The sequence below is a fragment of the Periweissella cryptocerci genome (genome assembly GCF_004358325.1).
GTDB classification, from domain to species: Bacteria; Bacillota; Bacilli; order Lactobacillales; family Lactobacillaceae; genus Periweissella; species Periweissella cryptocerci.
In genome coordinates this window covers 1095760-1211102 of the sequence record NZ_CP037940.1, presented here as the reverse complement: position 1 = coordinate 1211102, position 115343 = coordinate 1095760, and the positions used below count along the sequence as shown (strand labels likewise).

95 protein-coding genes, 2 pseudogenes and 1 riboswitch (2 of these 98 only partly in view) are annotated in these 115343 nt (G+C 41.7%); of the genes and pseudogenes, 90 read left to right on the top strand and 7 right to left on the bottom strand.

Annotated elements, in window-relative coordinates:
* The 15 genes from EQG49_RS05505 to EQG49_RS05435 form a co-directional block, all read left to right on the top strand.
* On the top strand, positions 1-616 hold the 3' portion of the coding sequence (locus EQG49_RS05505) for a propanediol/glycerol family dehydratase large subunit (RefSeq protein ID WP_133363032.1). 1049 nt of this gene lie to the left of the window's left edge; the window shows 616 of its 1665 coding nt (coding positions 1050-1665); its start codon lies beyond the left edge, outside the window; its stop codon occupies positions 614-616.
* A 38-nt stretch (positions 617-654) separates the two neighbouring features.
* On the top strand, positions 655-1269 hold the full coding sequence (locus tag EQG49_RS05500; protein ID WP_133363031.1) for a propanediol/glycerol family dehydratase medium subunit: 615 nt from the start codon (positions 655-657) through the stop codon (positions 1267-1269).
* A 20-nt stretch (positions 1270-1289) separates the two neighbouring features.
* Complete coding sequence (locus EQG49_RS05495; protein ID WP_133363030.1) at positions 1290-1715, top strand: diol dehydratase small subunit; 426 nt, start codon at positions 1290-1292, stop codon at positions 1713-1715.
* Positions 1716-1729: 14 nt separating this feature from the next.
* A complete protein-coding gene (locus EQG49_RS05490; protein WP_133363029.1) occupies positions 1730-3559 on the top strand; it encodes a diol dehydratase reactivase subunit alpha in 1830 nt (609 codons plus the stop codon).
* Positions 3560-3561: 2 nt separating this feature from the next.
* Positions 3562-3909, top strand: a complete 348-nt coding sequence (locus EQG49_RS05485) for a glycerol dehydratase reactivase beta/small subunit family protein (protein ID WP_165964796.1) — start codon at positions 3562-3564, stop codon at positions 3907-3909.
* Positions 3910-4494 carry a cob(I)yrinic acid a,c-diamide adenosyltransferase gene (locus tag EQG49_RS05480; RefSeq protein WP_133363027.1) on the top strand — a complete coding sequence of 195 codons (585 nt, stop codon included), beginning with the start codon at positions 3910-3912 and terminating at the stop codon, positions 4492-4494. It abuts the gene before it with no gap.
* The gene (locus EQG49_RS05475) at positions 4494-4913 is read left to right on the top strand and encodes a GlcG/HbpS family heme-binding protein (RefSeq protein ID WP_133363026.1); all 420 of its coding nucleotides are present in this window, start codon (positions 4494-4496) and stop codon (positions 4911-4913) included. Before EQG49_RS05480 ends, EQG49_RS05475 begins: the two co-directional genes overlap by 1 nt.
* Positions 4914-5008: 95 nt before the next feature.
* Positions 5009-5716: an MIP/aquaporin family protein gene (locus EQG49_RS05470; RefSeq protein ID WP_133363025.1), complete on the top strand. Its 708-nt coding sequence runs from the start codon at positions 5009-5011 to the stop codon at positions 5714-5716.
* A 45-nt stretch (positions 5717-5761) separates the two neighbouring features.
* Positions 5762-6931, top strand: a complete 1170-nt coding sequence (locus EQG49_RS05465) for an iron-containing alcohol dehydrogenase (protein ID WP_133363024.1) — start codon at positions 5762-5764, stop codon at positions 6929-6931.
* Between the two features lie 91 nt (positions 6932-7022).
* Positions 7023-7415 carry a DUF4430 domain-containing protein gene (locus EQG49_RS05460; protein ID WP_133363023.1) on the top strand — a complete coding sequence of 131 codons (393 nt, stop codon included), beginning with the start codon at positions 7023-7025 and terminating at the stop codon, positions 7413-7415.
* A 239-nt stretch (positions 7416-7654) separates the two neighbouring features.
* Positions 7655-8065 (top strand): DUF4190 domain-containing protein, encoded by a 411-nt coding sequence (locus EQG49_RS05455; protein ID WP_133363022.1) that lies wholly within the window; start codon positions 7655-7657, stop codon positions 8063-8065.
* A gap of 4 nt (positions 8066-8069) precedes the next feature.
* Entirely contained in the window at positions 8070-8384 is a 315-nt protein-coding gene (locus EQG49_RS14160; protein ID WP_133363021.1) for a DUF2752 domain-containing protein, read from the top strand.
* A gap of 66 nt (positions 8385-8450) precedes the next feature.
* Positions 8451-9119 carry a TM2 domain-containing protein gene (locus EQG49_RS13860; RefSeq protein WP_207668560.1) on the top strand — a complete coding sequence of 223 codons (669 nt, stop codon included), beginning with the start codon at positions 8451-8453 and terminating at the stop codon, positions 9117-9119.
* A gap of 60 nt (positions 9120-9179) precedes the next feature.
* Positions 9180-9277: riboswitch (purine riboswitch) on the top strand.
* A gap of 121 nt (positions 9278-9398) precedes the next feature.
* Positions 9399-9980: a xanthine phosphoribosyltransferase gene (locus tag EQG49_RS05440; RefSeq protein WP_133363020.1), complete on the top strand. Its 582-nt coding sequence runs from the start codon at positions 9399-9401 to the stop codon at positions 9978-9980.
* Between the two features lies 1 nt (position 9981).
* Entirely contained in the window at positions 9982-11256 is a 1275-nt protein-coding gene (locus EQG49_RS05435) for a nucleobase:cation symporter-2 family protein (protein ID WP_133363019.1), read from the top strand.
* 570 nt (positions 11257-11826) lie between these two features.
* Here the strand turns inward: EQG49_RS05435 and EQG49_RS05430 are convergent.
* Positions 11827-12048 (bottom strand): hypothetical protein, encoded by a 222-nt coding sequence (locus tag EQG49_RS05430; protein WP_133363018.1) that lies wholly within the window; start codon positions 12046-12048, stop codon positions 11827-11829.
* Positions 12049-12136: 88 nt separating this feature from the next.
* Here EQG49_RS05430 and EQG49_RS05425 point away from each other — a divergent pair.
* From EQG49_RS05425 to EQG49_RS05390, 8 genes and pseudogenes are all read left to right on the top strand, one after another.
* Positions 12137-12553, top strand: a pseudogene (locus tag EQG49_RS05425) (Rgg family transcriptional regulator); the annotation flags it as partial.
* A 213-nt stretch (positions 12554-12766) separates the two neighbouring features.
* Complete coding sequence (locus EQG49_RS05420; protein WP_133363016.1) at positions 12767-13552, top strand: UbiA family prenyltransferase; 786 nt, start codon at positions 12767-12769, stop codon at positions 13550-13552.
* Between the two features lie 150 nt (positions 13553-13702).
* Complete coding sequence (locus tag EQG49_RS05415; protein WP_133363015.1) at positions 13703-14149, top strand: hypothetical protein; 447 nt, start codon at positions 13703-13705, stop codon at positions 14147-14149.
* 957 nt (positions 14150-15106) lie between these two features.
* Entirely contained in the window at positions 15107-16156 is a 1050-nt protein-coding gene (locus EQG49_RS05410; protein WP_133363014.1) for a tRNA dihydrouridine synthase, read from the top strand.
* A gap of 308 nt (positions 16157-16464) precedes the next feature.
* Positions 16465-16683: a hypothetical protein gene (locus EQG49_RS05405; RefSeq protein ID WP_165964795.1), complete on the top strand. Its 219-nt coding sequence runs from the start codon at positions 16465-16467 to the stop codon at positions 16681-16683.
* Positions 16684-16770: 87 nt separating this feature from the next.
* A complete protein-coding gene (locus tag EQG49_RS05400; protein ID WP_133363012.1) occupies positions 16771-18756 on the top strand; it encodes a DUF1430 domain-containing protein in 1986 nt (661 codons plus the stop codon).
* The gene (locus EQG49_RS05395; protein ID WP_243115754.1) at positions 18753-19382 is read left to right on the top strand and encodes an ATP-binding cassette domain-containing protein; all 630 of its coding nucleotides are present in this window, start codon (positions 18753-18755) and stop codon (positions 19380-19382) included. Before EQG49_RS05400 ends, EQG49_RS05395 begins: the two co-directional genes overlap by 4 nt.
* A 201-nt stretch (positions 19383-19583) precedes the next feature.
* The gene (locus EQG49_RS05390) at positions 19584-21029 is read left to right on the top strand and encodes an amino acid permease (protein ID WP_133363011.1); all 1446 of its coding nucleotides are present in this window, start codon (positions 19584-19586) and stop codon (positions 21027-21029) included.
* Between the two features lie 51 nt (positions 21030-21080).
* Here the strand turns inward: EQG49_RS05390 and EQG49_RS05385 are convergent, their stop codons facing one another.
* A complete protein-coding gene (locus tag EQG49_RS05385) occupies positions 21081-21707 on the bottom strand; it encodes an ECF transporter S component (protein WP_133363010.1) in 627 nt (208 codons plus the stop codon).
* Positions 21708-21884: 177 nt separating this feature from the next.
* On the opposite strand from EQG49_RS05385, the gene EQG49_RS05380 reads away from it, so the two are divergent.
* On the top strand, positions 21885-22835 hold the full coding sequence (locus EQG49_RS05380; protein ID WP_133363009.1) for an NAD(P)-dependent oxidoreductase: 951 nt from the start codon (positions 21885-21887) through the stop codon (positions 22833-22835).
* Positions 22836-23334: 499 nt separating this feature from the next.
* On the opposite strand, the gene EQG49_RS05375 is transcribed toward EQG49_RS05380, so the two are convergent.
* Entirely contained in the window at positions 23335-24033 is a 699-nt protein-coding gene (locus EQG49_RS05375) for a YoaK family protein (RefSeq protein ID WP_133363008.1), read from the bottom strand.
* A 381-nt stretch (positions 24034-24414) separates the two neighbouring features.
* Between EQG49_RS05375 and EQG49_RS05370 the strand changes: the two genes are divergently transcribed.
* The 15 genes from EQG49_RS05370 (at position 24415) to EQG49_RS05300 (ending at position 41119) form a co-directional block, all read left to right on the top strand.
* Positions 24415-25887 (top strand): nicotinate phosphoribosyltransferase, encoded by a 1473-nt coding sequence (locus EQG49_RS05370; RefSeq protein ID WP_133364536.1) that lies wholly within the window; start codon positions 24415-24417, stop codon positions 25885-25887.
* A 21-nt stretch (positions 25888-25908) separates the two neighbouring features.
* On the top strand, positions 25909-26742 hold the full coding sequence (nadE, locus tag EQG49_RS05365) for an ammonia-dependent NAD(+) synthetase (protein WP_133363007.1): 834 nt from the start codon (positions 25909-25911) through the stop codon (positions 26740-26742).
* Between the two features lie 681 nt (positions 26743-27423).
* Positions 27424-27966, top strand: coding sequence for a MarR family winged helix-turn-helix transcriptional regulator (locus tag EQG49_RS05360; protein WP_133363006.1), 543 nt, complete (start codon positions 27424-27426; stop codon positions 27964-27966).
* Entirely contained in the window at positions 27953-28315 is a 363-nt protein-coding gene (locus EQG49_RS05355) for a rhodanese-like domain-containing protein (protein ID WP_133363005.1), read from the top strand. The genes EQG49_RS05360 and EQG49_RS05355 overlap by 14 nt, the downstream gene beginning before the upstream one ends.
* Positions 28316-28436: 121 nt before the next feature.
* Positions 28437-29111: a VIT1/CCC1 transporter family protein gene (locus EQG49_RS05350; protein WP_133363004.1), complete on the top strand. Its 675-nt coding sequence runs from the start codon at positions 28437-28439 to the stop codon at positions 29109-29111.
* Position 29112: 1 nt separating this feature from the next.
* A complete protein-coding gene (locus EQG49_RS05345) occupies positions 29113-29793 on the top strand; it encodes a VIT1/CCC1 transporter family protein (protein WP_133363003.1) in 681 nt (226 codons plus the stop codon).
* An 18-nt stretch (positions 29794-29811) separates the two neighbouring features.
* Positions 29812-30090, top strand: a complete 279-nt coding sequence (locus EQG49_RS05340; RefSeq protein ID WP_133363002.1) for a DUF6429 family protein — start codon at positions 29812-29814, stop codon at positions 30088-30090.
* Between the two features lie 115 nt (positions 30091-30205).
* Positions 30206-30496 carry a hypothetical protein gene (locus EQG49_RS05335; RefSeq protein ID WP_133363001.1) on the top strand — a complete coding sequence of 97 codons (291 nt, stop codon included), beginning with the start codon at positions 30206-30208 and terminating at the stop codon, positions 30494-30496.
* A gap of 990 nt (positions 30497-31486) precedes the next feature.
* Entirely contained in the window at positions 31487-34144 is a 2658-nt protein-coding gene (locus EQG49_RS05330; RefSeq protein WP_133363000.1) for a calcium-translocating P-type ATPase, PMCA-type, read from the top strand.
* A 166-nt stretch (positions 34145-34310) separates the two neighbouring features.
* The gene (locus EQG49_RS05325; RefSeq protein ID WP_133362999.1) at positions 34311-34757 is read left to right on the top strand and encodes a hypothetical protein; all 447 of its coding nucleotides are present in this window, start codon (positions 34311-34313) and stop codon (positions 34755-34757) included.
* Positions 34758-34825: 68 nt separating this feature from the next.
* The gene (locus tag EQG49_RS05320; protein ID WP_133364535.1) at positions 34826-35611 is read left to right on the top strand and encodes a glucose 1-dehydrogenase; all 786 of its coding nucleotides are present in this window, start codon (positions 34826-34828) and stop codon (positions 35609-35611) included.
* 832 nt (positions 35612-36443) lie between these two features.
* Positions 36444-37196, top strand: coding sequence for a C40 family peptidase (locus EQG49_RS05315; RefSeq protein ID WP_133362998.1), 753 nt, complete (start codon positions 36444-36446; stop codon positions 37194-37196).
* 220 nt (positions 37197-37416) lie between these two features.
* Positions 37417-38751, top strand: a complete 1335-nt coding sequence (locus EQG49_RS05310) for a C1 family peptidase (protein ID WP_133362997.1) — start codon at positions 37417-37419, stop codon at positions 38749-38751.
* Positions 38752-39279: 528 nt separating this feature from the next.
* On the top strand, positions 39280-40179 hold the full coding sequence (locus tag EQG49_RS05305) for a phosphate ABC transporter substrate-binding protein (RefSeq protein WP_133362996.1): 900 nt from the start codon (positions 39280-39282) through the stop codon (positions 40177-40179).
* Between the two features lie 169 nt (positions 40180-40348).
* Entirely contained in the window at positions 40349-41119 is a 771-nt protein-coding gene (locus EQG49_RS05300) for a L,D-transpeptidase family protein (RefSeq protein ID WP_133362995.1), read from the top strand.
* A gap of 94 nt (positions 41120-41213) precedes the next feature.
* Here the strand turns inward: EQG49_RS05300 and EQG49_RS05295 are convergent, their stop codons facing one another.
* Entirely contained in the window at positions 41214-42059 is an 846-nt protein-coding gene (locus EQG49_RS05295; RefSeq protein ID WP_133362994.1) for a hypothetical protein, read from the bottom strand.
* 80 nt (positions 42060-42139) lie between these two features.
* A complete protein-coding gene (locus tag EQG49_RS05290) occupies positions 42140-42790 on the bottom strand; it encodes a YigZ family protein (RefSeq protein ID WP_133362993.1) in 651 nt (216 codons plus the stop codon).
* 98 nt (positions 42791-42888) lie between these two features.
* Here EQG49_RS05290 and EQG49_RS05285 point away from each other — a divergent pair, with 98 nt between their 5' ends.
* From EQG49_RS05285 to EQG49_RS05090, 40 genes are all read left to right on the top strand, one after another.
* Complete coding sequence (locus EQG49_RS05285) at positions 42889-44232, top strand: ATP-dependent helicase ComFA (RefSeq protein ID WP_133362992.1); 1344 nt, start codon at positions 42889-42891, stop codon at positions 44230-44232.
* Positions 44222-44905, top strand: coding sequence for a ComF family protein (locus EQG49_RS05280; protein ID WP_133362991.1), 684 nt, complete (start codon positions 44222-44224; stop codon positions 44903-44905). Before EQG49_RS05285 ends, EQG49_RS05280 begins: the two co-directional genes overlap by 11 nt.
* 142 nt (positions 44906-45047) lie before the next feature.
* Positions 45048-45602: a ribosome hibernation-promoting factor, HPF/YfiA family gene (gene hpf, locus EQG49_RS05275; RefSeq protein WP_133362990.1), complete on the top strand. Its 555-nt coding sequence runs from the start codon at positions 45048-45050 to the stop codon at positions 45600-45602.
* Between the two features lie 126 nt (positions 45603-45728).
* The gene (locus tag EQG49_RS05270; protein WP_133362989.1) at positions 45729-46076 is read left to right on the top strand and encodes a 4-fold beta flower protein; all 348 of its coding nucleotides are present in this window, start codon (positions 45729-45731) and stop codon (positions 46074-46076) included.
* 155 nt (positions 46077-46231) lie between these two features.
* Complete coding sequence (gene secA / locus EQG49_RS05265) at positions 46232-48595, top strand: preprotein translocase subunit SecA (RefSeq protein WP_133362988.1); 2364 nt, start codon at positions 46232-46234, stop codon at positions 48593-48595.
* 788 nt (positions 48596-49383) lie between these two features.
* Positions 49384-50499 (top strand): peptide chain release factor 2, encoded by a 1116-nt coding sequence (gene prfB / locus EQG49_RS05260; RefSeq protein WP_133362987.1) that lies wholly within the window; start codon positions 49384-49386, stop codon positions 50497-50499.
* 182 nt (positions 50500-50681) lie between these two features.
* Complete coding sequence (locus EQG49_RS05255) at positions 50682-51392, top strand: response regulator transcription factor (RefSeq protein WP_133362986.1); 711 nt, start codon at positions 50682-50684, stop codon at positions 51390-51392.
* 4 nt (positions 51393-51396) lie between these two features.
* Complete coding sequence (locus EQG49_RS05250) at positions 51397-52776, top strand: sensor histidine kinase (protein WP_133362985.1); 1380 nt, start codon at positions 51397-51399, stop codon at positions 52774-52776.
* 240 nt (positions 52777-53016) lie between these two features.
* Entirely contained in the window at positions 53017-55155 is a 2139-nt protein-coding gene (locus tag EQG49_RS05245; protein WP_133362984.1) for a leucine-rich repeat protein, read from the top strand.
* Positions 55156-55213: 58 nt separating this feature from the next.
* Positions 55214-57388, top strand: coding sequence for a leucine-rich repeat protein (locus EQG49_RS05240; RefSeq protein WP_133362983.1), 2175 nt, complete (start codon positions 55214-55216; stop codon positions 57386-57388).
* Positions 57389-57670: 282 nt separating this feature from the next.
* On the top strand, positions 57671-59770 hold the full coding sequence (locus EQG49_RS05235; RefSeq protein ID WP_133362982.1) for a leucine-rich repeat protein: 2100 nt from the start codon (positions 57671-57673) through the stop codon (positions 59768-59770).
* 57 nt (positions 59771-59827) lie between these two features.
* Entirely contained in the window at positions 59828-62095 is a 2268-nt protein-coding gene (locus tag EQG49_RS05230) for a leucine-rich repeat protein (protein WP_165964794.1), read from the top strand.
* 673 nt (positions 62096-62768) lie between these two features.
* Positions 62769-63641 carry a phosphate ABC transporter substrate-binding protein PstS family protein gene (locus tag EQG49_RS05225; protein WP_133362980.1) on the top strand — a complete coding sequence of 291 codons (873 nt, stop codon included), beginning with the start codon at positions 62769-62771 and terminating at the stop codon, positions 63639-63641.
* A gap of 123 nt (positions 63642-63764) precedes the next feature.
* On the top strand, positions 63765-64685 hold the full coding sequence (gene pstC, locus EQG49_RS05220) for a phosphate ABC transporter permease subunit PstC (protein WP_133362979.1): 921 nt from the start codon (positions 63765-63767) through the stop codon (positions 64683-64685).
* Positions 64685-65572, top strand: a complete 888-nt coding sequence (pstA, locus tag EQG49_RS05215) for a phosphate ABC transporter permease PstA (protein ID WP_133362978.1) — start codon at positions 64685-64687, stop codon at positions 65570-65572. The genes pstC and pstA overlap by 1 nt, the downstream gene beginning before the upstream one ends.
* Positions 65573-65591: 19 nt before the next feature.
* Positions 65592-66410, top strand: a complete 819-nt coding sequence (gene pstB, locus EQG49_RS05210; RefSeq protein WP_423245978.1) for a phosphate ABC transporter ATP-binding protein PstB — start codon at positions 65592-65594, stop codon at positions 66408-66410.
* A 146-nt stretch (positions 66411-66556) separates the two neighbouring features.
* Positions 66557-67315, top strand: a complete 759-nt coding sequence (gene pstB, locus EQG49_RS05205; RefSeq protein WP_133362976.1) for a phosphate ABC transporter ATP-binding protein PstB — start codon at positions 66557-66559, stop codon at positions 67313-67315.
* A gap of 51 nt (positions 67316-67366) precedes the next feature.
* A complete protein-coding gene (gene phoU, locus EQG49_RS05200) occupies positions 67367-68038 on the top strand; it encodes a phosphate signaling complex protein PhoU (RefSeq protein WP_133362975.1) in 672 nt (223 codons plus the stop codon).
* Positions 68039-68930: 892 nt separating this feature from the next.
* The gene (locus tag EQG49_RS05195; RefSeq protein WP_133362974.1) at positions 68931-69284 is read left to right on the top strand and encodes a PspC domain-containing protein; all 354 of its coding nucleotides are present in this window, start codon (positions 68931-68933) and stop codon (positions 69282-69284) included.
* 3 nt (positions 69285-69287) lie between these two features.
* Positions 69288-69665 carry a phage holin family protein gene (locus EQG49_RS05190; protein WP_133362973.1) on the top strand — a complete coding sequence of 126 codons (378 nt, stop codon included), beginning with the start codon at positions 69288-69290 and terminating at the stop codon, positions 69663-69665.
* A complete protein-coding gene (hprK, locus tag EQG49_RS05185; protein WP_133362972.1) occupies positions 69665-70651 on the top strand; it encodes an HPr(Ser) kinase/phosphatase in 987 nt (328 codons plus the stop codon). Before EQG49_RS05190 ends, hprK begins: the two co-directional genes overlap by 1 nt.
* A 24-nt stretch (positions 70652-70675) precedes the next feature.
* Positions 70676-71515, top strand: coding sequence for a prolipoprotein diacylglyceryl transferase (gene lgt / locus EQG49_RS05180; protein ID WP_133362971.1), 840 nt, complete (start codon positions 70676-70678; stop codon positions 71513-71515).
* A 24-nt stretch (positions 71516-71539) separates the two neighbouring features.
* Complete coding sequence (locus EQG49_RS05175; protein ID WP_133362970.1) at positions 71540-72556, top strand: NAD(P)H-dependent glycerol-3-phosphate dehydrogenase; 1017 nt, start codon at positions 71540-71542, stop codon at positions 72554-72556.
* 133 nt (positions 72557-72689) lie between these two features.
* On the top strand, positions 72690-73562 hold the full coding sequence (gene galU, locus EQG49_RS05170; protein ID WP_133362969.1) for a UTP--glucose-1-phosphate uridylyltransferase GalU: 873 nt from the start codon (positions 72690-72692) through the stop codon (positions 73560-73562).
* A gap of 640 nt (positions 73563-74202) precedes the next feature.
* On the top strand, positions 74203-74706 hold the full coding sequence (locus EQG49_RS05165) for a hypothetical protein (RefSeq protein WP_133362968.1): 504 nt from the start codon (positions 74203-74205) through the stop codon (positions 74704-74706).
* Positions 74687-75295 carry a hypothetical protein gene (locus tag EQG49_RS05160; RefSeq protein ID WP_133362967.1) on the top strand — a complete coding sequence of 203 codons (609 nt, stop codon included), beginning with the start codon at positions 74687-74689 and terminating at the stop codon, positions 75293-75295. Before EQG49_RS05165 ends, EQG49_RS05160 begins: the two co-directional genes overlap by 20 nt.
* Positions 75296-75492: 197 nt before the next feature.
* Positions 75493-76077, top strand: a complete 585-nt coding sequence (locus EQG49_RS05155) for a WxL domain-containing protein (RefSeq protein ID WP_133362966.1) — start codon at positions 75493-75495, stop codon at positions 76075-76077.
* Positions 76078-76153: 76 nt separating this feature from the next.
* Positions 76154-77188 carry a WxLIP family cell surface protein gene (locus EQG49_RS05150; protein ID WP_133362965.1) on the top strand — a complete coding sequence of 345 codons (1035 nt, stop codon included), beginning with the start codon at positions 76154-76156 and terminating at the stop codon, positions 77186-77188.
* 18 nt (positions 77189-77206) lie between these two features.
* On the top strand, positions 77207-79075 hold the full coding sequence (locus EQG49_RS05145) for a hypothetical protein (protein ID WP_133362964.1): 1869 nt from the start codon (positions 77207-77209) through the stop codon (positions 79073-79075).
* Between the two features lie 170 nt (positions 79076-79245).
* Entirely contained in the window at positions 79246-80211 is a 966-nt protein-coding gene (gene trxB / locus EQG49_RS05140) for a thioredoxin-disulfide reductase (RefSeq protein WP_279232835.1), read from the top strand.
* Positions 80212-80947: 736 nt separating this feature from the next.
* A complete protein-coding gene (locus EQG49_RS05135; protein WP_133362962.1) occupies positions 80948-82675 on the top strand; it encodes a phospho-sugar mutase in 1728 nt (575 codons plus the stop codon).
* A 189-nt stretch (positions 82676-82864) separates the two neighbouring features.
* Positions 82865-83875: a CAP domain-containing protein gene (locus EQG49_RS05130; protein ID WP_133362961.1), complete on the top strand. Its 1011-nt coding sequence runs from the start codon at positions 82865-82867 to the stop codon at positions 83873-83875.
* A gap of 249 nt (positions 83876-84124) precedes the next feature.
* On the top strand, positions 84125-87397 hold the full coding sequence (locus EQG49_RS05125; RefSeq protein ID WP_133362960.1) for a SpaA isopeptide-forming pilin-related protein: 3273 nt from the start codon (positions 84125-84127) through the stop codon (positions 87395-87397).
* 126 nt (positions 87398-87523) lie between these two features.
* Positions 87524-89398 carry a SpaH/EbpB family LPXTG-anchored major pilin gene (locus tag EQG49_RS05120; RefSeq protein WP_133362959.1) on the top strand — a complete coding sequence of 625 codons (1875 nt, stop codon included), beginning with the start codon at positions 87524-87526 and terminating at the stop codon, positions 89396-89398.
* An 18-nt stretch (positions 89399-89416) separates the two neighbouring features.
* Positions 89417-90214: a pilin N-terminal domain-containing protein gene (locus EQG49_RS05115; RefSeq protein ID WP_133364534.1), complete on the top strand. Its 798-nt coding sequence runs from the start codon at positions 89417-89419 to the stop codon at positions 90212-90214.
* A gap of 99 nt (positions 90215-90313) precedes the next feature.
* On the top strand, positions 90314-91189 hold the full coding sequence (locus EQG49_RS05110; protein ID WP_133362958.1) for a class C sortase: 876 nt from the start codon (positions 90314-90316) through the stop codon (positions 91187-91189).
* A 623-nt stretch (positions 91190-91812) separates the two neighbouring features.
* Positions 91813-92442, top strand: a complete 630-nt coding sequence (locus EQG49_RS05105; protein WP_133362957.1) for a YfbR-like 5'-deoxynucleotidase — start codon at positions 91813-91815, stop codon at positions 92440-92442.
* Between the two features lie 770 nt (positions 92443-93212).
* Positions 93213-95228 (top strand): excinuclease ABC subunit UvrB, encoded by a 2016-nt coding sequence (gene uvrB, locus EQG49_RS05100; protein WP_133364533.1) that lies wholly within the window; start codon positions 93213-93215, stop codon positions 95226-95228.
* A 42-nt stretch (positions 95229-95270) separates the two neighbouring features.
* Complete coding sequence (gene uvrA, locus EQG49_RS05095) at positions 95271-98114, top strand: excinuclease ABC subunit UvrA (RefSeq protein WP_133362956.1); 2844 nt, start codon at positions 95271-95273, stop codon at positions 98112-98114.
* A gap of 68 nt (positions 98115-98182) precedes the next feature.
* A complete protein-coding gene (locus tag EQG49_RS05090; protein WP_133362955.1) occupies positions 98183-98572 on the top strand; it encodes a hypothetical protein in 390 nt (129 codons plus the stop codon).
* 537 nt (positions 98573-99109) lie between these two features.
* Here EQG49_RS05090 and EQG49_RS05085 read toward each other — a convergent pair.
* On the bottom strand, positions 99110-100066 hold the full coding sequence (locus EQG49_RS05085) for a helix-turn-helix transcriptional regulator (protein WP_133362954.1): 957 nt from the start codon (positions 100064-100066) through the stop codon (positions 99110-99112).
* Positions 100067-100231: 165 nt separating this feature from the next.
* Positions 100232-100873: a cyclic di-AMP binding protein CbpA gene (cbpA, locus tag EQG49_RS05080; RefSeq protein WP_243115753.1), complete on the bottom strand. Its 642-nt coding sequence runs from the start codon at positions 100871-100873 to the stop codon at positions 100232-100234.
* A gap of 369 nt (positions 100874-101242) precedes the next feature.
* Between cbpA and pth the strand changes: the two genes are divergently transcribed.
* The 11 genes and pseudogenes from pth to lysS form a co-directional block, all read left to right on the top strand.
* The gene (gene pth / locus EQG49_RS05075) at positions 101243-101806 is read left to right on the top strand and encodes an aminoacyl-tRNA hydrolase (RefSeq protein WP_133362952.1); all 564 of its coding nucleotides are present in this window, start codon (positions 101243-101245) and stop codon (positions 101804-101806) included.
* Positions 101807-101882: 76 nt separating this feature from the next.
* Positions 101883-105410, top strand: a complete 3528-nt coding sequence (mfd, locus tag EQG49_RS05070; protein ID WP_133364532.1) for a transcription-repair coupling factor — start codon at positions 101883-101885, stop codon at positions 105408-105410.
* The gene (locus EQG49_RS05065) at positions 105400-106959 is read left to right on the top strand and encodes a putative polysaccharide biosynthesis protein (protein ID WP_133362951.1); all 1560 of its coding nucleotides are present in this window, start codon (positions 105400-105402) and stop codon (positions 106957-106959) included. Before mfd ends, EQG49_RS05065 begins: the two co-directional genes overlap by 11 nt.
* Before the next feature lie 15 nt (positions 106960-106974).
* Positions 106975-107250, top strand: coding sequence for an RNA-binding S4 domain-containing protein (locus EQG49_RS05060; protein ID WP_133362950.1), 276 nt, complete (start codon positions 106975-106977; stop codon positions 107248-107250).
* Between the two features lie 83 nt (positions 107251-107333).
* Positions 107334-107714 carry an FtsB family cell division protein gene (locus EQG49_RS05055; RefSeq protein WP_133362949.1) on the top strand — a complete coding sequence of 127 codons (381 nt, stop codon included), beginning with the start codon at positions 107334-107336 and terminating at the stop codon, positions 107712-107714.
* A gap of 101 nt (positions 107715-107815) precedes the next feature.
* Positions 107816-109168, top strand: a complete 1353-nt coding sequence (tilS, locus tag EQG49_RS05050) for a tRNA lysidine(34) synthetase TilS (RefSeq protein ID WP_133362948.1) — start codon at positions 107816-107818, stop codon at positions 109166-109168.
* 48 nt (positions 109169-109216) lie between these two features.
* Positions 109217-109786 (top strand): hypoxanthine phosphoribosyltransferase, encoded by a 570-nt coding sequence (gene hpt / locus EQG49_RS05045; protein WP_165964918.1) that lies wholly within the window; start codon positions 109217-109219, stop codon positions 109784-109786.
* Positions 109787-109849: 63 nt separating this feature from the next.
* Positions 109850-111978: pseudogene (gene ftsH / locus EQG49_RS05040) on the top strand (ATP-dependent zinc metalloprotease FtsH).
* 989 nt (positions 111979-112967) lie between these two features.
* Entirely contained in the window at positions 112968-113849 is an 882-nt protein-coding gene (gene hslO, locus EQG49_RS05035; protein ID WP_133362946.1) for an Hsp33 family molecular chaperone HslO, read from the top strand.
* Positions 113850-113876: 27 nt separating this feature from the next.
* Positions 113877-114875: a tRNA dihydrouridine synthase DusB gene (gene dusB / locus EQG49_RS05030; protein WP_133362945.1), complete on the top strand. Its 999-nt coding sequence runs from the start codon at positions 113877-113879 to the stop codon at positions 114873-114875.
* A gap of 83 nt (positions 114876-114958) precedes the next feature.
* Positions 114959-115343 carry the 5' portion of a lysine--tRNA ligase gene (lysS, locus tag EQG49_RS05025; RefSeq protein ID WP_133362944.1) on the top strand. It continues 1124 nt past the right edge of the window, so 385 of the gene's 1509 nt are visible here — the first part of the coding sequence; it begins with the start codon at positions 114959-114961; its stop codon lies off the right edge, out of view.

Sequence of the window (115343 nt, the reverse complement as noted above, 5' to 3'; positions counted from 1 at the left end):
ACTCGGACAATTCTTAGCTGGGACTGATTATGTCTCTTCAGGATATTCATCAACACCTAATTATGACAATACTTTTGCTGGATCAAATACAGACGCAATGGATTACGATGATTACTACGTCATGCAACGTGATTTAAAAGTTAACGGTGGGATTCATCCAGTAACCGAAGAAGCTGTTATTAAAGTTCGGGATAAAGCTGCGCGAGCAATTCAAGCGGTCTTCGCAGGACTGGGATTGCCAAAAATTACAGATGAAGAAGTCGAAGCAGCAACTTACGCGAATACCTCTAAAGACATGCCAGAACGGAACATGGTTGAAGATTTAAAAGCGGCACAAGAAGTTTTAGATCGTAACATTACCGGTTTGGACATTATTAAAGTTTTGAATAATGGTGGCTTCAAAGATGTCGCTCAAGCTGTATTGAGTTTATTACAACAACGTATCACTGGGGACTTTTTACAAACTTCGGCCATCTTTGACGAAAACTGGCACGTTATTTCGGCAATTAATGATAGTAACGATTACATGGGACCAGGAACTGGCTATCGTTTAGATGGTGAAGAATGGGAACGGATTAAAGATATTCCAATGGCAATTGATCCACGTGATATTTAAGCCAATAAAAACGATGAGCTGAAAGGAATTGAGTAATTATGGTAGACACTAAAGTAACAAGTGTAACTGAAAATCGGCCAAAGGTTGGAGAGGATAAACCCTTGGTCTTGGATTGGTTTAAGCATGCAGGGGTTGCACAACCAGGAAAATCGGTTGATGAAGTTGTTATTGGTATTGCGCCAGGGTTTGCAGAACACATGACTGCCAATATCACTAAAATTCCGCATAAAGAAATTTTGCGCCAAGTAATCGCAGGGATTGAAGAAGAGGGCTTAAAGGCACGGGTAGTTAAGGTTTACCGCACTGCAGATGTTTCATTTGTAGGTGTTGAAGCCAATAAGCTTTCAGGGTCTGGTATTTCAGTGGATATTCAATCAAAAGGAACAACTATTATTCACCAAAAAGATCTTGAGCCGTTATCTAATTTAGAGTTGTTTCCTCAAGCGCCAGTCATTACGGTGGAAACTTACCGTGCAATTGGTCATAATGCGGCTAAATATGCCCGAGGAGAATCACCAGAACCAGTTCCAACGGTGAATGATCAAATGGCACGGGTGCAATATCAAGCACTTTCGACATTGATGCACATCAAAGAAACTAAGTATGTTGTCGCTGGTAAACCAGCCGAAGAAATTCTAGTTGATTTTGATTAGGGATAAGAAAGGAACAAATAATGACAGTAAATGAATTGGGGCGTGAAGATTACCCTCTGTTTTCAAAGCACCCAGAATTGATTAAATCACCAACTGGCAAATCGCTTGATGAAATTAATCTTGAAAATGTCTTGAACGACAAAATTAAACCAGAAGATTTACGGATTACTAAAGAAACTTTGAAAAACCAAGGAGAAATTGCGAAGAATGCTGGCCGCCCAGCCATTCAAAGTAATCTGGAACGGGCAGCAGAATTGACCGTTATTCCAGATGAACGTTTGCTGGCAATGTATGGTTCATTGCGGCCATATCGTTCAACCTTACAAGAACTTTTAGATATGGCCGATGAACTAGAAAATCAATATGGTGCAACAATCACGGCAGATTTTGTTCGTGAAGGTGCGGCATTCTATAAAGAGCGTAAAAAGCTCAAGGGTGATAACTAATCGGAGGTTTCCAAATGAGAGTGATTGGTGTTGATATTGGAAATTCTTCCACAGAAGTTGCATTAGCAGAAATAGAAACAAACGGGGACATTCATTTTATTGATACTGGAATTGCACCAACTACGGGTATTAAAGGGACCCGCAAAAATGTAATCGGGGTTCGTGAAGCAATCAATAGAGTGCTGGAGCAAGCCAACGTTGATATCGCAACAATTGATAGTATCAGAATTAATGAAGCAACCCCTGTTATTGGTGATGTTGCAATGGAAACAATCACGGAGACGATTATTACTGAATCAACAATGATTGGTCACAATCCCCGAACGCCTGGCGGGATTGGTACAGGCATTGGTTATACAGTTGAGCTTAATAAATTGGAAAGTTATCCCGATAAACAACGTGATTATATTGTTTTAATAGCCAAAACGATCGATTTTGCTGTAGCGGCGAAAAAAGTTAATACGTTAGTAGATGAAGGATATAAGATTACTGCTGCAATCATGCAAGGTGATGATGGGGTGCTTTTGTTTAACCGTATCAATCAAAAAATTCCGATTGTTGATGAGGTCGCTTTTCTAGATAAAGTACCGGTTGATATGTTGGCGGCTGTTGAAGTAGCCGCGAAAGGTCGGTTGATCGTTCAGCTGTCAAATCCTTATGGGATTGCGACGGTCTTTAATTTAAGTCCTAAGGAAACAAAAAATGTTGTGCCCGTCGCACGAGCACTAATTGGAAATCGCTCGGCAGTGGTTATTAAGACACCCCAAGGCGATGTAAAAGCGCGGGTAATCCCAGCAGGTACACTCGAAATTCATGGTGATAATCGGACTTCACGCATTGGTATTTCCGCGGGTGCCGAAAAGATAATGCAGGAAATTGCAACTTTTTCAAGAATTGATAATGTAACTGGTGAAGCAGGAACTAATATTGGCGGTATGCTTGAATCGGTGCGCCAAACGATGGCTGAATTGACCGACAAGAAAATCGTCGACATTTTCATTCAAGATTTACTTGCGATTAATATATCAATTCCAATTAGTGTACGTGGTGGCTTAGCCGGTGAATTTTCAATGGAACAAGCAGTTGGGATTGCTTCAATGGTCAAATCAGACCGGCTACAAATGTCGATTATTGCAAATGCGATTGAGTCTGAGTTTAAAGTACCCGTTCAAATTGGTGGTGCCGAAGCCGAAGCCGCTATTTTAGGGGCGTTAACGACACCCGGAACGACCGCCCCAATGGCTATTTTAGATTTAGGTGCGGGTTCAACAGATGCTTCAATAATTAATAAAGGTGGCAAAATTGCGGCAATTCACTTGGCTGGTGCCGGAGATATGGTCACAATGATCATTAATTCGGAACTTGGTCTCGATGATTTATATTTAGCAGAAAATATCAAAAAGTATCCGTTGGCCAAAGTTGAAAGCTTTTTTCATATTCGGCATGAAGATGGATCGGTCGAATTCTTTGAAAAAGCATTACCAGCAACTATTTTTGCTAGTACAGTAGTTGTTAAACCAGATGGTTACGTACCAGTACCGGGTGAACTGAGTATTGAGAAAATTAAATTTGTGCGTGAAAGTGCTAAAAAGCGAGTTTTTGTTAGCAATGCCTTGCGTGCTTTGAAACACGTTAGTCCAACTGGAAACATTCGTGATATTCCATTTGTTGTTATCGTTGGGGGCTCAGCATTAGATTTTGAAATTCCGCAGTTAGTTACTGATGAATTGGCTAAATATAATTTAGTAGCTGGTAGCGGCAATATCCAGGCAATTAAAGGACCACGAAATGCGGTTGCAACGGGCTTAATTATTGCTTATGCCAACGAATTTCGGGAGGTATGAGTATGGTAGCGAAACCGGTTATTGTAGTTGCGACGGATTCCAAAGGGCAAGTTTTGAATCAAATATTATTTGGTATTGAAGAAGAACAAGTCGCATTTAAAGTTGAACCGACTGTGCGTGAAAATACCATAGCTAGTGCATATCAGGCGGCAATTAGTTCCCATTTTGGTGTCGGAATTGCATTTGATGAAAAACACGCAATTCTCCATTTTAAAGGATTTCCGGAAAATGAACCATTGTTTATTGTTAGTGTGGATGATAATGAAAGTTTAATGAATTTAGGGATTAATGCGGCACGACTAGTGAAAGGTATTCCTTTTAAAAATTTGAAAAAGGGAGGTGATCTTTGAATGAGTATTTACACTAAGACGGGTGATAAAGGGACGACCGGGTTGTTTGATGGTGGGCGGGTTGCAAAATATTCAGAACGTGTCGAAACATATGGGACGTTTGATGAATGTAACGCGCAAATTAGTTTTGCTGAAAAATTTTGTAAAGTGCCTAGAAATAAGGACCTGTTGAAAAAAATTCAAAACAAGCTGTTTTTAGTTGGTGGGGAAATTGCAACGGAAGACCCCACAAAATTTTATGCGGCAAGCCAAGTGATTAGCGAAATGGATACTACTGAATTGGAGTCAATTATTGATGAATATACGGCAATGTTACCCGAAATTCATAGCTTCATTCTCCCTGGAGTCACACTTGCGGGTGCTCAACTGCATGTAGCTAGAACCGTGTGTCGGCGAGCCGAACGTGGACTAGTCCGATTTTCAAACGAAGCAAAAGTCCGTCCAGAATTATTACGCTATGCCAATCGACTGTCTGATTTTCTCTATATTTTGGCACGATCAGAGGACAACTATCAAGTTGATGATGATGAAGTTGATCAAATCGTAAAACAATATAATGATGCAATTGGAAATGGGGAAGAATAATGAACTTGGATTTTGAAAAATATTTTGAAATTAATAATTTAGAAAAAGCAATTCACGCGGGTGTTGCTAAGGCCAATAAATTAGGTACGGCAGTGACAATTTCGATTGTTGATGCGGCTGCAACTACGCAAATGCTGTACCATATGCCAGAAGCAAATTTGGTCAGTTCAACACTTGCTGAGAAAAAAGCGTGGTCAGCAATTGCTATGAAATCACAAACCAAGGAAATCAGCAACTTAATCCAACCAGGGAAGGATTTATATCAAATGGAAACGATGCTTGATGGTAAGTTAGTTTCATTTGCTGGCGGGATTCCACTGAGAATGGATGGTCGCATATTTGGTGCAGTTGGAGTTAGTGGTGGGGCCGTATCAGAGGATCAAGCTATTTCAGAAGCGGTTGCGGCATTGCTTGAATAATTAGCGATTAAATTAGCGGATAAGATAGCACTGATAATGGGGAGTTTACTTGTGCTTCAAAACATTTGTGAATAACTCAATCATTGGAGGAAGCGATGGAAAGTTTTTTAGGCGAATTTCTAGGAACAATGATATTGATTATCTTAGGGGCAGGCATTAATGCCGGGGTTAAATTAAAAGGAACATTTGCAAATAACAATGGCGATTGGCTCCTAATTTCGTTTGGCTGGGGGATGGCGGTAACCATGGGTGTGTACGTCGCTGGTCATCTTGGCTCGAATGCACACCTTAACCCAGCGGTGACAATTTCGTTTGCGCTATTTGGAATGTTTCCGTGGAATCAAGTATTGCCATATCTCATTGGCCAATTTTTCGGTGCATTTGTGGGAGCTGGCTTGGTCATTGTTCAATTTTATCCACACTTCAAAGTAAGTAAAAATGAAGCAGATGGTAACTCAGTCGGGATTTTTGCAACTGGACCGGCAATTAAAAATACGCTTTTTAACTTCTTAAGTGAAGTGATAGCGACATTTACGTTTATCTTTGTGTTGCTCAGTCTAGGCGATTTTGCGGCGGGATTAAAGCCACTAGTAGTTGGCTTTGTGATTTTAGCAATTGGGATGAGCTTAGGCACAACGACAGGGTATGCGATTAATCCTGCCCGTGACTGGGGTCCACGACTAGCTTATACAATACTACCAGTACCACACCGAGGCGCAACGAATTGGGCATATGCTTGGATTCCAATGGTTGGCCCAATTGTGGGTGGTATTTTAGCGGCTGGTTTATTCAAAATAGTATGAGTGATTTAAATAATAATTAACTTTTATCAGAAAAAGGGAGAAATAATGAAAACAAATTTTGATTTTTTAATGCCTAGTGTTAACTTTTTTGGACCAGGGGTTGTTGCAAAAGTTGGGGATCGTGCCAAAATGCTTGGCATGAAAAAGCCCTTGATTGTGACCGATTCATTCTTAGAAACATTGCCTGATGGCGCTGTTGAACAGGCTGTTGCATCACTTAAAGAGGCTGGCGTCGATTTTTCAATCTTTAATGGGGTTGAACCTAATCCCAAAGTCCGTAATATTGAGGCTGCTAAGACTCAATATTTGGCTGAAAATTGTGACAGTATTATCACAGTTGGGGGTGGATCTGCCCATGATACGGGTAAAGGTCTGGGTATTATTTTGACCAATGGTGATGATATTACAGTTCTTGCTGGAATTGAGACTTTGGCGAATGCTTTACCTCCATTGATTGCTATCAATACCACTGCCGGTACTGGTTCCGAATTGACCCGGCACGCTGTAATTACCAATGAAGAAACGCATTTGAAGTTCGTCGTTGTTTCATGGCGTAATATTCCATTGGTCTCATTTAATGACCCCATGCTGATGCTGGACGTACCACAAGGTTTAACTGCTGCAACTGGGATGGATGCATTTGTGCAAGCAATTGAACCTTACGTATCAACTAATCGTAATGCAATTACAGATGGTCAATGTTTACAAGCAATTAAATTAATTGAGGAAAGTTTGCGGGAAGCAGTTGCCAATGGACATAATCTGGAAGCGCGGACGAAAATGGTCGAAGCTGAAATGTTAGCCGGAATGGCCTTCAATAATGCTGATTTGGGTTATGTACACGCAATGGCCCATCAATTAGGTGGTCAATACGATGCGCCACATGGTGTATGTTGTGCATTGCTGTTGCCAATTGTTGAAAAATTTAACATCATCGCTGCGCCAGAACGCTTTGCCGAATTAGCTGTTGCCATGGGTGAAAATATTGATGGCTTGTCAACTCGCGATGCAGCGGAAGTAGCAATCAAAGCGATGCGCCAAATGTCGATTGATGTTGGTATCCCACGTTCAATCAAGGATATTGGTGCCAAACCTGAAGACTTTGAACTGATGGCCGAAAATGCCTTGAAGGATGGAAATGCATTTTCCAATCCTCGTAAGGCGACGAAAGCCGAAATTGTCCAACTTTTCCAAGAAGCATATGATCAAGTTTAATTTGTAAATGTTAGTTAGCAAGCTGATGGGGCTTTTGTTCTAATTTGCTTGCTTTTTGATGTGCAAATAATTTATCGGGAGACTTAGTTTTATGAAGAAAAATGTAAAAACGATTGTTACGGTAGGTACTATTTTATTGGCAGTACTTGTAGTACTTGGGGGATGTTCAAGCAAGCAGAACGCTAAGCCAAAGCAAGCTAGGGATGATGTTACAGTTGAATTGACATATAAACCATATGAAAAAACGGCCGTCACGAAAAAATATACAGTAGCGAAGGGCACGAATTTAGCTGAATTAATAACTGACAAATTAAATGCAAAGATTGAAAAAGGTTTTGTAACTTCAGTTGCCAACATTAAACAAAATAAAGTTAAGGGATTATATTGGACATATAAACTTGATGGTAAATCAGCCACGGCAGCGGCAAAGACAGTTATTTTAAAACCAGCTCAAAAAATAACTTTTGAAATGGTTAAATTCTAAGGATGCAACAAAATGTAAGCGGAGTATAATCAAAAAAACAATCATATATTAGGCTTTTTCTATTATTTATTAGTAGGAAAAGCTTTTTTCATGAGCAAGAGAATTGGAGTTAGAAGATTATGTGAATGTAAGAGCTATTAGTAGGCAGCTAATAATATATTAGATAGAATTAACTTATGGATTTGTAATTACATATATGCGTAATGGTATATAAAATTTAAAGAAATGAGGAATCTATCGTGGACAAAGACCCATTAAATTCAGTTGAATCAGACGTAGACGTACAACCAGAAGTAGCTAACACAGAAAATGTGCAATCAATAGAATCACAATTAAGTTCCGAAAAACCAGTGGCAGAATCACAGAACCAAGCTCAACCGCAACAGGTTACGGTTAACGTGCAAAATCCACAGGGACCAAAGTCATCAGGATTATCAATTGCTGGGATGGTATTAGGTATTGTTGGCTTGTTCTGTTTTGGAATACCTTCAATCCTGGGCTTTATTTTTGGCATTGTCGGAATGAATAAAGACAAACAAGCTGGTGCTTCAGCCGGTTTAGCAATTACGGGTATCGTTACTGGCGCGATTGGTCTTGTTGGCTGGCTTATTTGGTTAGTTGCAGTCGGGGCCGCAATGCTTAGCTCATAATGCTATGTGTATATATAGAGCGGTTTTTGGGATTCCGTGTCCTGGTTGTGGGATGACAAGAGCATTTGAACACCTAGTACATGGCGATGTTGTTGGTGCGTTTTATTTTCATCCATTATTTTGGGTGGCGATTTTATTCTTGTTTGCAATTATATTCAGACGCATTGCAATATCGCAATTCTTGCTTAGCTTAAAGGGCTTTTATTGGACAATGAGTCTATTTGCGGTTGTGTACGTGGTAAGAATGTTCATGTATTTTCCAAGTACAACACCGCTGGCTTTTAACAAGCACGCAATTTTAGCTAATTTATTTTCATAAGAACATGATAAAACTTACAGGAATGTGTTTTGTAAAATGTAGAAATATTATTAGAGGAGAAATATTATGTCAAAAATTATTCAAGTTACAGATGATAAAGTTATGATTGGCGAAGAAACTGGTGCATTAACCGAATTAAGTAAAACCGATGCACTTTTCCCGCCCGTAGTAGGTGATGTAGTTAAATACTATAAAAATTCAGGCCGTACTGTTGCGGTGTTAATATCAGAGCAAAATCAAATCGCTCGTGGTAATGATTTGAAAGTGTTGTGGTTAGAAGATAATAAGGTGTTGATTGGTAAATCTGATGGTACCTTACTTGAAATTGATAAGAATGACTTTGTTTTTCAACCACAAATTGGCGATTTAGTTGAAATGTTTCAAAAGCCTGATGGACAGATTATTTCTAAAAAGGAAGATGTCCATGCGGGAGTGCAAAGTACTAGTCAAGCGGTAGCCGGTGTTATTCAGCCAACTGGTCAAGTTGGAGCTAAGAGTAAAATTGCAGCTGGGCTGTTGGGAATATTTCTTGGCTCATTAGGCATTCATAATTTCTACCTAGGTCAGACACAAGCTGGGGTAATTAAATTGGTTTTATCAATTGTTCTTTGTTGGACAATTGTTGTACCAAGTGTAGTGTCAATTTGGGGCTTGGTTGAAGGTGTTATGATTCTTGCAAGTAAACCAGGAACAAAATGGCATTTGGATGCTGCTGGAAATGAATTACAGGATTAAACAGCAATAAAACTACCCTCTAATCCTAAAAAGGTTGAGAAATCCCGAACATTACGGTAAAATAGGTAACAATATATCGCTTATATATCGTCGGAATATGGCCGACAGTTTCTACCTAGCACCTTAAATGCTGGACTATAAGCAGAAAATAGTCAGATACTAGGCTTTTTCTGTTTTTTTATAAGCAGGAGAAGCCTTTTTGGTCCACAAAAGCAATCGAACTTTGGGGATGCAACGGCTTCTTCGCTAAAAATCTTAAATCGTAGAGGGAGTCAAAACGTGAAAGAATTAGAAGAACGCATTAAACAAGATGGCCGTGTCTTAGGGGAAGAAGTATTGAAGGTCGATAGTTTTTTAACACACCAAGTTGATCCAGACTTGATGGCGGCAATGGGACAACGATTTGCCGAAGTGTTTAAAGATGCTGGCATTACTAAAGTTGTGTCGATTGAAGCAAGTGGGATTGCGCCCGCGGTCTTTGCGGCATATGCACTCCACGTGCCAATGGTGTTTGCGCGTAAATCTAAGAGTATTACGATGGATGAAGAATTGATTACGTCAGATGTATTCTCATTCACTAAGCAAGTGACAAATCACGTTTCAATCTCGAAGAAATTTTTGACGAGTGCCGATACGGTGTTAGTCGTTGATGATTTCTTGGCAAATGGACAAGCCGGAAGCGGATTGCTAGATATTGTTGAAAAAGCCGGTGCTAAAATTGCGGGACTGGGTATTGTGATTGAAAAAGTCTTCCAGCCAGGACGGAAGTTAATGGAAGAACGTGGTACTAAGGTTGTTTCATTAGCACGGATTGCTGATTTTGTTGATGGCAAAGTTGAATTTGCGGAGGCTGATGCGTAGAATGGCGAGTCAAAATAAGAATGGTCAAGCAGCGGTTTTAGGATTACAACACTTGTTAGCAATGTATTCGGGAAGTATCTTAGTACCAATCATGATTGGGGCGGCGTTGAAGTATACCCCAGAACAGATGACATACTTGATTGCTACGGACATTTTCATGGCAGGGGTAGCAACGTTCCTCCAAGTCCAAATGAACAAGTTCTTCGGAATTGGTTTACCAGTTGTCTTGGGCGTCGCCTTCCAGTCAGTTGCGCCATTAATTATCATTGGACAAAAGCATGGTCCGAGTGCCATCTTTGGTTCGATTATCGTGTCCGGACTGTTCGTGATTTTGATTAGTGGATTCTTTTCTAAAGTTAAAAATCTTTTTCCACCTTTGGTAACTGGTTCGGTGATTACGACCATTGGTTTGACTTTGATTCCAGTCGCCATGGGCAACATCTCAGATAATAAAGGGGTGGCTTCAGCGCAAGACTTATTATTGGCAGGTATAACAATGTTAATAATTCTGGCGTTAAATTTCTTCGCCAAAGGTTTCCTGCGTTCAATTGCCGTCTTGATTGGCTTAGTAGCCGGGACAGCGATTGCAGCAACGATGGGCATGGTTGATTCATCAGTCGTGGCGCAAGCGCCATGGGTGCACCTACCAACTCCATTCTACTTTGGGTGGCCAACGTTTGATATTCCTTCAATTATTATGATGATTATCATCGCCATGGTATCGATGGTTGAATCAACGGGTGTATATCTCGCCTTGTCAGATATCACTGGCAAAGAGTTAACTGCGGATAAATTGAAAAAGGGTTACCGCGCTGAAGGTTTAGCAGTGATGTTAGGTGGGGTGTTCAACACATTCCCATATACTGGGTTCTCACAAAACGTCGGCTTAGTCCAACTGTCGGGTATTAAGTCACGGCGCCCAATTTTCTTTGCCGCTGGATTCTTAGTACTACTAGGAATACTGCCAAAAGCTGGCGCAATGGCCCAAATGATTCCCGCACCAGTTTTAGGTGGTGGGATGATGATCATGTTTGGGATGGTCGCGGTGCAAGGGATTCGGATGTTGAGTCGGGTTGATTTTACCAATGACCATAACTTATTGATTGCTGGGGTGGCGATTGCCGTTGGGATTGGGTTTAACGGCGCGCCGGATACATTCAAGAATTTACCTGCAAATGTCCAAATGTTTATCTCAAACGGAATTGTGATGAGTTCAATCACGGCGATTATTTTAAATTTAATTTTTAACGGTTACAAACCTAAAGTTAAAGCATAATCAAAAATGCGGCTCTATTTCGTCTGACGTGGGATTGAATAAAATTGACCACTACGTGCCAGTAAATTACTTGGCGCACCACGCTGGAAGCAACCTCCCAAGCCAGTCTGTGCTTATGCCTGCGAACCGACAACGCAAAACATCCCAGCATTTTGTTTCACAAAATACTGAATCTAATCCTAACGCGATTAGATTAGCCTTGCAGGCTGGATGTCTGTCGTGGGAGGTTCGGACAAGCTGGGACTCTAAGGAATAAATTCCTTAGAGTCCTCATCTTATCCTCAGCGGCGACATGTATTTCATACATCTCACCCCAGTCGCGGTGTAAAGGCTGCGCCCGCCAAGTAATTTACCGCCACTCCGTTAGTTAGGAATATTGCTCAAACTAGTGAAAAATGGTTACCAATCACAGGCTGCGGTAGCGTGGAAAAAACACTGAAAATCAACAGAACCTCAGTAATTCAATGATTAAGAAGTACAGAAACGACAACCCCACGCTAGAAAAATATAGCCAAAAATGCGTATCAAAGCGACTGATTGCAGTCAGCTTTGGTACGCATTTTAATTTGGTTAGGAATTAACCTTTTTGCCAAATAAATCATAAATGGCATATAAGAACACCGCCAGTGAGTTAGCGACTGTGGCGCTAACTTTGTCCGGCCACGGGAAGCGTAAGAATGAGACTGCATATAAATGCAGCCCGTTAAAGATTCCAGTAGCTAATGCATAAAGTAACAACGTGATGAAAGGTGTAAAGACGAGTAAAAGCATGTATTTACACCTTTTTGACATAGTTATGATTTCCTTAAATTGAGAGGCTTTTAATCGCCGCGTTAATGTCGTCCATAAAAATGCGATTAATTTTTAAAAATGGACACAATATGAATTGACAATTTTTGCGAATGTCGTTGCCAAGTTACCAACTGAATTTCAAGCGACGATGAATGATCAGTTGGTTCGGAAATTAACGGATAAATTGGTCATTAAGCAAAATACGGTCGCGCTGGGAACCGCATTGTTGAATATTATTGATAGTCAGCTGGAAGTTCAGGATATGAAAAATGCTAAAGTTAGCTTGGAAAATTTTAAACATTTCTATCAGCATACGGACAATTATTTGCTTAGAGGACGGTATCATTATTTCACGGGAATTTTTAAAATATTAACCGGTGAGATTGAACTGGGGCAACGTACTGCACAAACGGCGATTAATAGGTTGGAGCTTTTCGGGAACCCTGAATTAAGCGTGGTTCATGAGCGGTATTTGCAGGAAGTGCTGAATAATACCCACCAATGAGTTAGTGCGGGCTTAAAAAAATAAAAAAATGACGATGAAAGCCCATGTTTTCATCGTTTTTTAGTACAATGAGATTAATAAATTAAGCAGGGGATGCATGAAAATGAAGCCAAAAGTCTTATTAGAACTAGTCGAAATCAAATCCGCAATCGCTAGTGTCTTACCATTTATCGTCGGGTTACTATACGTGGCATATACGCACACAACAATTGCGTGGCAGTCAATCGTATTTTATTCGTGGCGATGCTGGCCTTTCACTTGGCGACCAATGTCTGGGATAATTTTCAGGATTTCCTGAATGCTAAACACGAAACATTCAAACAGGGTGTGAACAATGTGGTGGGGCGTGAGGCAGTTACTAAGCAACAAGTTGGCATGGTGCTTGCCGTATTGGTGGGGATTGCGACGATTTTGGGTGTGTATCTCTGGCTGCAAGTTGGTGGTTGGCTCTGGCCATTGCTGGCGTTTATCAGTTATTTTGTTGGCTTTTTTTATGCTGGTGGTCCTAAACCGATTTCGCGGACTCCGCTTGGTGAGCTGTTTTCTGGGGTAACAATGGGTTATGTCATTTTGTTGATGGTCGTGTATTTGAACATCGGTGTCATGACGTGGCACTGGGCATGGCAAACGCTACTAGTATCGGGGATGGGAGTTTTCAGTATTGCTAATATCATGTTGGCGAATAATATTGGTGATTACATCGAAGATTTAGCCGAAGAACGTCACACGTTAGTATATTACTTGGGTCAATCGAAAGCGCTGATAGTCTACTTGAGCTTATACATTGCCGGTTATCTAACCTTGATTACGACAGTTGTGCTGGGGATTTTACCATGGACAGTATTATTAGCGCTGCTAGCTTGGCCAGTTATCATCAAAAGTTTCAAATTCTTCTGGCATGATCGTACGAAACGCGGTTCATTTTTACTAACAATTAAAAATACCGTATTGATTATGGTGTTGTTCATTGTGGGGATGATTGTTGGTTTGATTGTGTAGACTTTGGAAGCGTTGAAATTAATAGGTAAATGGAATGCGTATTTTTGTATTCCAAGTGTCCATCTAATAAATCTTCACATTCATTTAGGAGAATAGTAGGTATAACGAATCAGTTTTTACTACTTAACTATGAAAAGTGAGGGACACATAATGAAAAACGAAAAAACCGAATGGACTAAAACGTGGGAAGCAGCTACTTCATTTGAAGGCGAACACCACTATAAAGCCAATCGTAAGGATGATGAAGATTCAACTTGGCAACAAGAATGGAACAATAAGCCATCCGATGAAGCCATCAAAGCTAACAGTGCCGAAGCCGAATGGGAAAATGCTTGGCAAAACGCTTCAACTGCTGAACCAGCCAATCACCATTACAAAACCAATCATAAAGATGATGAAGATGCTGCGTGGCAACAAGAATGGAATAACAAGCCATCCGATGAAGTGATCAAAGCCAAGGGTGACGAAGCTAAGTGGGAAAACGCCTGGAAAGAATCAGCAACTGCTGCGGGGGCCAATCACCACTACAAGTCTAACCATAAAGATGGTGAAGAATCAGACTGGGAAAAAGCTTGGAATCAAAAGCTCGATGCATAATACATTAAGGATGTCCTAATTATGGGGCGTTCTTTTTTTATGCAACTTAATTGGTAATTTCGGCTCTATTTCGTCTAACGTGGAATTGAATAAAATTGGCCACTTTGCGTCTGGAAATTACTTGGCGCACTGCGCTGGAAGCAACCTCACAAGCCAAAATGCGGTCTTGTGAGGTTCGGATAAGCTGGGACTCTAAGGAATAAATTCCTAAGAGTCCTCATCTTATCCTCAGCGGAAATACGTGTTTCACACATATTCCCCCAGTCGCTGTGTAAAGGCTGCGCCCGCCAAGCAATTTCCAGCCACTGCGTTAGTTAGTAATAATTCTCAAACTAACAAAAAATAGTCGGTATGGGCCGAAATGCATGGAACCCCAACTAAGCAGTCGAAATAATACGCAGGTGTAAGTAATCGGTAGTTCAGAAATAATAATATGTAGAACAGTACTAATCGAAAGTGGTTCGTGAAATCGATATGTTATTGACATAGCGTGTTGATTTTCTTTGCTAACTGCGTCTTCAACACGGTAAATTGTCTGTGGTTGAAAGATAATTCGTTAGGTTGTAGATTCAATCAAATCAGTTATCGCTGATTTTGTAATGTGCTCAAACTAGTGCCTATGGTATATTCCGTGGCATGCGAGTATTCTTAAACAAAAGTACATAAATGAGAATCCCACGCTAAAATAAATAGAACCGTGATTTCACTGTGGTCCGAAGCCGATAAACTTGAAAAGTAAGTAGATTGCACTTATAATAGGTAAGTTGAAACTTGGGAAATCATTTGAACAGAGTGTTTGAGTGGTTACAATATCCGTTATTTAGTAGTACGGGATTAATTATTTAGGGAAGTCTAGGAATCAAACGCAATGTATACCAGCCAGGTAGGTGGTGTTTGATAGAATAGCGAAATCGGCGCACAAGCTGGATTTATCAAAGTAAAAGGAATAGGGAAAAGATGACAGAAAAGACGAATGATTTTTGGGATAACGTTGTCTGTAATGTAACGAACGCAGATGGTAGCAAGCGGCCATTTTTGAGCTTGGCACCAATGGAAGCCGTAACTGATACGGTATTCCGACAAGTTGTTGCCAAGGCAGCGGCACCAGATGTTTTTTATACTGAATTTACGCATGCTAAGTCAGTAACACATCCAAAGGGGAAGTTCTCAGTCCAAGGTCGTTTGTATGTTGATCCGGCTGAAGCATCACCAGTTGCTCAGCTTTGGGGTGATAATCCAGTTGATTTTGAAGCGACGGTGCAAGAAGTTAAGCGCATGGGTTACCAAGCAATCGACTTAAACATGGGTTGTCCTGATGCTACCGTTATCAAAAACGGTGGTGGGAGTGACCTGATTCGGCACTTTGACCGGGCTGCTGGAATTATTGCTGCTGCCAAGGAAAGCGGCTTGCCAGTCAGTGTGAAGACCCGGATTGGTTTTGATAAGAAGGATGAAATGTACGACTGGTTGCCATTTATTTTGCAACAAAACGTGCGCGTGTTGACGGTTCACTTGCGGACGCGTAATGAAATGAGTAAAGTGCCAGCCCACTATGATTTAATTGATGAAATTTTGAAGATGCGTGATGAAATCGCCCCTGATACATTGATTCAATTCAACGGGGACATCAATTCAGCCGTTGATGCAATGGCTTTGGCCGAAGCACACCCTGGTATTGATGGTTTGATGATTGGCCGTGGGGTATTCGCAAACCCATTTGCTTTTGAAATGGATCCACAAGAACACACGTTGAGTGAAACTTTCGACTTGCTCCGTTACCAATTGGACTTGTTCGATGATTTCGTTGCCCGTTTTGGCTCACGCCGTTTCGTGGCTTTGAAGCGCTTCTTCAAGATTTACGTGCGTGGTTTACGTGGCGCGTCAGAAGTTCGTCAACGTTTGATGGACGCTAAGACAACCGATGAAGTCCGGGCGATTATTGATGAAGTTGAAGCGGTTCAAGGGAACGCAGTCCTTGATCCAGAGTTACAAACACTAGCTAATTAAATATTGATGTCTAAGTCTATTCTACGGAATGGGCTTTTTTTGTTAAAAAGTTAAGCAAATGGTAATTAATTCCACACTAGAATAAATGGAGCCATTAATTCTTAAAAGGGGGTAAATCGTTCTTAAGAAGAATTTACCCCCTTTTAAGAATTGGAAAAAACACGCTTAAGCACCAAAAAAGGCCTCTTAAGAAAAAATGAACCAAATGTTAAGAAAAGACTTATAATCGTCGTTGTTAAGAAGTATCATAATAAATCTTTGGAGGAATTGTTTAATGACTAGTATTTTACGGAAACGGATTTTAGTTAGTGGGGCACTACACATGGGGATATTTCTACTCAACGATGACGAGTAAAAAAGTAATTGCTGAAACAGATACGACGATTCCAGCATATCAATCGCAAGCGATTGCGGTTGGGAAAAAACGACATGTAGGCAGGTGGGTCAAAAATAATGAGGGTTCGACTGCAACTGTTAATCGTGCTTCAAGTGGAAATGCAACACATTACGATTATAAAAAAGCGTAAGTCGCATATTTCTAGGTATTGATATCACGACGTGTTTTCCAGAACTTGTTGGGAAATACGTTTTTCATTTCATAAAGGAACTTAATTATGCGAAAAATGCGAAAAACCATCCTAATTATTCTTACTGGGGTGTATGCTAGCTTGCTGTTATTATTTGTTAATCAGAATGCCCAAGATATTATTTCGGTTACGGCGAAACCATATGTGATTACCAAAGTTGATGATGTAAGCCGTAAAAATGTGATTAATCAGGCACTTGATGATTTTGGTCGGGAACATAAGGTGGCGATTGTGAAGCAATTTGTTGTCCCGACGGTTGGTAGTAATCCGGTTCAAAAATTTTATACATTAGGTAATGACAAGCAAGTCGGTAAACATTTAGTGCCACGCCAGGCTTTTGCGACGTATAATCAATTTTTGACGAGTGATTTACGTTATCCTTTATACTTTTTTGGTAAGGTGAGCCCGCAAGCAATTGGCCATGAATTGCATCGCTTGGGATTGACATATGAACGTCAATCAACTGATGTCACGTGGTTAGTTGGTGATTTTTTATCAAATAACTATCTATACCTTATTCTGGGGTTGGTGTTGTTAATGCTTTTTATTGTCTTAGTGGTGGCGAATTTTCAATACTTGCGAGCGTCCAATATTAAACATTTACACGGAGTTTCACGATTGGCAGATGCGTGGCAAGCATTTATGCAAGATCAACGGCTTTTTTTAGTGAGCTATGGGCTGAGTCTACTGGTAGTTATTGGCAGTATGTTCGTCCGAAGTCAGTTAGGAAGTATGTACCCGATGCTGTTATTGGCTGGCCTTTTGCTTATTCTAGAGTTGGGTATATCCGTATTAGCAATTGTAATTCAGGTTTTGTCCCATAATGAGAAAACGATTTTAGCTGCAATCAACGGTAAACAACAAAGTAAGTTAGTTTTTACGGTTAATTGGTTTTTTAAGGCGCTTACCGAAGTCGCAGTTGTGGTAGTTGTCATACTAGTCATGGGAAATCTGAAGACCGCTAATCAGGTCAAAACTGAGTTAGCAACTTGGCATAATTTACCGAACTATTATACGTTATCCTTAGCTGCATTTGCGGGCGTTCAACATGACGAAGGTCCTAAAGACACTTACAAATTGGTGAATTGGGGTAACCAACATGGAATGATTGTAGCGGCTTATGGAGGCGGTGATGCATCGAATTATACCGACTACGCAAATGGGAACGTCCTTGAAGTTAATGCAAATTATTTACGCCAAAATAAAATCGTAACGGTAGATAATCAACGGATTAAGTTACCACAAGATTCAAATATTACGTATGCACTGATTCCAGCTAATCTAAAAGGACGAACCCAAGAATTAATTAAAAAATATGAGTATGAATTATTTTTTGCAGAATTACACGTCAAAAATCCACAAATGCAGATGAAACCTATCAGCATTAAGGCCAATCAAAAAATATTTAGTTACGACACAAATGGTTTTAGTCTAGGCCAATACAGTAGTCAGCTACCAAATCCGGTAATTTTAGTAGTCTCGCCAAAATCGTTAGGCGGGGATAGTGACACCCCTAATGGAAATTGGCAATCAATATTATCGAATCAAGGGTTAATATTTCCAAATTTCAAGCAGTTAGCTAAAAAGGTCGCGGAATTTGGTTTAGCACCACAAATTGGCGGGTACGTGAATATTAACGACGAAGCAGCTAAGGTGTACCAAGAGGTTAACAATAAGATTAAGCTCTTGTTGCTAATTTTAGCGTTGCTGATCGTGCTATTACTTTTGGAATATCAATTAGTAAATAATGTGTATCTGACGACTAATCGGCAACGCGCTGCTATCAAGCGTTTACACGGAAATTCACTGCTACGGATTCACTACCATTTTATCCTTCTCTGGCTAGGTGTGACAATTTTTGAAGGCGTATTACTGGTTGGTGTTTTACGGGCCCCATTATCAATTGTCGCTTCATTTGGCGGGATATCATTAGCTGTAGCTGGGAGTTTGTTTACTTGGCAAGCGACTAAGGATATGCAGAAGCTTGCAACAACAATCAAGGGGGAAAAATGATGCTACAAATTATTAATGGTACTAAACAGTATGGCAACACGCCCGCATTATTGCAAAATGTGAATCTGAAGTTTGAACCAGGGAAAATGTATGCCTTGATTGGTCCATCGGGGATTGGTAAGTCAACTATTCTGAACAGCTTAGCAAAATTAGATGAGTTGACGAGCGGGCAGATTATGGTGGATGATACCGATTTATATGGTATGTCGGTAATTACTTACTTTCGCGAATATTTAGGTTACTTATTCCAGAATTATGCCTTGATTGAAGAGGATACGGTTCAGCAAAATCTCCGGTTAGTCCGACGATATCCGGTAATTGAGTTGCAAACGGCATTAGAAAAATTTGGCTTAAGTGCAAGTTATCTGAAGCGCAAAGTTTACAGCCTTTCCGGTGGTGAGGCCCAACGGGTTGCACTTGCCCGTTTATATTTGAAAAACCCACCAATCATTTTGGCAGATGAACCAACGGGTGCCCTTGATAAAGGAAATACGAAATTGGTTGTACAAAGCCTCCAAGCAATGGCTCAGTCGAATAAAATTGTTATTGTAGCTACCCATGATGACTATGTCGCTAATCAAGCTGATGTCGTGATTGATGTGAGCCAGTTTCACGGGAGCAATTGAAGTAATTTGATATGAAGTAAATAATTCGATCCACGTAATTTCGGCGTGGGTCGAATTTTTAATTATAAAGCTGTATTATAAAAACACTTAAAAATATTACTTATGGGAATATCTAATTTTTATATCTTGTAGCTTGCGTATGTTATCGAAAGCCGGTAAAATGAGGTAATTATCATAATTTAATAGAAGAGGGGATTTTTTATGGCAACTAATCATAATTTATTTACCAAAAAAGATGTCACCGTTGATTTGGCCAAAAAGCCAGTTTTGGAGCGATCGTTGAGTGCGTTTGGCTTAGCAACGATGGGCATTGGTGCGATTGTCGGCGCCGGGATTTTCATTACGCCCGGAATTATTGCTGGAACATATGCCGGGCCGGCGGTAATTCTGTCGTTCTTATTGGCCGCATTTGTCTGTGCGCTTGCTGCACTCTGTTACGCCGAATTTGCATCGACAATCCCGTTGGCCGGTAGTGCGTATACGTATGCGTACGCCGTCTTCGGCGAATTGATTGCTTGGATTCTTGGATGGTCATTAGTTTCAGAATATTTATTCGCGGTCGCGTCGGTCGCTAGTTCGTGGTCGGCTTACTTCCAAAACTTGATTGGCGGCTTCGGTGTCCACTTACCGGAATTTCTACGTCATGCGAATGGGCACGGCGTTGATATTATCGCTATTATTATTTGTGTCTTAGTGACACTATTATTATTGGTAGGTGTTCGTGAATCAACGCGCATTAACTCAATCATGGTGCTTGTGAAGATTGCGGTAATTCTACTGTTCATTGTCGTTGGTGCATTTTTCATTAAGACGAACAATTATGTACCATTTATTCCAAAAGGCTTCACAGATGCAGCCGGTGTGCATCACTATGGGTTTGCGGGGATTGTCGCCGGAGCTGCGACTGCGTTCTATGCGTATATCGGTTTTGATGCTGTTTCAACAGCGTCAGAAGAAGTTAAAAACCCCAAGCGTAATATGCCAATCGGAATTATTGCGTCACTCGGGGTTGCTTCAGTGCTCTATATGGCGCTTTCCGCGGTGTTGGTCGGGGTGGTTAACTATAAAGACCTCTCTAATCCAGCCCACCAAGGTGATCCAGTGGCCTTTGCATTGAATATGATTCATCAAAATTGGATTGGCGGAATTGTTTCATTAGGTGCCGTAGTTGGTATGACCACAGTACTTTTGGTAATGACCTTTGGTGGGACGCGGTTACTCTTCGCAATCTCGCGTGACGGTCTGTTACCCAAGTCTTTTCACGCAATTTCATTAAAAAAGAAAATTCCAACCGGCAGTACGTTGATTTTTGGTACTTTGGCCGCCTTAATTGGTGGTGTCGTACCATTACAAACAATTGCTGAATTAGTTAACATCGGGACACTCTTTGCTTTCGCGCTTGTATCAATTGGAGTTATCTTTCTCCGTAACGAAAGTCAATTTAAGAATATTGATGCTGGATTCAAAGTACCATTTTACCCAGTAGTACCAATCTTATCGTTCTTGATGTGTGTGTTCTTGATGCTCCAATTGAAGGCGATTACTTGGCACGTGTTTGTTATCTGGCAAGCTATCGGCCTCGTTTGGTACTTCCTTTACGGTCGGACTCACTCGATTGTCCGCCATGGTGGTCAAGAAGTTAAATAATAAGTAGAAAAGGCGCATCCAGAAAATTTGGATGCGCCTTTTGAATTTTGATTAACGTTTTAAAGCTTTAAGGACTGGTACTGTAATCAGTGGCACAATGATGATACCAGCAATGATTTCAAAGATACCGTTGAACCCAACGATTACGCTTAAGAACCAAGGTAGGAAATCAGCCCCCAATGTGGTGATTTTGAAGCCGGAAGTGCCACCGTTGAAGTGCATTACGTTGAAACCAATCCAAGTGAAAACGGTGACGAAGAATGTGTTTGTGAACGCAGCTAGTGCACCTGCAAGTGCGAAACCACCCACACGGCCAGAAGTTTTGTTACTGCTAATGGCTTTACGGGCGATCAAACCAACGACGACTGCAACCATTATTGAAGGTACGATTGAAGTGAAGGGGTTCATGAACATGTAAGACCCAAGTGTACCTTGTGTAGTCCATGCTTGGATTAAACGGAAAATACCCCAGAAAGCACCTAGAATCATGCCTTGTTTAGTACCGATGACAATAGTACCAATGGCAATGGTAAACTGAATAATCGTAACCGAGGCCCCAACAACAAAGGCACCAAGTGGTAAGTAACCTAGGATTGGAAAGACAAAGACTTGAATGATCAGAATTGCTAAAAATACTGCTGTAAGTACTAATGTCCGCATATTGGTTGGTTTTGCCATGATTAAAATCTCCTATAAAATAGCTTTAATATTAAGTATTGAATTTGAATATTGGCGAGTTAGGTGGCCAATAATTATTGAAACTATTAGTAACCCAATTGATTAAAAATTGGTTATAATGTTGATAATATAACATCTACATTGTAAACCATCCACTTACAAAAAGGAAGTAAAACTATGACTGAACACGTTGTTAAATTTTATGATCTATCACCGGAAGTTACTTCTATGCTAACAAAGGCGGGGGCAAAAGTTACGGCAGCCGCAGACTTGTTACCAGCCGATTATGCGAGTGTTACAGTTATGTTTGGCTGGGATGCGAGCCTGGGTAACGCGATTATTGATACGTCAAACTCGCAATTGCGCTGGATTCAATCAACTTCTGCCGGGGTCGATTACTTCCCTAAAGACAAATTAGCAGCATTGGGCGTTACCGTAACGAATGCGAGCGGGGTACATGCCGAACCAATTGCGCAATCGGTTTTTGGGGATATGCTGTACTTCACGCGGGGATTGAACACACACGTTCAAAATACACAGACACACACTTGGAATAACCAAGGGAATAACATGCGCGTGCTAAGTGAGTTCAAGGTGCTAATTTTTGGTACGGGGCACATTGGGGCTGAATTGGCTCAAAACTTGCAAGCTTTACATGTTCATGTGACGGGAATTAACCACAGTGGACGTGCGGTTGCAGGTTTTGATCAAGTTTATCCATTAGCGGAATATCAAACCGCTGTCGCCGATGCTGATATCATTGTTAATATCTTGCCGGGAACTGAAGAAACGCGGGATTTCTACAATGCCGAATTCTTCAGCCATGTCGCTGATGCTTTCTTGTTCATTAATGTTGGTCGTGGTTTCTCGGTGACAAATGCAGAATTGATTCAAGCCGTCGCCGCTAAAAAAGTTCGTTATGTGGCATTGGATGTCGCCAACCCAGAACCACTACCAGCTGATAATCCACTTTGGGATATTCCAGAAGTCTTGATTACTAGCCACACAACTGGTTTTGTCGACGACTACACCGCCCGGTTATTAAAAATTGTGGCGGCAAATCTGCCCAGTTACTTGGCTGATGGGACTTTTGTGCGGAATGTGGTTGATTTGAATAAAGGGTATTAAATTTTAGCCGATTAAGTTGACGTGGGATTGAATAAACTTGTCCACTGCGTGCCGGTAAATTACTTGGCGCACCACGCTGGAAGCGCATTGCCAAGCCGAAGTACGGTCTTGGCAAATTCGGATAAGCTGGAACTCTAAGGAATAAATTCCTTAGAGTCCTCATCTTATCCTCAGCGGAAATATGTGCTGCACACATATTCCCCCAGCTACGGTGTAAAGTCTGCGACCGCCAAGTAATTCACCGTCACTCCGTTAGTTAGTAATAATTCTCAAACTAGCGAAAACAGTTGCCAACCACTGTCCGCAGTAGTATGGAAAACAACACTGACAATAGAACCTCAGTAATTCGATGATTGAAAAATACAGAAGCGACAATCCCACGCTAGAATAAATAGAACCGCTTAAACTAAAAAATCTCGGTGCCTCCTTATCTGGTTCAAGGGAGATATCGAGATTTTTTTGCATGAAACAAAAGTATTTTGCTCACTAGTTTTTAGAATTATTTTGGATCAATTGATTTTGGTACGACGGGATTCATTGATCCAATGTGTAACATTAAGAAAGTAATTAACATGATGAAACTTGCGCCGTACAAAGCGTTAACCCCGATTACATTACCCAAAATATGGGCGATGACCGCTCCGGAGAAGAAACCGAAGAGGATGACGAAAAAGCGTCCTGCGGTGTAGAGCTTAATTTTATCTTTGGTAACAATGAACTGCATTAACATTGAACCAAACGTTTTGACATTCCCAGTACTCATTAGGGTCGCATAAGGCGTGCCGTGGACGACTGTGAAAGTATCGGCTTGTAGGGCGGCAAAGAAGGCCATCCCACCGATAACCATCATTTTTGAAGGTAACCAAGGGGCGATTGTCGCAACGAGGATAAAACCGAGCAATTCAATTAACAAACTAATTTCTTGCCATAATAATGCTTTTGAATTGGCGAGGAATTTTTTGACAAAGAAGTTGAAACCCGCGCCTAACGCAAATGATAATACGGGAATTAAGTACGTGGCAGCTTCTTGGAATTGACCATCCGCAACGTGCATTCCCATCATGATTAAGTTCCCAGACTGTAAACTGGCGAAGTGTTCACCTAAAAATGAGTATGAATATGAGTCCATGTAACCACCAACCATGGATAAAGCGACGGCTACGCGGAGTGTATCTTGAATCCGAATATGTTCATGCATAAAAGAATCCTCCTAAAGAATTTCATTGTATTTAGGATGCCCAGATGGCTCCTATTTAATTAACTTGAGCGACTGAGTTGTGCACTCGAATCTTTTGCAATCACAGATTGTATTCTTATGAAGGCTGATCTCAAGGAATCCTATTTTGCTTAAGTGTGTAAACTGACTAAACCATTGTACGCTATTTTATCCTAAAATACAGGTAGTAAACGTAATAAAAACGCGTTTCATTTGTGCATTAAGTCACGGAATTCGTCGGTTAATGAATACAAGCGGTTACATCAAATGATATAATACTAATTAAATTAGAAAATTAGTGCGCCAGTCAGCAGATTAAATTGCTAACTATAGACACTATAATAAAACATGAGGGAAATGATGATGGGATTTAATTATCCAGATGACAGTTTAATGTTGCATACCGATGCTTACCAAATCAATATGGTGCAAACATATTGGCAAGAAGGAATTCATAATCGGAAAGCCGTTTTTGAAGTGTTCTTCCGCAATCTACCATTTGAAAATGGTTATGCGGTCTTTGCTGGTTTGGAACGCGTAGTCGATTATTTGCAAGGGTTACACTTTACCGCAAGTGACTTGGAGTATTTGCAATCAACCGGTTGGTATTCTGATGAATTTTTGGCCTACTTGAAAGACTGGAAATTCACGGCATCAGTGCGCGCCGCTCGTGAAGGCGAAGTGATGTTTGCCAATGAACCGTTGATTCAAGTCGAAGGTTCATTAGCGGATGCCCAATTAGTTGAAACGGCGTTATTGAACATTGTTAACTATCAGACTTTGATTGCGACTAAGGCCGCCCGAATTCGTTCGGTAGTTGGGAATGATGGCTTGTTGGAATTCGGGACGCGTCGGGCGCAAGAAATGGACGCTGCTATCTGGGGAACGCGGGCCGCATATATTGGTGGCTTCGATGCAACTAGTAATGTTCGCGCCGGTAAATTATTTGGCATTCAAATTTCGGGAACGCACGCCCACTCATTAGTGCAAACCTACCGGAATGATTATGAAGCCTTTAAAGCGTATGCAGAAACGCATAAGGATGTCGTATTCTTAGTTGATACCTATGACACTTTGCGATCAGGTGTGCCAAGTGCAATTAAGGTTGCCAAGGAAATGGGAGATAAAATCAACTTCCTTGGGGTACGAATTGACTCTGGTGATATGGCGTACATTTCAAAACGGGTGCGTGAACAACTAGATGCGGCTGGATTCCCAGACGCTAAGATTTATGCGTCTAACGATTTAGATGAAAAAACGATTATGAACTTGAAGATGCAACACGCCAAGATTGATGTCTGGGGTGTCGGCACAAAGCTGATTACCGCCTACGATCAACCAGCTTTGGGTGCGGTCTACAAGATGGTTTCAATTGAAAATAGTAAAGGTGTGATGGTTGATACGATTAAGTTATCAAACAACGCTGAAAAAGTTTCAACGCCTGGTAAAAAACAAGTTTGGCGCATTACGCGTAATAGTGATGGCAAGTCACAGGGTGATTACATTGCCTTATGGAATGAAGATCCCCGGAATGAAGCATCACTACACATGTTCCACCCCAACTATAACTACATTTCAAAAGATGTCGTTGATTTTACAGCGCAACCAATCTTACAAGATATCTTTGTAAATGGTGAATTAGTGTATGATTTACCAGCATTGGTAGCTATTAAGCAATACTCAGCGATGAGTCTTGATAGTTTGTGGGAAGAATATCGCCGTGATTTGAATCCACAAGATTATCCGGTTGATTTGTCACAAAACGCATATGACAATAAAATGCACATGATTAACGAAGTGCGCGGGTACGTCAACGAGTTAGATTTGAACAAATAAATTATAGAAAAGAGTGAGAATATGCGCCCATTACAAGCAGAAATTATTAAAACGTTAGGTGTGCAACCAACTATCGATCCTGAAACTGAAATTCGTCGCAGCGTTGATTTTTTAAAAGATTACCTCGCAGCCAACCTTTTCTTGAAGTCATTGGTTTTAGGCATTAGTGGTGGTCAAGATTCAACCCTTGCTGGTAAACTAGCCCAAATGGCAATTGAAGAAATGCGCCAAGAAACTGGTGATACAACTTACAAATTCATTGCGGTCCGCTTACCATATGGTGAACAGGCTGACGAAACGGACGCCATGGACGCTATCAAATGGCAAAATGCTGACGAAACGGTCAAAGTAAACATTAAGCCGGCCACTGATGCAATGGTTAGTGCACTTGAAGCAAACGACGGCTTGACAATTTCCGACTACAACAAGGGAAATATCAAGGCGCGTGAACGGATGATTGTTCAATACGCAATTGCTGGAGCCAACAAAGGTGCCGTGCTAGGAACTGATCATGCTGCGGAAGCTTTGACGGGTTTCTATACTAAGTTTGGGGATGGCGCAGCGGATGTAACGCCACTTTACCGTTTGGATAAAGGCCAAGGCCAAAGTATGCTAGCTTTCTTAGGTGCCCCTGAGCACTTGTACACAAAAACGCCCACGGCTGATCTTGAAGAAGACCGCCCAGCTTTGGCTGATGAAGTAGCTTTAGGTGTGAGTTATGCTGAAATCGATGCTTACTTAGAAGGTAAGACGGTTTCTGATGACGCCGCTGAAAAAATTGAAAACTGGTACACGAAGACGGAACACAAGCGTCAATTACCAGTGTCAGTTTTTGATGAATGGTATAAAAAATAATATCTCCTATTTCGTCTGACGTGGGATTGAATGAAATTGGCCACTTCGTTAGTTATGCATAATGCTCAAATCAGCGAAAAACAGGTACCAGTTACAGGTTGCAGTAGCACGGGAAAAACAACACTGACAATAGAACCTCAGTAATTGGATGATTGAAAAGTACAGAAATTACGTAGCCCGAGTCAGTTTCCATGACGAGGGCTATTTTTGTTGGCTCTGTTTCGTCTGACGTGGAATTCATAAAATGTAATGAGATGTATGATGTCACTGCGTGGAATTATTGATTACCGCTAAACTTGCAGCGACAAGGATTGCGGGCATATTACTAGTCAGAATGCCTACGCAAACTAACGAAGAGGCTGGAAACAGGCTGGACTTTAGCTCGCACCGTGATGGCGTAATCAGTAACGGGTTTCGTTACTGATTATGGATTTGTGAAGATGGTTACCGCGTTAGCGAACCAAGCTTCGCAAACATTTGAAGACCGCACTGTGGCTTCAAATGCTTGTCTTCCATCACGGTGTCCAGACAGTTTCCAGCCTCGTAGTGGGAATCAATCTGAGACGCATATCCAAATTCCACGCTAGAAAAATTTTAGCCATTTTTGTTTGACAATACTAACTAATTGTCATAAACTAATTTAATTAGCTAGCTAACTAAATAACAAAAAGGAGTGGTGTTATGGTTGAATATAGTTTTGTAGATCGTCCGACCAATGAGCGGATTAATGCGACAAGAGATAAATTTCCTGAAGCAAACGGCGCAGATGTCACGCTGTTCTTAAACGTGCAATGGACCTATCGAGCAATGCAAAAGCAATATGATGCCTTATTGGATCGATTTGGTTTAACTGAAACAAAGTTTATTATTCTGATGTTTTTGCATAATGAACCAACTCATCAGTTAATGCCCTCAATTTTGGCACAAAAGTTAGGCTCAACGCGGGTGACAACCACCAAAGTCATTAATGGGTTAGAAAGAAACGGCTGGGTCACTAAAGCGGCATCGGCCCGCGACAAACGAGCGGTAATCGTCGCGCTGACAGATGACGGTGAAAGTTTATTACAAAAATTTTTGCCGGCAAATTACCGTGCGGCAACTATGATAATGTCCACGCTGAATGAATCGGAGCAAGCAACGCTCGCGAGTTTATTGGATAAAGTAAAACAGGGTACTTTGAATTTGCAAAACGAAATGGAGAAAAATAGTAATGAATACAAGTAAAATCGAATTGTTAGAAACATATCTCAGTCTTTATATTGGGCATGATGTGGTATTGAAGGCGTTACAAGAAAATGATGAAAAGTACGTTGTGGTCGATGTACGGAATGCACCGGCTTTCGTTAAAAAAGACAAAATTAAAGGTTCAATTGAAATTCCAGCCAAGGATTTAGCACAACAGCTTGCGACATTAGATAAGAGTAAAACATACGTGGTTTACGATTGGACAGCCGGTACGACGCTTGGAAAAGTAGCGCTCTTGCAATTGTTATCTGCGGGCTTTGAAGCGTATGAATTAGCGAGCGCACTCGAAGGTTGGAAAGGCATGAACTTGCCAATCGAAGAAATTTAAGCTGGATAATTTGACTGAATCGTCAGAGAATTCTGTGTCTTATAAATTAGAAAAGTAAAGAAGTGGGTGAAATCATGCTAGAAGGTAGGATTTCACTCACTTTTTTTGCTATCCTTAAATTATGGATATGCATATTAGTCGAAAAATAAATATTTTGCGCGCCATCGTGATGGGTGCTAATGACGGGATAATTTCAATTGCTGGGGTAGTCTTTGGGGTCTTTGGCGCATCAATGAGTACGTGGGCAATCTTAATCGCTGGTTTAACGGCAACGATTGCCGGGACTTTTTCAATGGCCACGGGTGAATACGTTTCAGTGAATGCACAACTTGATTCAGAACGGGCCGCCAAAGTTCACCAACAACGGGTGTTGGCTGAAGATTTTGCGGGTGAAAAAGCATTTTTAACGGCAAATTATATTGATGAAGGAATCACCCCAGTGCGGGCACAAGCATTAGCGACTGAAGTGATGGCACATGATGCCCTGAAAGAAACGCTCGCTTTACGGTATGGGATTGATGCTGATAATTTGATTTCGCCCATGCAAGCGGCCGTAGCTTCAATGATTGCATTTCCGCTGGGGGCAATTTTACCGATGGTTGGTATGACTGTGATTAGTGCGCACTATCGCGTAGTGGCAACAATCATTTTTGTGGTAATTGCGTTGATTCTGACGGGTTATTTCTCAGCAAAATTTGGGGATGCACCAGCTAAACAATCCGTTTTACGCAATGTAATCGCTGGATTATTCACGATGGCAGTGACGTACGGTGTTGGATTATTGGTAGGGATGTAAGATGACAAAAAAGAAATTAACCTTAACTGAACGATTGAATATTGTCCGTGCCGGTGTTTTGGGAGCAAATGATGGTATCATTGGTGGTGCCGGTGTTATCCTTGGGGTCACCGGGGCAACCACTAATAGTACCGTTATCTTTGTCGCCGGACTAGCTGAAATGTTTGCAGTCGCCTTCTCAATGGCTTCGGGCGAGTTTGTATCAGTGTCTACGCAAAAAGATACGGAACGTGCCGTAGTGGTCAAAGCTAAAGCAGCGCTACGGACGAACCCCGAACAAGTGCATCAAGTGATTACCGCACACTATCAAGCTAAAGGGGCTGGATTAGAATTGGCTAGCGGCGTAGCTACTGATTTGATGCACAGCGATGCCTTAGGTAATTACGTGCGGATTAAATATGGCTTTGAAGTTAATCAATTTTTGAGCCCAATCCATGCATTGTGGTCATCATTTTTTGCGTCGCTTGCTGGTGGTATCTGGCCGCTATTGGCAATTATTTTGGTGCCACAAGAATGGAAAGTCGTGGGGACAATTATTGCGACTTTGTGGGCATTATTTTTAACTGGCTGGTTAAGTGCTTGGTCAGGAAAGGCCCCAAAACTACCAGCAATTGCTCGGAACATGCTGACAGGGATTATTACGATGGCATTCACATATTGGATTGGAACGTTACTAAAATAGGAAATAATGAGGTGAATTATGAAGGATACAGAAAAATTAACATTGATGTTAATGTACTTGAATGGTTTTAAAGAAAATGACAGTCGCTTTCGCCAAACAGAAACTGACGCAGTTATGCAAAGCTGGAAAGGTTACGAATTCGGGGTGCTCGATGGTTTAGATTCAGCCGCGTTAATTGACCAAGGTAGCCGCCGTAGTAAATCAGCCGCAATCAGCCCAGCGGGGGTTGAACAAGCTAAGCAGTTGCTAGCCGAATATAACCTGACTGATCCATGGGAAGCTGACGACAATAAATAATATTGTTTGTATTATATACGCTAAAGCCTTAAGCTTAGGCGATATACCACACGAATCATGGTTTAAATAGCAAATGATTTGCATAGTGGATGTAACGAAAGAAGGAAATTAAAAAATGGGTCGTAGTATTAATGTATCAACTGAAGAAATGGCAATTGGCGACGTGGCAGCAAACGTGACTTTCGTCAACACGTTTGATCACCGCGTCTTTGAAAAGCAAAGTGGCAGTAACTTTAAGAATGTTAGCGCGGATGAAACGTTAACATTGGATGAATTATTTCCATTAATTCGTCACGCTTATGAAGGCACTGAAGAAAAGTCAATGATTGGCAAGCGCAAGACCAAGGGCGAAAAGCTCATGAAGCTCCGTGGTGCTTTCCCAATCGGTAAGTACATTAAAGCGTAATTAGATAGTCTGTCACGCTACGGTGTGAGGGACTTTTTTGTTCTATTTCGTCTGACGTGGGATTGAATAAATTGGCCACTGCGTGTCGGTAAATTACTTGGCGCACCACGCTGGAAGCAGCCGACCAAGCCAAAGTACGGTCTTGGTCGGTTCGGACAAGCTGGGACTCTAGGAGATGAATCCCCAAGACTCCTCATCTCATCCTCAGCAGGAATACATGCTTCACACATATTCCCCCAGTCGCGGTGTAAAGGCTGCGCCCGCCAAGCAATTTCCAGACACTCCGTTAGTTAGTGATAATGCTTAAACTAGCGGAAAACAGTTACCAACCATAGGCCATAGTAGTAGGAACAGCAACAAACAAATATAAAATATGTATCTAATTGATTTTGGATGTTCAAATTTTGGAAGCTAATAAAAGACAACTACTCTTATGGAGTTTGAAGCAACGAAATGACAATATTGTTGATTTAACAAATATTGATGATCGATTCTCTTTTTATGTAATAAGTATCGAAGATTTAGTAGCTTTTTTGTCCGTGGCAGGCGGACTGGCGCGGAATATGAATTTGTGAAATACGCTGAAAATGAATACTGGTTTTATATTGAAGATTTACTTGATGAATTCACATTTTCTTCGAACTTTCGTAATGTAACCGAAAACAAATTTCTGTTGCTTAGAATAAGTAACAACTGATATACTAAGCTTAAGTTAATTACGTGAGGGAGTAACCTGCATGCCAACATGCGGCTCTGTCGTCAACAAGAAGCAATTCCGGCAGATTCCTTAAAAGGTGAGACTCATGTATGCTAGCGATTTTATTTGCGCATACATGAGTTGGATATTTTTATTGAACAACTAGTACGCGCAGACTATCATTAATTGATAGTAGGCGCGTTTTTTGTTTAATACCAACGAGTTGTAAGCATAATTTGGTAAGTTGCGTGTGAAATTAATGCACACTGACAGTATACGGAGGAATGTTTTTTATGAGTAAACCAGCTTTGTTTAATGAATCAAGTGAGGAAATCCTTGATAATTTACACACGAATGCTGCAAATGGTTTGACGGCTGATGAAGTAGCTAAGCGAGTTGAGGAATTTGGTCCGAATGCTTTAGAAGAAGCTAAGGGCACGACGATGCTCCAAAAGTTTTTCAACCAGTTTAAAGACTTGATGATTATTGTTTTGTTGGTCGCAGCAGTGGTTGCAGCAGCAACTGGTGAAGTAGTTGATGCGGTGATTATTTTGTTAGTGGTTGTATTGAATGCGGTGTTCGGGGTATTCCAAGAAGCTAAAGCCGAAGACGCAATTAACGCACTGAAAGAAATGTCAGCACCGAATGCTAATGTGCGCCGGAATGGTCAAATTGAAACGGTGAAGGCCGACGCGTTGGTTCCTGGTGATATTGTCTTACTTGAAGCTGGTGATATTGTTCCAGCCGACATGCGTTTTATTGAAACATCATCATTACAGATTGAAGAAGCTGCGTTGACGGGGGAATCAGTGCCCGTTGATAAAATTAATGAAGTAATTGAAGCTGACGAATTACCACTTGGTGATCGTAAAAACATGGGTTACATGAACAGTAACGTGACATACGGTCGTGGGACTGGTGTTGTTACTGGTACTGGGATGAAGACTGAAGTTGGTCGCATTGCTGATATGCTCGACCAAGCTGAACAAACAGAAACTCCATTACAAGCCAACTTGAGTCAATTGGGTAAAGTTTTAACGGTCCTTATTTTGATTATCGCCGTTATCGTCTTTGTAATTGGGATGCTGTGGCGTGATGAATCATGGGTTGATATGCTGTTGACGGCCATTTCATTGGCAGTTGCCGCAATCCCTGAAGGTTTACCAGCCATTGTGACAATTACGTTAGCCTTAGGGACAACACGGATGGCTAAGCGTCATGCCTTAGTACGTAAGTTGCCAGCTGTTGAAACTTTGGGCTCAACGGAGATTATCGGTTCCGATAAAACTGGTACTTTGACACAAAACAAAATGACAGTTGAAAAATACTTTGTCGATAACCAACTCTTTGATGCCGCCACACCACTTGAAGGCGATGCAGTTGTCTTAGCCGATATTTTGGCTTTAAATAACGATACAAAAGAAATTGATGGCAAGCTTGTTGGTGACCCAACTGAAACTGCTTTGATTCAATTTAATAAAGACCACGAACGTGACTTACCACAGTTATTTACTGACAAGCCACGGACTAATGAAATTCCTTTTGATTCAGAACGTAAGTTGATGACGACTGTGCACCCGCATGAAGGTCGCCACTTTGTGACTGTTAAGGGTGCGCCTGACCAATTATTGGATCGGGTGACGCGGATTTTGATTGATGGTCAAGTACAAATGTTGACTGAAGAACAACGTGAACTTATCTTGAAAACTAATCACGATATGGCAGTGCAAGCCTTACGGGTGTTGGCATTTGCTTACCGTGAAGTGGAAGATTTGCCTGACAAATTAACAAGTGACGAAGTTGAAAACGGCTTAGTGTTCACTGGTTTGATTGGGATGATTGATCCTGAACGGCCAGAAGTTGCCCAAGCCGTAGCAGAAGCTAAAGACGCTGGTATTCGGACATTGATGATTACTGGTGACCACCGTGACACTGCCTCAGCGATTGCGGTACGGCTTGGAATTCTTGATTCGGCTGAAAACGCAGACGCTGTGATTACAGGTGCCGAACTTGATAAATTAGATGATGAAACATTTGCTAACCAAGTTAAGCAATATTCAGTCTATGCACGGGTTGCGCCTGAACACAAAGTTCGGATTGTGAATGCTTGGCAAAAACAAGGTAAAGTTGTGGCGATGACTGGGGATGGTGTCAACGATGCACCTGCCTTGAAGACAGCTGATATCGGGATTGCCATGGGAATTACTGGGACTGAAGTTTCAAAGGGTGCTTCTGACATGGTCTTAGCAGACGATAACTTTGCAACGATTGTTGATGCGGTCCAAGAAGGACGTAAGGTCTTTAGTAATATTCAAAAAGCAATCCAATACTTACTCTCAGCTAACTTAGGGGAAGTTTTGACCTTGTTCATCATGACCTTGATGGGTTGGAGTATCTTGGCACCAGTGCACATTTTGTGGATTAACTTGGTGACGGATACGTTCCCAGCGATTGCTCTCGGAATGGAACCAGCTGAACCTGGAATTATGAAACGTAAGCCACGTGGTCGTAAGTCAAACTTCTTATCTAATGGTGTGCAATCATCAATTATCTACCAAGGTATCTTGGAAGGGGCGTTGACGTTAGCAGTTTACTGGATTGGGATTACTTACCCAGTTCACATGAACGATGCCTTGGCACACAAGGATGCGTTGACGATGGCGTTTGTAACACTTGGATTAATCCAATTATTCCACGCCTTCTCAACTAAGTCAGTTTACCAATCAATCTTCACAGTTGGTGCTTTCCGGAATAAGTACTTCAATCTCGCAATTTTGACTGCTGGGCTTTTAATGGCTGCAACAATCTTTATTCCTGGTTTGAACAGCATGTTCCACGTAACGCCACTTGATCTTTACCAATGGGCAATTGTCCTTGGTGCTGGGGTCTTGATGATTGTTGTTGTTGAAATCGTGAAATTAGTACAACGACGTGTGTTCCATAAAATTTAATTACTAAATCTAGAGTCGGTATTCTTAATAAGATATCGGCTTTTTTTCTAGGTTCGGAATTTGTCGAGATATTGTTAAACGTAGTTATTCATTTATCATGTATAATAGAAGGATAGGCGCAGGATAGCGTAAATACTTTTAAAAATTTAAGGAGCTCTAAATACACATGGCAAAGCAATCAATGGCATCAATTCAACGTTTCGCAACTAACTTACAAACAGTGGTCGACACAACTGAAGAAACTGGTAACAATGTTGCCCCTTTCTATGAAAAATTAGCAACTGCATTGGAAGCTGATAAGTTAGCAGATATGCCCAAAGCTGAATTTCAAGAAATTGCGGCTGAATTTAATGACGCAACTGAAGTGTACGAAGCAAACGCTGGTCGTTTGAACGGTGCCCAAGCCCCAATTAAGATGATTGGTATGTACTCAAACTTAAAGAAGCACTATGCAGCATATGCACAAGCATGTCGTGCAATGACGGACTCACTTAATGTTGCTGAACAAACAGTTGACGTTGAAGCATTCAACGCTGCTGGTTCAGCACAAGAAGAAGAAATGGATAAAGTTTCAGCAACTATCCAAAAAATGATGGGTCAAGCAAACTTCTAATTCAGTTACTTTAACAATCTGTAGCTGAATGGCAAAACATTTACTACGAGGAGGCTTTAGTAATGGCAATGTATCCAGATTTAGCAGGTAAAGTCGCGGTTGTGACCGGTGGCTCAAAAGGTTTAGGTAACGCAATCGTGCACCGATTTGCCGAAGAAGGTATGTCTGTTGTAATTAATTACAACACGGATATGAATGGTGCTGCTCAAACAGTTTATGAAATTGAAAAACTTGGGGGACATGCCATCGCAATTAAAGGCGGCGTGGAAACTGAAGAAGGTAATCAAGCCTTACTTGATGCCGCACTTGAAAACTTTGGTGGCCTTGATATTTGGGTTAGTAACGCTGGTTTTGAAACGCAAAATCATACTCATGAAGTTTCGTTAGATGAGTGGAACCGCCAAATTGCGGTTAATTTGACGGGCCCATTTCTTGGGGCGAAGGCAGCATTGAATTACTGGTTACCTAACAACAAACCAGGTAATATTATCAATATGTCATCGATTCACGAATTAATTCCATGGCCAACTTATGCGGCGTACACGACTTCCAAGGGTGGTCTAAGTATGTTCAATAAAACGTTAGCGATGGAATACGCCGAAAGTAATATTCGGGTGAACGCCATTGGGCCTGGTGCGATGGACACGCCAATCAATGCCAAACGGTTTGAAGATTCCAGTGTTCGGCAAGAAACTGAATCAATGATTCCCATGCAAAAGATTGGTGATCCATATGATGTTGCCGATGCGGCAGCGTGGTTAGCATCAAATCAATCCAAGTATGTCACTGGGCAAACGTTATTTGTTGATGGTGGAATTACTTTATATGAAGCGTTTGATGGTGGTAAAGGATAATAACTAAAAAAACGGGCGCGAGGGAAATTTTTTCTCAGCCCCGTTTTTTTTCGTGGTATTGAATAAAATTGACCACTGCGTGCCGGTAAATTACTTGACGCACCGCGCTGGAAGCACATGTTCAAGCCAAAATGCGGTCTTGAACAACTCGGATAAGCTGGGACTCTAAGGAATAAATTCCTAAGAGTCCTCATCTTATCCTCAGCGGAAATACGTGTTTCACACATATTCCCCCCAGTCGCGGTGTAAAGGCTGCGCCTGCCAAGCAATTTCCAGCCACTGCGTTAGTTAGTAATAATTCTCAAACTAGTGCATAAGATATATTCCGTGGTACGTGAGCATTTTTAAACAAAAGTACAGAAGTGATAATCCCACGCTAGAACAAATAGAAATAAATAAACGGGCGTGAGAGAAAAATTTCTTACCCCCGTTTTTTTCGTGGTATTGTTCGTATCTGCTGCTTAAAGTTTTACCACTCATCCTGGGTTGACTAACTATGACTAGATGGTGTGTTCTTTTGTAATCGCATGTCATTCATTGCAAAGATTACAAAAAGAAGTTATGCAGTAAAAAGCACGTATACCACATATTATTAATGAAAGAAGCTTTCGTTAGTGAGTTTTGTGTTCATTTTAAAGCATTGTGTTCAATTTTTGATACTAATTGGACTAATGTGTACACCGATTGTTAAATTATGTATAAGTCAAAATAGTGATTTTTGTCATTATCTGTAATGTTCCTGTTATCGTTTAAGTAATTCTTTGCAATATTCAACTGGTAGTATTTAAAACATCGAATAGCACAGGACACAGAAAAGGAAATTATAAAACAGATGATGAAAAAAGTATTCGCAACTTTATTAGCAGTAATGGCAGTCGCAGCAATCTTTGCTACAACTTCTACTTCAGCCAGCGCCGCAACTTATAACGATCACTTAACTAGTCGCAAGCAAACCGTTTCAGGTAAGCAAGCTACTGTTAAGCACAACGGTAACATCTACAAGGTGTCTGGTGGTAAATTAGTTAAAACTGGTAAGAAAACTAACTCAGTTAAAAACAAGACTTTAAAAGTTACTAAGAAGGCATCTGCTTCACTTAGCAACAAGAATAAGACTATGTACTACATTAAGTCAGGTTCAACTAAGGGTTGGGTAAAATCAGCAAACCTTACACTTTCTAAAAAGGGTTCTGTACCTGCAACCAAGGTAATTAAGTACGCTAAGAAGTTTAAGGGTACTCCATATGTTTGGGGTGGTACTACTCCTCGTGGTTTTGATTGTTCAGGATTTACACAATACGTTTTCAAGAAGACGACTGGTAAGAACATTGGCCGTACCGCTGCTAACCAAGCAATGAGCCGTGGTGCTAAGCGTATTTCAGCTAAGTCAGCTAAAGCCGGTGATTTGTTAATCTGGTCTAAGGGTGGCGCTGGTACTGCTTACCACGTTGGTTTAGCTACTGGTAAGAGCACTTGGATTAACGCATTCCGTCCAGGTCGTGGTTTAGGAACTGCTTCATTGGCTACTTACTACAACCGTCCATCATTTGCAATTCGTCTTGACTTAAACAAGTTACCAAACGCATAATATAACAAAATTAAATAACATCATCTGTTAGGTCTAATCACAAGCGTCGTGGTTAGGCCTTTTTTCTTGTGCTAATTGAATAGTGTGATTAAAAGTGAACATTTAATTTGATTAGGGGTATGATTAAAAGGAGTTACAAAGTATCGTGTTCGTTTCGGTTTTATGTACATGCAAGATTAGTAGCGTCAAATTTTTTGAAATATATTGGAGGATTAGTAAAATGAGTAAAGCAATTTTGTTTGATCAAATTACGGGTTACAAAGAAGATTTAGCTAAGCGACCTGCGAGCGCAGTAATTCGGCGGGCTGTTACCAAGAACGGTATTTATAGCTCAGCGCATGATGTCCAAGCTGAAATCGACAACACCCCGGTTTTTTCAATTGATTTGAATACCGGTAAGGTAGCGAATCAAAAGCAATCTGGTCGGTGTTGGATGTTTGCGGCGTTGAATACGATGCGCCATGATATCAAAGACATGTTCAAGCTTTCTGATGAATTTGAGCTTTCACAAAGTTATACTTTCTTCTGGGATAAATTTGAAAAAGCAAATTACTTCTATGAAAATATCTTAAACACGGCAACAGAACCCCTTGATTCACGTAAAGTTGCGTTTTTGCTACAAACACCGCAACAAGATGGTGGACAATGGGATATGATTGTCGCAATTATTCAAAAGTATGGAGTTGCGCCTAAATCTGCTTATCCAGAAAGCCAAGCTTCATCCGCTTCCCGTGAATTAAACCTGACTTTGAATTTAAAGTTACGTAAAGATGCAGTTACGCTCCGCAATTTAGTTGCGACTGGTGCAACAGATGAGGTAATCGCTACGGCCAAATCAGATATGCTACAAGGTATCTATCGGTTCTTGAGTTTGACACTTGGGGAACCACCAGTTAAATTTGATTTTGAATATCGTGATGAAGACAATAACTATCACATCGAAAAAGACTTATCGCCGAAAGATTACTACGACAAGTTCGTGGGTTGGGATTTAAGTGAATATGTTTCGATTATTAATGCTCCAACAGCGGATAAGCCATACAACCATACTTATGGTGTTGAAATGCTCGGTAATGTGGTTGACGGTCGTGAAGTAAAACACTTGAATGTTGACATGGACACTTTCAAAGCATTGGCAATCAAGCAATTGACGGCTGGACAATCTGTATGGTTTGGGGTTGATATGGGACCACAAGTGGCCCGTGATAGTGGCTTGATGGCTACTGGAATTTACAATGAAGCCGAGTTATTCGACCTCGATTTAGCAATGACAAAGGCGGAACGACTTGATTACGGTGAAAGCCTGATGACGCATGCTATGGTGTTGACGGGTGTCGACTTGGTCGCTGACAAACCCACTAAGTGGAAAGTTGAAAACTCATGGGGTGAAAAGGCTGGTAAGAAGGGCTATTACACCATGTCTGATGACTGGATGAATGAATATTGTTATCAAATCGTTGTGAAAAAAGAATTTTTATCAGACGAATTGAAACAAGCCTATGATGAAGCCTCAACGCTTTTGAAGCCATGGGATCCAATGGGCGCATTAGCGTAAAAGGATAGCGGAGTGAACGAAGTAAGATTGAATAAACTTGGCCACTCCGTGCCAGTAATTTACCGGCACTACGTTAGTTAGGCATAATGCTCAAACTAGTGAAAAACAGGTACCAACCACAGGTCACACTAGCATGAAAAAATACTGACAATAGAACCTCAGTAATTGAATGATTGAAAAGTACAGAAACGATAATCCCGCGCTATAAAAAATATAGCAAAACAGAAAATAGCTCGGTAGCTACCTTTATTACAAAGAGGTGGTCACCGAGCTTTTTTCTGTAGGTGGGTCTTGCGTAAAGTCACCTTTACAAAGCGATACAGTTCCGATACGCAAATGTGTGTAGGGCATTTACATCCCGGCGTTATATTAATATATGTAATCAAGTAGCGGTACGACAAAGTCCTTCTACTTCTACTAGATCTTCTACAAACTTCTAATTTCGCTAAATGACAGCGTCAGAAGTTACTTGGTTACTTAATTTGCTATTAAGATATCGCGCGTAGAAGCGCAGGGAGATTATCGATTATGAAGAAATTTGTTACCCTTGGAGCCACCCTTGCCATTGCCACGGTTTTACTTGCCGCTTGTGGTTCAAGTAGTGCTGATAAGTCATCAAAGAATTCATCTAGCGACCAAGCAGTGAGTGGTAAAGTTCTCGCAGTTGGGTCAACAGCTTTACAACCTTTGGCTGAACAAGTTAGTGAAGCATTCCAAAATGATAACCCCAAGGCGACTGTTGAAGTCCAAGGTGGTGGTTCAGGGGCAGGGTTGTCACAAGTTTTGGCAGGCTCAGTCCAAATCGGGGATTCAGATATTTTCGCTGAAGACGGTGATGGTATTGACGCCTCTAAATTAGTTGATCACCAAGTGGCGGTCGTTGGAATGGCGCCAGTGGCAAATACCGATGCAGGTGTTAAGAATTTGACACAAGCACAATTGATTTCAATCTTCACTGGTAAAACAACAAACTGGAAAGAAGTTGGCGGTAAAGACGAAAAAATTATTTTAGTCAATCGTGCGCAAGGTTCAGGTACGCGGCGGACGTTTGAACAATTTGGTTTAAACGGTGCCAATCCTAAAGCGTCACAAGAACAAGATGCTAATGGGACAGTCCAAAAAATTGTATCAACAACTCCTGGAGCGATTTCATACTTGGCGTTCTCATATCTGCAAGGTAACAAACTTCAAGCGATTTCACTTGATGGCGTAACCCCAACAGATGCCCACGTTGCGGATAACTCATGGAAAATTTGGTCATATGAACACATGTACACAAATGGCAAAGCAACTGGCGCAACCAAAGCCTTCATCGATTACATGCTTTCACCAGACGTCCAAAACTCAACAATCAAAAAATTAGGCTACTTGCCAATCGCGGATATGCACGTACAACGTGATGCGAGTGGTAAAGTGACTGATAAGTAATACGTACCCAAATTAACGAAATTTGGTATGGGTAACACTATATAGTAGGCTGGCGGTCATTAAAAAAATGACCGCTTTTCCGGTATTGTCAATAATCGCCAATCGCAATTGACGGCAGTTGTCAGCGGGTATAGTATTAGGAAAAACAATCGGTACAGGGGAGTATGAGATGAAGAAACGGTTACTAATTAATTTGGGATTGAGTTTGTTATGTATAATTGGCGTGGGGCTTGGATTATCGACGACAATTACCGCAAAAACAACGGGCGATGTGCCAGCAGTTGCTAAGGCTACTGGGTATCGGTTAGTTAATCAAGACGCACAAGTTTGGACGAAACCATATATTGCTGGTTTAGATAATGTCAAAAGTGAGAACACTAAACAAATTCAAGGCTACATGATTCGCTTAACGGAACAAGTAAAAATCAATGGCACCAAGTATTACCTGGGTGTTTTCCCAGGATCTGGTAAATCGGCTGGCTGGATAAAAGCAACTGATTTGAAAACGCCGCAATATTTTTGGACGAAGGCTACGGGCGGAAAGTACATTAACGTTAAAAAAACCAAGAATTTGAATGTTGAAGTATCGCTGAAAAAACAACGTGTCTACTTAAAATCTGGGCATAAGGTTGTTTACACAATGATGGCCTCAACCGGTAAGAAAACCTCAAAGACACCAAAGGGGCATTATACATTGCATAGCGGTGGTAAGTGGTTCTGGTCAGCCGCATACGGTGGTGCGAAATACTGGCGCGAATTTGCCGCGGGTGGTTACTATTTTCACACGATTGATACAGTTTCACCAAACGGCAAATATTCCGTTGTTAATGGTAATAAACTAGGTCAAGCTGTGTCACATGGTTGCGTTCGTTTGAGTATCGCTGACGCAAAGTGGTTTTACAAAAACATGCCCAATGGTGTTAAAGTGTACGTCCATTAAGCGAATTGGTCAGTGAAATAAAAAAATGGCCTGCGTTCTTCCTTAATTAAGGAGGACGCAGGCCATTTTAGTATGCAAAATTATTGTCTAGTGACTAAACTTCTGGATTAGCATCAGCTGCTGGTAAATCAGCAATCATTTTTTGAACTGCATCATCGCCGGTTAAGTTGTAGACGATTTGGAAAAGTTCTTGGGCTTGGGTTGGGAAACCTTCTTCCAATGCTGAGCGACCAAGGTCCATCGCCACTTGAATGACGGTGTGGTTAGCCATTGCGGGGATGTTTTCCTTTTCAAGGCGGGCACCGGTGTCGTCATCAGGTTGGGTTGGTTCCTTGCCGGTTACTTCGGCAATTTGTGAGAGCGTTGATTGGGCCATGTCGGAATCTTGTTCGTAAGCTAAACTAATGAACAAAAGTTGAGCGGCAAAATCAATGTCATCGTGTGACAAGTAGTAAACAGCAAAGTTCCGGAATACTTGGGCGACATCTTCAGTTAAGTAGCTGATTTCCCAAGCTTTACGGGTGTAAGCAAGGAATTCATCCCAGTTTTCAAGCACGCGGTAATCTTCGGCAATTTCAAAGAAAATTTTTGGTTCGCTCGGTGTCAACGAATGGGCTAGTTCAAGTGATTCAATCGCTTTTTGCTTATCGTCATTAAACAACAACATGCCGCGTAAAGCATACATGTAACCAAAGTTGCGATCCATTTGTTCAACTTCCTTAGTTGGTTCTGCCATTACTTGGTAGAGCACAGCTTCTAAGGGGTTATCGAAGTAGCGGTATTCAGCTTTATCATCATCAACGTAAGGATTAGCTTCGTACTTATCGATTAAAGTGTTTAAAATCATCAAAGCGCCGTGCGTGTTGTTTTCTTGTTGTTCAGCAATTGTGTTTTGAATGGCTTCATCATAGCCATATTTGTCTTGTGGTTGGTTGTCCATGGATTATTTTCCGTCCTTTGTTATTAATTAGTGTAAGCATATCACAACGTTAGCTGGATATTGGTTCTGATAACACAAAATTATGCATCTTCTTGGTTGGGTTCGTAAGGGATTTCTTGGAAACTTTCGTCACCAACACTAATCACGACGCGCCCATTGAGCAATTCAGTAATGCTGTTTGTAAAGTGAGCGATATCGGCGGTTTCAATTGGGAGCGTTAAATTTACTTTATCGGTGTAATTTACGACAGGTGTTTGGTAATTATTTTGGCTGAGCCAGTGGTTTAAAGTATCAAATTGCGGATACTCTAAGGTGAGATCCATTGTCGTCATCACGACACGTTGAATTAAACCAACTTCAGCAAGCGCTTCTGCGGCTGAACCAGCATAAGCGCGAATTAAGCCACCGGCGCCAAGCTTGATACCGCCAAAATAACGGGTGACAACGGCGACAACATCGTGGACTTCGTTGCGTTTGAGGACTTCAAGGATTGGTACTCCGGCTGTCCCAGATGGTTCGCCATCATCACTTGCGCGCTGGATTTCATCACGGTCACCTAGTACAAAAGCAGATGTATTATGGTTGGCTTTGTAGTGTTCTTTTTTGATGGCGTTGATAAATGCGACGGCTTCATCTTCGGAATGAACCCGCTTTAAGTTAGTAATGAACCGGGATTTTTTGATGACAATTTCGTGTTGGAAATCATGGCTGATTGATAAGTAAGTTGGCATAAAATTTTTCCCTCGATTAACGATGAATCTGACTTTTTTTACGTATATTAATCATAACGAGACTTTTTTAGATACGCAAGGTAAAAGGCAGGTGGCAAATGGAAATTCAGGATTTCTACGGACGGCTAGTACCAACTAATCAAATAAGTAAAGCCGAGTATGAAAAATTTGCGCTGGTTGTCACACGGTTAACAACATTTATTGGCTCTCGCTGTCGTCGTTGTAATACAAAGCACGTGCGTGACTGGCGAATACCCAACGGCGCAAAGTATTGCGGCGCATGTATTGGCTTAGGTCGAATCAGTGATAATGAAGAATTTTGGACAATTACAGAACCAAATCAATTTGTAAACCCACAACCATTAACATGGGAAGGTCAATTAACCGAGCAACAACAGCGCGTGGTTACCGAAGTAATGGGGCACCAAGGTAATCACTTGGTGTGGGCGGTGACTGGTGCCGGTAAAACCGAAATGTTATTTCCTATTATTGAACAAGCTTTACAGCAGCGTAAACGGGTTGCGGTGGTCGCCCCGCGGGTTGATGTGGTGATTGAGCTAGCTCCACGGCTACAAGCGGCCTTTGCCACGACTTCGATGACAGTCTTGCATGGTCGGCAGACCGAACCGTATGCGTACACTCAGCTAGTTTTGGGGACAACGCACCAATTGCTGCGATTTCGGGATGCGTTTGATTTACTAATTATTGATGAGGTTGACTCATTTCCCTTCATTGGCGAACCAATGCTCCACGTTGCAGCCAGAGCAGCGGTTAAAGAAAGTGGTCGCACATTGTATTTAAGTGCCACCCCTGATCATAGAACACGCGCAAAAAAATTAACGACAAGTTATTTACCCCTCCGCTTTCACGGGCATTTATTACCAATGATTGTTGAAAAAACGGTAGGTAACTGGCGCAATCAGGTTAAGCGTAACCAATTACCTAGGCGATTAGTGCGTCAACTACAAACATATCAAAAGACGGGGCAACGATTTTTGTTATTTGTGCCGACTGTGGCAGACTTGTTGCCAATTGCAGCATTAATTCAAAAGTATTGCCCAGTATTAGAAATCTTAACGGTGCATGCAAAAGATGAAGCTCGGCTCACTAAGGTACAAACAATGCGCGACCACAATGTCCAAGGTTTGCTAACCACTACCATTTTGGAGCGTGGGGTGACATTCCCAGATATTGATGTGCTGATTCTCGGGGCAGATGACCAAACTTTTTCACCCAATGCCTTAGTCCAAATTGCGGGGCGGGCGGGACGAAAGCCAAGCCGACCAACTGGTTTGGTAATGGCACTGGTAAGTAGTAAGAGCTGGCGGGTATGGTCAGCGCGCCAACAGATCATCAAAATGAATCACCGCGGGCAACAATTACAGTTGATTGCCCAGCAAAAACGCAGTGAAGTGATTGGGGAGGCTAGTGATGAATTGTAAGTTATGTGGCGCTTCGATTAGCGGTGAACTATTAATTAAAGATATTTTGGTATTTAAACCAATTACCTCGGCGCAGATATGCAGTGCATGTTGGAATAGCTTTGAACGGATTACGGGAGTTAATGTGTGTTGTTATTGTGGGCGGGAGCAAGCTGACACGAGTGCGTGCGCCGACTGTGTTCGATGGGAGGCCCAAACGGGTGAAGCGGTGCTGACTAATCGACCACTATTTAAATATAATGAAACGATGCAACGTTTTATGGAAGTTTATAAATTTCAAGGTGATTACCAATTAAGATTGGCGATGCGCGATTGCTTTTCGCAACATTTACGGCAAAACAAACGCGCTGTTTTTGTTCCAATTCCAATGAGTAATCAACATCGAGGGTTCAACCAAGTGACGGCGCTAATCAAACAACAATCTCAGGTAGTTGACTTGCTTGAGTTAATTCCGGATACACGGATTGTACCGCAATCGCACAAAAATCGTGCGGAACGAATGAATAGTGAACAACCATTTAAGGTGCGAGCAAACCTCATTCCTAAAATTATGAATAAAAATGTAGTATTAATTGACGATGTTTACACAACTGGGCGCACACTTCATCACGCTTTCAACTTAATTAGTTCATATACAGAACATACTGTTTCGTCTATGACTTTGGCTCGGTGATTATATGAAGAATGTGTGAATACGCTTTCAATCCTTCGTGGATAGTATATAATAATGTATAAGGAAGTTCAGTAACGGTAAAGTTAATGAACAAATAACCGATATACCGGAAAGTGATTTCCGAGCGGAAGGGAGCAATATTATGCTTAAAATTATTACTCGTGGAGAAAATGTCGAAGTAACCGACGCAATCCGTGATTACGTGGAAAAACGTCTGGAAAAGTTGAACCGTTACATTGGTGAAAACACCGAAGCAACTGCTCACGTAAATGTTAAAGTTTACCCAGAAAAGACTTCAAAGGTCGAAGTGACAATTCCAATGTCATACCTCACTTTACGTGCGGAAGAAACTCAACCAGACTTGTACGCAGCGATTGACTTTGTAACTGATAAGTTAGAACGTCAAATCCGTAAGCACAAGACTAAGGTTAACCGTAAGTCTCGTGAAAAGGGCTTTAAGGGTCTCGACTTCTCAGGTGACATCGTTCCAGAAATGATGCCAGATGAAGAAGACGTAATCGAAGTAGTACGTACAAAGCACGTTTCATTGAAGCCAATGGATTCAGAAGAAGCAATTCTTCAAATGGATCTCTTGGGTCATGACTTCTTCGTATACGAAGATGAAGACCAAGGTGTTAACATCGTGTACCGTCGTGAAGATGGTCGCTACGGCTTGATTGAAGCTTCAGAAGCTTAATTCCTCTGAAAACCAATAATAAAAAATCCACTTACTTCGGTGAGTGGATTTTTTGCAGTGACAAGAGATTTATTGGGTTATAATATTACATAAAGTATATTCGAAAAAAGCGAAGGAGGCTGATATATGAGTGATTTAGTCTTTTATGATAGAACCGGTGAGCCTAAGTTGTATCTGAACCATGACAAAGAATTATACGGCTACGATGGCACTTTCCATGGCATCATCTTCAAAGGCATTATGTATGATTTTGAAGGAAATTGGGTCGGCGAGTTGTCTGAAGGGTATCTCTACAATCACGATGGTCATGCCGAATACTTTTCTAAAGGTGCCAAAAATGGCCCAAAATTGCCGAAAAGTGTTGGTTTTAATGATGACCGTGATTGGCCTGAAGAACACGGTCAAGTCGACATTAAGTTAGTAACTGAGCGAATTTTCAAGCGAAAGGTTTGGAGTGCTAAGGCAGTCCTCTAATAGCTTGATTATATTGAGGCTAAATTCTTGACTTAATTGTGAAAATCCTTTAATATACCGCTTCTTTCTGGTAGTATATAGAGTGGATTATTTTCTAATGAAATATATTAAATAAATAAAATAAGACCTGATTAGAAAAGAAGGAATATAAACATATGGCTAACTTTTTACGGACTTGGATCGAAAGCGATTCTCGTGAATTAAAACGACTTGAAAAAATCGCAGCTAAGGTTGAATCACATGCTGATGCAATGGCTGCTTACAGCGATGAAGAATTAAAAGCAAAAACTGAAGAATACAAACAACGTTACCAAAACGGCGAAACTTTGAATGACTTGTTGCCAGAAGCATTTGCAACAATTCGTGAAGCTGACAAACGTGTCTTGGGCTTGTACCCATTTAAGGTCCAAATCATGGGCTCAACTGTCTTGCACGAAGGTAACATTGCCGAAATGCGGACTGGTGAAGGTAAAACTTTGACGGCCACAATGGCAGTTTATTTGAACGCACTTGCTGGCAAGGGTGTCCACGTTGTTACGGTTAATGAATACCTTTCTGCGCGTGATGCCGCTGAAATGGGTGAAGTTTATAACTGGTTAGGCTTGTCTGTTGGTATTAATGCATCTGACATGACACCTGATGAAAAGCGTGATGCCTACAACGCCGATATTACTTACTCAACTAACTCAGAACTTGGTTTTGATTACTTGCGTGATAACATGGTGACGGAAGCTGACGAACGTTCACAACGCCCATTGAACTTTGCTATTGTCGATGAAGTGGATTCAATTTTGATTGATGAAGCGCGGACACCATTGATTATCTCTGGTCCTTCATCTGGTACAACTGCCTTGTACGAACGTGCTGACCGTTTTGTTAAGACTTTGACAGAAAAGACTGACTACAAAGTTGATCTCGAATCAAAGACAATTTCATTGACGAATGCTGGTATCCACAAGGCTGAAGAATTCTTCAACTTAGCAAACTTGTATGATGCTGAAAACACGGCTTTGACTCACCACTTGGATCAAAGTTTGCGTGCCAACTACATTATGCTTAAGGATAAGGATTACGTGGTTTCTGATGATGAAGTTATGATTGTTGATAGCTTTACCGGTCGAATCATGGATGGTCGTCGTTTCTCAGATGGTTTACACCAAGCCATTGAAGCTAAGGAACACGTTGAAATCCAAGAAGAAAACAAGACGATGGCTAACATCACTTACCAAAACTTCTTCCGGATGTACAAAAAGCTCTCAGGGATGACTGGGACTGCCCAAACTGAAAAAGAAGAATTCCGTGAAATTTACAACATGGAAATTATTTCAATTCCAACTAACATGCCCGTTGCGCGTCTTGATGAAGCTGATTTGCTTTACCCATCACTTAAGTCTAAGTTTGACGCAGTGATTGATTTAGTTAAGGAACTTCACGGCAAAGGCCAACCAATCTTGATTGGGACTGTTGCGGTTGAAACTTCTGAATACTTGTCACACTTGCTTGATAACGAAGGTATTCCTCACAACGTCTTGAATGCCAAGAACCACGCACGTGAAGCTGAAATCATTGCGAATGCCGGTCAAAACGGTGCCGTTACGATTGCCACTAATATGGCTGGTCGTGGAACGGATATCAAGCTTGGACCTGGCGTGGCTGAAATCGGTGGTTTGGCTGTGATTGGGACTGAACGTCACGAATCACGTCGGATTGATAACCAATTACGTGGTCGTTCAGGTCGTCAAGGTGATAAGGGATACTCACAATTCTTCCTTTCACTTGAAGATGACTTGATGTTGCGCTTTGGTGCAGAACGGATTAAGAACATGATGCAACGGATGAACGTTGCAGATGAAGATGCCGTTATCAAGAACAAATTGATTACACGTTCAGTTGAATCAGCGCAAAAACGAGTTGAAGGTAACAACTACGATTCACGTAAGAACGTCTTGCAATACGATGATGTTATGCGTGAACAACGTGAAGTTATGTACGCTGAACGTAACCAAATCATCGACGAAGACAAGTCATTGGAAAACGTGCTTAAGCCAATGGTGAAGCGCACAATCCAACGTGTTGTTGAAGCCCACACACTTGGTAAGCAAGAAGAATGGGAACTTGAACCAATCGTTGATTTTGCTACGGCGGTCTTGGTTAAGGAAGACGAATTAGCAGTGTCTGACTTGACTGGTAAGACTAAGGAAGAAATCATCGACTTCTTGTACCAAAAGGGTATGGACGTTTATGACGAAAAGGTTAAGCAACTCTATGATGCCGATCAAATGTTAGAATTTGAAAAAGTTGTTATTCTCCGAGTTGTTGATAACCACTGGACTGACCACATCGACGCAATGGATCAATTGCGTCAAGGGATTGGCCTGCGTGGTTACGGTCAATTGAACCCATTGGTTGAATACCAAACTGAAGGTTACCGCATGTTTGAAGAAATGGTTGCGGACATCGAATATGATGTTACCCGTTTGTTCATGAAGGCAGAAATCCGTCAAAACTTAAATGCATAACATTAAATTGCGTCTCAACTACTTCGATAGTTGGGGCGCTTTTTCGTTTGACGTGAGATTGAATAATATTGCCCACTACGTGCCAGTAAATTACTTGGCGCACTACACTGGAAGCGCATGCCCAAGCCGCTTGCTTATGCCTGAGGTACGGCAACGCAAAACATTCCAGCAGTTTGTTTGCAACAAACAACTGAATCTAATCAAAACCCGATTAGATTAGCCTTGCAGGCTTGGATGTCTGTCTTGGGCAATTCGGGATAGCTGGCAGTCTAATGGCTAAAGCCAAAAAACTGCTCACATTTGTAGCTACGCTGGACAAATAAGGCCCGGTCGGCTCTACCCTCAGCGACAAACCCGACACGTGGTGTCACTTCCGCTAGGTGAGCGTGGAATTATTGATTACCGCTAAACTTGCAGCGACAAGGATTGCGGGAATATTACTAGTCAGACTGCCTGCTCAAACTAACGAAGAGGCTGGAAACAGTCTGGACTTTAGCTCGCACCGTGATGGCATAATCAGTAACGGGTTTCGTTACTGATTATGGATTTGTGAAGATGGTTACCGCGTTAGCGAACCAAGCTTCAAATGCTTGTCTTCCATCACGGTGTCCAGACTGGTTCCAGCCTCGTAGTGGAAATCAATCCGAGACGCATATCCAAATTCCGCTATAGAAAAATTTTAGCCGTTTTTTGTGGGCGAATAATTAAAAAGCAAATTAGTGTGGTTTTATGCAACGTGATATACTGTAATAAGTAGAATTTGAATGAAACAAAAAGGAATATAAAAAATGGAATTAAGTGATGCTAAACGCCAACTTTCAGAAATGAAAGATCAAATCGTTAAGTTCAAAGGTTCGCTGGACTTAGATGCTTTGGATGGGCAAATTGCCGAAAATGAATATGAAATGGCACAACCAGGTTTTTGGGATGATAATCAAGCTGCGCAAGTCGTGATTGATGCGACGAACGAATTACGGAATCGCCGTGATACGTTCATGACTTTACAAGACGGTACCGACAATATCGAAGCTACAATTGAATTACTCGATGAAATGCCGGATGCTGATTTAGAAGAAGAACTTTACGCTGAAATTGATGACTTAGCTAAAAAGATGGAAGCATATAGTTTGGCGCAATTGCTGAATGAACCATATGATGCTAATAATGCGATTTTGGAAATTCACCCGGGTTCTGGTGGAACTGAGTCAGCCGACTGGGGACAAAATTTGTACCGGATGTACACGCGTTGGGCTGAACAACATAACTTCAAGGTAGAAGTTATGGATTATCAACCCGATGACGTGGCTGGTTTATCATCAGCTACTTTGTCAATTCAAGGGCATAATGCGTATGGCTATTTGCGGTCTGAAAAAGGTGTGCACCGCTTCGTGCGGATTTCACCATTTGATTCAGCGGGTCGCCGCCACACGTCATTCGTTTCAGTGGATGTGATGCCTGAACTTGATGACAACATCGAAGTTGATATTAGCTGGGATGACATCAAAATGGATGTGTTCCGCTCATCTGGTGCTGGTGGACAACATATTAATAAAACCAGTTCAGCGGTCCGTTTGACGCACATTCCAACTGGTTTGGTGACCTCTTCTCAAGCCCAACGTTCACAATTCCAAAATAAAGACAAAGCCCTCGCAATGCTGAAGGCTAAATTATATCAATTGGAACAAGAAAAGAAAGCGAAAGAACGGGCTGAAATCGCCGGTGAACAAATGGAAAACGGTTGGGGCTCACAAATTCGGTCATACGTATTCCACCCATATAGTATGGTTAAAGATCACCGCACCAATTATGAAAGCAGTAATCCCCAACAAGTGATGGATGGGAATCTTGATCCATTTATCAATGCTTATCTCCAATGGAAATTGAGTTTACAGAATCCAGAGTAAAAGTTCTCATGAATTTTAATGTTAATGGTCGTTTAGTGGCCAACTTTCGGAATATGGGGTGGTAAAACACTCCGAGTTGCTGAATTTACACAACATTTACGAAAGTGATACAGTTTATACTGTATCGCTTTTTTTGTAGTTTGATATACTTAAGGTAAATTACTAGATTTGAGGTCAGGTAAATGCGGAAAGTTTTAGTTGTCGATGATGAACCAGCGATTGCAACATTGCTTGAATATAATTTAAAACAGGCTGACTACGAAGTTGATGTGGCAACCGATGGCTTAATGGCTTTTAATATGGGGAGTAAAAATGCATACGATGTAATTTTACTGGATTTAATGTTACCTGAAATTGATGGGATTGAAGTTACGAAACGGCTGAGGCAAGAAAAAATTAAAACGCCAATCATTATTGTGACGGCTAAAGGTGATGAGTTCGATAAAGTCCTTGGACTAGAAATTGGTGCCGATGATTACGTCACCAAACCTTTTAGCCCACGCGAAGTTTTGGCGCGCATAAAAGCCGTGATGCGCCGTTATGACGATGTCCAGACTAGTGCTACAACAGAAGATGCGAGTGATAGCTTGGATTTTGGGCGCATTGTGATTAACAAAGATGCTAAACAAGTGACGCTTGATGGTGAGGATGCAAATCTAACACCAAAAGAATATGAATTATTATTATTTTTAGTTGAACGAAAAAATCGTGTTTTGAGTCGTGATGAAATTTTGAGCGGCGTCTGGGGCTATGATTATGCAGGTGAAACCCGGATGGTTGATATTCATGTGTCACACTTACGTGATAAAGTTGAAGTTGATCCAAAATCACCACAAGTGCTAAAAACGGTACGCGGATTTGGGTATCAATTTATTGTAGAAAAGGGAAAGTAACTGTATGCAAAAAGCAATCATTCGCAGAATTGGATTAACGAGTCTTGGATTCATTACGGTCAATGTTCTTTTAGTTCTGATTGTTGACGTTTTTGAGGCACCATTAGTCCGAGATAACTTTGTACCAGGAAGCCTTGTGATTGCAGTTGTGCTGACCCTGATTGAAATTATCTTTTATGCACGCATGGTAATTCGTCACCAAAATACGATGGCGATGATGAGTGCCAAATTGGATGATATTACCAAAACACAAAATCCAGGACATATTCTGCTGGAACAAGAAGATCCATATTATTCACTGGCGACCGCAATTAACAAGGTGCAGTCATTTGAACGCGATCAAATTTATCGTTTACAGCGGCAAGAAGGTGAACTCTCAACGTTGCTGGAATATTTGCCGGTGGGGGTATTGCTAGTTAATCGACACCGTAAAATTAAAATGGCCAATCCGGCTGCAAGTGAGTTGTTAGGCTTAGATTTACAAATTAATCACCTACTATATGCGGATGCAAGTAGCCACTATGGCTTATCGGCGTTAGTTGAAAAAACGATGCAAACGGAAATGAATCAGCGGGCAACGTTGGAGTTTGAAACTGGAATTGGGCAAAAGACGTTAGAAGTATCTACGATATATCATGCGACTACGAGCACGCATTTTCAGATTATTATCTTGTTGTATGATATTACCGAAGTTGCCCAATTGGAACAGATGCAAGCCGATTTCGTTTCCAACGCTTCACATGAGTTGAAAACGCCAATTACTGCGATTAGTGGTTTTAGTGAAACCCTATTAGCAGGAGCAAAAGACGATCCGGCAACGTTGGAGCAATTTTTGAAAATCATCGACGAAGAAAGTAAGCGCTTGATTGATTTGATTGAAGATGTCCTCTCGATTTCACGCTTGAATGGTGATTACGGTGGTAAAGCGGCCATTGAAGAAATTGAGCTAGCATCATGGGTTCAGCATGAGTTAGCGACAATTCAAGTCGTCGCTAACCAACGTAATATTGAGCTACGCGACGAAGTGGGGGCTGACATGCGAGTGAAGACACAATCAAAAGCCCTCGCGCAAATTTTAAAGAATCTGGTTGGAAATGCAATCAAATACGGTCACGAAGGCGGCTTTGTCAGTGTCAGTGCCGAAATATTACCGGTTGGTTGGCGCCTAGTTGTCCACGACAACGGGATTGGGATTCCGACTGAACAGCAACCCCGCGTGTTTGAACGCTTTTATCGTGGCGATCCATCGCGAACACGCCAGATAGCAAGTGGAACTGGCTTGGGCCTGGCCATCGTCAAAGAACTAGTCGAAAAAATGAACGGCCAGTTATTTTTGAAGAGCCAAGTCGGTGTGGGCACGACGATTACCATGGATTTTAAATAAACAGAAGGCACTAACGATTTTTTTCGTTAGTGCTTTTTTTTGCGTGCAGTACGTCATTAACAGTGGGGAACACATTGTAAATGACATAAACAAAGGGTTTGTCTAATTCGGAATGATAAATAAACATTTTGGGGAGGCGTCTTAAAAGCTTCATTTTTTTTGAATGCGACACGCACAATTGCTTCATATTCTGTTAGTAGTATTAATAGTATCAAATTAAGCATATAAGGAGTTTCGCTAATGATAAAAGAAAAAGAATCACATCATAATATTTATAAATTAACAGAACACTTGAATGGTAAACACTTTCTCTATGCCGGTCTTGCTACAACGACTTTAATTGGAGGGATGGGTGCGACACCGCTCGCATTAGCGGATAAGGCCGATTCAAATCAAACGGAATTGGTTAACAAAGTTGCCCCTAAAAAAAATAAAAACAAATCAAAAAAAGCCAGCCGGACTTGGGCCGATGGTGGCGATACTTATGACTTTACCGCAGATGATTTTGACGTGGAAGACGGTGTGATTACCGGATTTAGCCAATCATTTTTTGATGATTATTTATACACGGACGATTGCCATTGGGACGGTGCGGTAACGTTCCCTGCTGAATTTGCGACAACAATTACTGGGATTAGTAATGATGCGTTTAGAGGATCTCAAATGCGGACAATTGATCTTAATGCACTAACTGCATTAGAAACGATTGGTGAGCATGCATTTGCTGATAGTTATGCCTTAGAATCGGTTGATATTTCTAATTTAGAACATCTGGTAACTATTGATGCGGGAGCATTCTACAACTGTACGGGTTTAGAGGCGGTTAATCTATCTAATTTACCGGTACTGGAAATGCTCGGCCAGAGAATGTATGGGGATGACTATTATGATGACGATTCTATTATCGATGATAGCGACTACTACAATAATTCTTTTAATTGGAGCATTCCTGGGGTTTTCCAAAGTTGTGAAAATATAAAATCAGTGACTTTTGATGGGCTTAGTGCATTAAGAGCGATTCCTAACCAGCTTTTCTATGACTGTATTAATATTGAAACGATTACGTTCAACAATTTAGCTAAGTTAAAAAATATTGAAACAAATTCAATTACTGGGACGACTGGTTTAAAAACATTGACGTTAACAAATTTACCGAATTTAGTTCATATTGATTCTTATATATACTACCCTAATTGGGATTATGGGAATTTGAACCAGATTATTATTGGTAACGTCAACTCGGCGTTAATTGTTGAAGCGATGGCGTTTGAACTGCCAGCTCCGGGTGGAATTGTAATCCCAGTTGATGGAGTTACTGATTTACAGAGTGCTCAAAAATTTATGCCGGCCATCAATGGTACGGGGGCCAATAGTGGGAACTTATTAGGCAATGAGAAATGGCATATTGGGAGTGCGATTAGCTACAAGTTTATTGACCAAGACGGCCAGGTTATTACAGCAGGTATTGATAATACGCCGGTTAAAGCATTTACGATTAGTGGGAAAGTCGGCTCAAAATATGATTTACCAAAACTACCAACAATTGCGGGTTACGGAAATCCAGCATTAGTCAGTGGTACTGAAACTGGAACTTTTGGCTATGGTTTACAAGAAGTTGTTTATCAATATCAAGCGGCAACTGCTTCGATTATGATTTATCGCGTTGATACTAACGATAAGAACTTGGTTGAACCGGAAACAGTTACTGGATTTGCAAATGATACATTAGATTTAGATGATAAACAACTTGCAATTAACGGTTATGACTTCCAAGAACTTAATATCAGTACGCTTTCACGGGCAGTTGGCGCCTATACATGGCAAGCTGCACCGGATTCAGTTGGTAAATCACTGACTCTTGGTGCGAATGCTGGGCGTAGCTATAAGTTCGTGTACGCTAAGACCGCGACGCCGGCACCAACCCCAGATCAAAATAATTCTAATACCAATAACAACAATACTACTACGAACAATAATAGTTCAACTGGTAGTAGCGCAAGTTCAAGTAGTGAAAAACCAGCGGCATCGAGTTCATCAACGACATCAAGTAGCACTAGTGGGAAAAATGATAATTCGAAAGCAACTTCAAGTTCTACACAAGATCCGAATGCGCTCCCAAGCACGGGTGGTAATAGTACTGGAACTAGTGGGATTGGAAATAATCGGACAACTACGTCACGTTCGTCAAACACTAGGTACATTCCGCTTAGCACTGACACTCCCCACAATATGCCAACTAGTATCCGTAGTAAATACCACGGTAAGTCGTTGCCACAATCGGGAGTTATCGTTAACCGGGTCTTACCAGCAATCGGCGCAATTGCCCTCGCTAGTGTCATTGGTTTGTATGCTATTAGTAAGAAAAAACGTAAGTACTAATTGAGTAAGTACGCTGACATAATTAGAAAAAAATGGAAATAAAGGAGGAATCCCGCTAATGACAAATGATAAAGAACTACATCATAATTTTTATCGCATAACCGAACATCTGAATGGTAAGCATTTTCTCTATGCTGGGCTTGCAACGACCACGTTAATCGGTGGAATGGGGGCAACTCCAATCGCCTTAGCTGATAAACCGGCTGCTAATGCCACCGAGTTAGTGACTACAGCAGTTCCTACCAAGACGAAAACGAAAAACAAAAGATACGGAAGCTCGTGGTCAGATACTGGTCAAGCCTATAATTTTACGGCAGCAGATTTTGTTGTTGAACACGGTGTCATTACAGGGATGGATGATTCGTTTTTCGAGACCGTAGAGGCGTGGTCAGAATATTCTCCTTGGAATGGAGAAATTACATTTCCAGCCGAATTTGCGACTACAATCAAGGGGATTGGTCCAAGTGCACTGAGTATGGAGGCACTAACTGCGGTTGATATTAATTCGTTAACCGCGTTAGAATTTATTGGGGATGGCGCTTTTAGTGGTGCCTACTATTTAGAAAAAATTGATCTTTCTAATTTACAACATTTAAAAAAGATTGGTAATAGTGCATTTGGCGACTTGGGAGGGGCCACTTCAATTACGTTGAATAATTTGCCGAACCTGACAACCATTGATGATTATGCTTTTGCTTATTCTATGAATTGGGGATGGATGGATAATGTGGATTATTCAGGGACAATTACTCTAACCAATTTACCAAAGTTAACAAGTATTGGCAGTTACGCGCTGGGTGGTTGTGAGCATCTGACAAGTGTTACCCTTGACGGTCTTGATAGCTTAAAAGTATTACCGGAAGATCTGCTTAGTGATAACCCGGAATTAACAAACGTTACACTCAATAACTTACCCAAGGTACAACGTATTGAAGACACATTTTTAGGAAATACAGCGCTACAAACGCTGACGTTAACGAATATGCCTGATTTAATTTATATCGGCAGGTACGTATATGATGCTAACGAACGTGATGATGATGGATATGGCGCTTTTAATCAACTGATTGTTGGTAATTTAAATTCAGCGTTAACTGTCGAGGAAAATGCGTTTGAGATGCCTCATCCAGGTGGAATTGTTATTCCACTGAATGGTGATGGTGATGTGCTAACAGCCCAAAAATTTCTTACTAGTATTAATGAGTTAAATAATGATAATCAATTTACTGGAAGTCGAAAATGGGAACTTGGTGGTACGGTTACCTACAAGTATGTCGACCAAGATGGTCAGGTGATTACTTTTGGGACTGATCGAACACCTGTGAAAGCATTTACAGTCAGCGGAAAAGTTGGTACTAAGTACGATTTACCAGCAACACCAACGATTGCTGGCTATGGTAAGCCTACATTGGTCAGTGGTACTGAGAACGGTGCAATTGGCATTGGGATGAACGAGATTGTTTATCAATATGAGGGTGCGACGTCTGAATTTACCATTTATCGTGTCGATACGAATGATAAAAATATTGTGCCACCTGAAAAAATCAGCGGATTTACTAATGATATTTTGGATTTAGATGATATGCAGCTTGCAATTGCTGGTTATGATTTCCAAGAACTTAATAGCACGTCACTTTCACGGGCTGTTGGTGATTTTTCATGGCAAGCTGTACCAGATTCATTTGGCAAACAATTGACCCTCGGTGCCAATGCTGGGCGGAGTTACAAGTTTGTCTACGCTAAGACAGCTGTAAAGAATAACGATAGTAATAGCTCTAATAATAGTTCCAACAGCAGTAGTACTAGCAATACGAATAACAGTAACAATAATTCTGCGGGAAACTCAAGCAGTCAATCATCATCAACTGCTGGCACGAGTTCGTCAGCGGCATCAAGTAGTACGGATAAGAAAAATGATGACAACACTGCCAAGAGTTCAAGTACTAGTACCACAAATGATCCGACGGGGTTACCAGTAACTGGTGGTAATAGTACGGGTACTAGTGGAATTGGTAACACCAATGCAGATACATCGCGTTCATCAAATACACGCTATATTCCGTTGAGTACTGATTCTGGTTTTAATACGCCTACAAGTAGTATTCGTGGTAACGACACCAAGAATTTACCGCAATCAGGGTACGTTGTTAACCGAGTTTTACCAGTTATCGGTGCAATTGCGCTCGCTGGTGTCATTGGTTTGTATGCTTTCAGTAAGAAACGTAAATTGTAAGCATCCCAAAAATAATTACGCATTAGTATAGTATTTATCAACCTAATTAAGAAAGGGTAACTTGTGCATGAAAACGAGTTGCCCTTTTTGTGTACACTAATATTTTTACCGTGGAATCTAAAGATGATATTAGTTGGATTCGTCTAATTACGAAAACTAATTAGACGGTTTGGACGAGGCTGGATTTAGCTTCAATCTTTTAGTATATGGTGTACAAAATTGTTTCATATTTTCTTAGTAAAATTAATAGTATTAAAACTAATTATATGAGGAGTGCAATGAATGACACACAAAAAAGAGCCACATCATAATCTATACAAATTAACAGAACATTTGAATGGTAAGCATTTTCTGTACGCAGGGCTTGCCACAACGACATTAATTGGTGGAATTGGTGCCACACCAGTTGCATTAGCGGATAAGGCAGATACTAATCAAATGGAATTAGTGAATAAAGTCGCACCTAAGAAAATAAAAAGTAAGTCAAAAAAAGCCAGTCGTGCTTGGTCATATGGTGGCGAGGCTTATGAATTTACGGCAGATGATTTTGCTGTTATCGATGGGGTAATAACTGGTTTTACTGACAATTTTTTAAATTATATGTATGAAGATGGTTCTAAGTGGGACGGTTTGATAACTTTTCCAGATGAATTTGCAACGACAATTACAGGGATTGGCGATGAGGCATTTCAAGGTATTCCACTCAGGTCAGTTAATCTTAATGCCTTAACTGCATTAGAAACCATTGGTGAGTATGCTTTTGCTGACAATGTTTTCTTGGAAGCAATTGATATCAGCAATTTAGCTAATTTAACCACGATTGGTGCGGGGGCATTTTATGATTGTGAAAATTTAGAAACGGTTAATTTAGCTAGTCTGCCATTACTATCGAAACTGGGAACAAGTTATTATGATGCGGGAACGTATGATAATTATGATCCTGCTGATTATGAGGGGACCTACCACGGAGACACAGGCGTGTTTGAATATTGTGGAAAGTTAAATGCGGTCACAATTAGCGGGCTGGATAGTCTACAATCATTGACCTATAACCTTTTTAGTGAATGTGAAAATTTAGCCACAGTGACGGTTAACGATTTACCTAAGTTAAAAAATATTGAGACCAACGCTTTGAATGATGCGCGAAGCTTACAAATGCTGAGTTTGACAAATTTACCGAATTTAATTCACATTGATTCTGATGCGTTTTCTAATTGGGACGAAAGTAGCCCGACTTTAGATCGTATTATTGTTGGGAATTTAAATGCCGGATTAACGCTGGAAACTGAAGCACTACACATAGTTAAACCAGGCGGACTTGTAATTCCAGTTGATGGGATTACTGATTTAACGACGGCGCAAAAATTTGTTGCGGCTAATAATTATATCGGGGATAGCGTATATGTTTCTGTGAACGAAAAATGGCACGTGGGTAGCGCAATAACGTACAAGTATATCGACCAAAATGAACAAGTTATCAAATTGGGAACGGATAATATGCCGGTGAAAGCAGTGACAATCGTTGGTATAGCTGGGGAAAAATACGATTTACCAATGCTGCCAACAATTGCGGGGTATGGCAAACCAACATTAGTCAGTGGTGTTGAGAACGGTATTTTTAGTCCTGGTATGAACGAAATCGTATATCAATATCAAGCAGAGATGGCTTCATTTATGATTTACCGTGTTGATACTAATGATAATAATTTGGTGTTACCTGAAAAGGTTACTGGTTTTACTAATGATACATTGAATTTGGATGACAAAAAAATAGCTATCAATGGTTATGATTTTAAGGAACTTAATATTAGTACTTTGTCACGTGCAGTTGGCGACTATGGATGGCAATCAGTGGGTGACTCTTTTAGTAAATCACTAACACTTGGAGCAAATGCCGGTCGTAACTATAAGTTTGTGTATTCTAAGACTGCAACATTAACACCAGATAAAAATAACGATACTACGAATAACAACAATACTAACACGAATAATAATAGTTCAACTGGTAGTAGTGCAAGTTCAAGTAGTGAAAAACCGGCTACGTCGAGTTCAGCTACGGTATCAAGTACCACGACTGGTAAAAATGATAATTCGCCTGTAAGTTCAAGCTCTACGCAAAATCCGAATGCACTCCCAAGCACTGGGGGAAACAGTACTGAAGTTAGTGGCACCGGTACTAAGAAAATAAACAAGTCACAAGTCACGAATTCGAAATTTATTCCGCTGAGCACGGATACGCCGCGTAACGCTCCGAATAATAATGCTAGTAAAGCATTGCCACAATCTGGGGCTATTGTTAACCATATTTTACCAATCTTTGGTGTTCTTGCTCTTACTGGGGTAATTGGTTTATATGTGTTCAATAAGAAAAAAACTAAATAATAACCGACTGTGCTCAGTATTAATATCTACTAAATTAACCGCTAAGGAGCAATGCTAATGAAACATGAGAAAGAGCCACATCATAATTTTTATAAAATAACAGAACACTTAAATGGTAAACATTTTTTGTATGCCGGTATTGCCACGACTACCTTGCTTGGTGGAATGGGGGTGACTCCGATTGCTTTAGCTGATAAGGAAGTTACCGACCAAACTGAATTGGCAACAAAAGTACCGACTTCAAAAATAAAAAATAAAGCTAAAAAAACTGATCGGGCGATATCCGATGATGGTGAGGTACATGAGTTTACTGCCGATGATTTTGAGGTTACAAATGGGGTTATAACCGGAGTTAGCGATTCATTTAACGAGTACCTAGCTTTAGGAGATTGGCAAAGTTGGGATGGACATGTTACGTTTCCAGCAGAATTTGCAACGTCGATAATTGGTATCGGATCTTATGCGTTTAGCGGTATCGAATCGGTGAGAACAGTGGATCTTAATTCATTAACTTCATTACAAACTATCAGTGAAAGTGCGTTTGACGGCTCTGAAACCTTGGAAGCAATCGAATTATCAAATTTGGATAATTTAAAAACCATTGGAAATAATGCTTTTGCGAATTGTGGAGCCTTGCGCACCGTTAATTTGACGAACTTACCAGCGTTAACAAGTATTGGTGACGGAGCGTTTGCGGGTTCATTTATGACCGGATATTATGAAGAGGAAGACAATTTGGGCAGTGTTAATCTGGCCAATTTACCAAAGCTTACCAGAATCGGGGATGCCATATTTAACAGCTGTGAAAGCTTAAAGACAGTTAATTTTACGAATCTTGATAATTTAAGATCATTGCCCCGTGACATGTTCGATGGCGATAGTGGTATAACAACAGTCACTTTCGATGGACTTGCTAAAATAGAATCACTTCCATCAGAATTGTTCTATAATTGCAAAAATTTAACTACTGTTACAATTAATAATTTGGCAAAGCTGGAAACGATTGAGGACAACGTTTTTGGGCAGACCACCCTACAGACATTAACACTAACTAATTTACCAAATTTAATTCAAATCAATGAGAGCGTGTATTCGCCAATTTACGATTATTATAATGAGCATCAGTATGGTACGTTGAGCCAACTAATTATTGGAAACTTAAATACAGCTTTAACTATTGAAAATGATACATTTTATAATCCTCATCCGGGTGGGATTGTTATTCCATTAAATGGCGATAGTGATGTATCAGCAGCACAAAAATTCTTAGCTAATATTAATGATTTAAATAATTCATATCCACTCGTCGGTCATGATAAATGGCAACTTGGTGGGACAGTCACTTATAAATATATCGACCAAGATGGTCAAGTTATTTCAACGGGTGCGGATCGGAAGCCAATCACATCATTTACGCTCAGTGGAAAAGTTGGTACTAAATATGATCTTCCAACGATTCCAACAATTGCTGGTTACGGCAAGCCGACGTTGTACAGTGGTACTGAGAATGGGACGATTAGTATTGGGATGAACGAGATTGTTTATCAATATCAGGCAGCTACTTCAGAATTTACAATTTATCGTGTCGACATTAATGACCAGAACCTTGTTACTCCTGAAAAGGTGACTGGCTTTATGAATGATATCTTGGATTTAGACGATAAAGAGCTTGCGATTAATGGCTATGATTTTAAAGAACTTAGTATTAGTGGCCTTTCGCGTGTAGTAGGTGATTATACGTGGCAAGCCGTACCGGATTCATTTGGCAAACAATTGACCCTCGGTGCCAATGCCGGGCGGAGTTATAAGTTTGTCTACGCTAAGACGGCTGTAAAGAATAACGATAGTAGCAGCTCAAGTAGTAGCTCAAATAATAGTTCCAACAGCAGTAGTAATACAAATAACAGTAACAATAATTCTGCAGGAAACTCAAGCAGTCAATCATCATCAACTGCCAGCACGAGTTCGTCAGCGGCATCAAGTAGCACAGACAAGAAGAATGATGACAGCACTGCTAAGAGCTCAAGTTCTAATACCGCCAATAATCCAACTGGATTACCAGTAACTGGTGGTAATAGCACAGGTACTAGTGGAATTGGTAGCACTAACACCAACAGGGACACATCGCGTTCATCAAGTACGCGTTACATGCCGTTGAGTACTGATTCTGGTTTCAATACACCTACTAGTAGCGTTCGGCGTAACTCTGACAGGGTGTTACCACAATCAGGGTACGTTGTTAACCGAGTCTTACCAGTCATCGGTGCAATTGCGCTCGCTGGTGTCATTGGTTTGTATGCGTTCAGTAAGAAGCGTAAATTGTAAGCAATAAAAAATTGGATATATTAGTACATTTAATGACTGTAGGTGGTAACCCAGTCAATTAAAATGGTAACCATTAAAAATTATGTAAAAACCGGCATTCTCGTTTTCAGAAACGTTGATATGTCGGTTTTTTATTTGGTAATTCAAATTTGAAGGGTGATACCTGATTTTTGGTCCAACTCTTTCCCATGCCATTGTGGTCTATGGTCGGTACCTATTTTTTGCTAGTTTGAGCATTATTCCTAACTAACGAAGTGGCGGTAAATTACTTGGCGGGCGCAGCCTTTACACCGCGACTGGGGTGATATGTGTGGAACACATGTCGCCGCTGAGGATAAGATGAGGAATCTAGGGAATTTATTCCCGTAGATTCCCAGCTTATCCGAGTTGTTCAAGACCGTACTTTGGCTTGAACATGTGCTTCCAGCGTGGTGCGCCAAGTAATTTACTGGCACGCAGTGGCCAATTTTACTCAATCCCACGTCAGAAGAAATAAAGCCATATTAACTATCAGATTAGTGAAGTAAAAAGAATTATAGTCTTTACACAATCTTTACATTCCATCTACATTGGTTTTACGTTGTTTACGTATACTAAATACAGTAGAAGATGTGCATGACGGAACCGCTTGGCGGCTGGCATGCAACGTAGTTAAACTAGGAGGCATTAGAATATGAAACGCAGTTGGGTGATTACAACGATCATCGTTGTTGCCTTAGGTGGGTGGCTTGGCTACTCGTATAATACACGAGCACAAAATGGTGGTGGTACGCAGATGACCGCAGTTGGCTCAACCGCATTGCAACCATTAGTCGAAGCGGCTGGTGAAGAATATGCCGGTAAACACTTGGGCGTCTTCATTAATGTTCAAGGTGGTGGGACTGGGACTGGGCTGTCACAAGTCCAAACCGGTGCCGTAACCATGGGTGACTCTGATTTGTTCGCTGAAGAAAAAGAAGGTATTAATGCTAAAGGTCTCGTTGATCACCAAGTCGCAGTCGTTGGGATTACCCCAATTGCTAACAAAGACGCGGGTATCAAAGAATTGACCCAAGCGCAATTAATCCAAATTTTTACGGGCAAGATTACCAACTGGAAACAAGTTGGTGGTAAAGATTTAGCGATTACCTTGTTAAACCGGGCATCAGGCTCAGGTACGCGGGCGGTCTTTGAAAAATGGGCCTTGAAAGGCGCTGAATCGGCACCCGCACCTGAACAAGATTCATCTGGGATGGTCCGTTCAATCGTTGCCACAACCCCAGGTGCCATCAGTTATGTGGCCTTTTCATATGCTGACAAGTCAGTGCAAAAAGTTGCCATTGATCATGTTGAACCAACAGTTGCGAATGTGACAACTAACACTTGGAAGATTTGGGCATATGAACACGTCTATACCAAGGGACAGCCTAAAGGGCAGGTCGCTGACTTCCTAAACTATTTACAATCTGAAAAAATTCAAAATACCGTTGTACCACAATTAGGATATATCTCAATTCATGATATGCATGTGCAACGGAAAGCCGATGGTCAAGTCATCAATAAATAATCAAAAGTTTCCAACCGGGAGCTAATACACAATGCCAATTAATTAGGAACCGACTGGATATCCAAATATGTAAAATACAAGGAAGTCGGGCATCCGAATACATGAAACATAAGGAGAGTGCTCATGGATGAGATCCGTGAAAGTTTGTTAAAAACTTCGATTGCAACAAAAAAAGAACGTATCGGGAAAACATTAAGTATTTCAGCTTTGCTTTTAATTGCGATCGTCGTGGTATCAATTTTTTACTTCGTCGCTTCAAAAGGACTAGCAACATTCTTCGTTGATAAAATTAATTTTTGGGACTTCATGACAGGTAAGACGTGGAACCCGTCAGTCAATGGTGCTAATGGTAAGCCAGAAACTGGTGCATTACCAATGATTGTTGGTTCATTCTTAATTACGGTGTTATCAGCAATTATTGCGACACCGTTTGCGATTGGAACCGCGGTCTTCATGACTGAAATTTCACCAAAGTACGGTGCCAAAATTTTACAACCGGTGACTGAATTGTTGGTCGGAATTCCTTCAGTTGTGTATGGATTCATTGGGTTAACGGTTGTTGTCCCATTCATCCGTAATATCTTCGGTGGTTCTGGTTTTGGGATTCTGTCAGGAACAATTGTCTTGTTCGTCATGATTCTCCCAACTGTAACTTCAATGACTGTCGATACGTTACGGTCAGTACCACAATATTATCGTGAATCAGCGCTAGCTATTGGGGCAACCCGCTGGCAAGCAATTTACAAAGTTATTTTACGGGCAGCAACGCCGGGAATTTTAACTGCCGTCGTCTTCGGGATGGCGCGGGCCTTCGGTGAAGCATTGGCCGTCCAAATGGTCGTGGGTAATGCTGCGATTATGCCAGGAAACTTAATCAGCCCGGCAGCAACGTTAACATCAGTCTTGACGATGGGAATTGGTAACACAGTGATGGGTTCAATGCAAAATGATGTGCTCTGGACACTCGCCTTAATTCTGTTATTGATGTCATTAGTCTTTAATATCATCATTCGTTTGATTGGTAAGAAGGGAGAATTGAAATAATGAGCGCAAAAACATCTAATAAAGTCGCAACCATTGTGTTGTATACAATTGCCAGCTTAGTCATTCTCCTATTGGCAGCTTTGCTGGGCTTCATCTTAATTGATGGGGTACCACACTTGAGTTGGCACTTCCTGACTTCACCAGCCAAAGCCTTCCAAGCCGGTGGTGGGATTGGGGTACAACTTTTTAACTCATTTTACTTATTAATTTTGACGATGGTGATTTCATTGCCAATTGCCTTAGGTGCTGGGATTTACTTGAATGAATACGCCAAGCAAAACTGGTTTACGGCGGTCATCCGGACAGCAATCGAAATCTTGAGCTCATTACCTTCAGTGGTCGTTGGTTTGTTCGGTTTCTTGCTCTTCGTGGTTCAATTCAAACTTGGTTTCTCGGTTCTTTCAGGAGCCATTGCCTTAACGTTGTTCAACTTACCATTGCTCACCCGTTCTGTTGAAGGTTCACTTAAGTCGATTCCTGATTTGCAACGTGAAGCGGGAGCCGCCCTTGGTTTGTCAAAATGGGAAACAGTCGGGCATGTCATCTTACCAGCAGCGGTACCAAGTATCGTTACTGGGGTAGTGCTCTCTGCCGGACGGGTGTTCGGTGAAGCCGCGGCCTTAATTTATACAGCCGGTCAATCAGCACCAGCGTTGAATTTTGGCAACTGGAATCCCTTTGACATTACGAGTCCTTTGAACCCATTACGACCAGCTGAAACTCTCGCTGTGCACATCTGGAAGATTAATTCAGAAGGAATTATGCCAGATGCCGCCGCTGTTTCAGCCGGTGCATCAGCAGTCCTCGTGATTGCGGTCTTAATCTTTAACCTCTTAGCTCGTTGGTTAGGCAAAGTCTTGTTCAAACGATTAACAGCCGCACGTTAATAAAAAAGGAAATAAAATGATGATGGATGAAAATAAAGTATTGAATACGACGGCGCCATTACGGAATATTTACCGTTTTGACGAAGATGCCGAAATTGCCTTGGAAACTAAAGATTTAAAAGTTTTTTATGGCAACAATGAAGCATTAAGTGAAGGCGATTTACAATTTGAACGTTACAAGATTACTTCATTGATTGGGGCTTCTGGTTCTGGTAAGTCAACCTTCTTGCGCTCGTTGAACCGGATGAACGATACGGTTGCGACGGTGAAGGGTAACATCATGTACCGCGGCATTGATATTAATTCAAAAGAAGTTGACGTCTATGAAATGCGCCGCCACGTCGGCATGGTATTCCAACGGCCGAACCCATTTGCTAAGTCAATTCGTGATAACATCACTTTTGCTTTGAAGCAACGCGGAATGAAAGATAAGGCACAATTGGAAGAAATCGTCGAAACTTCATTGAAGCAAGCCGCTTTGTGGGATCAAGTCAAGGATGATTTGGGCAAAAGCGCCCTTGCGTTGTCAGGTGGACAACAACAACGGTTAGTAATTGCGCGGGCGATTGCAATGAAGCCTGATATTTTGTTGCTCGATGAACCAGCCAGTGCGTTGGATCCGATTTCGACATCGCAAATCGAAGACACATTATTAGAACTTAAAGAAAAATACACCATTGTAATCGTGACGCATAATATGCAACAAGCTGCTCGGATTTCGGATTACACGGCATTCTTCCATATGGGCAAGGTCTTAGAATATGATGAAACCCGGAAGATTTTCACTCGGCCAAAAGTTGAAATTACAAACGATTACATCTCAGGTAACTTTGGTTAAGCAAAGTGCGAAAAAGAGAAAGTGCGGTGCGAGAACGGCTAGCTTCGGTGAGTAACATAGTGAATTTGGTGGCTCGGATTATGAATTATCAAAATAAGTAAGTTATTCTAAGCAGGCAGTTCTTACGAGCACATTATGGAGGAAATATGGCAGAACCAATTTTAACAACTGAAAATGTGCGCCTCTATTATGGCGAAAAAGAAGCCTTACACGGAATTGATTTGGACTTTCCTGAAAAGGGGATTACGGCTTTGATTGGTCCCTCTGGCTCTGGTAAATCAACGTATATTCGGGCGATTAATCGAATGCATGATTTAACGGACGGTGTGACGGTGACTGGTAACTTCATGTTCAAAGGCCAAAACATCTATGCCCCAACGACGGATACGGTCGAATTGCGTAAAGAAATCGGTATGGTGTTCCAACAACCTAATCCATTTCCATTCTCAATCTACGATAATGTAGCGTTTGGATTGCGCATTGCCGGTGAAAAGAACAAAGCTGTGCTCGACGAAAAAGTTGAAACGGCGCTAAAGCAAGCGGCCATTTGGGATGAAGTTAAAGACGTCCTCCATAAAAGTGCTTTGTCACTATCTGGTGGGCAACAACAACGAGTTTCAATTGCGCGGACATTAGCAGTTTCACCAGATATTTTGTTACTGGATGAACCAACTAGTGCGCTTGACCCTGTGTCATCACACAAAATTGAAGAAACGTTGATGAACATCCGGAATGACTACACGATTATCATTGTGACGCACAATATGTCACAAGCTTCACGGATTTCTGATCGGACAGCATTCTTCATGGATGGGGATTTGATTGAAATCAGTCCAACAACGAAACTATTCACTGATCCAAAAGAAAAGAAAACCCAAGACTATATTTCTGGTCGTTTCGGTTAGACAAATTCCTGGATAGCGATAACAAATAAAACATACTAAAGGGGACAAAATATGCGTCGATTATTTGATGAAGAATTAGCTGATTTGGACGCCTCATTTACTGAAATGGGGATGCTGGTCAGTGAAACAATTGGTAAGTCTGTGACTGCGTTTGTGAATCACGATCGCGAAACGGCCCAATTGATTATTAAAGAAGATGAACAAATCAACTCACGTGAAGTGGCAATTGAAAAAAAGACATTTGAAATGATTGCCTTGTACCAACCGGTTACCATTGATTTACGTGAAATCGTGACAGTTTTGAAGGCTGTCTCAGAACTTGAACGGATGGGTGATCACGCCCGCGATATTGCAACCGCAACAATCCGGGTTAAGGGAACTAAGCGGATGGCTAACATCGAAGAAAACATTGCGAACATGGGTGAAATTACCCGTCAAATGGTCAAAGATATTTTGGGCGTATATGTTAACGATGACGCGCTTGGTGCAACTTCAGTAGCTGAACGTGATGCACAAGTGGCTGAAATGTCTGATCAAGTTCGTTTAGACGTCATTAAGAGCATTGAACAAGATTCTGAACTGGCAACTTCTGGTACCGACTACTTACTAGTTGCCGGTCACTTGAAGCGAATCGCCGATTATGTCACCAACATTGCCGAATGGATCGTTTACAAGCGCACTGGTAAGATTGTCGACTTGAACCCCGGCGGCTCAACCCTTTAATATTCATTTAGAACACATCTGCAATTATGTAGGTGTGTTTTTGGTTTATATGATTTTATTCAGTCTGACTTAGGATTGAATAAAATTGGCCACTCCGTGTCTAGAAATTGCTTGACGCACCGTGCTGGAAGCAACCTCACAAGCCAAAATGCGGTCTTGTGAGGTTCGGATAAGCTGGGAGTCTAGGGGATAAATCCCCAAAACTCCTCATCTCATCCTCAGCGGAAATATGCGTTTCACACATATTCCCCCAGTCGCGGTGTAAAGGCTGCGCCCGCCAAGCAATTTCCAGCCACTGCGTTAGTTAGGAATAATGCTCAAACTAGAAAAAACATTTACCACCCTAGGCCTCAATGGCATGAAAAAAACAACACTGACAATTGATTCCCAGTAATTCGATACCTGAAAAGTGCAGAAACGACAACCCCACGTTAGAATAAATAGCTTGATTGACGTTATCGACCACTACGCTGATTTGAATAGTTTAACAATGGAGTAGAATTTTTGGCTTTGCGCAGTCTTTATTGTTGAAAATGTACAAACTAACGGAGTGCCTAAGGAAGCTACTTGGTGGGCGCAGCCTTTACACCGTGTTGGGAAGTGATTCATCACTTCGCTCAAGAGAAATGAGGAGAGTTAGCGCTTTAGCGATTACTCTCCCAGTTCACGCAGACTTTCCAAGACTACAGGCTTGGAAAGCTTGGCTCCCAACATGGTGCACCAAGTAGCTTCCGTGGCACGTAGTGGCAACTACCAATCTAAAAATTGCCAATCAAAATATGAAGATAACGGTAATAAATGTGCATTATCGTGCCAAACTGGTATAAATACGGTAAAATTAGAAGGTGTAGAATTTTAACTAGCGCTAGGCGCATGAAAGGAAATAAACAGCATGAAAAAAACTAAACAATTACGTCGTTCAAACAACAGATTATTCTTCGGAGTCCTAGGTGGCTTCGCCGAATTCTTTGGTTGGAACGCTAACTTACTACGAGGAATTTATGTCGGCTTAATCATTGTGACATCAGCACCAATGTGGCACTTGCCTTTACCACGATTTACATTAGGAATGGGGGTGGCCTTGTATATTGTGGCGGCGTTGATTATGCCACGACCAGTTAGTAAGAATCCTAGTCCATTTGAAGCATTTCGCCAGTTCCGGGGGGAAGGGCAACCAACTACTGGCAATCCAAGTGGCCGTAAGGAAATCCATGCAATTGAAATTGATGAAAAGGATGATAAATAAGTTATGAAATTTTATCAACGAGTATTGGTTAATGCGATTGTATTTATCGCATTAGCTGGTTTTATGCAAAGTTCGCATTTGTTTTTTGTTTCAAGCTTTTGGGTGGCGATTGTCGCGAGCCTAATTCTGGCGATTTTGAATGCGGTGATTAAGCCGTTCTTGATTATCATTTCGTTACCAATTACGATTTTGACGCTCGGATTATTTAGCATCGTGATTAATGCAGCCATGTTGGAGTTAACCTCTGCAGTTGTGGGTTCACAAAGCTTTTATTTTAAAAGTTTTGGGGTGACTATGGTTGTGGCGATTATTATTTCAATTGTGAATGCAGTTATTTCAAAGTACGTTAATAAAGATAAAGACGAAGAAGGAGAATTTTAATGGCACAAACAGATCAAATTCAATCAGTACAAATTCGTGACTTAGTTGAAAATACGCGGCTTGAAGTTTTGGCAGGGGAAGAATATCTTGATCGTTTGATTACGACCAGTGACATTTCACGGCCAGGACTTGAAATGACAGGATACTTTAACTATTACGCTCCTGATCGAGTGCAATTATTAGGGATAACTGAAATTTCATTTTCAAAGCGGATGAGCCATGAAGAACTGTTAATGGTTGCTCGTAAAATGGCCAGTTCTGAAACACCAGCATTTGTAGTGTCAACAGGCTTAGCGGTTCCACCTGAAATCAAACAAGCAGTTGAAGAAGCACATATTCCATTGTTAACAACTAACCTAACTTCATCACGGATCTTGGCCAACATGACCTACTTCTTGAGTGGTAAATTAGCAGAACGCCAATCAGTTCACGGGGTTTTGGTTGATATTTACGGTTTAGGGGTCTTAATTACTGGTGATTCAGGTGTTGGTAAGTCTGAAACTGCCTTGGAACTTGTGCGCCGTGGTCACCGTTTAGTTGCCGATGATCGTGTTGATATTTTCCAACAAGATGAAGAACGTTTAGTTGGGGAAGCCCCAGCTATCTTGACGCACTTGATGGAAATTCGTGGAGTCGGAATTATCGATGTTATGAACTTGTACGGTGCGGGTGCAGTTCGTTCACACTCAACGATTTCAATGAACTTACACTTGGAAAGTTGGTCACCAGATGCGAAATTTGATCGCCTAGGTAACGCTGGCGATAATTTAAACATTTTAGGTGTAGACATTCCCCGTTTCGCTATTCCTGTACGTACTGGGCGTAATTTGGCCGTGATTATTGAAGCTGCGGCAATGAACTTCCGGGCTAAGTCAATGGGATACGATGCCATGAAGACGTTCGATAATAATTTGAACAGTTTGATTGCGGAAAACAGCGAAGCCGACAAAGCTGCGGAAGCTGACAAAGACAATAAGAATAAATAAAAATAAGAGAGTTAGGTATTAGGGATGGATTTGTTAGCAGCACTTAATCCAATTGCCTTGCGCTTGGGGCCAATCCAGGTGCACTGGTACGGAGTGATTATTGCATCCGCGGTAGTGATTGCGGTGACCTTATCAGTACGTGAAGCCAAGCGGCGCGGATTAGTCGCCGATGATGTGTACGATGCGATTTTGTGGGCATTACCGGTTGCGTTGATTTTTGCCCGAGCGTATTACGTACTCTTTGAGTGGTCGTATTACAAGCAACATCTCAGTGAAATTCCAGCTATCTGGGATGGTGGGATTGCGATTTATGGCTCGTTAATCGGTGGTCTAATAATGATTATCCTTGTAACCCGTCATAAGTTTATCAGCACGTGGTTGTTCCTTGATATCATTACCCCAACCGTGATTTTGGCGCAGGGGATTGGTCGTTGGGGTAACTTCATGAACCAGGAAGCTTTTGGTGGTGTCGTTAACAAGAGTTTCTTAACTGATTTACATTTGCCAACGTTTATTATTAATCAAATGTTTATCAATGGGCAGTATCGGATGCCAACGTATTTGTGGGAATCATTGTGGGATATTGCCGGTTTCATTGTTTTGATTAGCCTACGTCACCGTAAGCACTTGTTCAAACAAGGTGAAGTACTGTTTAGTTACCTAATCTGGTACTCGTTTGGCCGTTTCTTTATCGAAGGAATGCGGACTGATAGTTTGTACTTGCCGTTTGCCGGGTTGCGCGTGTCACAATTACTATCCGCAATTATCTTTGTGGTCGCAATTACCTTGTGGATTTATCGGCGCAAAACACAACCAGATAATCGCTGGTATCTAGATGGTCACAGTATTCTACAAAATAAATAATTCAATTAAAAAGAGGAATCACGCATGACAGAAAAAATTGCAGTTTTAGGTGCTGGATCGTGGGGTACTGCCTTAGCCAACGTCTTAGCTGAAAATGGCAATGACGTTCGCTTGTGGTCGCACAAACCGGCCCAAGTCGCTGAAATTAATGAAAAACACACGAATGAACATTACTTACCAGCAGCAAAGTTGAATGAAAACTTAGTGGCTTATGCTGATATGGGCGAAGCTATCAAAGACGTTGAAATGGTATTGAGTGTTGTTCCAACCAAAGGTGTCCGTGAAGTTGGTAAGCAACTTGGGGCATTATTGAAAGCTAACAACCAAAAAGTTATTTTAGGTCACGCAACTAAGGGGATTGAACCTGGAACTTACAAACGTGTTTCAGAAATGCTTGCTGAAGAAGTTGCACCAGCTAATCGCTCAGCCCTAGCAGTGCTTTCAGGACCTTCACATGCTGAAGACGTTATCAAACACGATTTGACAACGGTGACGATTGCTAGCGATGACATCAAAGCGGCCGAACGTTTCCAAGCTGCTTTCTCAACTGAAAATTTCCGGGTATATACAAATGATGACGTCATTGGAACGGAAATGGGTGGTGCCTTGAAAAACATTATCGCGATTGGTGCGGGTGCCTTAGTGGCCTTGGGCTATGGCGATAATGCTAAGGCCGCGTTGCTTACGCGTGGATTAGCTGAAATTAGTCGCTTGGGCTTGGCATTTGGCGCTAATCCATTAACCTTTATTGGTTTGTCAGGGGTTGGTGACTTAATTGTTACTGGAACTTCAGCTAACTCACGTAACTGGCGTGCGGGCTACCAATTGGGTCAAGGCAAGTCTTTGAAGCAAGTTGAAGAAGACATGGGCATGGTTATCGAAGGGGTTTCAACTACGAAAGCCGCTAAGGAATTAGCAGAACAACGCCACGTTGAAATGCCAATTACTGATGCGATTTACCAAGTTTTGTATGAAGATAAAGACATTAACCAAGCTATCAAAGACTTGATGAAGCGTCCAGCAGCAAATGAAACTAACTAATTAATGTTTGATAACATTTAGATTATTTTAGCGAATTATGGCATAATCTGTTAAAATAGTTCTTGTGTAAGAAGTAACTAACTTTTTACAGGGAACAGTAAAACCAGTAAATATTTAAGGGAGTATGAATAATATGAAAAAAGTACGTAAAGCCGTTATCCCAGCAGCTGGACTCGGAACTCGTTTCTTGCCAGCTACTAAGGCATTGGCCAAAGAAATGTTGCCACTTGTTGATAAGCCCACGATTCAATTTATCGTTGAAGAAGCCATTGCCTCTGGTATCGAAGACATCTTGATTGTTGACGGTAAGTCAAAGCGTTCAATCGAAGACCACTTTGATTCAAACCCTGAATTGGAAATGTCATTGGAACGTGATGGTAAGTTTGATAAGTTAGCGATGGTTCAAGAAACGACTAACATCAACTTGTACTTCATTCGCCAATCAAACCCACGTGGTTTAGGTGACGCCGTGCTCCAAGCTAAGGCTTTCGTTGGTGACGAACCATTCGTTGTCTTGCTTGGTGATGATGTGACCAAGGATGAAGTGCCTTTGACTAAGCAATTGATCAACCAATACGAAAAAACTGGTGAATCAACCCTTGCTGTCGTTAAGGTTCCTCACGAAGAAACTGTTAAGTACGGTGTCATCGACCCAATCCAAGACTTGGGTGATGGCTTGTACGAAGTTAAGCAATTCGTTGAAAAGCCTAAGCCAGAAGATGCTCCTTCAGACTTGGCGATCATCGGTCGTTACTTGTTAACACCTGAAATCTTTGAAGAATTGGAAAACACGAAGCCTGGTAAGGGTAACGAAATCCAATTGACGGATGCGATTGATAGCTTGAACAAGCGTCAACACGTGTACGCCCACGAATTCAAGGGCCGTCGTTACGACATCGGTTCTAAGATTGGTTTCTTGGAAACTTCAATTGAATTTGGCTTGGAACACCCTGAAACTAAGGATGCCTTGCGCGAATACATCAAGGAAATCGCTAAGACTTTGTAATTTAATACATGAATCAGTCCTCTGCATAGCAATGTGCAGGGGATTTTTTGCGTTCCTGGCTTTTGGGGTTCTATTCCGTCTGACGTGGGATTGAATAAAATTGGCCACTCCGTGTCTGGAAATTGCGTTAGTTAGTAATAATTCTCCAGCTAGCGGAAACAGTTACTAATCACAGACCGCAGTGGCATGAAAAAACACCGTCAATAGAATCTCAGTAATTCGATGATTGAAAAGTACGGAAATGATAATCCCGAGCTAGAATAAATAGAACAGTTTTTGGCTGGTAACTCAAATTTATCATGGTTAGGTTTATTTAGTAGCATTTTAAATATTATGAAAAAACCCTAGATAGTTCACATGTAGAACCAAATTAGTTAGTAATATTACTAGTGTTACATTGGAGAAACTCTAGATTGGTAACAGAAACGGTGGTGATGGTAAAGATATGCTTGAATAGTACGTCGCTGGTGACAGTAAATTAGAAAAATAATGTAGTACCAATTGAAGTGCCACAAACCGACCAGATGAAGGTTCTAGTAAAAACTACATAGACTTAGAAACATTTCAGCAATTGAAAAGTGGATATGTTGGTGTCTTTGCAAAGTGAACAATTTCTCAGAAGGTGGTGGTTACTATCAAAATGAAAATCAAGTGGTTGATTAGTGTCTTTGGCATTTTGCTAGCCTTAATTGTATGGCAGACGGGTAGTACCGCGGAAATAACTTCCAAGAATACGTTTCAGCTACAAGATACTAGTAAAGTGGTTAGCCAGCTTAGGCAGTCTGCGCAAATTAGTTCGACATTACCCAACTCGGGTGGTGAAGCCGAACAACAGGCAGCGCCAATTGTTGGCGCTGAGCAGACACCAGCCGCCTCAGGAAATGCGGTGGACATAGTGCGGCGCCGGCCAAAGACATGGATCACAAAATATGAGGATTTGATTGTTTGGTTTTCGAGTGTTGGTGGCAGATTTAATTTGCGCGCAACAGGTGATAATCAAGGGATGAGGTCTAGTTGTGGTTTGTGGTGGATTTTTTGGTTTACATTTAGTGGGATATTAATAATTTTCGGGCTATTTTTCTTACTATTATTGTTGTTCAAACGGCGAAAGCGAAAGGGGACTAATGATGAACAAGTTGATTAAGCTTGGCGTCCTCACAATCGTACTAATTAGTAACTACGCCATGCCAACGCTAGCAGCTACCCGTAGTTTAGAAACCCAAACGATTGGGCGGACAGATTTACAGGTGAAGCCGGGCGTTAAAATTATCAATGCAACATCAGCAGATTTTGGTAATTGGACATTGGCAAAATTAGGTAAGACAATCTACAACGTTGATACCGTTCACTTACGAATTCAAGATGAGCGTGATAACGATAGTGGCGATTGGTCAATTTTGGTGAAATCTGACAAAGTTGTGGGCGCACAGGGCCAAACCTGTGACCTAGCCGATTACGTGATTGATGGTGCTAAAGCTAGCATTACCCGGCAGATGAGTGATGGGCAATTTCAGAGCATCGACAAAAAAGTCATTAGAACCAGTGATTACCAAGCGCACCGTGATCAGCATGATTGGACACCGATTGTTGCAACCCATGGTGCCACACCTGGTCCCGCCAAGTATCAGATAACTTGGGATCCCGGTGCTATCGGTATTAAGCTATGTCGTAATTTGCAACCGGACAGCTATGCGATTGTTACGCATTGGTTAGTTACCGATGGAATTACTTAATGGAAAAATTAATTGGTTACGATTGTGTTCAAGCAAATAAAAATTATAAAAATGTAGGTACATGACTTCATTTGATACTGAAACGTGATTCATGCGCGCCAGTAATTAACATGGAAGCGGAATAACGTGCGTGTTAAATCTTTTTCAGGAGCCATTTCGGGCATCTGAATATAGTAAAACGAAGAAAGGTGAAAATCATGAAAAAGACGATTATTAGTACCATTTTAGCGACAACTTTAGCCGGGATGGTGTTTGCAGTTGCCACACCAATGACTAGTGCAGCACAATTAGACGGCCCGAAGGATGGCTCAACTGTTGTGCATATTCAAGCTGGTGGGATTTCATTGGACTCGGTGCCATCATTTAATTATGGCGCAATTACCGATACCCAAGCCGGATTCACGAGTGGCATTGCGACTAGTGCGGCCCCAATCCAAGTTACCGACTTACGGGGTGCATCATTACCTTGGTACGTGACAGCTTCAGCAGGTGATTTAACTTTGCAGGGTAAGGACGATGTTAAATTATTAACTAGTGCAGTTTCAATGAACATTGCCGATGGTACCGCTGTTGCTGGTCAGACGGTTGATAATATTTATTCTGCCGATGATAGTGCGACCGCAACTGTTGCCAATGGGGGCCTAACGACAACTGCGACCACGATGTCTGGAACGGTGACCTCGACAATTAAAGTAAACCCTAGCTCAACGTTACAAGCCGGAAAGTATGACGGTAAAATCACATACACATTAGTTGACTCAGATCCAACTTCAGCAAGTTAAGACTTAAGTTGAGCATTTTAGTGCTCAACGATACATAAATTTATTTCTAACAGCTATCAGTGGAGGTACAAGATACATGAACAAAATAAAAATTATCATGATGACGGTAGTTTTAGGTATGCTTGGTTTTGTTAATAACGTAGGGGCCGAAGAAGTTGGTTATTCAGTGAATACGGTTCCGTCGGCGTTGCAACAAAATAAAAAGTTGAGTTTCTTTGATCTAAAAGCCAAACCACAACAAACATTTGACCTCAAAGTCAAAATTGAAAATAAGTCAACTGAAGTCAGCACCTTTAAAGTCGCCGCGACTAATGCGATGACCAGTAACAACGGTACCATCACGTATGGCCCGACCACGCGTAAACTTGACCAATCAATGAAAGTTCCGTTTACTAGCATTGCCAAAGTAAAACACCCCAAAGTAACGGTGCCAGCGAACACCGTTAAAACAGTCAGCATGCAAGTAACCATGCCTAAGTTTGAATTCGATGGGATGATTCTTGGGGGCTTTTATGTTGAAAAATTAACGACTGAAGATAAAAAAACTAGTGGTTATAGTAATCAGTATGCATATGCTAAAGGTGTCGTGATTAAGGAAACGGATACGGTAGTTCAGCCGGATTTAGAAATGCCAGTTGTTGGTATCAAAACTGATAATAATATGGTGAATGTTGCGGGAACACTGCGTAACGCCTCAATGACAAATATTGCCAACTTAGATATGACAGCGTCAATTACGAAACGCAACAGTGATAAAGTAATTGTTAGTAAAAAAGTAACTGGTTATTCGGTAGCACCAACGACTAATTTTGATGCGTTGTTCCAATATGATAAACAAAAATTGCCCGCGGGGAAGTATACCTTCCATGTTCATGCCAACCAAACAACTGGTAAGCAGTATAAATGGAATTTGCAAAAAGATTTCGTCATTACGGCGGATGAAGTTAAACCTAAAGAATCCCGTGGTCTTGCAGTTGTCGGCCAACGTAATGTCCTCCTGTATGTATTACTAGGAGTAGTCGCAGCGTTATTAGTAATTATTATTTTCTTATTGTGGTTCTTCCTATTTTACAAGCGCCGGAAAGCCAAAAAAGACGAAAATCAAGGTTAATTGAAAGTGAGGTTATCAATGAAAAATTTAATAATAAAAGCATTGATAGCCTTGCTGGCACTGGTTAGCCTATTGGTGATGACGGAACATGTCGGCCACGCTTACACGGTTCAAGCAGACGGCTCATACTTAGTCACGAGTGGAACCGATATGACGGCAGCCTTAAAAGTCACAAATGCGAATGCAAGCTCAGTCGATACAATTGTCTTTGCCAACGATATTTATATTAATAATTCGACTGCCTCCAACTACACCATCTCACGGTCGACTAACATTGATTTTGCTGGTCACGCAGTGTACGGTAATGATCACGGCCTAGCATTTTTTACTGTAACTGGGGCGGGGTCAAACATTTACGTGAAGAACATGAACATGCAAAGCACGTCGTCAAGTGACACCAAAGTATCGTGTCCGACCGAAAACGGCTCAAGCCAAACGAGCAATACCGGGTATTCACGGGGCTACTATGGCGTGTTTTATGGCGTGAAGGCTACAACTGGAACGTTAACATATGAAAACTGTACCTGGAGTTTTCCTAACACGCCAACATTTACGCAAGCTTTTTGGTGGCAAGGTGGGCACATTATTCTAAAAGGGAATAACAACATTATTCAACTTGGAGATCAGGAGCTAGCCGAAGCGTATGCGATTGAAATTCAACCGAGTGACGACCCTGATAATCCAGGTGTAACAACTTTTCAAGAACTTTACAAAAGTGATTACAATGGCTCAATTGCACCCGGTGTAAATAGTAATATGTCTAGTAGCAGTGACCCAATGTTGCTACGCGTAGCCCAAGGCGCGACGTTGAATTGGACTTCGGCGCGTAGTGGTAATATCTGGTATGGTACAAGTGGTATTCCATTGTTGTGGGATATTCAAGGAACATTTAACTACCAAAACACCGCTACGACAAAACACGATGTCTTTCAAAATACAATGAGTACCTTTACTTTGAATATTGGTAGTCAAGGTAACATGAATTTCAAAGGTACCGGCCCATTGTTTGAATTTAGTTCGTTTAGTGGCGCCGTTGTGATGAATGCCGCTGATGGTGCCAATGTTGATATTGAAAATAACCTTAGTGCCGGCGTAATTACTGGCACGGCAACGGCCGCGGATAAAATCAACCTGGGTAACGTTGCTAGTGCAAAATTTGCAGCTAGCGCGGCGCCGGTATTTGGGACTAACACGACCGCGAATGCATTGCTGACAATCAACACGACGCAATCAATGCGTTCGACGGCCTACGCAGACCAAGCTGCGACTAATCCGACGCTCTACATGCGTGGAAATGGTGCGATGGCCATGAAGGGCGGCTATGGGACACCATGGTCAAGCAACTATACGACGGCAAATATGACGACCTTGTCACAAGCGCAAGCCCATGTTTTTAGTTATCCCCAAGGTTTGAATTTCATGGATTCAGTGTATGGTACTAATACTTGGCCAACAAACTTCGGCTGGTCGGCAACATTATTCGACTTACCGAAGGATGGTTCAAAGCAGCTAATTAACCGTGATAATGGGAATACGATGACCCTTGGAATTTATGATGATCGAGATGTACCAGCGTGGACCTTGTCAGCTTCGGTTACGACTATGGTTAATGATGGCAAGCGCATTACGCGAAATGGCGGGCAAGAACTTGATCCGCTCGTGTGGGTGCCTAGCCAAGGAGCCACGCCATTACAGATTACAAGTACTGCTGACACGGCAACGGGGGTATTAAAATCTAGTGATTTTAGTGGTACCATTCCCAAAGCCAGTGATTACGCAATTACCTACCCAGAAAACTTAGGTCTATTAGCAGCGCTAGATAATAGTATGCTTGCAGGCGATTATAGCGGTACGATTACATGGACGCTAAATGATGGTATTCAGTGACCGGTAAATCCGGTTAACTTAACTGGCGGAGTGCCTTACCTGCCGAAAAAGTCACGGATAATTGGAATTTTGCATGTCACCGAGCTGTGATAGAATGGAATGTGAGCTCCAATGATAAATGCAACGTGACTTACTGACTAAAGTATAGTAGACTTGTCAGTACTTATAGAATAAAGGAAGTAACTAAAATGGCAGATAAAAAGTATGACGTCGTCGTTGTCGGTGCTGGGCCTGGTGGGATGACTGCCGCCTTGTACCTCTCACGTTCGAACTTGTCAGTTTTGATGATTGATCGTGGAATTTACGGTGGTCAAATGAACAACACCGCAGAAATCGAAAATTACCCAGGCTTCGATTCAATCTTGGGACCTGACTTGTCAGAAAAAATGTATGCTAGTTCAACGCAATTTGGGGCGGAATATGCCTTTGGAACGGTTGAATCAGTTACGGACAATGGGACGTACAAGACTGTTAAGACCGATATGGATTCTTATGAAGCCAAGAGTGTCGTGGTTGCGTCAGGTTCACAATACAAGCACTTACATGTGGCCGGCGAAGATGATTACGCAGGCCGCGGTGTGTCTTACTGTGCCGTATGTGATGGTGCATTCTTCCGGAATAAGCACGTTATCGTCGTTGGTGGTGGTGACTCCGCCATTGAAGAAGGTATCTACTTGGCCGGTTTGGCTGAAAAGGTAACGGTTTTACACCGTCGTGACAAGCTCCGTGCCCAACAAATCATTCAACAACGGGCGTTTGCTAATGAAAAGATGGAATTTAAGTGGTTCACTGAAGTTCAAGAAATTCAAGGTGATGGCAAGAAGGTTACTGGTGTGAAGGTTCTCAACAACCAAACAAATGAAGAATCAGTAATTGATGCGGATGGGGTCTTTGTTTATGTTGGTATCAACCCAATTTCAGAACCATTCCTAGATTTAGGTATCACGGATGAAGATGGTTGGATTTTGACTGACAATAACATGCGGACTGCAGTACCTGGTATTTTTGCAATCGGGGATGTTCGTCAAAAAGATTTACGTCAAATTACAACCGCCGTTGGTGATGGTGCGATGGCTGGTCAATCAGTTTACGCGTACCTCCAAGAAATGGCACCAGTTGCAGAAACAGCAGAATAACGATTAAACGTTAATTTAACGTGTTCATCATGTTTATGTGATGGGCACGTTTTTTTGCGCTTAATTCATCCATATTAGGTACGACATTAATATGGTGCAATTTCGTCTGACGTGGGATTGAATAAAATTGGCCACCCCGTACCAGTAAATTACTTGGCGCACCGCGCTGGAAGCGCATTGCCAAGCCAGTCTGTGCTTATGCCTGAGAACCGGCAACGCAAAACATCCCAGCATTTTGTTGCACAAAATACTGAATCTAATCCTAACGCGATTAGATTAGCCTTGCAGGCTGGATGTCTGTCTTGGGAGGTTCGGACAAGCTGGGACTCTACGGGAATAAATTCCCTAGAGTCCTCATCTTATCCTCAGCGGAAATATGTGCTGCACACATATTCCCCCAGTCGCGGTGTAAAGGCTACGCCCGCCAAGCAATTTGCCGGCACTCCGTTAGTTACGAATAATGCTCAAACTAGAAAAAACAGTTACCAATCACAGGCAGCAATGTCATGGAAATAACACCGGCAATGTGGATGAATTCTGAACAGTCCACGGCAAAATACATAAATGATTAGCCTTATCATGAGCTTTTAAATATTTATTTACCTAATCTTGTATTCGACAAAAATTATAACGAAATTGTGAAATAAGTGTGCATTTTACGAACATGCTCATTTTTTTGTGTCTAAATAAGCTATAATAAGGCGATAATATAAAAAGGACTATGGAGGGCTTTATCGTGAGCTGGAAAGACATTTATCAAACTTGGAGTAACTACTCAGAATTGGAACCATCATTAAAAGCAGAATTGGCTGCAAAAGCGGGCGATGAAAATGCATTGGAAGATGCATTCTACCAACCAATGAGCTTCGGTACTGCGGGGATGCGTGGTTTGCTTGGTGCCGGAATTAACCGGATGAACATCTATACTGTTCGTCAAGCAACTGAAGGTTTGGCATTATTAATGGATACATTGTCAGCTGAAGACAAAGCCCGCGGGGTTGCCATCAGTTTTGATTCACGACATGGTTCACCTGAATTTGCGCACGAAGCCGCAAAGGTTCTTGGTGCCCATGGGATTAAGTCATTTGTTTTTGAAAGCTTACGCCCAACGCCAGAACTTTCATACACAGTGCGTCACTTGCACACATATGCCGGCATTATGATTACGGCGTCACACAACCCTAAGGAATACAACGGTTACAAGATTTACGGTGAAGACGGTGGTCAAATGCCACCAAAGGAATCAGACATGATGACTGGTTACATCCGTGAAGTGACCGATTTATTTGCTATTAAGGTCGCTGATGAAGCGCAATTGCAGGCCGATGGCACAATGAAGATTATCGGCGACGAAATCGATCAAGATTACTTGGCGGAAGTTAAGTCAATTACCATCAACCAAAAGTTGATTGACGAAGTTGGTAAGGATATGAAGCTTGTCTTCACACCACTCCACGGAACTGGCCAAATGATTGGTGAAAAAGCTTTGCGCAACGCCGGCTTTAATAATTTCTCAGTTGTCCCAGAACAAGCTGTGATTGATGGTGACTTCCCAACTATCGTTTCACCAAACCCTGAATCACCAGCGGCCTTTGATATGGCGATTGCTTTGGGTAAGAAGGAAGGCGCCGATGTTTTAATTGCCGTTGATCCAGATGCTGACCGGCTAGGCACCGCTGTGCGCCAACCAAATGGTGAATACACATTGTTGACGGGTAACCAAATCGCGGCAGTCTTGTTGAGCTACATTCTTGAAGCTAACAAGCAAGCCGGCACATTGCCAGCTAATGCTGCTGCAGTTAAGTCAATTGTGTCATCAGAATTTGCAACGGCAATTGCCAAGTCATACGATGTTGAAATGATTAACGTCTTGACTGGATTCAAGTACATCGCCGAACAAATTGAAAACTTTGAAGCAACTGGCGATCACACCTTTATGTTTGGTTTTGAAGAATCATACGGTTACCTCATCAAGCCATTTGCTCACGATAAGGATGCCATCCAAGCGCTCGTAATGCTTTCTGAAGTGGCAGCTTACTACAAGTCACTTGGTAAGACTTTGTACGATGGGGTTGAAGAACTCTTTGCTAAGTACGGTTACTTCCGTGAAGAAACAAAATCAGAAACTTTTGCTGGAATTGACGGTGCCGAACAAATCGCCAACATCATCAAGAAGTTCCGTGATAACGCACCAAAGGAATTTGCGGGCGTTGAAGTGCTCCGTGTGGAAGACTTTGACACGCAAGTTGAAACAACCCTTGCTGATGGCGCAACTAAGGCAATTACTTTACCTAAGGCTAATGTGTTGAAGTACCACTTAGCTGATGGAACTTGGATTGCCGTGCGTCCTTCAGGAACGGAACCTAAGATTAAATTCTACATTGGTGCGGTAGCGGATTCTGAAGCCGCTGCGAACCAAAAGCTCGTCGATTACGATGCCGCAATTACCGAATTCATTAAATAAACACAAAATTGATTGAATAATACACGGACTGTCCATAATTGTGATGATTGTGTGTACAGTTAAGACACTATCCGTAAACGGGTGGTGTCTTTTTTCGTATCTTCGACCAGAATATCTTCATATTTCAGCAGTAAACTATTTATATAGTAATATTTGGACATTAGTTTATGTGCTGAGAGGAGGTGCGCTTTGGCGAAAATTAGTAAAAAAAATGTGATTGTTATTTCACTGCTTGGAACGTTGGTACTAGTCCTTGGACTAATGGGTTTTCTTGCAGAAGAAGCCCGGGCAGGATGGCGCACTAGTCAGTTAGTTCAAAGTACAATCATGACCAAAGAAGGGATGCACGTAACGAATAGCAATGGTTACATGTATCAAATTAATAAAGACAATCGCTATGATGTTGCAATTGATCAAGGTTCAAAATTACATAGCTACACGGCTAGTAAGTTTTATACGAGTAAAAAGATTACCATTGCTAATCCGGTCGGCGTTAATCAATGGTCATATGAATCATACTATGTGATTACGAATGCGTATAATCAGGAGCTAGGTCATATGAAGGCTAGCGATGTTGCTGAACAAACGTATGATCAAGTACCAACGCAAAAACGGGTTGAGCAAGCAGCGCTTAAATATATTAATCGCCTCCGTAAACTTAATCACATGGGCAACGTATCGCTGGACGCTAAGCTGACGAAGTATGCCAATAGTAAAGCGGCCAAGCAAGCCCAACAAAATGCGTTGATTCACGGGAATGTTTTCCAAGAAATTGATCAGCTGGGTTTCTGGCTGCAAACGGAAAACTTAGCGATGGTTGGTAAAGCGAAAGTGCCCACGGCCGATCAGTTAGCCAAAGAATTGGTGAATAACTTGTTTTATGCCGATCAAGGCCACCGGGAAGCGTTATTGAATCCCCACATGAAAAAAGTCGGGATTGGTTATAAGGAAATCTTTCGCGATGGACGCCATCAATACTGGCAAGCTCAAGATTACGGGACTAAGGGCACGTCATACTTTACCCGGATTAAAAAGATGAAAAAACAACTGCAAAAGTTAAAGGGTGCTAAACGCCATAAACATATTAAGAAAATTAATAAGTTAACTAATCAATATAATACAGCCGAACAATGGAATGTACGTAAGCCAATTGTTAATCGGACTGGCCTAGATGGAGCTAATCACAGTTTTAACAATTAATTATACGAATAGCGTACATTAAAACTCATTAATAAAACTAGCCTAGATATTAATTTCTAGGCTTTTTTTATGCAGCTTATCATGAATAGAAGTCTCGTAAAGTACATAATTTAGGTAAGCGTCTATTAATGAATTCATACTTACTTCATGTTTTAGTCGCAAAAACGCCACGGAATAAAATGTAAACGTTCACATCCTTTGGTTATAGTGTTGATAAGTAATAACATGACGTAAAGGAGGAGGGAATACATGCGTAATAAATGGACCGGTATTTTTGTTAATTTGTTGATGATTGTAGCTTTGATAGTGCCAAGCTTGTTCTCAGCTGGACAAACAATAGTGGCTGCTGATAAGTCGGGTGGCGATGAAGTAACAAAAAATGTTGGTGAGGGTCATTTTGATATTGATGATGAGCATCGGCTCGCTGCGATGCAAATTGACTATGTTGCAACACAGAAAGACGATTCGATTGAATGGACTTTGAAGTTTCAACAAGCTGTTGATGAATCAAAACCAATTGCTGAAGAACGAATTGTCGGAATACAACTTAAAGCCGATATCGAAGGTAATGGTTTAGGTAACCCCCAAGAATTAGCTGCATCGCCAAAAGATGCGTTAATTCTTATGGGTAATCAAGTTGCTGAAAAAGAATTTGTAAAATATGGCGACGAGTATGCAGAATATGAATTAACTTTTAAAACAGCCATTAAAGATTTGGCGGCAAAGAAATTTGAAGTTGCATTGAATCCGGTGATACAAGCCAAGGAAAATGAGCAAAATTTTGCTAAAGATATTAGTGATGCAAACAAGCCGGTAATAATATCGATTGATGCTGATAAATTAACACCAAAAGATGAACAAGGAAATAGTAATTTAGCTACTACGCCAAATTCTGAGAGTGATGCAGCGAATAAGCAAGAAGCGGTAAAACAAAAGGACACCAAAAAAGCGCGCGCACTATTAACCGATAATCCTGCTAATGAGGCCAAAGGAACTGAAACTGTTGAATCAGTTAAAATTTTGAATAACTCATTTGCTGGGGGAACTGGCGCAACTGATGCTAGTAAGTTTGGTTTATGGGTTAGCAACAAAAACAGTACCCGCTTTTCGCAAGTGACTGGTGATAATCCAAATAGTACTGACTTAGGCAATATGGATGGGAAAGCAGTGCATGCCTTTGAAAAATTCAATCGCCCACGGGGCTCGATTGAAGTTAATCCTAATCCATCAGATGGTGGTAAGCCTTACAACCCAAGTTCAAATACGTACAATAATTTGATGTATTGGGCACGGACCCACTATCACTGGCAGTATGAACAACATGCAAGCACTAATAACGGGCAATCTTCATATATGATTGAGTTTGCCAATGAAAATGCCGTTAAAGATTACTCGTTTGCGGTAACGTATGATGATGTTGGTACGTACACAGGCACTGATATGAAAGACCATAAAATGGGGGCCGTAATGTCGGTTTCTAACATTCAGTGGTATAAGAACTCAGAACCGTTTAATGGTACCAACATGCCCCACTTTATTGATATTCCGAATAATTTATTTTCAGGAATTTTCTACCGTGGAATTGCAAACATGGATATTGAAATTCGGTACTACTCGGTTGACGGCAATGGTAAGTTGAATAAATTGCTGAACGTTGAGCCAGATGATGGGGTGACCTCTTATCTGACGTTCGGTTCATTGAATAACTTTGGCCCAGCTGGAGCTACGGGTAATGCGAATAACTATGATTGGACTGTGACAACGACGGGAATTAATAATTCAGTTAACGCGGAAATGGTTGGTAAAGTTGGTTCAGACGGTAAACTAATTGCGAATGCGACTATTTTATCAAAAGATTCAATTATGAAGGCAACTAGTAAGCAAAATGAACTGTACTATTCTACCGGTCATGGTAACTATGACAAGCTCAAAAGTGGCACGCACCAAAATGGTAATTTCATTGATGCCTTGGGAGCTTCGGATTTTGAAAATGGAGCCGTTTCCTTTGAAGTAACTGGTAAGGTGCATAAATTTAGAATTTATACCGGGACAGGGAATACTTGGCAAACGATTTTCGGTGCATCGATTGATCCCATGCCGTTAGTGGCACCTAGCAAGACCGTGACAACTTCGCCAAAGCCGGCGGGTGATAGCACGTCAAGCGATAAACACTTTGGCACGATTGTCAATGGTGCCGAACAATACGGTAATTTGCATATGCAATCAGTTGATGATATTGGTCATTACACGAAGAATGGGCAACTATATGACACATTCTATTACTACATCTATCAACAAACATATCAAATTGGGGTTGATTCAATTGCTAAGCCCAACAAGATGGTTATGGTGGATTGGTTACCCGCGAATATTACTTTAAAAGATGGTAAACAAGATGTAGTGGTCTACGATCAGCGCGGCCAGGTAATTCCAAGAACCTTTACTGGGACGGATAACAAAACCTACGAGCGCTATGTCGTAACTGCAAATGATGCGCAAATGTATGAGGATCCAATCACCAAAGACAAAGAACTACGGCAAATGGTCATGGTTAATTTTACCGCTGAAGGTATCGGAGTAATCGACTTTGATGGGTCACGCTTTGCGATTGGTTTACATGTTAAGGTGGATGCAACGCTAGCCGATAAAGCTAACACAACCATTTGGCGTGATAATACAGCATCCATGCAAACATTTCTCGGCACGCAGGACACCAATACGGTAAAGGTTCGTGAAGAGCCAAAGAAGATTGAAGTTCTGAAAGGGAAATTTTCATTACTGAAAGTTGATGAAAAATTTGCCAGTGTTGAAGGGGCGGAGTTTACGCTAACTAAAGATGGGGACCCATCATTTACGCTGAAGCCAAACCCAATCGGTAACAAGTTTACCTTTAGTGATTTGAATCCAGGAACCTACACATTAGTTGAAACGAAGACGCCCGATGGTTACATCCGCGACAAAGATAGTTACAAAATTATCGTGGCTGAAAACGGCGATGTAAGTTGGGCCGATACTGATGTAACTTTTGATAACGATAATAATGCCCAAGTTGTTAATCACAAGGAACAGATTGGATTAGAACTCGTTAAGGTTGACCAAGATAATAGCCCATTGGAAGGTGCTAAATTTCAAATTCGCCTGTCTAGTCAGAATCACGAATGGGTGGACATGGTAGCCGATGGTAATATTCACCGGGTGCCAAGTGATTTTGAATTTATTACGTACCAGACGTATGAAATTCGGGAAGTTGAAACCCCGGATGGTTATCTTGGGATTCATAGTTTTAGAGTACAAGCACGACCAGTTCCGGAGGGATTTGTTTCGTATGATCCAAATCGACCTGAGGACATCCGGTTTGAAATCACTGCTGATGGATATCGGACACAAATTATTATTCCAAATCACCACAAGGGTTATCAATTACCCGCAACTGGTTCAATTGGAATCATGGTTATCTTAGGTTTAGGTATCACATTAATGGCTGGCTCAGTTTTTATTTTCCGCCGGTTAAACAATAACTAATAGTAATAAATTTATAAATGTTAAAAATTATGTTCAAACATAAGGTGGCATGAGCCACACACATATATGAATAAAAAAATTCGTGCCCAATAATGGGACACATACATTCAATAGGAGAAAAACATAATGAAATTTTCTAAAAAGCAATTAAAGGCCATGGTTATGACCGCAGCTATCGCATTACCAATCGCAGCATCAGGTATTACTGGTGTCCAATCAGTTTCAGCTGCACCTGCAGTAGCTTCTGATGTTACAATCCGGATTAATAAATTTGGGATTCAAAAGTCACAACCAATGGGTACACCTGAACTTGATTTGAATAACTTAACGCATGCTGAAGCAGTGGCAAAATTGGAAGCTGCAAAATATAAGGCGTTACAAGATGTTGAATTCAAGCTTTACCGTTTGGATTCAGATGTTTTAGCCTCTGTTAAGGACGATAAGTTTATGGGATATGTCAGTGAAAGCGAAGCAGAGGCACTTGCAGCAACTGCTACTGAAATTGAGTTAGATGGACCTACTAACGTTAACGGTCAAACTGGTACAACTGCTAAAGTTCCTAATAGCGGTGCCTACATGATTGTTGAAACGAACGCCCCCGCTGGTGTCGTGCAAAAGTCAGATGCGCAAGTTGTGCAATTGCCAGTTTACCGAGTAAATAGTCAAGACCAACACGAAGTTGTTAACGGTACATTGGACGTTTACTTGAAGAACCGTACTAATACTGGTTCATTGAATGTTGATAAGGACATCGAAGATAACACGGCCGCAAAAAACTTGAAGGCAACATTTTCACTGACAAAGGTTAAAAATCAAAATGGTGTAACTGTAAACGAAGATTTTGGTTCAAAGACAACAACCGGTTTAATTGACGGGGTTGATTTAACTTGGGATAACTTAACTTATGGTACTTACAAGTTGGTCGAAACAGCCAATGCTGGTGCCGGCTACCAAAAGATTGCTGATCGTGAATTCACGATTAGTGATAGTAACTTGACTCAATCATACACTGGTACAGATAAGATTAAGAACCCAACGACGGTTGAACAATGGAAGACCGTTGATCGTGCGACTGAAAACAAGGGTACTGGTAATCTTGATGCTGCTGGTTTAGTTGCTGAAGGACTTAAAGTTGGTCAAGCCTTTGACTGGCACATTAACACAACGATTCCTTCTAATATTGATGAAATGCAAGAATTTGTAATCACTGATACAATGCCAGCTAACATTTCATTTAACGATGCTGAAGTTTATGTCGTTGACGAACGCATCACTGATTCAACTAAGGCCCCTGCAACTGATGCATTAATTGCGGGAACTGATTACAAGCTTGATACTGCAACAAACGGTAAGGTAGTATTTAACTTTACGCAAGCCGGTCTTGATAAAATGGCCGCAAACACTGATGGCTATGTTTACATTAAGTACAATACGACTTTGAACTCACTTGATGCCGATCAAGTTAACTCAATTGTCTTTGAAAATGGATCGACTGTTAACTGGACAGTTAAGAACAACGTTGATACTGGTCATGATGGTGACTCTTCATTAACTTGGACTGGTGCCAAGAAGTTCCAAAAGACTGATGGTTCTAAGCCATTGGCCGGTGCCGAATTTAAGGTGAAGAATGACGCTGATAAATACTTGTCATACAACGAAGATCGCGAAGTTGTTTGGGTAGATGACGCTGCTGATGCCAAGAAATTTGATTCAAATGGAACTAATGCAATGTTTGTTGTTGATGGTTTAGCTGAAGGCACGTATACATTGGTAGAAACTAAGACACCAACAAACTATGCAACGATGTCAGATCTTGAATTCACAATTGCCGAAACTGATGCCCAAGCCAGTGGTGATGCTACTAAGTTGCCAATTAACGAAGTTGAAAACTTACCTGCTAACAAGCTTCCGTTGACTGGGGGCATGGGTTACATCGCCGCTGCTCTTGGTGGTTTAGCTGCAATGTTCGTAGCTGTTCGTGGATACCGTCGCATCAAGTAATCCTAAGGAGGATATGCTATGAAAAAAATACGTTATAGCATCATGTCCTTTCTTCTATTACTACCAATGATTGCGGGCTTGATGGGAACAACCACGGTGCAAGCCGATGAAGTTGTGGATGACATTCAGCTGGTATTACACAAGTACGCATTTGATTATGGGGATGAACCAGCTAATCACCGTGCTGATCAAGCTTTCAAAGATGGCGAGGGTACACCGCTTGCCGGCGTGAAATTCACAGTGGTGCCAGTTACTGACAAAGAAGCGCAAACATTTAATGCCAGTGACGATAAGCGGGTTTATGGGGATAAGTTAGTTGCCGCAGCAAAACACAGTATCGTTTCACCAGCAACTGATGCAACCGGTCAAACGATGGTAACAGTTGCTAATGATGGGCGCTACTTGATTGTTGAAACCGATTCACCTGATCAAGTAATCAAAGCTGAAACAATTCCAGTTTTGATTGCTTTACCAACACATGCCCTTGATGGCGCGAAAATCACAGGTACTTTGGAACTTTACTTGAAGAACCAAACACAACCAGACGTGATGTGGCCAGATACTGGCGATATCGAAGATGAGAGTGATGTTGCGCCTGCTAATCCACCAGTGCAACCATTGACTGATGATTACGGTGATGCGCTCGAAGATCCTAGTAATACTCGTGATGGACAAAGTGTTGCTCCCGCAAAAAGCGGTTTGGCAACGCTCTTTCCAAAAACGGGTGGTATCAATACAGTAATTTTTGCAATTGCTGGTTTGGTAATCATGGGGATTGCATTTACGTTAATCAAACTTAGTAAGAAGAAAGCTTAAGCACACGATACGTAACACGATTTAAGCTACGAAATACCTTACAGGTGCTTCGTAGCTTAAACCGTTCTGAGGGGAAAAGAAAAAGGAGGAACCGGTTTTATGAAAAAGAAAATTATGCGGATTGTCTTGATTTTAGTCTTCATGGCTGGGGCCACCGTTTTCTGTGCACCACTGATTGGTCGCGTTTACGCATCTGTGCAACAGCAACAAGTTATTAATCGCTACCGTAAGCAGACCGCGGCACTTGACGCGAAGCAAAAGGCAGTTGTTGAAGCTGCTGATAAAGCGCGAAATGCCAAGGTACGGGCGGGTAAGAAGGATGATGTCAAAGATCCGTTTAAAAATAGTAAGTTGTTAGCTGAAAAAGTTGAAAAAGAAAATCGCGGTTTACTCCAAAATTTTGGGACCGATAATAAAGATTTAGCAAGTAAGTTAGGTCGTATTATGGGAACAATTCACATTCCAGATATCAATACGGATGCACCGATTTATAACGGTAGTTCGGATGTCCAACTGGAACACGGGATTGGGCTTGTCCCCGGTTCATCAGTACCATCACCAGAAAAAGGGACGCACGCATTATTAACCGGCCACCGCGGCTTGTTAGATGCCCGCCTTTTCACGGACTTGCCTAAAGTTAAGGTCGGCAACAAATTTTACATCGAAACCAATGGTAAGCAACTCGTTTATCAAGTGGACCAGATTAAAGTTGTGGAACCCGATAACCTTGATTACTTACAAGTTGATAAAGAGCAAAGTTATGTAACGTTGATTACTTGTACACCATACATGGTGAACACGCACCGTTTGTTGGTTCGTGGTCACTTTGTTGGTTACGGTGCCCCCAAGGAAAGTAGTATCATGCAAGAAAGTATGGCTGCTGTGGGCGCGCTAGTTTTGGTCTTAACATTAGCGGTCGTTGGCTTCCGGAAATTTCGTAAGAAGAAACTGGCAGCAGTTACGGTAACTGAATAAACTAAGAAGTGGCACGGGGGAATCTTCCGTGCCACTTTTTAGTGGTTGAAACATAAAACGGCTCTATTTCGTCTGACGTGAGATTGAATAAACTTGGCCACTGCGTGCCAGTAAATTACTTGGCGCACCGCGCTGGAAGTACATGTTCAAGCCGAAGTGCGGTCTTGAACAACTCGGATAAGCTGGGCTTCTAAGGAATAAATTCCTAAGAGTCCGCATCTCATCCTCAGCGGAAATATGTGCTGCACACATATTCCCCCAGTCGCGGTGTAAAGGCTGCGACCGCCAAGTAATTTACTGCCACTCCGTTAGTTAGGAGTAATGCTCAAACTAGCGAGAATCGTTTAAACCACAGACATCAGTAGTATGGAAACAACGCTGACAATAGAACCTCAGTAATTCGATGATTGCAATGTACAGAAACGACAATTCCGCGCTAGAATGAATAGAACCCGAATTTTTAGGTTGGATATGAGTTCGAATATTCGGGAATATGTGGTAAAACCGACTAATCAAGGAATCTTCCTTGTAAGTCACACAACAATTTGATAGGATAAATAAAACCAATTTGGCACTGTTGCAGAATGTAACTTATGTCAAATTATATGGAGGGGTCTTACATCATGGGAATGCATGAATATTTACAAGGTTTGAGCGAGTTAGAAATGGTTGTCCGCGCACCGGGTTATTTTAAATACCAAGGGCACAGTGTAGCAGCCCACTCATGGAAAGTTACTCAAGCGGCCCAATTTCTTGGCGATATTGAAGAAATTAATGGCAGCGACGTTAATTGGCAAAGCCTGTATGAGAAGGCCTTGAACCATGATTATACGGAACGCTTTATCGGTGATATTAAGACACCCGTTAAGTATGCCACGAGCACGTTACGCATGATGTTGTCTGATGTGGAAGACTCATTAACTAAAAATTTCGTTGAAAAAGAAATCCCGTCTGAATTACGTGAACGCTATATGCGTCGCCTGACAGAAGGAAAGGATGATTCCCTCGAAGGTCGTATTTTGTCGGTTGCCGATAAACTGGATTTATTGTACGAAGCTTTTGGCGAAATTCAAAAGGGCAACCCAGAACCGGTCTTTGTTGAAATCTACAAAGAAAGTTTGGAAACGATGTTATCATTTAACGATATGCCAAGTGTGAAGTACGTGATTAGCACGGTGCTACCAGAAATGTTGGATCAAGAATTTTCTGAACGTGGTAAGCTAATGGCGCTAACAAAGACAATTTTGGACTAATCACCGAAATTAGTCCTTTAAGTATACCGAACGATTGTTCTATATGTTAAAATTATAAATAGTAAGTATATAAGAAAGCTTATGATTAAGCTTTCTTTTTTTACATTCATGGCTCTATTCCGTCTGGCGTGGTATTGAATAAACTTGGCCACTGCGTGTCTGGAAATTACTTGGCGCACTGCGCTGGAAGCAACCTCACAAGCCAAAATACGGTCTTGTGAGGTTCGGATAAGCTGGGACTTTAAGGAATAAATTCCTAAGAGTCCTCATCTTATCCTCAGCGGAAATATGTGTTTCACACATATTCCCCCAGTCGCGGTGTAAAGGCTGCGCCCGCCAAGCAATTTCCAGCCACTGCGTTAGTTAGTAATAATTCTCAAACTAGAAAAAACAGTCGTTATGAGCAGAGGTGCATTGAAAACAAACTAGTGCCTAAGATATATTCCATAGTACATGAGTATTCTTAAACAAAAGTACGGGAATGAGAATCCTACGCTAGAATAAATAGAGCCATATTTATTAAATGTTCGTTGGAGTATGTGTACTATTTTTACATGGTTAGCTAGCGGTTCAGTTGATAAAACAATGTGTTGCATGGACTTTAGGATTTTGTTTGTTGAAATAAAACACTAAATCTTTTGTGATAATGGATTTTAGTCACGAACAAGGTGATTGAATTGATGGCTAAGACAGGGGAATTTAAGACATTAACAACGAGAAGTTCAGTAAATAAGTAACCTACAGTTAGTAGGAAGAAAGGTTGGTTGAAAATGATTGATCGCGATGACACACATGCATTTGAGTTGCACTCAAAATACGTTCCGACTGGGGATCAGCCCCAGGCGATTGAACAGTTAGTGAATGGACTTGAAAGCGGGGAAAAGGAACAGATTTTACTTGGGGCAACAGGGACAGGTAAAACATTTACGATTTCCAATGTGATTAAAGAAGTTAATAAACCAACCTTGGTGCTGTCCCACAATAAGACTTTGGCCGGGCAATTGTACGGTGAATTTAAAGAGTTTTTCCCCGATAATGCGGTTGAATATTTTGTTTCATATTATGATTATTATCAACCAGAAGCCTACGTACCATCATCGGATACGTATATCGAAAAAGATTCATCAATCAATGATGAAATTGATAAGCTGCGAAACTCAGCGACCGCATCATTATTGGAACGCAACGACGTAATTGTTGTGGCTTCGGTATCGTCAATCTTTGGTTTGGGTGACCCACACCAATATCGTGATCACGTGGTGTCACTGCGTGTTGGTATGACGATGGAACGAGATGATTTATTACGAAAATTAATTGATATTCAATTCCAACGTAACGATATTGATTTTCAGCGTGGTCGTTTCCGTGTGCATGGAGATATTGTCGAAGTCTTCCCCGCATCACAAGACGCAAAAGCGCTCCGGATTGAATTTTTTGGGGATGAAATTGACCGGATTCGCGAAGTTGATTCGTTAACTGGTGAAATTTTGATTGATGAAGATCACGTTTCAATTTTCCCCGCGACCCACTTTATGACCAATGACACAATTATGGAACGCGCAATTCGGACAATTTCTGAAGAACTTGAAGAGCAACTGAAGTTTTTTGAAAGTGAAGGCAAGTTGTTGGAAGCACAACGCCTCAAGCAACGGACGGAATACGACATTGAAATGATGCGTGAAATGGGCTTCACGAGTGGGATTGAAAACTACTCGCGGCACATGGATGGTCGGCAACCCGGTGAACCACCATTTACGTTACTGGATTTCTTCCCTGATGATTTTTTGATTGTGGTTGATGAAAGTCACGTGACGATGCCCCAAGTACGGGGGATGTATAATGGTGATAAGGCTCGGAAACAACAATTAGTTGATTATGGCTTCCGGTTACCATCAGCGTTGGATAATCGTCCGCTGACCTTGCATGAATTTGAAGAGCACGTTAATAAAATTATTTATATGTCGGCCACGCCCGGTGATTATGAAACAGAGCGGGTACCAGAAAGTCATGTAGCACAACAAATCATTCGACCAACAGGGTTACTTGATCCAACGGTGGAAGTCCGCCAAGTCATGGGACAAATTGATGACTTAGTTGGTGAAATTAATGCCCGCGTTGAAAAGAACGAGCGGGTCTTCATTACGACATTGACGAAAAAAATGTCCGAAGATTTAACGGATTACTTCAAAGATTTAGGGATTAAAGTTAAATATCTGCACTCAGATATTAAGACGCTTGAACGTGGGGAAATTATTCGCGATTTACGGCTCGGTAAATTTGACGTCTTGATTGGGATTAATTTGCTCCGTGAAGGGATTGATGTGCCGGAAGTTTCCTTGATTGCGATTTTGGATGCGGATAAGGAAGGCTTCTTGCGTAACGAACGGTCACTAATTCAAACAATTGGCCGGGCTGCGCGGAATTCCAATGGGCATGTTATTTTATATGCTGATAAAGTCACTGGCTCAATGCAACGGGCGATGGATGAAACCCAACGGCGGCGTGATATTCAAATCGCTTACAATGAGGAACATGGCATCACGCCAACCACGATTAAGAAAGAAATTCGCGGGTTAATCGCAATCAGTCATGAAGTCGCAGACGGCGATAAGGAAGGCACGAGCTTCACGGAAGTTGAATTCCGCGATATGAATAAAGCAGATCAAAAGATTATGCTTGCTAACTTAGAAGAACAAATGAAATCCGCTGCTAAACGCTTGGACTTTGAAGAAGCTGCCACATTACGTGATACGATCATGGAACTCAAAACGACAGCTAATCTGTAGCGCAATGCAAATAATGTATAAGAAACCAAAAGAGGAAAGTTTATGGCAAACGATAAAATCGTGATTCATGGCGCGCGGGCGCATAATTTAAAAAATATTGATGTCACGATTCCTCGTGACAAACTAGTTGTGGTGACGGGACTTTCAGGTTCCGGTAAGTCATCATTGGCTTTTGATACGTTGTATGCCGAAGGTCAACGGCGTTACGTTGAAAGCTTGTCGGCATATGCCCGTCAATTTTTAGGGCAAATGGATAAGCCTGACGTTGATTCAATCGACGGCTTAAGTCCCGCAATCTCAATTGACCAAAAAACAACATCAAAAAATCCACGCTCAACTGTCGGCACAGTGACCGAAATTAATGACTATTTTCGGTTACTCTGGGCGCGCGTGGGTAAACCGGAACAAGCTGATGATGGTATTATTACGCTTCCATCAGTGGAACAAATTGTGAATCATATTTCGGCAGAATTAGCTGAAGGTACCCGGATGCAAATTTTGGCACCAATTTTACGGCATCAACGCGGAACTCACAAATCAGTTTTCGATAAAATTCGGAAGGAAGGGTTTGTGCGGGTTCGAATTGACGGCGAACTACAAGACTTAGAAGCCGAACATAATCTGGATAGTAACAAGTATCATGATATTGATATTGTGGTGGACCGGATTGTATTAAAAGATGGCGTCCGGTCACGGTTGTTCGATTCCGTGGAATCTGCGATGCATTTGGCCGATGGTTTAATTACCGTCGATGTGATTAAAGGGCACGAAACGACTTTTTCTGACCACTATACGGGGGCGTTAAAAGACTTCGGGGTGGGGAAACTCGAACCACGGCTCTTTTCATTTAATGCTCCATTGGGAGCCTGTCCAGTTTGTGAAGGACTTGGGGTAAAGTTAGAAGTCGATGAAGATTTGGTGATTCCTGACCCAACGTTGACCTTGGCAGAAGGCGCCTTAGCTGCGTGGAGCCCAATTAGCTCACAGTACTACCCAACGATGCTGGAACAATTTGCAACGCAATACGCTATTCCAATGGACGTTCCGTATGTTGAACTCAGCGACGCCCAAAAACAACTCGTCTTGTATGGTTCTGGGGACAAAAATTTCCACTTCCATTACCAAAATGATTTCGGTGGTGTCCGCGATGTTGATACACCATTTGAAGGGGTTATGAACAATATTCAACGCCGTTATCATGAAACTAATTCGGATTTCACCCGCGATCAAATGCAACAATACATGACGGAATTAACTTGTACCGCATGTAAGGGTTACCGCCTAAACGACGCTGCGTTGTCAGTCAAAGTTGGTGGTAAGCACATCGCCGAAATCTCAGAATTACCAGTTGTGGATGAATTACCATTCTTCCAAGGGATTGCTTTGGGTGAACAAGACACAACGATTGCCGCCCCAATTATTAAAGAAATCATTGATCGCTTGAGTTTCTTGGAAAATGTTGGCTTAGATTACTTGACGCTAGCTCGTTCAGCACGAACTTTGTCAGGTGGGGAAGCGCAACGAATTCGACTAGCCACGCAAATTGGTTCAAATTTATCAGGAGTACTCTATATTCTTGATGAACCATCAATTGGGTTGCACCAACGCGATAATGATCGCTTGATTGCTTCGTTAAAGAAAATGCGTGATTTAGGTAACACTTTGATTGTTGTCGAACACGATGAAGATACGATGCGGGCAGCTGATTATCTGATTGATATTGGCCCTGGGGCCGGTGAACACGGTGGTGAAGTGATGGCTGCTGGTACACCGAAGCAAGTTGAAAAATCACGGAAGTCATTAACTGGTCAGTACTTAGCCGGTAAGAAATTTATTCCAGTTCCTGAGTTACGCCGTGATGGTAATGGTAAGGCAGTTAAAATTACTGGTGCAACGGAAAATAATTTGAAAAATGTGACCGTTTCATTCCCGCTTGGCGAGTTTATTGCAGTGAGTGGGGTATCAGGATCTGGTAAATCAACTTTGGTTAACTCAATCTTGAAGCGTGCCTTGAAACAAAAAATTAACCGTAATTCTGAGAAACCGGGTAAGTACAAAACGATTACCGGTTACGAAGACATTGAAAAAATTGTTGATATTGATCAATCCGCAATCGGCCGAACACCACGGTCGAATCCCGCTACCTATACGGGTGTTTTCGATGATATTCGGGGATTATTTGCACAAACCAATGAGGCCAAGATGCGCGGTTATCAAAAAGGACGTTTCTCTTTCAATGTGAAGGGTGGCCGATGTGAAGCGTGTCATGGTGATGGAATTATCAAGATTGAAATGAATTTCTTGCCAGATGTGTATGTTCCATGCGAGGTTTGTCATGGCGCTCGGTACAATTCAGAAACATTGGAAGTTACGTACAAGGGTAAGAATATTGCCGAAATCTTGGACATGAAAATTGAAGAAGCATTGGTTTTCTTTGAACCTATTCCAAAGATTCGGCGGAAACTCCAAACCATTGCTGATGTTGGTTTAGGCTATGTTGCGCTTGGTCAAAGTGCCACAACCTTATCTGGTGGGGAAGCACAACGGATGAAGCTAGCTTCAGAACTCCACAAGAAATCATCGGGTAAGAATTTCTACATTTTGGATGAACCAACGACGGGGTTGCACACGGACGATATTGCCCGGTTGCTCGATGTCTTGGAACGCTTGGTGGAAGCTGGTAACACGGTCTTAGTTATTGAACATAATCTGGATGTGATTAAGTCGGCTGACCACATTATTGATATGGGACCAGAAGGTGGTGCTGGTGGTGGTATGGTTGTTGCAACTGGAACGCCAGAAGAAATCGCCCAAGTCACAAGTTCATATACCGGCCAATATCTTGGTCCAATAATTGAACGTGCGCACAGTTTAGCGCAAAAATAAGTTACAATAATTAATTGAAACGAATGGGTTACGCAAAACATGTGAACCGATGAAAGGGAATTATTAACATGAAACAACACGTACGGAACTACTCAAAACTTGATGAAGCAGAAGCTAAGTCAATTGCAACAGCCTTTCTTGGCTTTGCAAATGGTGCCCCAGTCGATGAAATTGACGATGATTTACAAGAACAAATTGATCAATTAGCAACCGAATTGAAGCGTGGTAAGACACTTTCATACGTAATTGGTCGCTTGGGTGATTACCAAAAAGCTTACACCAAGGCTTTCAATGACCAAAGTCAAGACAAGGAAGCCCAAGCATTTTATAACGGAGTGCAAACTGGCATGAACTTCTTGGCCGGAGTCGGCATGGTACTTGATGGTCGGATTGATCAAGCGGGGTTAGCAGCTTTTCTTGAAGAAACTGAAAAAGAAGACACCACAAACGAAGGCTAATTGCGTTTCTGTATCTTGTCTGAAGTGGGATTGAATACACTTGGCCACTTCGTGTCTGGAAATTGCTTGGCGCACCACGCTGGAAGCAACCTCACAAGCCAAACTGTGGTCGGTCTTGTGAGGTTCGGATAAGCTGGGACTCTAAGGAATAAATTCCTAAGAGTCCTCATCTTATCCTCAGCGGAAATATGTGCTACAACAGTCTGCTAAAGCTTTAGCGGAAAATAGTTACCGATCATTGGCTAGAATAAAAAGAAAAAAAGCTCACTTTCTACCAAAATAAGGTGGAAAGTGAGCTTTTTTGGGTCTATTCCGTCTGACGTGGGATTCTCATTTCTGCGCTTTTGTTTAAGAGTACTCACGCATCACGGAATATACCTTAGACACTAGTTAGGGCATATCACAAAATTAGTGATAATCGATTTGGTTGAATCTGGATCCCAACGAATTACTGATCGATTGGACTTGTGTGTTATTTCAGTGGCGCAGTTGGTTTTTAACGAACTTCAGCCCACAATAGAGCCGCTTTTTGCTTTGCTATGTTAAGTTATCGAGCTTGGCTTGCATGATACTAATCAATTCAGACGGACCGTCGAGATGGATGTCATCACCGAGGTAAAGCACCCATTCGGCAAATTCGCGCAAACCCACTGCGTCATCTAGGACTAAGATTGTCCCAACTACTAATCGGGTCGCTGATTTATTGATGATTTGTAATTGGGGGAGATGGAAGCGATAGTATTTTTGCAACGAACGGCCGGTTAAAGTCAGTGTGACATTTGGAAGAGCCTGTTGGGGTGTTGCTGGAATAGCGAAGTCACTGGCTTGTCCGTTGGCATAATCGGCAATGGGCATGGCGAGCGGTTCAACGATTGCGCTAACACGGAAAGTGCGGGTATCAGAACGATCAAAATCATAGGCGTCTAAAAACCAGTGCCCACTGACTTGGTAGAACTTAGTTACCGCGACATGGCGTGTTTCGCTAGTATTAGGTTCACCCAATTGATAAGTAAAGCTCATAACGTGGTCTTGCAGGGCTAATTCGAGCATTGTTTGTAAAGTTATTAGTTCAGGGTTCACGGACTCGGGCACAACCAGTGAATCGGTCGTAGTACTAGTTAAAGCTTGTAACTCTAATAAATTTTGTTGTTGCGGTAAGACTAGTAAATCTGCTAGCTGACGCATTAAAGTTTCACGGCTCGCTTGAAATGGCTGGTTTAGTTGCGTCGCATGCCAAAGCGCAAGGTATAAAGCTTTAACTTGAGAAAGCGTGAACTGCGTTGGTGGGAGCATTTGGTCGGAAGCTACGCGATAGCCGCCGTTTGCCCCAAGTTCACTAGTGATGGGCAGCCCTTGCGCTTGTAACTCGGCAACGCTACGTAAAGCGGTACTGCGTGAGATGTCAAATTCGCGCATTAAATCCGCAATATGAAACACGCCGTGGTGGTTCACATATTGGGTCATTGCGGCTAAACGTGCAGCTTTCTTCGCCATTGATGTACTCCTATGTCTAATCTAAACAGTTATTGAATCTAGTATAGCAGTAAGGGATGGGGAATAAAAAGTCCTCCCTAGAAAAGAGGCTGAGAAATAAATCGGCCAGCCTGAAAAATAAGCGTGATTTCTCCTAGTAGTAAGGTAGAAATCACGCTTATTTGATTATTTGCGAGTTTGATGTAAGTTTTCGATTTCAACGACTGGGTAGCCTTTACGTTGCAGGGCGCGGATGATTTTTTGTAATAAATCATTTTCGACGTCGAGGGGCAATGTATACAAGATATCATCAAAGTTGCCATTTAAGGATGAACCAAACGTCATGGCCGCTTGAATATCAGTATACTTTGAAATTATTTTGGATGTGGTTTGTAAGTCGCCACGTTGGCCAGCCGTGCGTACGGTTAACACGTAAGAGCCTTTATCAACGTTCCAGTTAGATGATAAAACGCGCATCAAGTTGGTGTGGGTTAAAATCCCGAAAAAGTGGTTTTCGTGGTCAAGGACTGCAATGTAAGGTAAGTCAGCAATCGCAAAGAAAATTTGATAAAATTCGGAATTGATATTGATGTATTTAGTTGAGTTACGCATTAACGCGGTAACTGGTAGGTTCATATCACCGTTTTCGGACATGTGGCGGTAAATGTGCATTTTATAAATATTGCCACGGAATAATTGATCCGTACTGTCCAAAATAGGAATGGCCCGGAAATTTGAGCGCTCAAAAATTTCCAACGCTTCGCCAACGGTGGTATCCTCATGGACAATCGTGATGTCTTTTTTTGTTTTGATAATAGATATGTCCACAAGTACGCCTCCAATGAGAGTTTTCTAAGATATTAAACCATATTATCATAAATTTCCGAGTTAGCCTAGACCGATTGCGGTATTTTTGTTAAGAATAGTAAGTAAATATGTATTTTTGGTGAGAACGATTTCAAAGAAGCATCGGTGTATTTTAGGTTTGTGAATTATGTGGTGGGGCGTATGGTGTAATCCGCGCTGACACTAGAAAAGTGTGGGGAAGCCAGATTTAGAGTAAAACTAGAATGCTTTGCTGCTGAACATGGTATAATTGACAGATAATTATATATAACAATTGAACAAAACTGGGTTGAAAACATTTTTTCAGCCCATTTTGTGCGTACAACAAGTGATGAAAGAGGCAAGAAAACGATGAAGATGATTGTGGGATTGGGAAACATTGGACCTAAATACGCGGGGACACGGCATAATGTCGGTTTTATCGTCGTGGATGCCTTAGCTAAGGAACTTGGGGTTTCTTTAAAAAAATCTAAGCAAGAAGCCATGATTGCGCAAACGACAATTGGCACAGAAAAAGTGTTGCTGGTTGAACCAACGACATACATGAACGATTCTGGGCGTGCTGTCCGGCCATTGATGGATTATTATGACATTGATATTGATGATGTCATTGTTGTTCATGATGATATGGATCGCCCCATGGGTGCGTTACGATTACGGGCTAAAGGCTCAGCTGGTGGACATAATGGTTTGAAGAGTATTATCGCCCACACCGGTGAAGAAAAATTCAAACGGCTTAAATTTGGGATTGATCACCCAGCCCACAACCAAAATGCGGTAGTTGATTATGTACTCGGAAAATTTAGTAAAGACCAACAAAAGCCACTAAATGATGGGGTCATTTTAGCCATGCAAATGATTGAAGATTGGGTTGAAAATGACGACTTCCAAGCAACGATGAATAAGTTCAACTAAGCATGGTTGTAATTGCCGATAAACACACTGTGTTGAAGAGGATAGCCTTAAATAATTTCGGATAGAAGGAGTTATGATGCAACTTGAAAATTTAATTACCGCAACCTTGGAGTTCCAAAATGTCCAAGAACATGCGGCACCAAATTCGCGCCAACTAGTGACCGGATTGAATGGCTCAGCGCGCACGCTCTATTACAGTGCGTTATTTCAAGAAACTAAGCAAAGCCAATTGATTGTGACTGACACACAGTATCACGCCGATCAATTGGTTGAAGATTTAACGAGTCGTCTAGGTGATGAAATCGTCTTTAGTTTTCCTGCCGAAGATAATATCGCGGTCGAAATTGCCACGTCTTCACCAGATGCTAAAGCCGCCCGTATTCAAGCATTACATGCGATGCAAGGTGAGCAACCAACCATTGTTGTGACAGCAGTTGCCGGGCTCAGAAAGTTTTTAGTACCGGCGCAAGTCTTTAATGCGGCTCGTTTACATTTGTCATTTAATAACGAATTCGAAATGACAGAGCTGCAAGCACAATTAGCTGTGATGGGTTATGTCCACCAACCATTAGTCGAAAAACCAGGTGATTTTGCAATTCGGGGTTCGATTGTCGATATCTATCCATTTGAGCTGGATAATCCCATTCGGATTGATTTTTTTGATACTGAAATTGATTCAATGCGCTTCTTTGATGTCGCTAATCAACGCTCACTCGCAAGCATTGAAGAAATAGATCTATTGCCAGTGACCGATTTTGTGATTGATCAAGCAACGTTTACCACTGGCTTACAAAAACTTGATAACGCCATGAGTACCGTCCGGCAAAGCCTCCAAGGAGCGCATAAAAAACATTTAACCGATCATTTTGAAGCATTGTTGAGTGATCGACCTGGCGAACGGAATGCCGAGTTAGTCCTTTATTTAAAGTCATTTTATGACCACGTTGCCTCAGTTGCTGATTATTTAGCGGCGGATGGCATGTTGTTATTTGATGATTTAACCCGGATTCAAGATACTGAACAGAAAATTTTAGAAACTGAAGGGCAGTGGGTTGCCGAACAACTTGCCAAAGACGCCATTTTACCAGACATGGAATTTGGACACCGCTTGCTTGATATTGTCCATAATCATGAGCAAGCTCAAATCTTAATTGCGCAATTTCAAAAAGGCATCGGTAACTTAAAGTTATCCAATTTAGTGCAAATTAATACGCGACCAATGCAACAGTTCTTCGGACAAATGCCACTGCTGAAGACGGAAATGGAACGCTGGCAACGCCAACAGTATTCAGTAGTCATTATGGTTAACGGGCAAGAGCGGTTAGCCCAAGTTGCGGCTACGCTTCAAGACTTTGAAATCACCGCAGTCATTGGCACACCAGAGACAATTACCGAACAACAAGTCCAGTTAATTGATGGCCAATTGGCAAATGGTTTTGAAGTGCAAGGAGCCCGGTTGGCGGTAATTACCGAAGCTGAAATGTTTACTAAAGTGCGCAAGAAGGCACCTAAGCGGCAAACATTAGCGAATGCGGAACGAATCAAAAGCTATTCAGATTTGAAGGTGGGCGATTATGTTGTCCACGTGAACCACGGGATTGGAGTGTACGAAGGGATGCAAACGCTGGAAGTTCACGGCGTGCACCAAGATTACATTACGATTGTTTACCAAAAAGATGCCAAAATTTTTATACCAGTGTCACAACTAAATTTAGTACAAAAGTACACTGGCGCCGAAGATAAGACACCTAAAATTAATAAACTGGGTGGTAGTGATTGGGCGAAAACTAAGCGTAAAGTTACCGCACAGATTGAAGATATTGCGGATGATTTAATTAAGCTCTACGCGGAACGAGAAGCCGCCCGTGGGTTTGCGTTTGAACCACATACGGCTGAAATCCAGAAGTTTGAAGACGCCTTCCCATATACGGAAACGGCGGACCAATTACGCTCGACCGAAGAAATTTTCCGCGATATGGAACGTAATCGCCCAATGGACCGTTTGTTAGTTGGGGATGTTGGTTTTGGGAAAACCGAAGTCGCATTTCGGGCAGCGTACAAAGCGTTCTTGGATGATAAACAAGTTGCGATTTTAGTGCCAACAACCATTTTGGCGCAGCAACACTATGAATCGATGCAAAGTCGTTTTGAAGAATTTGGGGTTCGAGTAGGCTTGCTGTCACGTTTCCAAACGGCAAAACAAATCAAAGTAACGCTCGCAAAACTTAAAAATCATGAACTTGATATGGTCGTGGGTACACACCGGGTCTTGTCAAAAGACGTCGAGTTTGCTGATATCGGCTTACTAATTATTGATGAGGAACAACGTTTTGGGGTTAAACACAAGGAACGGTTGAAGGAATTGAAAACGAACGTCGATGTCTTAACCTTGACGGCGACGCCAATTCCCCGGACTTTGCACATGTCGATGCTCGGTGTCCGGGATTTGTCAGTGATTGAAACTCCACCATCAAACCGTTATCCAATTCAAACTTACGTAATGGAACAAAGCGGCGCAGTCATTGCGGATGCGATTGAACGGGAAATGAGCCGTGATGGGCAGATTTTTTATCTGCATAATCGAGTTAATGATATCGAAAAAGTTTCAGCGTATTTGAACACACTTGTCCCTGATGCGCGGATTGCTTATGCGCACGGGCAGATGAGTGAGTCGCAACTTGAAGGAATTATCTATGATTTCATCAACGGCGAATACGATGTGTTAGTTTCAACAACTATTATTGAAACCGGGGTTGATATTCCCAATGCTAATACATTAGTGATTGAAAATGCCGATCACATGGGACTAGCACAGCTGTACCAATTACGTGGTCGGGTTGGCCGGTCATCACGGGTTGCCTATGCGTACTTTACGTATCCACAAAATCGTGTTTTGAATGAAGAGAGTGAAAAACGCTTGGAAGCAATTCGTGATTTCACGGAATTAGGTTCCGGGTTCAAAATTGCCATGCGGGACCTTTCAATTCGTGGCGCTGGGAATTTGCTGGGCTCAAAACAATCCGGCTTCATCGATTCAGTCGGTTATGATCTCTATACGCAAATGTTAAATGATGCCGTCGCCGCCAAACGTGGTGATAAGCAAACTAATAAGACTGATGCAGAGGTTGATTTGGGCTTGGAAGCATACTTGCCAAACGAGTATGTTAATGATCAAGCACAAAAAATTGAATTATATAAACGGATTCGCCAATCTGAAACTGACCCACAATTTGAAGAAGTTGAAGATGATTTATTGGATCGATTTGGGGAATACCCTGATCAAGTCAAGAACCTCTTACGCTTGAGTCGGATGAAGGTTGCCGCTGACCATGCATTAGTCGAAAAAATTAAGCGTGATGGTAGCTTTATTTTTGTCACGATTGGCAAACAAGGAGTCAGCAAAATTGGTGGCCCAGAAATATTCGATACTGTCAGTGCCGGCAAGTTGAGTTCAAAATTTGTCGTGGCAGAACCGAATAAAATTGAAATTAAATTGGTGATTCAACCAACGATGGATCAAGAAGTTTGGTTGAATGAATTGGAATTGTTACTAGCAAAACTCCAAAACGGGATTGCTCAACCTGAGGTGGCCAATGAAAAATAAGCAAAGCGTCCTGCAAGGGGCTGTCTTGCTGTCATTAGCAGCCTTAATTGCGAAAGTATTGAGTGCTGTTTATCGGGTGCCGTTAGAAAATTTCGTTGGAAATACGGGGTTTTACGTTTACCAACAAGTTTACCCAATTTATGGTATCGGGATGACATTTGCCCTCAATGGGTTACCAGTCTTTATTTCAAAGATTGTCGCTGAACAACCAACCATTGCTGAACAACAAGCTGTCGCTAGGCGGTTATTTAAAGGTCTGACAATTCTAGGTGTTGGATTGTTTGCGCTGGTTTATTTGACGAGTGGTATCATGGCTAATGGTATGGGGGATGGGCAATTAGCGCCTATTTTACGTTCCGTTAGTTGGATGTTTTTGTGTTTACCAATCTTGTCGGTTGGCCGCGGGCTAGCTCAGGGACAAATGAATATGGTACCAACGGCATTATCCCAAGTTAGCGAACAAGTTGTCCGTGTGGTGATTATTATCGTTGTGGCATACTTGGCGATGCGCCAACATTGGAACGTGTACTTCATGGGAATGTGGGCGATGGCATCGGCACCAATTGCTGGAATTGTCGCGAGTTTGTTTTTCGTAAAAACTACGCACACGTACTTACAGCAACCAAGTACACCGGCAGTTCAAAAGGTGCGCCTGTGGCCACGTCTCTGGACGGAAGGGATGCTGATTAGTGCAGTGGCGGCGCTATTAATCATGCTACAACTGATTGATTCATTTACTGTTAAACATGGATTAACTCAGTTTGGTATGAGTTCGCTGGCAGCCAAGAATGCTAAAGGAATCTATGATCGCGCGCAGCCATTGGTACAATTAGGTTTAGTGGTTGCCACAGGGTTTGGAACGTCGCTATTGCCTAATTTACGCCAAGCTTTCTTACAAGCAAAAATTGCGCAAATGCAAGCGATGATTCAAACTTTGCTCCGATTAAGCTTATGGCTTGCGAGCGCGGCTACAGTGGGCTTAATTGCGCTAATGCCCCAAATTAATCAGTTGTTATTTGGGTCACGGGATTATAGCCAAGTGTTAAGCGTGTACATGGTCAGTGTGATTGCGATGTCGTTTGTTATGATGTTAGCAAGTGTCCTCCAGAGTATCGACCGCTACCAAGTATTAGTCGCCGGAATTGTAGTGGCACTGCTTAGTAAAGCCCTCTTAAATGTGTGGTGGTTGCGAAGCTTTGGGCTGATGGGTGCGAGCTGGGCGACGGTGGTGGCGTTAGTTTTGATGGTCATTGTCATTTGGTTGCAACTTCAACCAAGCTTACGCCAAAATCTATTTGGTAAAAAATTTATTGGTCAATTAACTGCGAGTCTGCTTATTATGGCAATATTTGTTATACTTATAGCACATGGGCTTGAGTACTTATATGGTACTGGCCGGGGGTTAACGGTGATAACGATTATTGTCGGGATGCTTGTTGGCGTGGCTAGTATGTTAATTTTAACGGTAAAATGGCACATGCTTGCTGAAAATGAATTATTAATGTTGCCAAAAGGGGAACGTTTAGTAGCCCTTTTGACACGCAAATAGAAGTGAGGAAAGATAATGCGTTTAGATAAATTTTTAAAAGTTTCACGAATCATCAAACGTCGGAGTGTCGCAAAAGAAATTTCTGATCAAGGTCGGATTTTAGTTAATGGTAAGAAGGCCAAGTCATCAACAAATTTGATGACTAACGATGAGTTGGAAATTCATTTTGGGAACAAAACATTGACGGTGCGTGTCTTAGCGTTATTAGAAACGACAAAAAAAGAAGATGCTGAGAAGCTTTACGAAGTATTAAAAGAAGATTACGAACAAGATTTTAATGCCGAATCGTGATAGAATGTGAGTATTGATTTAGTAGTTGATTGCAACAATAAACAAGTTCTTCGCGGACGATGATAGGTTGAAGGAGCACACGGATGGATATCAAATTAAATTCAAATTATGCAAAATCCGTGCGGAACGCAGCTGGTGCTAATAGTAATCGAGAAGCTTACTATCGGCGAATTCACTATCGGCGGCGCCGCAATATTCGTTTAGTGACGGTTGCGGTGTTACTAATATGTTTGTTTAGTGTTGGTTACAAGCTGATTCGTTTGCATGAAGTTAATCAACAGATTGCGACTATTAATAGTGGCGTGGTGAAAGCCAAAGCCACGAATCAAACGCTACAAAAACAAGTGGATTTACTCCACGACGATAACTACTTACAAGAATTAATCCGTGACAAATACATGTACACGAAAAAAGGCGAAGTGGTGTATAACTTGCCAAATTCAGATCCAAATTCAGACAAATAATAAATGACTAGAGCTGCGGGGAACCGTGGCTTTTGTTGTATAAGAAGTGTGGTGCAACTGCTAAATATCAGTGGTTAAGCCACACGTTAAGGACGTAAGCGATGGTGTTACAACAATTAAAACAGAATATTAGTGCGCAGCAATTGTTTAGCGCCAGCGATACTTTGGTAGTCGCTGCCTCGGCTGGTGTCGACTCTCAAGTACTGCTACGGCTCTTGTCGCGGTTACAACCACAACCTAAAGTGATTGTGGCGCACGTTGATCACCAATTACGACCTAGGGGTGCCGAGGAAGCGCAATTTGTTCAGCAAGTCGCTCAGCAGTATGGCTTTGAATTTGTTACAAAGAAATGGTCCAAAGCACAACAGCCGCAGCAAGGTATTGAATTGGCTGGCCGGGATTTTCGGTATGCGTTCTTTGCGCAAGTGGCTGATCAGTATGGTGCTACCAAAGTTCTAACGGCCCACCATGCAAATGATCAAGCTGAAACACTGCTGATGAAATTAACGCGGGGCGGGGATTGGCAACAATTAACCGGTATTGCGTGGCAGCGCCCACTTAATGCGCACGTTCAGGTTGTGCGCCCACTGCTAAACATAACTAAAGCAGACTTAATCACATATGCACAGGAGCATCATCTTGAGTGGATGGAAGATGAGAGCAATCAGGATTTGCAGTTTGCCCGCAATCGCTACCGCCACCAAATTTTACCGGCATTAGTCGCAGAAAATCCCCGCACGGTCGAACATTTGGCCAACTATGCACAACAATTAACGGCAATGGACAAATTGCTGGCCGGCCAAACACAAATCTACTTAGACCAGTTAAAAAAAGATAATGATTGGCGACAAGTTCCCAAAACATGGTTCCAAACAGTTGCCCAAGCATGGTTGAAACAAGAAATACCCGCAGTAAGTATTAAACAAAATCAATTAGACCAGCTTCAGCAGTTGTTCGATAATGCCAAAAAACCGACGGGAATGGTGCAATTGAATGCCAATTTACAAGTTGTCAAAAATTATCAGCAACTAAATATTCATCAATTACAAAGTTCGGAAATTAGTTCCGAACAATTTGGGCAAATTATGGTAACATTGAAGGAGTGGTATTTACTTTCTGATGGAAGCAAATTTGCCATGGATTTAATTACAAATGATGAACCGGAATTACCAGATAGCGTGCAACATCTTGACGTGTACCTTCGCGATGAACAATTACCATTGCTGATTCGCGGTCGCCAAGCCGGTGATCGTCTAGCAATTCAAAATGGGCATCAAAAAGTGAAACAAGTTTTGATTGATGCGAAAGTTCCACAGTATTTGCGTGATGCGATTCCGCTAGTAGTAACGCAGCAACAAGCAGTTTTGTGGGTATTACCGTACAAACAAGCATGGCAGGATACACCAACTAACTATCGTTTAAAATATATTCCAGCAAACAAACAAGAGCCGTAATGGCATATTTTGGAAGTGTAACTAAGAAGGAGAATTTGTCAGATGACTATGAACAACGACATTGAACGCGTTTTGTACAGCGTTGAAGATATCAAGGAAGCAGCTCACCGTGTTGGTACACAATTGGCAACTGATTACGCTGATAAGACCCCCATTATCCTTTCCGTTTTGAAGGGTGCAATTTTGTGGACAGTTGACGTAATGAAGGAAATGGATTCATACGCTGAAGTTGAATTCATCGATGTTTCTAGTTACCACGGTGGGGTTGCCTCAGCTGGTGAAATTATGTTGCGCACGGATTTGAATACCGACGTTAACGGCCGTGATATCATTATTATGGAAGATATCGTTGATACTGGTCGGACGTTGAAGTTCATGATCGACTTGTTGATGGAACGTGGCGCTAAGTCAGTTAAGGTCGCTAGTTTGTTAGACAAAAAAGAAGGCCGTGTCGTTGAAGCCAACGTTGACTACATCGGTTTTGATGTGCCTAAAGCTTTCGTAGTCGGCTATGGGCTTGATTACAAGGAGCTTTACCGCAACTTACCATACGTGGGTGTTTTGAAGCCTGAAATCTATACTTCAGAAGATACTGCAACATTGAATAGTCAAGATTAGTCAAGTGTGGTATATTACTAGCCATAAAGTTTAAAAATAAAGCTCTAACCGAGGAGGGCAAATATGAATAATCGACGGAATAATGGTATATTCCGCAATTCTTTCTTATATATCATTATCTTCTTCGCTGTTATCGGGATAATTACATTTTTTACCGGTGGCGAAGGACAAAATGCTACACAAGAAATTAATGCAACAAAATTCACGACGCAGTTACAAAAAGGTGCCGTGAAAAAGTACGAAATCCAACCAACTAACGGGGTCTACAAGGTTACCGGTAGTTACAAGAAGGCGATTGAAGTTAAAAGCAAAACGCCTTCGATTTTTGGTGGTACTAAGTCGCAAAAATATACTAACTTTACAACCACAGTCTTAGGTAATGATCCAGTTATCAAAGACATTCATCAGGCTGCTAAAGACGGCAAAGCCCAAGAAACGGTTAAAGCCCAATCATCTGGTATCTTGAGTAATATTTTGATTACGATTGTACCAATGATTATCTTAATCGGTTTGTTCTACTTGATGATGAGTCAAGCTGGACAAGGTGGTGGCGGTGGTAAAGGCGGCGTAATGAACTTTGGTAAGTCCAAAGCCAAGCCAGCTGATCCTAAGTCTAATAAGATTCGTTTCTCTGATGTTGCGGGTGCCGAAGAAGAAAAACAAGAACTGGTTGAAGTTGTTGATTTCTTGAAGGACCCTAAGAAGTTCTTGGGACTAGGCGCACGAATTCCATCGGGTGTCTTGCTCGAAGGGCCTCCAGGTACTGGTAAGACTTTGCTTGCCAAAGCCGTTGCCGGTGAAGCCGGTGTACCGTTCTACTCAATTTCTGGTTCAGACTTCGTGGAAATGTTCGTTGGGGTTGGTGCCTCACGTGTCCGTGATCTGTTTGAAAATGCTAAGAAGACGGCACCATCAATCATCTTCATTGATGAAATTGATGCCATTGGTCGTAAGCGTGGCTCAGGAATGGGTGGCGGTAACGATGAACGTGAACAAACACTTAACCAAATGTTGATTGAAATGGATGGGTTCGCCGATTCAGAATCAGTTATCGTGATGGCTGCTACCAACCGGGCCGATGTCTTGGATCCAGCTTTGCTGCGTCCAGGTCGTTTTGACCGGAAGATTCTTGTTGGTGCACCTGATGTTAAGGGCCGTGAAGCAATCTTGAAGGTTCACGCTAAGAACAAGCCATTAGCAGATGATGTTGACTTGGCTGTGATTGCCCAACAAACCCCTGGGTTCGTTGGTGCTGACCTTGAAAACTTGTTGAACGAAGCCGCCTTATTAGCTGCTCGTCGTAACAAGAAGACGATTGATGCTTCTGATCTTGATGAAGCTGAAGATCGGGTGATTGCTGGTCCTGCTAAGAAGAATCGCGTTATCTCAACCCACGAACGTGAAACAGTTGCGTACCACGAAGCTGGTCACGCCCTTGTTGGGATGGTGTTAAGTAATGCGCGTGTCGTTCACAAGGTAACGATTGTGCCACGTGGACGCGCCGGCGGTTACGCCATTGTCTTGCCTAAGGAAGATCAAATGTTGTTGAACAAGGATGACGCCATGGATCAAATCGCTGGTTTGATGGGTGGTCGCGCGGCTGAAGAAATTATCTTCAACCAACAATCATCGGGAGCTTCAAATGACTTCCAACAAGCAACTGGTATTGCACGTGCCATGGTTACGCAATACGGGATGTCTGACAAGTTGGGTATGGTTCAACTTGAAGGTGGTGGCGCAATGTTTGCTGGTGAACAATATGGTGGTAATGCACCATTCTCACAAGCAACTTCCCAATTGATTGACGAAGAAGTTCGTCGCATCTCTACGGAAGGCTTTACGGCACGCAAGCCAAGGAAATCATTGAAACACACCGTGATCAACACAAAGCAATTGCTGAAGCCTTGCTCAAGTACGAAACGCTTGATGCTAAGGAAATCAAGAGCTTGTTTGAAAATGGTCAAATGCCAGCTGATTTCTTAGCGAAGGAAGCTGCCGAAGAAGCTAAGGCTTCAACTTTTGAAGAAGCCAAAGCCAAGTTTGCCGAAAAGGATGCCCAACAAGCAGCTGAATACGCCCAAACTGACGGTGAAGAAACTGTTGATTCAGAAACTGCAACACCTGATACACCATCAAGTGATGCACCAACTGAATCACAAGCTTCTGATTCTAACGATGAACCACAAGCTTAACCACAAGTCTTTCAAGTTAGAACAGGCATAACTAAATAGTTAATAAAGATGGGACAACTGGTTTTAGCCATTTGTGCCATGCCAAATAGTTCGATTTCGCTCTTATTCCGATAAGGCGAAATCGAACTATTTTTTTATGGGTCCTATTTCGTCTGACGTGGAATTTATAAAATGTGATGAGATGTATGATGCCACTGCGTGACTGAAAATCACATTGTGCACCGAAATGGAAGCACATGCCCAAGCCACGTGCTTATGCCTGAGGTACGGCAACGCAAAACATTCCAGCAGTTTGTTTTCAACAAACAACTGAATCTAATCAAAACCCGATTAGATTAGCCTTCCAGGCTGAATGTCTGTCTTGGGCAATTCGGGATAGCTGGCAGTCTAATGCTAAAGCAAAAAGACTGCTCACATTTGTAGCTACGCTGGACAAATAAGGTCCGCTCGGCTCTACCCTCAGCGACAAACCCGACACGTGGTGTCACGTCCCATTTCGGTGTAAAGCCTGGTGGCCACAATGTGATTTTCAGTCACTCCGCTAGATAAGCGTTGAACTATTGATTACCGCTAAACTTGTAACGACAAGGATTACGGCATATTACTAGTCAGAATATCTACGCAAACTAACGAAGAGGCTGGAACCAGGCTGGACTTTAGCTCGCACCGTGATGGCATAATCAGTAACGGGTTTCGTTACTGATTATGGATTTGTGAAGATGCCGCGTTAGCGGAAACCAAAGCTCGCAAAACATTTGAAGACCGCACTGTGGCTTCAAATGCTTGTCTTCCATCACGGTGTCCAGACTGGTTCCAGCCTCGCAGTGGGAATCAATCTGAGACACATATCCAAATTCCACGCTAGAAAAATTTTAGCCTTTTATCGTAATCTATACGGGTTAATATCGGAAAACTGAAGTTTGTTTCGTAATATCAAACTTAAATTTGATATACTTGTACACAGAATATAGAATCGGAAGAGGCCAATTATGGAAGATTATTTAATTAAAAGTGTCACGGAAGACGGTAATTTCCGTGCCTACGCAGTAACTACGACCAATCTCGTTGCCGAAGCCCAAAAACGGCATGATACGTGGGCATCTGCGTCAGCTGCGTTAGGCCGAACTTTAACGGGAACGTTATTATTAGCATCATCAGTCTTGAAAGGTGATGATGAAATGACCGTAAAAATCGATGGCGGTGGCCCAGTTGGCGGGATTGTTGTCGATGGGACAGCTAACGGAATTGTCAAAGGCTACATTCAAAATCCACACGTAAATTTGGAACCAAAATCAGTGGGTCACATTGACGTGGCAGCTGCGGTTGGAACTGATGGGTTTATCACGGTTACTAAGGATCAAGGATTTGGTGATCCTTTCACTGGTCAAGTACCTTTGTCTTCAGGTGAAATTGGTGATGATTTCACGTACTATTTGGCTAAGTCAGAACAAATTCCTTCTGCGGTGGGGGTTTCAGTTTTTGTAAATCCTGACTTTACGATTGGCGCCGCTGGTGGGTTCTTAGTGCAATTGTTGCCAGGCGCTGAAGATGATGCGATTTCAGCATTGGAAAAGAAACTTGGTGAGATGCCATTGCTGTCAAAGATGTTATTAGATGGGCACACGCCAGAAAGCATTTTGGAATTCTTGTTTGGTGAAGGACAAGTTAACTTCATTGATAAAGTACCAGTTAAGTTTGAATGCGATTGTTCAAAGGAAAAATTTGCGGAACGGATGGCTTCATTGCCAGCCAGTGATTTGCAGGAAATTATTGATGAAGACCACGGTGCCCAAGTCGTCTGCCAATTCTGTGAAAATAAGTATGAATACAGTGAAGCTGATTTAAAGCAAATTTTAGCGAACCAAAAGTAGTCTAAGCAAAAGGATAGGTATGTTGTGATGGAATGGAAAATTGGTGATGTCACTATTCCCAATCAAGTTGTGGTGGCACCAATGGCTGGGGTAACCAACTCAGCATTTCGGGTGATTTCAAAACAATTTGGGGCGGGCTTAGTCGTCTGTGAAATGATTTCTGATCAAGGCTTGATGCATGAAAATCAAAAAACGTTGTCGATGTTGACGATTGATAAAATGGAACACCCTATGAGTATTCAGATTTTTGGGGGCACGAAAGCCGGGTTAGTTGAAGCGGCGAAGTTTATTGATCAAAATACCGATGCCGATATTATTGATATTAATATGGGATGCCCTGTACCCAAAGTTACGCGCAATGAAGCGGGTGCCCGGTGGTTACTAGACCCGAATAAAATTTATGAAATGGTTGCTGCAGTCGTTGACGCCGTCGATAAGCCGGTGACGGTTAAGCAACGGATTGGCTGGGACGATGCGCATGTCTTTGCCGTTGAAAATGCTCTTGCTGCGGAACGGGCTGGGGCTGCTGCCGTAGCTATGCATGGTCGAACACGCAAACAAGGTTATACGGGTGAGGCTGACTGGAACGTCTTACATGCCGTTGCCCAAGAATTGACGATTCCATTTATTGGTAATGGGGACATCAAATCACCAGAAGATGCCAAACGAATGCTTGAAGAAGTGGGCGCCGATGCAGCAATGATTGGTCGTGCAGCTTTAGGCAATCCATGGCTTCTCAAACGGACTGAACAATATTTAGCAACCGGGGAATTATTACCGGAACCGACTGCCATGGATAAAATTGAGTTGGCCAAGAATCATTTAGGTAAGTTAGTTGATTTGAAGGGTGAAGAAGTTGGCGTTTACGATTTCCGCTCACAAGCTTCATATTATTTAAAAGGGATTCCACGGGCGGCGCGTACCAAGGCGGCACTGAATGAATGCCATACGCAACAAGAAATGACGGATTTATTTGATGATTTTCTGGAGCAGACGTTAGCCCGTGAAGCGCAAAGCGTACTGTAACCGGCTGATTTTAATTTTATTGATGAATTATCACTAGAATGCTTGCAATTTACGACATATCTTGTCATAGTAATATTGGAATAATGCAGAAAAGAGGAATTATCGTGGCACAACAAGAACCTACAATGAATGATCAAATGATCGCCCGTCGTCAAAAGATGGACGATTTACGTGAACAAGGCTTAGATCCATTTGGTCAAAAGTTTGAACGGACTGCACTTGCAGCCGAATTACATGCAAAATACGATGATTTAGAAAAAGAAGAAATTGAAGAAAAGCACATCACTGTTAAGATGGCTGGTCGGATTATGTCAAAACGTGGTAAGGGTAAGGTTGGCTTTGCTGACTTACGCGACCGTTCTGGCAAGATGCAAATCTATGTCCGTAAAGATGTCGTTGGTGAAGAAAACTACTATATCTTCAAAAAGGCCGATCTTGGTGACTGGCTTGGTATCGAAGGTGAAGTAA

Bases quoted from the DNA above. Each gene is read 5' to 3' on its own strand.
- EQG49_RS05500 (WP_133363031.1), top strand. From the start codon at position 655: ATGGTAGACACTAAAGTAACAAGTGTAACTGAAAATCGGCCAAAGGTT.
- EQG49_RS05495 (WP_133363030.1), top strand. From the start codon at position 1,290: ATGACAGTAAATGAATTGGGGCGTGAAGATTACCCTCTGTTTTCAAAG.
- EQG49_RS05490 (WP_133363029.1), top strand. From the start codon at position 1,730: ATGAGAGTGATTGGTGTTGATATTGGAAATTCTTCCACAGAAGTTGCA.
- EQG49_RS05485 (WP_165964796.1), top strand. From the start codon at position 3,562: ATGGTAGCGAAACCGGTTATTGTAGTTGCGACGGATTCCAAAGGGCAA.
- EQG49_RS05480 (WP_133363027.1), top strand. From the start codon at position 3,910: ATGAGTATTTACACTAAGACGGGTGATAAAGGGACGACCGGGTTGTTT.
- EQG49_RS05475 (WP_133363026.1), top strand. From the start codon at position 4,494: ATGAACTTGGATTTTGAAAAATATTTTGAAATTAATAATTTAGAAAAA.
- EQG49_RS05470 (WP_133363025.1), top strand. From the start codon at position 5,009: ATGGAAAGTTTTTTAGGCGAATTTCTAGGAACAATGATATTGATTATC.
- EQG49_RS05465 (WP_133363024.1), top strand. From the start codon at position 5,762: ATGAAAACAAATTTTGATTTTTTAATGCCTAGTGTTAACTTTTTTGGA.
- EQG49_RS05460 (WP_133363023.1), top strand. From the start codon at position 7,023: ATGAAGAAAAATGTAAAAACGATTGTTACGGTAGGTACTATTTTATTG.
- EQG49_RS14160 (WP_133363021.1), top strand. From the start codon at position 8,070: ATGTGTATATATAGAGCGGTTTTTGGGATTCCGTGTCCTGGTTGTGGG.
- EQG49_RS13860 (WP_207668560.1), top strand. From the start codon at position 8,451: ATGTCAAAAATTATTCAAGTTACAGATGATAAAGTTATGATTGGCGAA.
- EQG49_RS05435 (WP_133363019.1), top strand. From the start codon at position 9,982: ATGGCGAGTCAAAATAAGAATGGTCAAGCAGCGGTTTTAGGATTACAA.
- EQG49_RS05430 (WP_133363018.1), bottom strand. From the start codon at position 12,048: ATGTCAAAAAGGTGTAAATACATGCTTTTACTCGTCTTTACACCTTTC.
- EQG49_RS05415 (WP_133363015.1), top strand. From the start codon at position 13,703: ATGAAAAACGAAAAAACCGAATGGACTAAAACGTGGGAAGCAGCTACT.
- EQG49_RS05410 (WP_133363014.1), top strand. From the start codon at position 15,107: ATGACAGAAAAGACGAATGATTTTTGGGATAACGTTGTCTGTAATGTA.
- EQG49_RS05400 (WP_133363012.1), top strand. From the start codon at position 16,771: ATGCGAAAAATGCGAAAAACCATCCTAATTATTCTTACTGGGGTGTAT.
- EQG49_RS05395 (WP_243115754.1), top strand. From the start codon at position 18,753: ATGATGCTACAAATTATTAATGGTACTAAACAGTATGGCAACACGCCC.
- EQG49_RS05390 (WP_133363011.1), top strand. From the start codon at position 19,584: ATGGCAACTAATCATAATTTATTTACCAAAAAAGATGTCACCGTTGAT.
- EQG49_RS05385 (WP_133363010.1), bottom strand. From the start codon at position 21,707: ATGGCAAAACCAACCAATATGCGGACATTAGTACTTACAGCAGTATTT.
- EQG49_RS05380 (WP_133363009.1), top strand. From the start codon at position 21,885: ATGACTGAACACGTTGTTAAATTTTATGATCTATCACCGGAAGTTACT.
- EQG49_RS05375 (WP_133363008.1), bottom strand. From the start codon at position 24,033: ATGCATGAACATATTCGGATTCAAGATACACTCCGCGTAGCCGTCGCT.
- EQG49_RS05370 (WP_133364536.1), top strand. From the start codon at position 24,415: ATGGGATTTAATTATCCAGATGACAGTTTAATGTTGCATACCGATGCT.
- nadE (WP_133363007.1), top strand. From the start codon at position 25,909: ATGCGCCCATTACAAGCAGAAATTATTAAAACGTTAGGTGTGCAACCA.
- EQG49_RS05360 (WP_133363006.1), top strand. From the start codon at position 27,424: ATGGTTGAATATAGTTTTGTAGATCGTCCGACCAATGAGCGGATTAAT.
- EQG49_RS05355 (WP_133363005.1), top strand. From the start codon at position 27,953: ATGAATACAAGTAAAATCGAATTGTTAGAAACATATCTCAGTCTTTAT.
- EQG49_RS05350 (WP_133363004.1), top strand. From the start codon at position 28,437: ATGGATATGCATATTAGTCGAAAAATAAATATTTTGCGCGCCATCGTG.
- EQG49_RS05345 (WP_133363003.1), top strand. From the start codon at position 29,113: ATGACAAAAAAGAAATTAACCTTAACTGAACGATTGAATATTGTCCGT.
- EQG49_RS05340 (WP_133363002.1), top strand. From the start codon at position 29,812: ATGAAGGATACAGAAAAATTAACATTGATGTTAATGTACTTGAATGGT.
- EQG49_RS05335 (WP_133363001.1), top strand. From the start codon at position 30,206: ATGGGTCGTAGTATTAATGTATCAACTGAAGAAATGGCAATTGGCGAC.
- EQG49_RS05330 (WP_133363000.1), top strand. From the start codon at position 31,487: ATGAGTAAACCAGCTTTGTTTAATGAATCAAGTGAGGAAATCCTTGAT.
- EQG49_RS05325 (WP_133362999.1), top strand. From the start codon at position 34,311: ATGGCAAAGCAATCAATGGCATCAATTCAACGTTTCGCAACTAACTTA.
- EQG49_RS05320 (WP_133364535.1), top strand. From the start codon at position 34,826: ATGTATCCAGATTTAGCAGGTAAAGTCGCGGTTGTGACCGGTGGCTCA.
- EQG49_RS05315 (WP_133362998.1), top strand. From the start codon at position 36,444: ATGATGAAAAAAGTATTCGCAACTTTATTAGCAGTAATGGCAGTCGCA.
- EQG49_RS05310 (WP_133362997.1), top strand. From the start codon at position 37,417: ATGAGTAAAGCAATTTTGTTTGATCAAATTACGGGTTACAAAGAAGAT.
- EQG49_RS05305 (WP_133362996.1), top strand. From the start codon at position 39,280: ATGAAGAAATTTGTTACCCTTGGAGCCACCCTTGCCATTGCCACGGTT.
- EQG49_RS05300 (WP_133362995.1), top strand. From the start codon at position 40,349: ATGAAGAAACGGTTACTAATTAATTTGGGATTGAGTTTGTTATGTATA.
- EQG49_RS05295 (WP_133362994.1), bottom strand. From the start codon at position 42,059: ATGGACAACCAACCACAAGACAAATATGGCTATGATGAAGCCATTCAA.
- EQG49_RS05290 (WP_133362993.1), bottom strand. From the start codon at position 42,790: ATGCCAACTTACTTATCAATCAGCCATGATTTCCAACACGAAATTGTC.
- EQG49_RS05285 (WP_133362992.1), top strand. From the start codon at position 42,889: ATGGAAATTCAGGATTTCTACGGACGGCTAGTACCAACTAATCAAATA.
- EQG49_RS05280 (WP_133362991.1), top strand. From the start codon at position 44,222: ATGAATTGTAAGTTATGTGGCGCTTCGATTAGCGGTGAACTATTAATT.
- hpf (WP_133362990.1), top strand. From the start codon at position 45,048: ATGCTTAAAATTATTACTCGTGGAGAAAATGTCGAAGTAACCGACGCA.
- EQG49_RS05270 (WP_133362989.1), top strand. From the start codon at position 45,729: ATGAGTGATTTAGTCTTTTATGATAGAACCGGTGAGCCTAAGTTGTAT.
- secA (WP_133362988.1), top strand. From the start codon at position 46,232: ATGGCTAACTTTTTACGGACTTGGATCGAAAGCGATTCTCGTGAATTA.
- prfB (WP_133362987.1), top strand. From the start codon at position 49,384: ATGGAATTAAGTGATGCTAAACGCCAACTTTCAGAAATGAAAGATCAA.
- EQG49_RS05255 (WP_133362986.1), top strand. From the start codon at position 50,682: ATGCGGAAAGTTTTAGTTGTCGATGATGAACCAGCGATTGCAACATTG.
- EQG49_RS05250 (WP_133362985.1), top strand. From the start codon at position 51,397: ATGCAAAAAGCAATCATTCGCAGAATTGGATTAACGAGTCTTGGATTC.
- EQG49_RS05245 (WP_133362984.1), top strand. From the start codon at position 53,017: ATGATAAAAGAAAAAGAATCACATCATAATATTTATAAATTAACAGAA.
- EQG49_RS05240 (WP_133362983.1), top strand. From the start codon at position 55,214: ATGACAAATGATAAAGAACTACATCATAATTTTTATCGCATAACCGAA.
- EQG49_RS05235 (WP_133362982.1), top strand. From the start codon at position 57,671: ATGACACACAAAAAAGAGCCACATCATAATCTATACAAATTAACAGAA.
- EQG49_RS05230 (WP_165964794.1), top strand. From the start codon at position 59,828: ATGAAACATGAGAAAGAGCCACATCATAATTTTTATAAAATAACAGAA.
- EQG49_RS05225 (WP_133362980.1), top strand. From the start codon at position 62,769: ATGAAACGCAGTTGGGTGATTACAACGATCATCGTTGTTGCCTTAGGT.
- pstC (WP_133362979.1), top strand. From the start codon at position 63,765: ATGGATGAGATCCGTGAAAGTTTGTTAAAAACTTCGATTGCAACAAAA.
- pstA (WP_133362978.1), top strand. From the start codon at position 64,685: ATGAGCGCAAAAACATCTAATAAAGTCGCAACCATTGTGTTGTATACA.
- pstB (WP_423245978.1), top strand. From the start codon at position 65,592: ATGATGGATGAAAATAAAGTATTGAATACGACGGCGCCATTACGGAAT.
- pstB (WP_133362976.1), top strand. From the start codon at position 66,557: ATGGCAGAACCAATTTTAACAACTGAAAATGTGCGCCTCTATTATGGC.
- phoU (WP_133362975.1), top strand. From the start codon at position 67,367: ATGCGTCGATTATTTGATGAAGAATTAGCTGATTTGGACGCCTCATTT.
- EQG49_RS05195 (WP_133362974.1), top strand. From the start codon at position 68,931: ATGAAAAAAACTAAACAATTACGTCGTTCAAACAACAGATTATTCTTC.
- EQG49_RS05190 (WP_133362973.1), top strand. From the start codon at position 69,288: ATGAAATTTTATCAACGAGTATTGGTTAATGCGATTGTATTTATCGCA.
- hprK (WP_133362972.1), top strand. From the start codon at position 69,665: ATGGCACAAACAGATCAAATTCAATCAGTACAAATTCGTGACTTAGTT.
- lgt (WP_133362971.1), top strand. From the start codon at position 70,676: ATGGATTTGTTAGCAGCACTTAATCCAATTGCCTTGCGCTTGGGGCCA.
- EQG49_RS05175 (WP_133362970.1), top strand. From the start codon at position 71,540: ATGACAGAAAAAATTGCAGTTTTAGGTGCTGGATCGTGGGGTACTGCC.
- galU (WP_133362969.1), top strand. From the start codon at position 72,690: ATGAAAAAAGTACGTAAAGCCGTTATCCCAGCAGCTGGACTCGGAACT.
- EQG49_RS05165 (WP_133362968.1), top strand. From the start codon at position 74,203: ATGAAAATCAAGTGGTTGATTAGTGTCTTTGGCATTTTGCTAGCCTTA.
- EQG49_RS05160 (WP_133362967.1), top strand. From the start codon at position 74,687: ATGATGAACAAGTTGATTAAGCTTGGCGTCCTCACAATCGTACTAATT.
- EQG49_RS05155 (WP_133362966.1), top strand. From the start codon at position 75,493: ATGAAAAAGACGATTATTAGTACCATTTTAGCGACAACTTTAGCCGGG.
- EQG49_RS05150 (WP_133362965.1), top strand. From the start codon at position 76,154: ATGAACAAAATAAAAATTATCATGATGACGGTAGTTTTAGGTATGCTT.
- EQG49_RS05145 (WP_133362964.1), top strand. From the start codon at position 77,207: ATGAAAAATTTAATAATAAAAGCATTGATAGCCTTGCTGGCACTGGTT.
- EQG49_RS05125 (WP_133362960.1), top strand. From the start codon at position 84,125: ATGCGTAATAAATGGACCGGTATTTTTGTTAATTTGTTGATGATTGTA.
- EQG49_RS05120 (WP_133362959.1), top strand. From the start codon at position 87,524: ATGAAATTTTCTAAAAAGCAATTAAAGGCCATGGTTATGACCGCAGCT.
- EQG49_RS05115 (WP_133364534.1), top strand. From the start codon at position 89,417: ATGAAAAAAATACGTTATAGCATCATGTCCTTTCTTCTATTACTACCA.
- EQG49_RS05110 (WP_133362958.1), top strand. From the start codon at position 90,314: ATGAAAAAGAAAATTATGCGGATTGTCTTGATTTTAGTCTTCATGGCT.
- EQG49_RS05105 (WP_133362957.1), top strand. From the start codon at position 91,813: ATGGGAATGCATGAATATTTACAAGGTTTGAGCGAGTTAGAAATGGTT.
- uvrB (WP_133364533.1), top strand. From the start codon at position 93,213: ATGATTGATCGCGATGACACACATGCATTTGAGTTGCACTCAAAATAC.
- uvrA (WP_133362956.1), top strand. From the start codon at position 95,271: ATGGCAAACGATAAAATCGTGATTCATGGCGCGCGGGCGCATAATTTA.
- EQG49_RS05090 (WP_133362955.1), top strand. From the start codon at position 98,183: ATGAAACAACACGTACGGAACTACTCAAAACTTGATGAAGCAGAAGCT.
- EQG49_RS05085 (WP_133362954.1), bottom strand. From the start codon at position 100,066: ATGGCGAAGAAAGCTGCACGTTTAGCCGCAATGACCCAATATGTGAAC.
- pth (WP_133362952.1), top strand. From the start codon at position 101,243: ATGAAGATGATTGTGGGATTGGGAAACATTGGACCTAAATACGCGGGG.
- mfd (WP_133364532.1), top strand. From the start codon at position 101,883: ATGCAACTTGAAAATTTAATTACCGCAACCTTGGAGTTCCAAAATGTC.
- EQG49_RS05065 (WP_133362951.1), top strand. From the start codon at position 105,400: ATGAAAAATAAGCAAAGCGTCCTGCAAGGGGCTGTCTTGCTGTCATTA.
- EQG49_RS05060 (WP_133362950.1), top strand. From the start codon at position 106,975: ATGCGTTTAGATAAATTTTTAAAAGTTTCACGAATCATCAAACGTCGG.
- EQG49_RS05055 (WP_133362949.1), top strand. From the start codon at position 107,334: ATGGATATCAAATTAAATTCAAATTATGCAAAATCCGTGCGGAACGCA.
- tilS (WP_133362948.1), top strand. From the start codon at position 107,816: ATGGTGTTACAACAATTAAAACAGAATATTAGTGCGCAGCAATTGTTT.
- hpt (WP_165964918.1), top strand. From the start codon at position 109,217: ATGAACAACGACATTGAACGCGTTTTGTACAGCGTTGAAGATATCAAG.
- hslO (WP_133362946.1), top strand. From the start codon at position 112,968: ATGGAAGATTATTTAATTAAAAGTGTCACGGAAGACGGTAATTTCCGT.
- dusB (WP_133362945.1), top strand. From the start codon at position 113,877: ATGGAATGGAAAATTGGTGATGTCACTATTCCCAATCAAGTTGTGGTG.